The sequence below is a fragment of the Rhodopseudomonas sp. BAL398 genome, from assembly GCF_033001325.1.
GTDB lineage: Bacteria > Pseudomonadota > Alphaproteobacteria > Rhizobiales > Xanthobacteraceae > JARJEH01.
In genome coordinates, this window is record NZ_CP133114.1 from 1 (window position 1) to 114753 (window position 114753).

The 114753-nt window shown below is 60.1% G+C and carries 108 protein-coding genes and 2 pseudogenes (1 of these 110 only partly in view); 52 read left to right on the forward strand and 58 right to left on the reverse strand.

Annotated features, from left to right (window positions below; genetic code table 11):
- Nucleotides 1-1156: OpgC domain-containing protein (locus RBJ75_RS28445; protein ID WP_317529052.1), on the forward strand; the 1156-nt coding region annotated here is incomplete at its 5' end.
- Nucleotides 1157-1410: 254 nt separating this feature from the next.
- Here the strand turns inward: RBJ75_RS28445 and RBJ75_RS28450 are convergent.
- Entirely contained in the window at nt 1411-2061 is a 651-nt protein-coding gene (locus RBJ75_RS28450) for a methyltransferase family protein (protein ID WP_044409067.1), read from the reverse strand.
- Nucleotides 2062-2606: 545 nt separating this feature from the next.
- Between RBJ75_RS28450 and RBJ75_RS28455 the strand changes: the two genes are divergently transcribed.
- A complete protein-coding gene (locus RBJ75_RS28455; RefSeq protein ID WP_044409064.1) occupies nt 2607-2996 on the forward strand; it encodes an SPW repeat protein in 390 nt (129 codons plus the stop codon).
- A gap of 256 nt (nt 2997-3252) precedes the next feature.
- On the opposite strand, the gene RBJ75_RS28460 is transcribed toward RBJ75_RS28455, so the two are convergent.
- Nucleotides 3253-4604 (reverse strand): IS3 family transposase gene (locus RBJ75_RS28460; protein WP_152647668.1). Its coding sequence is split into 2 segments (ribosomal slippage): nt 3253-4268 and nt 4268-4604, totalling 1353 coding nucleotides; the frame shifts between segments, so codons are not numbered across the junction.
- A gap of 20 nt (nt 4605-4624) precedes the next feature.
- On the opposite strand from RBJ75_RS28460, the gene RBJ75_RS29555 reads away from it, so the two are divergent.
- The 9 genes from RBJ75_RS29555 (at nt 4625) to RBJ75_RS28505 (ending at nt 15544) form a co-directional block, all read left to right on the forward strand.
- Nucleotides 4625-4948, forward strand: coding sequence for a hypothetical protein (locus RBJ75_RS29555; protein WP_152647667.1), 324 nt, complete (start codon nt 4625-4627; stop codon nt 4946-4948).
- A gap of 1374 nt (nt 4949-6322) precedes the next feature.
- Complete coding sequence (locus tag RBJ75_RS28470; RefSeq protein WP_044409056.1) at nt 6323-6877, forward strand: sigma-70 family RNA polymerase sigma factor; 555 nt, start codon at nt 6323-6325, stop codon at nt 6875-6877.
- A complete protein-coding gene (locus RBJ75_RS28475) occupies nt 6874-7515 on the forward strand; it encodes an NrsF family protein (protein ID WP_044409053.1) in 642 nt (213 codons plus the stop codon). Before RBJ75_RS28470 ends, RBJ75_RS28475 begins: the two co-directional genes overlap by 4 nt.
- A gap of 298 nt (nt 7516-7813) precedes the next feature.
- A complete protein-coding gene (locus RBJ75_RS28480) occupies nt 7814-8113 on the forward strand; it encodes a hypothetical protein (RefSeq protein ID WP_056302046.1) in 300 nt (99 codons plus the stop codon).
- Nucleotides 8114-8144: 31 nt separating this feature from the next.
- Complete coding sequence (locus tag RBJ75_RS28485) at nt 8145-8405, forward strand: hypothetical protein (protein ID WP_044409050.1); 261 nt, start codon at nt 8145-8147, stop codon at nt 8403-8405.
- Between the two features lie 316 nt (nt 8406-8721).
- The gene (locus tag RBJ75_RS28490) at nt 8722-10242 is read left to right on the forward strand and encodes an efflux RND transporter periplasmic adaptor subunit (RefSeq protein ID WP_044409047.1); all 1521 of its coding nucleotides are present in this window, start codon (nt 8722-8724) and stop codon (nt 10240-10242) included.
- Nucleotides 10239-13436 (forward strand): efflux RND transporter permease subunit, encoded by a 3198-nt coding sequence (locus tag RBJ75_RS28495; RefSeq protein WP_044409044.1) that lies wholly within the window; start codon nt 10239-10241, stop codon nt 13434-13436. The genes RBJ75_RS28490 and RBJ75_RS28495 overlap by 4 nt, the downstream gene beginning before the upstream one ends.
- Before the next feature lie 147 nt (nt 13437-13583).
- Complete coding sequence (locus RBJ75_RS28500; protein WP_044409041.1) at nt 13584-13976, forward strand: copper-binding protein; 393 nt, start codon at nt 13584-13586, stop codon at nt 13974-13976.
- A gap of 422 nt (nt 13977-14398) precedes the next feature.
- Nucleotides 14399-15544, forward strand: coding sequence for an acyltransferase family protein (locus RBJ75_RS28505; RefSeq protein ID WP_173427338.1), 1146 nt, complete (start codon nt 14399-14401; stop codon nt 15542-15544).
- Nucleotides 15545-15576: 32 nt separating this feature from the next.
- Here RBJ75_RS28505 and RBJ75_RS28510 read toward each other — a convergent pair whose 3' ends face one another.
- From RBJ75_RS28510 to RBJ75_RS28580, 15 genes are all read right to left on the reverse strand, one after another.
- On the reverse strand, nt 15577-16050 hold the full coding sequence (locus tag RBJ75_RS28510) for a DUF411 domain-containing protein (protein ID WP_044409038.1): 474 nt from the start codon (nt 16048-16050) through the stop codon (nt 15577-15579).
- A gap of 48 nt (nt 16051-16098) precedes the next feature.
- Entirely contained in the window at nt 16099-17034 is a 936-nt protein-coding gene (gene copD, locus RBJ75_RS28515) for a copper homeostasis membrane protein CopD (protein WP_044409035.1), read from the reverse strand.
- Entirely contained in the window at nt 17034-17399 is a 366-nt protein-coding gene (gene copC, locus RBJ75_RS28520) for a copper homeostasis periplasmic binding protein CopC (RefSeq protein ID WP_044409032.1), read from the reverse strand. Before copC ends, copD begins: the two co-directional genes overlap by 1 nt.
- A 30-nt stretch (nt 17400-17429) precedes the next feature.
- Nucleotides 17430-19298, reverse strand: a complete 1869-nt coding sequence (locus tag RBJ75_RS28525) for a DUF4396 domain-containing protein (protein WP_044409029.1) — start codon at nt 19296-19298, stop codon at nt 17430-17432.
- A gap of 148 nt (nt 19299-19446) precedes the next feature.
- Entirely contained in the window at nt 19447-20667 is a 1221-nt protein-coding gene (locus tag RBJ75_RS28530; RefSeq protein ID WP_234707368.1) for an OpgC family protein, read from the reverse strand.
- Complete coding sequence (locus RBJ75_RS28535) at nt 20664-21641, reverse strand: FkbM family methyltransferase (RefSeq protein WP_044409027.1); 978 nt, start codon at nt 21639-21641, stop codon at nt 20664-20666. The genes RBJ75_RS28530 and RBJ75_RS28535 overlap by 4 nt, the downstream gene beginning before the upstream one ends.
- Nucleotides 21642-21710: 69 nt before the next feature.
- On the reverse strand, nt 21711-22016 hold the full coding sequence (locus tag RBJ75_RS28540) for a copper-binding protein (protein ID WP_044409024.1): 306 nt from the start codon (nt 22014-22016) through the stop codon (nt 21711-21713).
- A gap of 12 nt (nt 22017-22028) precedes the next feature.
- Nucleotides 22029-23117 carry a lipid II:glycine glycyltransferase FemX gene (locus RBJ75_RS28545; protein ID WP_044409021.1) on the reverse strand — a complete coding sequence of 363 codons (1089 nt, stop codon included), beginning with the start codon at nt 23115-23117 and terminating at the stop codon, nt 22029-22031.
- Nucleotides 23118-23163: 46 nt separating this feature from the next.
- Nucleotides 23164-23364, reverse strand: coding sequence for a hypothetical protein (locus tag RBJ75_RS28550; RefSeq protein WP_044409018.1), 201 nt, complete (start codon nt 23362-23364; stop codon nt 23164-23166).
- Nucleotides 23361-23984, reverse strand: a complete 624-nt coding sequence (locus RBJ75_RS28555; RefSeq protein WP_044409091.1) for a c-type cytochrome — start codon at nt 23982-23984, stop codon at nt 23361-23363. The genes RBJ75_RS28550 and RBJ75_RS28555 overlap by 4 nt, the downstream gene beginning before the upstream one ends.
- 123 nt (nt 23985-24107) lie before the next feature.
- Nucleotides 24108-25490 carry a multicopper oxidase family protein gene (locus RBJ75_RS28560; RefSeq protein WP_044409015.1) on the reverse strand — a complete coding sequence of 461 codons (1383 nt, stop codon included), beginning with the start codon at nt 25488-25490 and terminating at the stop codon, nt 24108-24110.
- An 11-nt stretch (nt 25491-25501) separates the two neighbouring features.
- Nucleotides 25502-26959, reverse strand: coding sequence for a TolC family protein (locus RBJ75_RS28565; protein ID WP_044409013.1), 1458 nt, complete (start codon nt 26957-26959; stop codon nt 25502-25504).
- 9 nt (nt 26960-26968) lie between these two features.
- A complete protein-coding gene (locus RBJ75_RS28570; RefSeq protein WP_044409011.1) occupies nt 26969-27268 on the reverse strand; it encodes a hypothetical protein in 300 nt (99 codons plus the stop codon).
- A 79-nt stretch (nt 27269-27347) separates the two neighbouring features.
- The gene (locus RBJ75_RS28575; protein WP_044409008.1) at nt 27348-27824 is read right to left on the reverse strand and encodes a hypothetical protein; all 477 of its coding nucleotides are present in this window, start codon (nt 27822-27824) and stop codon (nt 27348-27350) included.
- Between the two features lie 95 nt (nt 27825-27919).
- Nucleotides 27920-28195, reverse strand: coding sequence for a metal-sensitive transcriptional regulator (locus RBJ75_RS28580; protein ID WP_044409005.1), 276 nt, complete (start codon nt 28193-28195; stop codon nt 27920-27922).
- Between the two features lie 53 nt (nt 28196-28248).
- On the opposite strand from RBJ75_RS28580, the gene RBJ75_RS28585 reads away from it, so the two are divergent.
- Nucleotides 28249-30708, forward strand: a complete 2460-nt coding sequence (locus tag RBJ75_RS28585; protein WP_044409002.1) for a heavy metal translocating P-type ATPase — start codon at nt 28249-28251, stop codon at nt 30706-30708.
- 1238 nt (nt 30709-31946) lie between these two features.
- Nucleotides 31947-32306 (forward strand): hypothetical protein, encoded by a 360-nt coding sequence (locus tag RBJ75_RS28590; RefSeq protein ID WP_152647665.1) that lies wholly within the window; start codon nt 31947-31949, stop codon nt 32304-32306.
- Nucleotides 32307-32724: 418 nt separating this feature from the next.
- Here the strand turns inward: RBJ75_RS28590 and RBJ75_RS28595 are convergent, their stop codons facing one another.
- From RBJ75_RS28595 to RBJ75_RS28655, 13 genes are all read right to left on the reverse strand, one after another.
- Complete coding sequence (locus RBJ75_RS28595; RefSeq protein ID WP_044408999.1) at nt 32725-33624, reverse strand: cation diffusion facilitator family transporter; 900 nt, start codon at nt 33622-33624, stop codon at nt 32725-32727.
- Nucleotides 33625-33626: 2 nt separating this feature from the next.
- Nucleotides 33627-34481, reverse strand: coding sequence for a hypothetical protein (locus tag RBJ75_RS28600; RefSeq protein WP_044408996.1), 855 nt, complete (start codon nt 34479-34481; stop codon nt 33627-33629).
- A 3-nt stretch (nt 34482-34484) separates the two neighbouring features.
- Complete coding sequence (locus tag RBJ75_RS28605; RefSeq protein ID WP_234707366.1) at nt 34485-34994, reverse strand: hypothetical protein; 510 nt, start codon at nt 34992-34994, stop codon at nt 34485-34487.
- A 342-nt stretch (nt 34995-35336) separates the two neighbouring features.
- Complete coding sequence (locus RBJ75_RS28610) at nt 35337-35651, reverse strand: hypothetical protein (RefSeq protein ID WP_044408989.1); 315 nt, start codon at nt 35649-35651, stop codon at nt 35337-35339.
- Nucleotides 35652-35689: 38 nt separating this feature from the next.
- Nucleotides 35690-37849 (reverse strand): heavy metal translocating P-type ATPase, encoded by a 2160-nt coding sequence (locus tag RBJ75_RS28615; protein ID WP_044408986.1) that lies wholly within the window; start codon nt 37847-37849, stop codon nt 35690-35692.
- Between the two features lie 91 nt (nt 37850-37940).
- The gene (locus tag RBJ75_RS28620; protein WP_234707365.1) at nt 37941-38399 is read right to left on the reverse strand and encodes a hypothetical protein; all 459 of its coding nucleotides are present in this window, start codon (nt 38397-38399) and stop codon (nt 37941-37943) included.
- Between the two features lie 49 nt (nt 38400-38448).
- Complete coding sequence (locus RBJ75_RS28625) at nt 38449-41658, reverse strand: efflux RND transporter permease subunit (protein WP_044408983.1); 3210 nt, start codon at nt 41656-41658, stop codon at nt 38449-38451.
- On the reverse strand, nt 41651-42016 hold the full coding sequence (locus tag RBJ75_RS28630) for a P-II family nitrogen regulator (protein WP_044408980.1): 366 nt from the start codon (nt 42014-42016) through the stop codon (nt 41651-41653). The genes RBJ75_RS28625 and RBJ75_RS28630 overlap by 8 nt, the downstream gene beginning before the upstream one ends.
- Nucleotides 42006-42956 carry a divalent metal ion exporter adaptor subunit IhpB gene (gene ihpB, locus RBJ75_RS28635; RefSeq protein WP_173427337.1) on the reverse strand — a complete coding sequence of 317 codons (951 nt, stop codon included), beginning with the start codon at nt 42954-42956 and terminating at the stop codon, nt 42006-42008. Before ihpB ends, RBJ75_RS28630 begins: the two co-directional genes overlap by 11 nt.
- The gene (ihpA, locus tag RBJ75_RS28640; RefSeq protein WP_044408977.1) at nt 42953-44230 is read right to left on the reverse strand and encodes a divalent metal ion exporter subunit IhpA; all 1278 of its coding nucleotides are present in this window, start codon (nt 44228-44230) and stop codon (nt 42953-42955) included. The genes ihpB and ihpA overlap by 4 nt, the downstream gene beginning before the upstream one ends.
- 54 nt (nt 44231-44284) lie before the next feature.
- A complete protein-coding gene (locus tag RBJ75_RS28645; RefSeq protein WP_234707364.1) occupies nt 44285-44611 on the reverse strand; it encodes a hypothetical protein in 327 nt (108 codons plus the stop codon).
- An 878-nt stretch (nt 44612-45489) separates the two neighbouring features.
- On the reverse strand, nt 45490-46776 hold the full coding sequence (gene dmeF / locus RBJ75_RS28650) for a CDF family Co(II)/Ni(II) efflux transporter DmeF (RefSeq protein ID WP_044408973.1): 1287 nt from the start codon (nt 46774-46776) through the stop codon (nt 45490-45492).
- 9 nt (nt 46777-46785) lie between these two features.
- A complete protein-coding gene (locus RBJ75_RS28655; RefSeq protein ID WP_044408972.1) occupies nt 46786-47064 on the reverse strand; it encodes a metal/formaldehyde-sensitive transcriptional repressor in 279 nt (92 codons plus the stop codon).
- An 84-nt stretch (nt 47065-47148) separates the two neighbouring features.
- Here RBJ75_RS28655 and RBJ75_RS28660 point away from each other — a divergent pair, with 84 nt between their 5' ends.
- The 5 genes from RBJ75_RS28660 to RBJ75_RS28680 all read left to right on the forward strand — a co-directional run bounded on the left by RBJ75_RS28660 (nt 47149) and on the right by RBJ75_RS28680 (nt 53064).
- Nucleotides 47149-47427, forward strand: a complete 279-nt coding sequence (locus RBJ75_RS28660) for a metal-sensing transcriptional repressor (RefSeq protein ID WP_044408971.1) — start codon at nt 47149-47151, stop codon at nt 47425-47427.
- A 34-nt stretch (nt 47428-47461) separates the two neighbouring features.
- Nucleotides 47462-48673 carry an efflux RND transporter periplasmic adaptor subunit gene (locus RBJ75_RS28665; protein WP_052628881.1) on the forward strand — a complete coding sequence of 404 codons (1212 nt, stop codon included), beginning with the start codon at nt 47462-47464 and terminating at the stop codon, nt 48671-48673.
- 3 nt (nt 48674-48676) lie between these two features.
- Nucleotides 48677-51916: an efflux RND transporter permease subunit gene (locus tag RBJ75_RS28670; RefSeq protein WP_044408970.1), complete on the forward strand. Its 3240-nt coding sequence runs from the start codon at nt 48677-48679 to the stop codon at nt 51914-51916.
- Nucleotides 51917-52088: 172 nt separating this feature from the next.
- Nucleotides 52089-52850: a COG4280 domain-containing protein gene (locus tag RBJ75_RS28675; protein WP_044408968.1), complete on the forward strand. Its 762-nt coding sequence runs from the start codon at nt 52089-52091 to the stop codon at nt 52848-52850.
- A gap of 10 nt (nt 52851-52860) precedes the next feature.
- Entirely contained in the window at nt 52861-53064 is a 204-nt protein-coding gene (locus RBJ75_RS28680) for a hypothetical protein (protein WP_044408965.1), read from the forward strand.
- A gap of 89 nt (nt 53065-53153) precedes the next feature.
- Here RBJ75_RS28680 and RBJ75_RS28685 read toward each other — a convergent pair.
- From RBJ75_RS28685 to RBJ75_RS28710, 6 genes and pseudogenes are all read right to left on the reverse strand, one after another.
- A pseudogene (locus RBJ75_RS28685) lies at nt 53154-53408 on the reverse strand (PilZ domain-containing protein).
- 39 nt (nt 53409-53447) lie between these two features.
- Nucleotides 53448-54241: pseudogene (locus RBJ75_RS28690) on the reverse strand (hypothetical protein).
- A gap of 155 nt (nt 54242-54396) precedes the next feature.
- On the reverse strand, nt 54397-55155 hold the full coding sequence (locus RBJ75_RS28695) for a membrane protein (RefSeq protein WP_044408959.1): 759 nt from the start codon (nt 55153-55155) through the stop codon (nt 54397-54399).
- A 79-nt stretch (nt 55156-55234) separates the two neighbouring features.
- Entirely contained in the window at nt 55235-55435 is a 201-nt protein-coding gene (locus RBJ75_RS28700) for a PepSY domain-containing protein (protein WP_201776303.1), read from the reverse strand.
- A gap of 231 nt (nt 55436-55666) precedes the next feature.
- On the reverse strand, nt 55667-56980 hold the full coding sequence (locus RBJ75_RS28705) for an ATP-binding protein (protein ID WP_044408957.1): 1314 nt from the start codon (nt 56978-56980) through the stop codon (nt 55667-55669).
- Nucleotides 56977-57636, reverse strand: a complete 660-nt coding sequence (locus RBJ75_RS28710; RefSeq protein ID WP_044408954.1) for a response regulator transcription factor — start codon at nt 57634-57636, stop codon at nt 56977-56979. The genes RBJ75_RS28705 and RBJ75_RS28710 overlap by 4 nt, the downstream gene beginning before the upstream one ends.
- 249 nt (nt 57637-57885) lie before the next feature.
- Between RBJ75_RS28710 and RBJ75_RS28715 the strand changes: the two genes are divergently transcribed.
- The 11 genes from RBJ75_RS28715 (at nt 57886) to RBJ75_RS28765 (ending at nt 68033) form a co-directional block, all read left to right on the forward strand.
- Nucleotides 57886-58620 carry a helix-turn-helix transcriptional regulator gene (locus RBJ75_RS28715; RefSeq protein ID WP_080900967.1) on the forward strand — a complete coding sequence of 245 codons (735 nt, stop codon included), beginning with the start codon at nt 57886-57888 and terminating at the stop codon, nt 58618-58620.
- 585 nt (nt 58621-59205) lie between these two features.
- Nucleotides 59206-59694, forward strand: coding sequence for a DUF305 domain-containing protein (locus tag RBJ75_RS28720; protein WP_201776302.1), 489 nt, complete (start codon nt 59206-59208; stop codon nt 59692-59694).
- 134 nt (nt 59695-59828) lie between these two features.
- Nucleotides 59829-60182 carry an NADH-quinone oxidoreductase subunit A gene (locus RBJ75_RS28725; RefSeq protein ID WP_234707363.1) on the forward strand — a complete coding sequence of 118 codons (354 nt, stop codon included), beginning with the start codon at nt 59829-59831 and terminating at the stop codon, nt 60180-60182.
- Nucleotides 60173-61072 carry an NADH-quinone oxidoreductase subunit H gene (locus RBJ75_RS28730; protein WP_044408952.1) on the forward strand — a complete coding sequence of 300 codons (900 nt, stop codon included), beginning with the start codon at nt 60173-60175 and terminating at the stop codon, nt 61070-61072. Before RBJ75_RS28725 ends, RBJ75_RS28730 begins: the two co-directional genes overlap by 10 nt.
- Nucleotides 61069-62022, forward strand: a complete 954-nt coding sequence (locus RBJ75_RS28735) for an NADH-quinone oxidoreductase subunit J (protein WP_044408949.1) — start codon at nt 61069-61071, stop codon at nt 62020-62022. The genes RBJ75_RS28730 and RBJ75_RS28735 overlap by 4 nt, the downstream gene beginning before the upstream one ends.
- Nucleotides 62019-62330: an NADH-quinone oxidoreductase subunit NuoK gene (nuoK, locus tag RBJ75_RS28740; protein ID WP_044408947.1), complete on the forward strand. Its 312-nt coding sequence runs from the start codon at nt 62019-62021 to the stop codon at nt 62328-62330. Before RBJ75_RS28735 ends, nuoK begins: the two co-directional genes overlap by 4 nt.
- Nucleotides 62324-64243: an NADH-quinone oxidoreductase subunit L gene (locus RBJ75_RS28745; protein ID WP_234707362.1), complete on the forward strand. Its 1920-nt coding sequence runs from the start codon at nt 62324-62326 to the stop codon at nt 64241-64243. The genes nuoK and RBJ75_RS28745 overlap by 7 nt, the downstream gene beginning before the upstream one ends.
- A 14-nt stretch (nt 64244-64257) precedes the next feature.
- Nucleotides 64258-65733 carry a NuoM family protein gene (locus tag RBJ75_RS28750; RefSeq protein WP_044408943.1) on the forward strand — a complete coding sequence of 492 codons (1476 nt, stop codon included), beginning with the start codon at nt 64258-64260 and terminating at the stop codon, nt 65731-65733.
- 29 nt (nt 65734-65762) lie between these two features.
- A complete protein-coding gene (locus RBJ75_RS28755; protein WP_044409072.1) occupies nt 65763-67187 on the forward strand; it encodes an NADH-quinone oxidoreductase subunit N in 1425 nt (474 codons plus the stop codon).
- A 128-nt stretch (nt 67188-67315) separates the two neighbouring features.
- The gene (locus tag RBJ75_RS28760; RefSeq protein ID WP_234707361.1) at nt 67316-67807 is read left to right on the forward strand and encodes an autoinducer binding domain-containing protein; all 492 of its coding nucleotides are present in this window, start codon (nt 67316-67318) and stop codon (nt 67805-67807) included.
- Nucleotides 67779-68033 carry a helix-turn-helix domain-containing protein gene (locus RBJ75_RS28765; protein ID WP_234707370.1) on the forward strand — a complete coding sequence of 85 codons (255 nt, stop codon included), beginning with the start codon at nt 67779-67781 and terminating at the stop codon, nt 68031-68033. Before RBJ75_RS28760 ends, RBJ75_RS28765 begins: the two co-directional genes overlap by 29 nt.
- Nucleotides 68034-68048: 15 nt before the next feature.
- Here RBJ75_RS28765 and RBJ75_RS28770 read toward each other — a convergent pair whose 3' ends face one another.
- Complete coding sequence (locus RBJ75_RS28770; RefSeq protein ID WP_276156487.1) at nt 68049-70388, reverse strand: relaxase/mobilization nuclease domain-containing protein; 2340 nt, start codon at nt 70386-70388, stop codon at nt 68049-68051.
- On the reverse strand, nt 70385-70813 hold the full coding sequence (locus tag RBJ75_RS28775) for a hypothetical protein (RefSeq protein WP_044403916.1): 429 nt from the start codon (nt 70811-70813) through the stop codon (nt 70385-70387). The genes RBJ75_RS28770 and RBJ75_RS28775 overlap by 4 nt, the downstream gene beginning before the upstream one ends.
- Nucleotides 70814-71340: 527 nt before the next feature.
- Here RBJ75_RS28775 and RBJ75_RS28780 point away from each other — a divergent pair.
- A complete protein-coding gene (locus RBJ75_RS28780) occupies nt 71341-72039 on the forward strand; it encodes a ParA family protein (protein ID WP_002719025.1) in 699 nt (232 codons plus the stop codon).
- The gene (locus tag RBJ75_RS28785; protein WP_002719024.1) at nt 72036-72449 is read left to right on the forward strand and encodes a hypothetical protein; all 414 of its coding nucleotides are present in this window, start codon (nt 72036-72038) and stop codon (nt 72447-72449) included. The genes RBJ75_RS28780 and RBJ75_RS28785 overlap by 4 nt, the downstream gene beginning before the upstream one ends.
- An 80-nt stretch (nt 72450-72529) precedes the next feature.
- On the opposite strand, the gene repC (RBJ75_RS28790) is transcribed toward RBJ75_RS28785, so the two are convergent.
- Nucleotides 72530-73762: a plasmid replication protein RepC gene (gene repC, locus RBJ75_RS28790; protein WP_040308457.1), complete on the reverse strand. Its 1233-nt coding sequence runs from the start codon at nt 73760-73762 to the stop codon at nt 72530-72532.
- A 316-nt stretch (nt 73763-74078) separates the two neighbouring features.
- On the opposite strand from repC (RBJ75_RS28790), the gene RBJ75_RS28795 reads away from it, so the two are divergent.
- Entirely contained in the window at nt 74079-74390 is a 312-nt protein-coding gene (locus RBJ75_RS28795) for a helix-turn-helix domain-containing protein (RefSeq protein ID WP_002719022.1), read from the forward strand.
- The gene (locus RBJ75_RS28800) at nt 74387-74872 is read left to right on the forward strand and encodes a helix-turn-helix domain-containing protein (RefSeq protein ID WP_002719021.1); all 486 of its coding nucleotides are present in this window, start codon (nt 74387-74389) and stop codon (nt 74870-74872) included. Before RBJ75_RS28795 ends, RBJ75_RS28800 begins: the two co-directional genes overlap by 4 nt.
- Nucleotides 74873-74931: 59 nt before the next feature.
- Here RBJ75_RS28800 and RBJ75_RS28805 read toward each other — a convergent pair whose 3' ends face one another.
- From RBJ75_RS28805 to RBJ75_RS28840, 8 genes are all read right to left on the reverse strand, one after another.
- Nucleotides 74932-75264 (reverse strand): single-stranded DNA-binding protein, encoded by a 333-nt coding sequence (locus RBJ75_RS28805; protein ID WP_002719020.1) that lies wholly within the window; start codon nt 75262-75264, stop codon nt 74932-74934.
- Nucleotides 75265-75882: 618 nt separating this feature from the next.
- A complete protein-coding gene (gene repC / locus RBJ75_RS28810) occupies nt 75883-77115 on the reverse strand; it encodes a plasmid replication protein RepC (RefSeq protein WP_044403887.1) in 1233 nt (410 codons plus the stop codon).
- Nucleotides 77116-77308: 193 nt separating this feature from the next.
- The gene (repB, locus tag RBJ75_RS28815; RefSeq protein WP_111772144.1) at nt 77309-78292 is read right to left on the reverse strand and encodes a plasmid partitioning protein RepB; all 984 of its coding nucleotides are present in this window, start codon (nt 78290-78292) and stop codon (nt 77309-77311) included.
- Nucleotides 78289-79512, reverse strand: a complete 1224-nt coding sequence (gene repA, locus RBJ75_RS28820; protein ID WP_024584969.1) for a plasmid partitioning protein RepA — start codon at nt 79510-79512, stop codon at nt 78289-78291. The genes repB and repA overlap by 4 nt, the downstream gene beginning before the upstream one ends.
- Before the next feature lie 205 nt (nt 79513-79717).
- Entirely contained in the window at nt 79718-80890 is a 1173-nt protein-coding gene (locus tag RBJ75_RS28825) for a site-specific integrase (RefSeq protein WP_044414607.1), read from the reverse strand.
- Nucleotides 80891-80903: 13 nt separating this feature from the next.
- The gene (locus RBJ75_RS28830) at nt 80904-81992 is read right to left on the reverse strand and encodes a hypothetical protein (protein ID WP_044414608.1); all 1089 of its coding nucleotides are present in this window, start codon (nt 81990-81992) and stop codon (nt 80904-80906) included.
- Nucleotides 81989-82426 carry a type II toxin-antitoxin system VapC family toxin gene (locus tag RBJ75_RS28835; RefSeq protein WP_044414609.1) on the reverse strand — a complete coding sequence of 146 codons (438 nt, stop codon included), beginning with the start codon at nt 82424-82426 and terminating at the stop codon, nt 81989-81991. Before RBJ75_RS28835 ends, RBJ75_RS28830 begins: the two co-directional genes overlap by 4 nt.
- On the reverse strand, nt 82423-82701 hold the full coding sequence (locus tag RBJ75_RS28840) for a type II toxin-antitoxin system Phd/YefM family antitoxin (protein WP_044414610.1): 279 nt from the start codon (nt 82699-82701) through the stop codon (nt 82423-82425). The genes RBJ75_RS28835 and RBJ75_RS28840 overlap by 4 nt, the downstream gene beginning before the upstream one ends.
- Before the next feature lie 37 nt (nt 82702-82738).
- Between RBJ75_RS28840 and RBJ75_RS28845 the strand changes: the two genes are divergently transcribed.
- From RBJ75_RS28845 to RBJ75_RS28860, 4 genes are all read left to right on the forward strand, one after another.
- A complete protein-coding gene (locus RBJ75_RS28845; protein WP_234707474.1) occupies nt 82739-83122 on the forward strand; it encodes a prevent-host-death protein in 384 nt (127 codons plus the stop codon).
- A 241-nt stretch (nt 83123-83363) separates the two neighbouring features.
- The gene (locus RBJ75_RS28850) at nt 83364-84578 is read left to right on the forward strand and encodes an RHE_PE00001 family protein (protein WP_173427372.1); all 1215 of its coding nucleotides are present in this window, start codon (nt 83364-83366) and stop codon (nt 84576-84578) included.
- A gap of 205 nt (nt 84579-84783) precedes the next feature.
- Nucleotides 84784-88245, forward strand: a complete 3462-nt coding sequence (locus RBJ75_RS28855; protein WP_234707475.1) for an AAA domain-containing protein — start codon at nt 84784-84786, stop codon at nt 88243-88245.
- A complete protein-coding gene (locus RBJ75_RS28860) occupies nt 88242-90002 on the forward strand; it encodes a phospholipase D-like domain-containing protein (RefSeq protein ID WP_052628998.1) in 1761 nt (586 codons plus the stop codon). The genes RBJ75_RS28855 and RBJ75_RS28860 overlap by 4 nt, the downstream gene beginning before the upstream one ends.
- Here the strand turns inward: RBJ75_RS28860 and RBJ75_RS28865 are convergent.
- The 3 genes from RBJ75_RS28865 to RBJ75_RS28875 form a co-directional block, all read right to left on the reverse strand.
- Nucleotides 89963-90757: a hypothetical protein gene (locus RBJ75_RS28865; RefSeq protein WP_152647788.1), complete on the reverse strand. Its 795-nt coding sequence runs from the start codon at nt 90755-90757 to the stop codon at nt 89963-89965. The genes RBJ75_RS28860 and RBJ75_RS28865 overlap by 40 nt on opposite strands.
- A gap of 273 nt (nt 90758-91030) precedes the next feature.
- Nucleotides 91031-94132 carry a DEAD/DEAH box helicase gene (locus RBJ75_RS28870; RefSeq protein WP_276156827.1) on the reverse strand — a complete coding sequence of 1034 codons (3102 nt, stop codon included), beginning with the start codon at nt 94130-94132 and terminating at the stop codon, nt 91031-91033.
- A 5-nt stretch (nt 94133-94137) separates the two neighbouring features.
- Nucleotides 94138-94743: a hypothetical protein gene (locus RBJ75_RS28875; protein ID WP_152647757.1), complete on the reverse strand. Its 606-nt coding sequence runs from the start codon at nt 94741-94743 to the stop codon at nt 94138-94140.
- A 330-nt stretch (nt 94744-95073) separates the two neighbouring features.
- Here RBJ75_RS28875 and RBJ75_RS28880 point away from each other — a divergent pair, with 330 nt between their 5' ends.
- The 8 genes from RBJ75_RS28880 (at nt 95074) to RBJ75_RS28915 (ending at nt 99844) form a co-directional block, all read left to right on the forward strand.
- Complete coding sequence (locus RBJ75_RS28880) at nt 95074-95556, forward strand: toll/interleukin-1 receptor domain-containing protein (RefSeq protein WP_044413541.1); 483 nt, start codon at nt 95074-95076, stop codon at nt 95554-95556.
- Between the two features lie 35 nt (nt 95557-95591).
- Nucleotides 95592-95963: a TIR domain-containing protein gene (locus RBJ75_RS28885; RefSeq protein WP_044413544.1), complete on the forward strand. Its 372-nt coding sequence runs from the start codon at nt 95592-95594 to the stop codon at nt 95961-95963.
- A 7-nt stretch (nt 95964-95970) separates the two neighbouring features.
- Entirely contained in the window at nt 95971-96966 is a 996-nt protein-coding gene (locus tag RBJ75_RS28890) for a caspase domain-containing protein (RefSeq protein WP_044413546.1), read from the forward strand.
- A 16-nt stretch (nt 96967-96982) separates the two neighbouring features.
- On the forward strand, nt 96983-97282 hold the full coding sequence (locus tag RBJ75_RS28895; protein WP_044413548.1) for a hypothetical protein: 300 nt from the start codon (nt 96983-96985) through the stop codon (nt 97280-97282).
- On the forward strand, nt 97275-98657 hold the full coding sequence (locus RBJ75_RS28900; RefSeq protein WP_044413550.1) for a metallophosphoesterase family protein: 1383 nt from the start codon (nt 97275-97277) through the stop codon (nt 98655-98657). The genes RBJ75_RS28895 and RBJ75_RS28900 overlap by 8 nt, the downstream gene beginning before the upstream one ends.
- A 165-nt stretch (nt 98658-98822) precedes the next feature.
- Nucleotides 98823-99113, forward strand: coding sequence for a DUF1778 domain-containing protein (locus tag RBJ75_RS28905; RefSeq protein WP_044413553.1), 291 nt, complete (start codon nt 98823-98825; stop codon nt 99111-99113).
- Nucleotides 99101-99619, forward strand: a complete 519-nt coding sequence (locus RBJ75_RS28910; RefSeq protein WP_044413556.1) for a GNAT family N-acetyltransferase — start codon at nt 99101-99103, stop codon at nt 99617-99619. Before RBJ75_RS28905 ends, RBJ75_RS28910 begins: the two co-directional genes overlap by 13 nt.
- A 36-nt stretch (nt 99620-99655) precedes the next feature.
- A complete protein-coding gene (locus tag RBJ75_RS28915) occupies nt 99656-99844 on the forward strand; it encodes a hypothetical protein (RefSeq protein ID WP_044413558.1) in 189 nt (62 codons plus the stop codon).
- Nucleotides 99845-100010: 166 nt separating this feature from the next.
- Here the strand turns inward: RBJ75_RS28915 and RBJ75_RS28920 are convergent, their stop codons facing one another.
- Together RBJ75_RS28920 and RBJ75_RS28925 are read right to left on the reverse strand one after the other, a co-directional pair.
- Nucleotides 100011-100709, reverse strand: coding sequence for a DUF4336 domain-containing protein (locus RBJ75_RS28920; protein ID WP_044413560.1), 699 nt, complete (start codon nt 100707-100709; stop codon nt 100011-100013).
- A 94-nt stretch (nt 100710-100803) separates the two neighbouring features.
- Nucleotides 100804-102831 carry a protein-L-isoaspartate(D-aspartate) O-methyltransferase gene (locus tag RBJ75_RS28925; RefSeq protein ID WP_044413562.1) on the reverse strand — a complete coding sequence of 676 codons (2028 nt, stop codon included), beginning with the start codon at nt 102829-102831 and terminating at the stop codon, nt 100804-100806.
- Between the two features lie 112 nt (nt 102832-102943).
- Here RBJ75_RS28925 and RBJ75_RS28930 point away from each other — a divergent pair, with 112 nt between their 5' ends.
- Together RBJ75_RS28930 and RBJ75_RS28935 are read left to right on the forward strand one after the other, a co-directional pair.
- Nucleotides 102944-103273, forward strand: coding sequence for a four-helix bundle copper-binding protein (locus RBJ75_RS28930; protein WP_044413565.1), 330 nt, complete (start codon nt 102944-102946; stop codon nt 103271-103273).
- Nucleotides 103274-103280: 7 nt separating this feature from the next.
- A complete protein-coding gene (locus tag RBJ75_RS28935; protein WP_044413567.1) occupies nt 103281-103763 on the forward strand; it encodes a PPC domain-containing DNA-binding protein in 483 nt (160 codons plus the stop codon).
- Here the strand turns inward: RBJ75_RS28935 and RBJ75_RS28940 are convergent.
- A complete protein-coding gene (locus RBJ75_RS28940) occupies nt 103747-104637 on the reverse strand; it encodes an alpha/beta fold hydrolase (protein WP_152647758.1) in 891 nt (296 codons plus the stop codon). The two genes, RBJ75_RS28935 and RBJ75_RS28940, sit on opposite strands and share 17 nt — an antisense overlap.
- A 138-nt stretch (nt 104638-104775) precedes the next feature.
- A complete protein-coding gene (locus RBJ75_RS28945; protein WP_152647759.1) occupies nt 104776-105207 on the reverse strand; it encodes a DUF6496 domain-containing protein in 432 nt (143 codons plus the stop codon).
- 108 nt (nt 105208-105315) lie between these two features.
- Between RBJ75_RS28945 and RBJ75_RS28950 the strand changes: the two genes are divergently transcribed.
- Nucleotides 105316-106251 carry an NADP-dependent oxidoreductase gene (locus RBJ75_RS28950; protein ID WP_044413570.1) on the forward strand — a complete coding sequence of 312 codons (936 nt, stop codon included), beginning with the start codon at nt 105316-105318 and terminating at the stop codon, nt 106249-106251.
- A gap of 49 nt (nt 106252-106300) precedes the next feature.
- Here RBJ75_RS28950 and RBJ75_RS28955 read toward each other — a convergent pair whose 3' ends face one another.
- Entirely contained in the window at nt 106301-106696 is a 396-nt protein-coding gene (locus RBJ75_RS28955) for a response regulator (protein WP_044413573.1), read from the reverse strand.
- Nucleotides 106662-109973, reverse strand: a complete 3312-nt coding sequence (locus tag RBJ75_RS28960) for a CheR family methyltransferase (RefSeq protein ID WP_234707439.1) — start codon at nt 109971-109973, stop codon at nt 106662-106664. The genes RBJ75_RS28955 and RBJ75_RS28960 overlap by 35 nt, the downstream gene beginning before the upstream one ends.
- Here RBJ75_RS28960 and RBJ75_RS28965 point away from each other — a divergent pair.
- Entirely contained in the window at nt 109933-110511 is a 579-nt protein-coding gene (locus RBJ75_RS28965; RefSeq protein WP_044413584.1) for a hypothetical protein, read from the forward strand. The two genes, RBJ75_RS28960 and RBJ75_RS28965, sit on opposite strands and share 41 nt — an antisense overlap.
- 178 nt (nt 110512-110689) lie before the next feature.
- Nucleotides 110690-111547: an SDR family oxidoreductase gene (locus tag RBJ75_RS28970; protein WP_044413586.1), complete on the forward strand. Its 858-nt coding sequence runs from the start codon at nt 110690-110692 to the stop codon at nt 111545-111547.
- A gap of 372 nt (nt 111548-111919) precedes the next feature.
- On the opposite strand, the gene RBJ75_RS28975 is transcribed toward RBJ75_RS28970, so the two are convergent.
- Complete coding sequence (locus tag RBJ75_RS28975) at nt 111920-113212, reverse strand: Nramp family divalent metal transporter (protein WP_276156828.1); 1293 nt, start codon at nt 113210-113212, stop codon at nt 111920-111922.
- 166 nt (nt 113213-113378) lie between these two features.
- Between RBJ75_RS28975 and RBJ75_RS28980 the strand changes: the two genes are divergently transcribed.
- Both RBJ75_RS28980 and RBJ75_RS28985 read left to right on the forward strand, forming a co-directional pair.
- Nucleotides 113379-113747, forward strand: coding sequence for a PRC-barrel domain-containing protein (locus RBJ75_RS28980; protein ID WP_044409433.1), 369 nt, complete (start codon nt 113379-113381; stop codon nt 113745-113747).
- A gap of 58 nt (nt 113748-113805) precedes the next feature.
- Nucleotides 113806-114639, forward strand: coding sequence for a YihY/virulence factor BrkB family protein (locus tag RBJ75_RS28985; RefSeq protein ID WP_044409435.1), 834 nt, complete (start codon nt 113806-113808; stop codon nt 114637-114639).
- 85 nt (nt 114640-114724) lie between these two features.
- On the opposite strand, the gene RBJ75_RS28990 is transcribed toward RBJ75_RS28985, so the two are convergent.
- A protein-coding gene (locus RBJ75_RS28990; protein WP_044409438.1) for an acetate/propionate family kinase crosses the window boundary here: on the reverse strand, nt 114725-114753 show its end. It continues 1102 nt past the right edge of the window; the window shows 29 of its 1131 coding nt (coding positions 1103-1131); its start codon lies off the right edge, out of view; the stop codon is at nt 114725-114727.

Genomic DNA, 114753 nt, shown 5'->3' on the forward strand with positions numbered 1-114753 from the left:
CCTTGACCATATACCAAACAACGTTGTCGCGTGGATCACGACCAGAAACTATGGCTTCAGCGATGCAGCGGAACTCTTCATATTTATGTCAGGCTATATGACATCTCTGGTCTGCGCGAACATCATGATTCAGCGCGGTTTTGTTGCGGGAACGTCTTGGTTGATGAGGCGCGTCTGGCGGCTCTACGTTGCACACATTTTCTTGTTTGTGTTGTATGTAGCCGTGATCGGCCATGTCGCACAAAGCTACGCTAATCCCGAGCTCATAAATGAATTCAATATAGCCGGGTTGCTGCACAACCCGTTCGATGTCCTTACCCAGGGCTTGCTCCTCCGTTTCAAACCCCTCAACATGGATGTGCTCCCCCTTTACATCGTGCTTTTGGCAGGTATGCCGCCAATTCTATGGCTTATGTTGCGATTGCCCAACGCTACGATGCTAGGATCATTGTGCATATACTTCGTTGCACGAGATCTCGGCTGGAATTTATCCTCCTACCCCCGGGGGGCGTGGTATTTTAATCCTTTTGCATGGCAACTACTGTTTGTCCTTGGTGCGTGGTATACCGTAGCTGCAATCCGATTGCGTCCCCTCACCAATTCGCGAGCCCTTCGTTACGTTGGAGCCGCCTATCTGCTGTTTTCGCTTGTGATGACGATGACAGTTCATATCCCATATCTGGCAAACGAACTCCCAAAATGGCTTTTTGACGCATTCAATCCTAACGACAAGACCAATCTCGCCCCTTACCGCGTGGTCCACTTCGTATTCTTTGCACTCTTTGTCACAAGATTTCTGCCGAGGAACTGGCGCGGTTTGAAATCTCGCATTCTTCAGCCTCTAATCAAATGCGGTGAGCAATCATTAAACGTCTTTTGTTCGGGAGTTCTTCTATCATTTTTGGCCCATTTCATATTGGAGACCGGCTCACGCACAGTGTGGACAGAAATCCTCGTCAGCGTAGCTGGGCTTTCGCTGATGACTGCAGTTGCGTACTTTGTGTCTTGGTCCAAAACATTGGATATACCACGACCGCTTTTCCTAGCGGGACGCACTGGAAAAGATGCGAGTAATGCTGCCAACAGCGATGATACTGAAACATCGACCAACCGTCCGACTTGGTTGGGCCGAATCGGCTTCTCTCACGAACGGTAGAAAACGGCGACATCAGGAAGCGCGGACGCTCGTTCTGGGCTAGCTATTTCGTTGAGTTTTCTACTGCGGCGGCGTCGATCAAGGTAATCGAATGCTCATCGACGAGCCCGCGGCGGTCATTGACCAGTCCCTTTCGCTTTCCTTGACCTCCGGTCCCCTTGCTCCATTCCGCAAAGAGCTTTCGCAATTTTGCGCGCGACGCTCTATCGCATGTCCAAATACACTGCTAAAATTTCTTTTTGTCGTCGCTCCTGCTATTGCTTCTCTCGAGACGGCCGGTCACCAAGAGCTGCACGCCAACAGCAACGATCCGGCAAGAACATCGGTACGCGCTTTTGATAGTTCTGATATTCATCGCCGAACCGTATGAGCATCTGCCTCTCCTCCTTTCGAGCCAGACGCTGGTAGGCGATGACGATGATAGGAAAGGCCGCAAGTGAAAATATTGTCGGCCAATGCACGACGCCTTCACCAAAAAGGGCGAGGAAAATGCCGCTATATTGCGGATGGCGCACAAAAGCGTAAGGCCCCTCGGAGGCGAGCCGTCTTTTTGCAGTCGCTCGATAAACCTCACGCCAACCTGCGATCAGCAGCGTGATCCCCGAAAATACAACCGTGTAGCCAATCGCCATCGAAACCGGCATCACCCACCAGTCGCCGGTTAGATAAACCCAGAGATTCTCGTCCCAAAAGTTGCCGGCGACGTCCAGACCGAAAATCCGCGTCAGTAGATAGATCGTAACGGGAAATCCATACATCTCGGCATAAAACGCAATGATGAATGCTTGCACGAGTCCCGCCCGGCTCCATTCACGCCAGTTGCTCGGCACGACAAGACGATAGAAAAACCATGACACGACGACGATCGAGATCGCTATGCCTCCCCAGAATATGTTTGCATGCATCCATCTGCCTCCGTCGTCGATACTCAATGATTCGCACGCCGTCGCGGATTTTCCCCGGCGATGCGACCTCCCGTAGTGTTTGCAGTCGACAGCTTGACCGCCGTCGGTTGGCCCCTTTGTGCTAGAGCGCGATCGCGATTTTCTCGTTCTCGCGCTGCAGATAGTTTGCCGGCGGCCGGTGAAACAGAAGCGTGCGGCGCGCACCAATGAATCGACCGCAGCTCCTCGGGTATCGCCATCCCTCGTGGGTTAGGGCAGTTGCGGTCCTTGCGCTTTTCCATTGCGCTTTGCATGCGCTTCTCAAATAAGTTCGGGTCAAGCGACCGCCCGGTTACACGAGATGAAGGCGAGAGCGGGATTTCTGCTGGCCACGGCTGTCTGGCCGCCGCGATTTCGGGGCGGGGCCGGCCCTGGCGACGATCGCATCGAACAGCGACGCCCGCTGCCCAACGTGACCGGTCCGAAAATCCTTGGAAAATTCCAGGTTAAAGGGGCTATAGTGTCATTGTAACTACATCGTGTGGCCTTCACAAAGCGAGGTCGCTATGCTCAAGCAAAGCTGGAAAACCGAAGCTATTATAGACGTCGCCAATCTCGCCCTGGGCGGGTTTCTGTTTCTATCGCCCTGGATATTCGGCTTCAGCTCTCGGCTCGGATGGCATACGTCTTGGATGGCCGGTGCCGCCATCGGCATCGTCGCTATTTTTTCGATTGCCGACCTCCTCAAGCCGGTCTCGATTCCGATGTTCTTCGAACAGGAGGAATGGATCAACCTCACTATCGGCGCGTGGTTGGCGGTCTGCCCTTGGGTTCTCAGCTTCCACGACGATGCCATGGCGATGCAGGTTCATCTCGTGGTGGGAATCATCGTCGCAACAATTGCCGTTGTCGAACTCTGGGCTCTGCATCACAGCTCGCCACATCAAAGGATATGATGCTTTTCGTGGCAGCATTCCAGTGAAAGCGAATGTTGAGGCTAGCGTTGCCGTGGGCGGAGCTGCAATGAAGAATGCCGTGCTACTGGGACTGGTCGCGTTGGGTCTCTTCCGCTGCCGCGTTGGCGGCGGATATGGTAAGGCCCCAAAGCGTTGCCATCTTCGTGGGATACCGTCACGGTTGTCCGTCGTCAGGCAATTTGAGACTGATCAGGCGTTTCGAGAAGAGAGGCTCTGGCTCATCAGGGGTTAGAGTTTAGGCTGCCTGCAGTCGGTGCTGCAAGCGACGGTTTGCGATGGTGGCAAGCTTGATGCGGTGTCGTTCGGCGATGATCATGTGTGCCCTGCCGAAGTAGACGTCGGCTGGTGTGACGTTGTCGATGCTCTCATGATAGCGGACGTGATTGTAGTGCTCGACGAAGGCTCCAATCTGTTGGTCGAGATCTCGGGGTAAATAGTAGTTTTCCAGCAAGATGCGGTTCTTCAAGGTCTGATGCCAGCGCTCGATCTTGCCCTGGGTTTGCGGGTGATACGGTGCGCCCCGCACATGCTTCATGCCCTTGTCTTCAAGCCAGTCGGCCAGGTCGCCTGCAACATAGGACGCGCCATTGTCGCTGAGCAGTCTCGGCCGGTGCACGACGGTGACGCTGTCGAGGCCAGATGCAGCCAGGGCCTGGTCCAGCGTTGCTGTGACGTCGGAAGCGCACATAGTGGGGCCGAGCCGCCACGCGACGATGTAGCGCGAGAAGTCGTCCAACACCGTCGACAGGTAGTACCAGCCCCAGCCTGTGATCTTGAGATAGGTGAAGTCCGTCTGCCAGAGCTGGTTGATGGCGGTGGTCTTGTCCTTGAACTCGTTCGCCGCCTTGATCACCACATAAGCAGGGCTGGTGATCAGGTCATGCGCCTTCAACAGTCGATAGACCGAAGCTTCGGAGACGAAGTATTTATTCTCGTCAGTGAACCGCACCGCTAACTCCCGCGGCGACAGCTCCGGGACTTGCAGCGCCAAATCGATGATCTTCACGCGGACGTTGTCCGGAATGCGATTCCAGACGCGATCCGGTCGAGAACGATGGTCGTTCAGCGCCTCGTGCCCTCCAGCCCGATAACGATCGTACCATCGGTAGAAGGTGGCGCGGGGAATGCCGAGCTTGTCCAGCGTGCGTTTGGCCGGCAGATGTGATTGTTCCACCAGCGCGATGATCTCGGCCTTCTCGGATGCAGGATATCTCATGCCTCGTCCTCCCCATCCCCGTTCATGCTTTTTTTAAGCAGACGGTTCTCCAGGGTCAGATCGGCAACGACTTCTTTCAACGCGGTGGCCTCTCGACGAAGATCCTTCACCTCGCCAGGCGTTGCAGCTCGCGCAGTGTCACCGGCCAATCGGCGCTTGCCGGCCTCCAGGAACTCCTTGGACCAACCGTAATACATCGAGGCGGCGATGCCTTCCCGGCGGCAAAGCTCCGAGATGTTCTCCTCACCGCGCAGACCTTCCAGCACGATGCGGATCTTCTCTTCGGCCGAGTACTGCCGACGCGTCTGGCGCCGGATGTCCTTCAGCACTTGTTCAGCGGGCGCTTTGCCCAGTCCGGATTTCTGTTTCATCTTCGCTCCTTGCGGCTACGATGAACCAGAAATCCTCCCTTCGTGAAGTCCTTCAATTTGTCTCAAGGGTGCTGACGGCGAACACCGTCACGGTAACCGGCCATCTGGAAGCCGGCGTCACGCTCAATGGGACGGGCCTTCGGACGGGATTAATTTCTGTCGTACGGCGCGGTGCTGCCGACGCACAAGATGCTGGCCGTCATGCAGGCGTGCGGCGGTTCTCCAATCGTTCAATGCTGTCAATCAATCCGTGTCCTCGGCCGATGGATGCGGACGATCGCGATTTCCCAACCAGTGATCGGTCGCAAACGCCTATGAACAATTCGATGCCGCCGGGTCGATGAAGCCGTCGTCCTCAGGGAAGAGCCTATAAAGTTCACGTTGTTGACATGCCGCGTAACCGGATATTTCACAGATCGTTACAGCGAGAGGAAAGAATCGGCCAAACAAACTCGCAGAGCGTAAAGTCGCGATCACGCGCTCCAGGGACACCAAGAAACCATAACCTCCTGCATCTCGGCAGGACAGAACCTTCCGATCTCACCAGGAAATGCAAAAGATCACGGCCGCCCGATCGCCTAACATTCTTGCGGGCATATTCGCCGGGATATCCTTCTGCGGTCCGTCATGCTTGTGTCCGTCGTGAAAACCAAGGTTGCGTTCCCAGAATGCGCGCGGTCAACGCCTAGTGCAGTGAAAATTAACATCGCTCAGGTTGAGCAACGACGTCGTTCTGCATCGGTCCTGGAATCAACCGTAACGACTTCAGCATGCTCCTGTCAGATCGCCAATATTCTCTTTTTATTCTCTCATGACCACGCAGTTGAAATGGCCCGCTATTGGGATCTAATCGAGCTTTGGATACTGAATCGCCATCCCGCATGAAAGATTCATGATGTGGGTTCGTTCCTGAGGGATGCCGTCATGCTAGGCGATGGGCACACCCGGAAATCAGTTCAACGAAGGCTTCCGCCGTTCATAACGTCGTACGTTTAGTACGCACGACCACATGCCTGTTTTCGGTCCGCCGCGATAGCTGCAAGTTTTCGGAAGCGAACGCAGGGTACCGACCCAGCCGTCGCGCGAGACTACGGAAGCCGCCCGCTCCGCAGGCTTGGTTCGGAGAGCCGAACCCATTTCGATCCCGTTCGTGTGCGCAAAGCTTGGCGACGCGGCAGCGATCAGCAACAGCGGCAGAAATGCAACCAGGCTTGATTTGCCCATTTTCGTCTCCCGGCTCGGCTTGATCGTCAGATCCTGAATGGATCGCATGTAGATGAGTTCGAGCGAGAGATCGGGCGGGTTACAGGTCACGACGATGTGAGCGCGACCGCATACTTTGGAGTCGGGCAGACGCGGCGACCGAGACGTGCCCTTCGTGCAAACCTCCCATATTCCTCAGTTCCGATCCCCCCGGGCCGCTCGGCCGGTTAACGTCGAAAGCCAGCTCTGTCGCCACAAGCGCCGTCTTCATCCAGAACCACTCGCAGAACTGTTCGATGGCCGAGGAATTCGTTGCGGCGCCGCAGCTTGCCCTCGTCAAAAGCACGCTATAATCCTCGGTCGGATCGAAGCGTTGAACGGTCTGATCGAGGAACCATGCCGATGTGCTATCTTTTTGTGATCTCTCCTGACCTCCGCCTGTCGCGGTCACTGCACTCACGATCCCGTGAGCGTGTAACCGCGGGCATTCTCCGTTCGAATCAAATGAGGGAGAGATGACAAAGGAGTCCGAGCTCAAAGCACTCATGACGGCGAGCCTCGAAGGCGATTCCAATGCGCATCGATCGCTGCTGACGGCTTTGAGCGGACATCTGCGAAGCTACTACAAGAGCAGACTTTTGCGATCCGGACGCGCGGCCGAAGAAACTGAAGATCTCGTGCAGGAGGCATTGATCGTCATCCATATGCAACGTCACACCTACGATCCGGAGCAGCCGCTGACGCCGTGGGTGTACGCTATTGCCCGCTACAAGCTTATCGACCATTTGCGACGCACCAGGACCACGACGGCGCACGTACCCTTGGAAAACGCCGAATACATCCTGGCATCCAACGACAACGCCGCCGCCGAAAGCCAGCTCGATCTCGCCAAGCTCTTTGAAAGGTTACCGGAACGAATGAGACTTTCGCTCCAATACGTGAAGCTCGACGGCTTGAGCGTGACCGAAGCCGCCGATCGTAGCGGGATGTCGCCATCCGCCGTCAAGGTCAACATTCACCGTGGGCTGAAGATCCTCACGGCATTGATTGCACGGGAGACCAAAGCGTGAAAACCAACGAATTGATTTCCATGCTCAGTTCGCAGGTCGACCCGGTCGACACGCGGGAGGTCGTCCGGAACGTCCGGAATGCAATCTTGATAGGAGCCGCGGCATCCCTGCTGGCGGTGGTCTTCGTCCTCGGCGTTCGCGCCGACCTCAGAGAGATGCACGCCAAAATCTTCCTACTCGCAAAACTGACCTTCAGTTTGTCAATCGTGATCTTGGCCTCGCATTACCTTGTCAAATACATCCGTCCTGGCGGCGAATTTGGGGTCCGGTTTGCCGTCACGGTCCTGCCGTTTCTCGCGTCCATGATCATCGCAGCCATCAGTCTTGCCACGGCACCGCGGTCGCACTGGGAGACCATGGTGTTCGGCAGTTACTGGCTCGAATGCCTGATCGCCATCCCCACGGTGGCGGTCGTACCGTTCGCCGCAATCATGGCGGCGGTCCGCCTCGCGGCCCCGACGGATTTGGTCCACACCGGTGCGCTCGCCGGGCTGGTCGCCGGCGGCGTCAGCGCGACCGCTTATGCTTTGCATTGCATGGATGACCTGCTTCCCTTCATTGCGCTCTGGTATGGGGGCACGATCGTGTTGTGCACGGTCGCCGGCGCCGTGCTCGGCCCCAAACTGCTGCGTTGGTAGGCTGGCATTGGGCGCGCCCGGGCATTGCGCGGTGGAAAGACCAAATTCTTACTTCGTCTACACCAACATGAATGCTGAAGGTCGCGGCGGCGGCGATGAGTGCAGCCACGATGGAAGACGGCATATCACCTGTTTGTCCGTGCCGAGAAAACCGCTCATCCGGTCGATCTCACGAAGGCGTGAGCATGTAACCGGCGTGCGCCCCTTCGCGAACTAATAGATGACGCTCGCCCTCTGAAGCGGGCGCCCAAAGTGCAATTGTCGTGCATGACAGGAGACCATGACAGGAGACGCGACCATGACGTGGTTGACGTCGGCGTTGGATAGGCGAGATCTGCGCCGTCGGATGCCCGGCACGTTTGGCTTCCGCAGCCGCACGTTGTGGCTGATTCTGGCCACGTCGGCGTTGCTTGCCGGAGCCGCGCTCGGCTGGCCTTGGCTCGTTGCGTCGGGCATCGGACCGTTCCTGCTGCCCGCACTCCCCTGTCTGGCGATGTGCGCCCTGCACCTGTGTTCTCGTGGCAATGCCTCGGGATGCGACCGACGCGAAGCGTCGCAGTCTGCACCAAACCGCACCGCAACTCGCGTTGACCAGTGACGCGAGTCCAAACTTTAGGAAAGGCAACAAGATGAAGATCACCACGCTCATCCCGCTCACATTGATTGCGTCCTTGGCGGCTTCCGCAGCCGTCCGGGCGGACGAGACGTCGACGCCGCCGAAGAAACCGACGGAAAACAATCAACCCATGATGGGCAACGGCTCACAGGGAATGATGAACATGATGGGCCAAATGCAGCAAATGATGGAAAGCTGCAATCATATGATGAAATCCAGCAACGAGCGTCACGACAAGCAGAATACGCCGGAACAAAAAGACGGCCGCGGATGAAACCAGCCGCGGTGGACCGTTCATCGCCGCCCTATTGTTTCGCAGCACGAAGGACCACTTGGGCGAAGCTTTCACGTCGTCGTGAATCTGTAACCGGTTCGGTATGCGGCGCGAACTAACAGGTGGTTCGTCTGCAAGCTCGTCTTGCCTTGCCGACGAACCGCCTCGGGTCCGGGCAATGGTTCGTGGGGATTGAAGGATCGTCAGATCATCCCGGGCGGGGGGGACGGCTCGCGATCTCCTTCCGAACGTCGAGCGGTCGCCAGAGGGTTCAATTGCATTCTTCCGCGCAAGCCGCATCAGGGGCACACTATTGATGGACAAGTTGACTGATTACCATCCATTCGAAGATGGACATATGACGCGCCGCGCCCGAGCCGGAAGATCGACCGCGAAACGGATCGTGCTCATGGTGTTCGCGATCAGCGCCCTCGCCGCAACGCTGGGACTTGGCTATCGTCTCGGCCACTCCGATCCGGCGTTGCCCGACTGGATCCCGCCACGCATCGCAGCCATGCTCGGATCCCACCCCAGCCAACCCGCAGGCTCAGGTCCGGTCATTTACTACCGCGACCCCGACGGCAAGGCGCTCTATTCCAAGGATGCCAGGACGACGCCGGACGGGCGATCGTATATCGCCGTTCATACCAGCGAAGACGTCAGCTTCGACAATCCTCGGGAAACCGCAGCGCCAACCCAGGACGCCAACTCCGGAGCCAAGCGAATTCTCTTCTATCGCAATCCAATGGGTCTTCCCGACACCTCTCCCGTCCCGAAAAAGGATTCGATGGGAATGGACTACATCGCCGTCTACGAGGGTGAGAACGACGCCTCCACGATCCAGATTTCACCGGGCAAGCTGCAGCGCACCGGCGTGCGCTCCGAGCCCGCCGCTCTGCGCACCGTGACGAGGCCCATCCGCGCCCCCGGAACGATCAAGCTCGATGAGCGGCGCGTGGCCGTCATTTCGTTGCGGGCGCAGTCGTTCATCGAAAGCGTCGAGAACGTTACGACAGGCGATCATGTCACCAAGGGACAGCCCCTTCTGAAACTTTATTCCCCGGATGTGGCATCCGCCGGCGCCCAATATCTCTCCATCGTCGGGGACAGTGCTGGAACAGCCAATCTCGCGGGGCGCAAGCAACTGGTCGAGGGCGCGCGGCGGCGACTCGAAAACCTTGCCGTGCCCGCCGACGTGATCGCCGACATCGAACGCACCAAAACGGTGCCGCTGACCATTACCTGGACGGCCCCCCGCGATGGCGTGATTCTGGAACGAACGGCGGTCGAAGGCATGCGGGCGATGCCGGGCGACGTGCTGTTTCGGCTGGCCGACACCTCCGTGATCTGGGTGATCGCCGACGTCGCCGAACAGGATATCGATGCCGTGAAGATCGGCTCGGCGGCAACCATCAAGCTCCGCAGCCTGCCGGGACGTGAATTCAAGGGATCCGTCGCCTTGATCTATCCCCAGGTCAACACCGAGACGCGCACCACCAAGGTGCGTATCGAACTACCCAATCCGGACGACGTGCTTCTTCCCGACATGTTCGCCGATGTTGAAATCGCGTTCGGTGCGGAAAAGCCCGTGATCGCGGTACCCAACGGCGCGGTGATCGATACCGGAGCGCGGCAGATCGTTTTCATCGACAAAGGCGAAGGCCGTTTCGAGCCGCGTGAAGTCAAGGTCGGCACGCACGGCGAGGACTACACTGAGATCCGCGAAGGGGTCGGCGAAGGCGATCGCGTTGTCGTTGCCGCCAACTTCCTGATCGATGCCGAAAGCAACCTGAAATCCGCCTTGCAGGCATTTACAGACGGAGAGAAATCGAAATGATCGCCCGCCTGATCGCCTGGTCGGCGCGGAATCTCATGCTCGTCCTGATCGGGACGGTATTCGCAGTCATGGCGGGCATCTATGCGCTGCGCACCCTGCCGCTCGATGCCATCCCCGATCTCTCCGACGTGCAGGTGATCGTCTACACCGAATATCCCGGGCAAGCGCCGCAGGTCGTCGAGGATCAGGTGACCTATCCATTGACCACCGCGATGCTGACGGTGCCGAAATCGAAGGTGGTGCGGGGCTTCTCGTTTTTCGGCGTGTCCTTTGTCTACGTCATCTTCGAGGACGGCACGGATCCCTACTGGGCACGCTCGCGCGTGTTGGAATATCTCAACACCGTAGCGCGCCGGCTTCCTGCCGGCGTGACACCCACTCTTGGGCCCGACGCAACCGGCGTGGGCTGGGTCTACCAGTACGCCGTCGTGGCCAAGAACATGACCCTCGCCGAACTGCGGTCGGTCCAGGACTGGATCGTTCGGTATGGCATTTCCAATGCCGAAGGCGTTGCGGAAGTGGCCAGCGTCGGCGGCTTCGTCAAGCAATACAACATCGTCGTCGATCCGCAGAAATTGCGCGCCCAGGGCATCTCGCTGGACAAGCTCCGCAGTGCCGTCCGGGCGAGCAACATGGATGTTGGCGGTCGCACCGTGGAACTGTCGGAGTTTGAATTCGTCGTCCGCGGCCGCGGCTACCTCAGGGGCATCGAGGACATCGAGAACATCGTGCTGAAGACCGACGCGGGGGCTCCGCTTCGATTGCGGGACGTTGCTCGCGTCGAACTCGGTCCGGACGAGCGGCGAGGAATTACCGAACTCAACGGCGACGGAGAGGTTGTCAGCGGCATCGCGTTGCAGCGGTTCGGCGCCAACGCCCTCACAGTCATCGACAACGTGAAGGCGCGCCTCGCCGAGATCGCTTCAAGCCTGCCCAAGGGCGTCGAGATCATCTCGGTCTATGATCGCTCCGAACTGATCAAGGCGGCCATCGAGACCCTCAAGGGCACGCTGCTCGAAGAGAGCATCATCGTTGCCTTCGTTTGCTTCATTTTCCTGCTTCACCTGCGCAGCGCCCTCGTGGCCATTCTGATGCTCCCCGTCGGCATCCTGATGGCCTTCGCCGCCATGAAATTCATGGGGCTCGGCGCCAACATCATGAGCCTTGGCGGCATCGCTATCGCGGTCGGCGCCATGATCGACGCAGCGATCGTCATGATCGAAAATGCACACAAGCACCTGGAGCGCGCGGAGCCCGGAACGCCGCGGACGCAGATCTTAATCAATGCGGCGAGCGAGGTCGGACCATCGCTGTTCTTCAGTTTGCTGGTGATCACCGTCTCGTTCCTGCCGATCTTTACCCTGGAGGCGCAGGAAGGACGCATGTTCGGGCCGCTCGCCTACACTAAAACATTTTCGATGGCCGCGGCCGCCCTGCTCTCGATCACGCTGGTGCCTGCCCTGATGGTCATCTTCGTCCGCGGGCGCATCATCTCGGAACACAAGAATCCGGTGAACAGGTTCCTGATCTGGGTGTACCGACCGGTGATCCGGTGGGTTCTCAACGCCAAGACATTGACGATCGTGTTTGCGCTGGTGGCGCTTGCGGTGACGATTTGGCCTGCCCGCCAACTCGGCAGCGAGTTCATGCCGAGCCTCAATGAAGGCACGTTGATGTACATGCCGACGACGCTGCCCGGTCTGTCCATCACCAAGGCGGCGGAGCTGTTGCAGACTCAGGATCGCATCATCAAGTCGTTTCCCGAAGTCGCGTCCGTCTATGGCAAAGCGGGCCGCGCCTCGACCGCGACCGATCCGGCGCCGACCGAGATGTTCGAGACCATCATCAATTTGAAGCCGAAATCGGAATGGCGGCCCGGCGTGACGATCGACAGTCTCAAGGCCGAGATGGACAAGGCGCTCCAGTTTCCTGGGGTGTCGAATGCTTGGACAATGCCGATCCGCGCTCGCATCGACATGCTGTCGACCGGAATCCGCACCCCCGTCGGGATCAAGATTTTCGGCAAGGATCTTGGAGAAATGGAGAAGATCGCCCGCGAAGTCGAAGGGGTGGTCAGATCGGTGCCCGGTACCTCAAGCGCCTACGCGGAGCGCGTGATCGGCGGATACTATTTGGAGATCATCCCCGATCGTTTGGCGTTGGGTCGCTACGGGCTGACGATCAGTGATATCCAGGACGTGATCTCCACGGCACTCGGCGGTGAAACTGTCACCACGACGGTCGAAGGCCGGGAGCGTTATGCCGTCAACATCCGGTACCCGCGCGCGTTGCGCTCCAGCCCGCAAACGATCAGCACCGATGTCCAGGTGCCGCTGGCGGCCGGCGGAAGCGTTCCGCTCGGCCAGGTCGCCAGCGTGAAATTGACCCGCGGCGCCACGTCCATTCGCACCGAGAACGGTCAACTCGCGGTTTACATCTACGTCGACATTACCGGTCGCGATCTGGGCGGCTACGTCGCGGAGGCGCAGCAGGCGGTCGCGCAGAAGGTCAAGTTTCCGCCGGGCTATTATGTCTCTTGGAGCGGGCAATTTGAATATCTGGAGCGCGCGGAAGCGCGGCTAAAGATCGTCGTGCCGGTGACATTGCTGATCATCTTCCTGCTGCTCTATCTTAATTTCCGGAAACTGGCCGACACCCTTATCGTGATGTTGTCGCTGCCGTTCTCGCTGGTCGGCGGCATCTGGTTGATGTGGTGGCTGGGATTCAACATGTCGGTCGCCGTCGCCGTTGGCTTCATCGCGTTGGCCGGCGTCGCGGCCGAGACCGGCGTCGTCATGCTGATCTACCTCGAACAGGCCATGGCCGAATTGAAGGCGGAACGCGCGGCTACCTGCGAGCCTTTCACGCGCGTCGATCTGTACGACGCGATCATGGTCGGCGCGGTGGACCGGGTGCGGCCCAAGATGATGACGGTCGTCGCTATCATGGCGGGCCTGGTGCCGATTCTCTGGAGCACGGGGACCGGCTCGGAGGTCATGCAGCGCATTGCCGTGCCGATGATTGGCGGCATGGTTTCGTCGACCGTGCTGACCCTCGTGGTCATTCCCGCCATCTTTGCGATCGTCAAGGGATACGGGTTGCCAGCCTCGCCGTGGCACGGCGAAGAGAAAGACGGTGGACATCGGAATTTGACGCCGACGCTAGACCTGCATCGTGCGGAGAACGTGCAATGATGGAAGAGCGGCCTCACAGAATTGCGCGTCGGAAACGGCGGCAATGGACGCGAAGACGGTCCTAGCGGCTCCCGTTCAATCGTTCATCACCAGCAACCCACGCCCTCGTGGTCTCTGCCAATCATCAAGCCAAACAGGAGAATATCTATGTACTTCGTCGACAACCATCGCTGGACCTCGCGTCCCGGGGTTCTTGCCGCCGCGCTAATCAGCGCAACCCTGACGCTGCAGATAGGCTCCGCGTCCGCGCAAGGCGGCACGGGCATGTCTGACATGAAGAAGATGGCGCCGATGAGCGACGCGAAGGCCGCAAAGAGCGCGACCGCCACCGGTACGGTCACGGCGCTAAACGCCGCGGATCACAAGATCACCTTCGATCACGGTCCGATTCCCGCCATCAACTGGCCCGCCATGACGATGGAGTTCGCGGTTGCACCGTCGGTCGATCTCGCAAAGGTGAAGACCGGCGACAAGGTCAATTTCACCCTGAGCGGCTCCGGCGGCACCTATACCGTCCAGTCGATCACGCCGGCGCCTTGACGCACGCGGCGGACGGAATCGGATCGCACAAGCCCTGGCCGCGAACGAGTCGTATTCGAGAACTGCGGCCATGGCCGCGGTTGTCGAAAACCTGTTTCGATTAGGGGCAGCAATTGTAACAGTCGCACGAAGCCAGGAACGACGCTGGAGCTGGAAAACCCAAAGTGAATATTTGGCAAATGACTGCCTGGACAGGCGTGCCTTCAATTCAACCTTTCAGAAATGCCTGTCGGTTAAGATTTCAGGGGCGCTCGGTCGTCGCCTTTCCGATGAGAGAGGTCGGCGACCCGCTTCCGATCAAGTCTCTCAGCTCGCTCGCGTCCTCGTAGATTCATACCGTTGGCGCACTTCTTGCTGATGATTGAAGCGGCGGTTCATGTCGTAACGATCCGGCACATCACGCCGTTCAAATAGGTGGGAAGATGGCACTAACCCGTGTCGGAGACATTCTTGATCCGAAACAGAACAACTTTACCCTGTTACGTCTACTGGCCGCCTCGGCCGTGGTCATTTCTCATGCAGTTTTCTTACACTCTGGTCACAAGGCCGATGAAATCCTTTCGAGCATCACCTACTTCAATCTGGGTGATCATGCCGTCAATGTGTTTTTCGTTCTGTCCGGCTTAACGGTTGCCGGAAGTTTCGCTAAATCGCCCTCTATCACTGAGTTTACGATTGCGCGCGGCCTCAGAATATTTCCTGCACTCGGGGTCTGCGCACTGCTCCTGGTCCTCGTAGGAGCAATCGTTACGACTTGCACACCGACGCAATTCCTGTCGGACACCCGTGTTTGGCGGTACGGCTTGAGCACCCTGCTTCTGGGTTCCGCGGCCACAGGTTTGCCCGGCGTTTTCGGCGAGAACCCACATCCTTCCGTCATGAATGCATCGATCTGGACGCTGAAGTATGAAGCGGCGTGCTATTTGTTGCTCGCATTTGTCGGATGGCTTGGGTTTCTGACCAAACGGCGGTTTGCTTGGCTGCTCGGCCTCTCGTGGGCTATTGCGGGAGGAGTTCTGTTCGTTCGTTTCGGACACGACACAACCCCTCTCGATCAGGCGGCGCGCTTTTGGTTGTGTTTTTCTCTAGGCATCGGATTTTATGTTTTCCGGAGCCAGATCGTTTTGTCTGCCTTCGGGGTGGGCGCAGTATCCGTTTTGTTTTGGCTTACGATTGGATCTCCTCTTGAGCGCATCGTTTCGCTTTTTGCGACAGGGTACGCAATTGTCTGGCTTGGAAAACTGCCCATCGGTCGTCTGCGCAGCCTCACCAATCGCATCGATCTTTCCTATGGCATTTACATATTCGGCTGGCCAATCACACAAACATTGATGTTGGTGCAGCCAAGCATCAGCGTTTGGTTGCTAACACTGCTTTCGCTGATGTTGGCCATGGCTGTCGCACTTCCATCGTGGCTGTTAATCGAGCGACCTGCTATGCGCGCGCGCAGAACCATCTCGACTTCAATTGAAGTACGCATTGACCGTCTGCGTCAGCGATTAATATCAAAACCCATGGATGAGACGGCACAACATACAAGGTCGATGCAGCCAATTACCGACAAGTAGGTCCAGCTAAATATTTGGCTGCTCGCACCACTTCACCCAACGGGACGCACGCCTTCGAATTCCATGTACGCGCGTCGACCGCCCGGCCCGAACAGAACAACGGCATATCGTTCGGGCGTGCCGCCCTCCATACCGGGCGACCCCACTGGCATTCCCGGGACCGCCACGCCTGTCGCAACGGGGCGCTCTTTCAATAGGCGCTGAATAGCCGCCGCCGGAACATGTCCCTCGATGACGTACCCGCCCGCCTCGGCCGTATGGCATGCGGCGAGATCGGTCGGGACGCTCAAGTGCTTTCGGATGCCCTGAAGGTTTCTCTCTTCTTGAACCGCGACGCTGAACCCCGCAGATTCCAGATGCCGCACCCAGCCTGAGCAGCAACCGCAACTCGGATCCTTGTGAACACGGATAATGGTGCTCTGTGCAGCGTCGGAAACCGCCGGAGCGATCAATGCCACCGCGACAATTCCCAGTGCGCTCCGCCGCGATAAGTTACCTGTGTTCATCTTGAGCCTCCTTCCAAGCGGATCATCCTTTACATAATCCCATTGTCACTACCCGGCGGCCGGCTGCATCGTGCCGAGAATGCTGACCGCCAGGAGAACCATCCATCCCAAGAACTGCTCTCCAAGCACGTGGTTGCGCAGCCTGGCGGACGACCTCGTCAATCCCTCGGCCGCATCCTTTCGAATCCTGCCCATCGACGGAACGAGCCAGAATCGGTTCGCAATCGCAAGCGCGAGCATTCCACCGAACAGGGCAAGCTTCCCGAGAAGGATTTGGCCGTACGGCGTGTTCAGCAATCCGGACAGCGATCCGACCAGAAACCAGCTATTGACGAAGCCGGACCCGATCAACGCGGCGACTGCAAGATATCCCATGCCGGAGAACCGCATCAGAATTCGATCCATGTCCTTCGGTCCGACGTTCAGGTCCGTTCCGAGGTAGCGATGCAGGATCAACGCCAATGGAATGAGGCCGCCGAGCCAGACTCCGGCGGCAAGAAGATGTACGGCATCGGCAACAATGTGCATGACGCCAGCCCAGCCTTCCTCAATCTGGGCGTGACCCGTCCCCGCCAACGATGCCAAAAGGATTGCGGCCAGGAGTGGCATCATCCAATTCTGATGATACGCCGTCCCCTTCGAACGGAGACCCCGGGCCGCCACGCCAACCATGAGGGTCGCAAGGAGCATGCGCAGAGTCCAAACAGTACCAAAACCCGTGTCGTGGACGACCGCCCACAGCGTCTCCGCATCGAGGAGATCAGCCATGCTGCCGCTCATATTCGCGGCCGCAAACGCAAACCAGCATAGGCCGCTGAACAGTGCTGCAACGGCGATCCACAAAATCCAGCGTTGCCGCCAGCGGCCCAAGACGCCCGGTTCGGCTCCCGCGTAGGCATAGAGCGGAAACAACGACAGCCCCGCGAGGGCCGTTGTCGCCAGATAGTGCAAGAACCGCGCGATGATGAGTCCGGCTTCGATCATCAGCGGGTCACGCTGAACGAATAGGTGCCCTTGACGCGATGGGTGTCGTCCGAGACGGCGTGCCAATCGACCTTGTACTCGCCGGGAGACAATTCCTCCTTCACCGGGACCACCAGCCGCTTCTTGTCGGCCGGGTCTGCCTGGGATTTCCCGGTCGCAATCGTTCGGCCCGCTTTGTCCTTGATTTCGATTCCGGAGAATTTCGGTATCACCACTTCATTGAAGGTGATCCTGATCTGCTTGGGCGACGACGTCGTCGCGCCAGCGGCGGGTTCGGAGGTCTCGAGTTGCGGATGAGCAACGGCTGCTCCGCCTGAAAAGATTGCTGCGATCAATGCAATGGCGATCGTTGAAGCCTTCGACATTTGTTTTCCTGTTTGCGGTGAAGCGGAAGCTCATTTCACGTCGAGAACGAGCATCAGGCCTCCGCCGCCCTGCTGCTCGACATTGTTGTTCGCCGTGTGATGCGGGATGTGGCAATGCACCAGCCATTTGCCGGGTTTGCGCGCTGTCCAGATAACGTCATAACGCTGGCCGGGTCCGACATTGACGGTGTCCGCCTGATATCTGGCACCTTCGTTCAGGGTTACGCCATCGACGGCAACGACCTCGAACGGTCCGCCGTGAACATGCATAGGATGCACGAAATTATTGTTGGTGCCGATGAATCGCAACTTGATGGTTTGACCGACCTTCATGGCAACGGTATCGGTCGAGGGATAGGCCTTGCCGTTAATGGTGAAATAGTTCGGGAACGCTCCCTCCATCAGCATGGCCGGATAGGTCAACCACTCGCGTTTGAGCCATTCCTGCAGCTGGATCGTGTAATCGAGGTCGGCTTTGACTTCGGCACCGGGGTCCTTGGGCGCGATCAGCAACGCGCCGTAGAGTCCCAGCGCCTGCTGGCGATCCGGATGGTCGTGGCTGTGATAGAAATACGTGCCGCTTTGCCCGACCGTGAATTCGTAGGTGTAGGATCCGCCGGGCGGCACCGGTTTCTGGGTGATCTTCGCCGGACCATCCATCTCGTTCGGGACGATCAGCCCGTGCCAATGAACGGTCGTGGTTTCCGGAAGCGCGTTGTGGAAATTGATGCGGACGTGATCGCCCTCGGTCAACTGCAACCGCGGTCCGGGCACCTGGCGGTTGTAGGCGTAGGCTTCGACCGCAACGTCCGGCAGAATGTTCCATTGGATGATGGAAGCTTCGATATCGAATACCTTGACCCCGTTCTCGACGCGCGGTTCGAGCACGCGGTCGCCCTTGGCATCGGGCGGCGCCTTATAGACGACCTGCCTTGGCTTGACCGCCGCCATGTCCTTCATCGCCTCGCCCGGAAGATCGAAGGTGTTGATCATGCCCGGAGGCATGATGGCGCCGTCTACGTCGCGGACGCTCAGACCCAGGTTCACAGAAAATCCCGGCACCACCATTCCGGAGATCAGAAGAAACGAAGTTACCCCGGCCAACGCGACCAACTGCGGGACCGTGGCCTCGCTGCCCATCCGGTGACCGCCCCCATGCTGCATTCCGCCATGGTGTCCGGCTTCGCTCTGTTTCCCATATGCTTCCTGACGCGGCTGCGACGCCCCGCCCTCTGCCCGCACGGTCATCAGACCATGTTTGATCTTCTTCTTCACCATCCAGACGTTGAACGGGTACGCCGTCGCAAACCCGACCATGACGCCGAGCGACATCACGCCCCAGAAGACCAGTTCGAGCGGGTCCATGGCGCGCATGTCACGGCCCATCATCAGCAGGCTCATCGTCGGCGCCATTCCCGCCATCATGGCGTTCATGCTGATGAACTCGGGCATGAAGCTCTTGCGCACGTTCTCCCAGTACGTTCCGCCCATCATCTTCTTCATGAACAGGGACTGGAAGATGAAGAGGCCGAACGTGAACCCGGCAACGTACTCGACAATCAGGTCGATCCACATCGGAAGGCCCAGGAGCGCCGTTATTGTGGCCGCGAGGATGATCCCAGTGGCATCGCCGGCGACGCAATGGATGGTGCTTCCAATCCCCTGCTTCCACAGCGGAGAGGTGAACCGCTCATGCTCGCCGGGATGCGGCTCTTTGTCCGCCAGCACGTAAAGTAGCAGACCGAACGGTCCCATGTAGAGCGTGACGAGGATGAAGCCCCACTTCATCACCGTCGGCTCAGGATTGCCGTTGAACTGGTCGAAGGCGACGTACGCGGCGGAGGCAACCGCGATGACGAACCATGCGATCAGGAAATAATCATAAGGAAGCGCAATCATAGAGACCTCGCTTAAGCCCAGTCGCTGCGCGTATTGATTCGCATCGACCGTAGGCTGGTTACCGGTTGTCCTTTAAACGTCCGAGACGTCGTATCGTTCTTCGCAGCTATGTCGCCTGCGCCGCAAAACGCGAAAGTCCTTTGGTTCGTCATTCATTCCCTCCTTTGGGCCCGATTGCGGCGGGCGTTACCGATAGTTTGGGTGCGCGGACATCAAGCGTTCGGGACCAGGTCCGATAGAGCGCGACGGCCGTCATCAGCAGAAGTCCGCCGACGCTCACCCCGATCTGGGTAAGCATACGGTCCGAATACATCTCCAGAATGAAATGTCCGACGAACGACAGAAAAATCCCGATGCAGAAAACCTCCAGCGACCTCTGACCACATACGATGATCGGACGAACCAGGCTCGAACGAAGGCCGTTCCAGTCTCGCGGAACGAGGTGAACCACGATCACCGCAAGCGCCAGAAAATGAACAATCCTGTAGGGTGCAAGATTGGTTTTCTCACTGAGAACATCGAACAGGGGTGACAACGTCGATACATCAAGGCGAGCACCAACTGTTACGACGAATGCGAAAACCACGAATGCAATGCTCGCGATCAGGACTGTTCGGGTCCGAGCCAACGCTTGCGCCCGGGCGGCGCCGCCCAACGCCGCCCATGCTCCCATCGTGAACGGAAGCTGCCATGTGAATGGATTGAAGTACCAGCCGCCCGCGGGATAGGCCGGAAAATTCCAGCCGAAATGGCGGGCCAGCAAATAGACCGCGATTGCGGCAGCCAGCGCCGTATTCGGAGTCCGCATCATCAGCATCAGCAACGGGGCAAAGCCCGCCATCAGCACGATATATAAAGGCAGGACGTCCAGATTAAGCGGCTTGAACTGGAGAAGGAGGCCGTGTGTGAGCGTCGCCACCGGCCGCTCTATCAGCCCGGCCACGTTGAACTCATCCAGCAAGTGGGAATGTCCGTAGTCCTGCGCCACGTACCCGATGGCTGCGGCGTAGAACACGAACAATAGGACATGCGCCACATACAGCTGCCACACCCGGCGGATCAGCAAGGCCGTCCCCGCGAGATATCCCTGCGCGGCCATCCTGCGTGCGTAGATGAACGCCGCGGTGTAACCGGAAATGAACACGAAAACGTCCGCGGCATCGCTGAAGCCGTAGTTTCGCGTGGTCACCCATGCCACCGTATTGTTCGGAATGTGATCAAGGAAGATCGCCCAGTTCGCCAGTCCGCGGAACAGATCCAGCCGCAGGTCGCGCCCCAAGGATGATGATCTGCGTGCTCCATGGCCTTCGACCGCGCCTCCGCCAGGCGAACCTGCATTCGGTGCGCACCGCATGTCGCCCTCGGTCATCGGCGAATCCATTGCGCAGACTGCAATCGGTCTTCCCAAACCGGGCTTCGCGTGGCGAATACGTTGTAGCCGACCCAACGATATCGCTTCACGCGATCCAGCACCGCCGGACCTTCGACGCGAACGAAACGACAATCGGCGGGGTCGAAGATGTAGAGCCTCAACGCGGCCTCATTCATCAAATGATACGAAACACCGTGCGCCCGATCCGAGCCGTGATCCTCGCAGATCAAAAGCGAATCTCCGGACAACAAGTTCTTTGCGCCTTCGATTGCTTCGATCTCAACCCCTTCGACATCCAGCTTGATGACCGTCGGCGCCTGTGCATCGAGGGCGCCGCCGAGTAGGCCGTCGAGCGAGATGCGTCTCACCGCTCCGTGATCGTCATCCGCAACCGCATAAGTCGAAAATGCCTCGTGTCGTCGTCCCGCGACACGCACGAACCCGCCTGTGTTGCCACCGATGGCCGCGTTCACGCAGCGATACCGGTTGCCGTTCAATCCGGCGTTCAATGCGAGCCGCGCGGCGTTATCGGGTGAGGCTTCGATCGCCAGGACGGTCTGGCGGCCGAACGGTTCGCTCGATGCGAGAACCGACCAATAGCCGAAATTGGCCCCGCAATCGACGAAGGTGTACCTGATGTCGGCGACGCTCTTCAGAAACACCTCGATCTCTTCTTCGTAGTCGTACCGATCGTTGAGGATTCGGCTCCAGTATCGATCACAAAACGGAATCGCAAATCTTGCATCTGCATTCAATCCAACGACGATGTCGCGTTGCGCGACGGCGCTGGAAACCACGTCGCACCCCCATCCGTAACCGCGGTGACCGAACGGCCGCGTAACGACGGAGCCGATCTGCAGTGCGTAGACCGCCATTTGGTCGACCAGGCTTGCCCCACTTAGGTTGCCGCTCTGGCGGTCGTAGAAAAACTCTGCATCGGCCCCATTGTTACGACGCAACGATCCCTCCATCCTAAAACTCCTGCTCCGCCGCATTCGACGCCGCCGAACCTGAGGCCGACGGCGTCGAAAAGCCGGGTGCTATTTCTGCTTCTCGATCTTGGTGACGGTGATGCCAGCCGTTGCCCGTTCGGCCTGGAATTGCACCTTGTCGCCGACCTTGACCTGTTTGAGCATCGCCGGGTCCTGAACGCGGAACACCATCGTCATGCCGTCCTCGTCCATGTCGAGGTTCTTAATCGGCCCGTGCTTCAAGGTGATCTTGCCGGCGGACTCGTCGATCTTCTTGACTTCGCCCTTGGCCATGTCGGCCTGCGCCATTACAGCGGCTGACGACAAAGCGAAAGAGATCGCGACAATTCCCGCGATGAAGTTGCGTGTTTTCATTTTCACTCCTCTTCAGTTACTTCGCCTTCCCTCGGAAGGCCTTCTTTCACGCTGCCAGCGCTGGATCCTGTTACGTGCGTCACGGAGGGCGAACAGTCCTCCCACGACCACGCGCGCGGTCACATCGGGGCAGTAGTGAAATTCACGGACGGCAAGCAGAACGCCTCGTTTGCCCGCGAGTCCCTTTTTGAATTGCCGGATTCCCGGATCACCGGGACCGCCGAGTTCGTACCAGCGCACCTTCGTGTTTTCCCGCAGCCAGCGCATGACGTGCCATTGCAGGACGTATCCGGCGTTCAGTGCGGTCGCCTCGTCGCTGGTCGCACCGAAGACGTAATAGGCGAGATCACCCACGACGCTGAATGCGATGCCGCCGATCGGCTTTCCATCGTGATACGCCAAGGCAATGCGCATCTTCATTCGTTCCGGAAGCCGCATCAGGTCCGGAATGGATGCGGGCAGATCGACGCCCGGATAGTTCAGGTTCTTGCGCCGAACCATCTCGGCATAGACGTCCTGGAAGGTCTTGATGTCGGCCGGAGCGTCACCGATACGAACGTCAAGGCCGTGCGCAAGACCCTTGCGGAGATTGTAGCGCCATCGCTGATCCAGGCTTTTCTGCTGCTCCGCCTCGTCGAGCGACGCATCGACGAAGTAGCGGTCAAGCATCGATGACTTGGAGTCCGTGAGACCCATTTCGGTCAGAATTTGCGCTTCGATCGGATAGAAGTCCGGATGGGGACGCGGACGGAGGACGAGGTAAAGCTTTCGCCGCCGACAATATTCGTCCACCAACGCTCCCACCACAGTCCGGTAGTGCTCCGGGTCGGGAGCAACGTCAAAGGGGCGCCAGAACGGCGCGAAGCGCACGAGCGCCATGCCGCGGCCGAGATAAGGCACGAGATACAATCCGATCCGGGCACCTGCGACGGGAGTGCTCTCGCGCCGCAGCAGAATATGGCTCGATCGTTCGCCCCGTTGTCCGGAGCCGTAGATTGCCGTCTGCTCGTAGTGGACGTCGGCGAACGTCCCCATCGCCGCGTGCCATCCGTCGTCCGGCACGCAGTCGATCTGGCGTTCGTTCACAACATCACCCTGCATGACAAATATCGCGCGGCTTGTTCGAACATTCCTATCCGACTCTCGGTCATCGCGAAGCGGGAATGATCGGCACGGTCGGAGTGAAGCGAACCGCCGGCTCGCGGTAGGCGAACGCCCAGCCGCCGGGATTGTCGGCGATGTTGAAAGCGGCTCGATAGGAACATCCATCGTCGCGATCCCAGCACCCAGCCGCCGTCCGTGTCACCGCGAAGTGGTGGCCGTGCAAGTGATACGGATAATTGATCATGGCTGTTGTCCTACACCTTTTGAGGGCTCAGGCTTTGTGCCGTGCTGATGTGGTTCGCTACCGTGTTGATGTTGATTGCCGCCGCCACCTTGATCCATAGACCCCATTTCTTCGTCGGGCGGCGCCTTGGCAACGATGTCCTTGTAGTCCTGCGGCGACATACCCGGCAATTTTTGGACAAAAGCAACGATGCTCCAGATCGTATCGTCATCATGACCTAATCCCCATGCGGGCATCGCCGTCATCTTCAAGCCGTGCTTCGTCACCCAAAAGACGGTCCTTGGATCGAGCTTCGTTTGCGAGAGATTGGGCGGCTGCGGATACAGGCCGGGCCGGATCTCCGAATCGCTTTTGCCGGGCGCAAGATGGCAGCCCACGCACATCGCGGCGTACTGCCCCGCTCCCTTCAGAATCAATTGTTCGTCGGCCAAATCGGGCACCTTGATATCGCGTGCGCGAACCGCGATCGCCCGATCGCGTGCGGCTTCCAGCACTTTGCTGGTAATATTCCAATGCGGAACATCAGCGCCAATTTCGTAAGCTCCAGAGACGATGAATGCACCGCCTCCGAACAGTACCATCAAGCCGAAAAGGCTGGCCCCGAGTATTATTCGCTTCATCGATAGGTCTCCATGCGTCATGCTTCGGACGCAGCTATAATTGATGTTCGAGAGTACGTGTTGGTGCCGCCTGCGGTCGGACTTTCCGATCCTACCCGCTCAGCGTGGAGAGATCGCAGCCAACTACATCCCCTTCATGCCATTCATTCCCTTCATGTTCATTCCTTTCATGCCCTTCATGTCGTCAGGCATCGCCTTCGGTTTTGACGACGCGGGGACTGGGGCTCCTGTCGCATCGACCTCGTAAGCAACCGTACGCTCAGGGTTCTTGTACGGCCCTGGATCGCGATAGTCGTCACTTGCCATGCCTTCGCGGATCTTCATCACCGTGAACATGCCGCCCATTTCGATCGGCCCGAATTGTCCGGAGCCTGTCATCATCGGCAGCGTGTTGTCCGGCGCGGGCATCTCCATCTCGCCCATCGCCATGCCCGTCGACCCCATCACCATAGCGTCGGGCGCCAGCTTGCCGACCGCTTTCGCCAAGTCCTTCTTTGAGACGCCGATCATGTTGCGCATGTCGTGGCCCATGGCGTTCATGGTGTGGTGCGACTTGTGGCAGTGAAACGCCCAGTCCCCGGGATTGTCGGCGACGACGTCGAACGCACGAACCGCGCCGACAGGTACGTCGGTCGTCGTCTCCGGCCATTGCGCGCTTTCGGGAACCCAGCCGCCGTCCGTGCAGGTCACCGCGAAATGGTGTCCGTGCAGGTGGATCGGATGGTTGGTCATGGTGAGATTGCCGATCCGCACTCGTACCTTGTCGCCGAGCCGCACCGGCAGCGGGTCGATGCCCGGAAACACCCGGCTGTTGAATGTCCACATGTTGAAGTCGGTCATCTCGTTGACCTTCGGCAGGTAGGTGCCGGGATCGATGTCGTAGGTGCTCATGATAAAGACGAAGTCGCGATCGACCGGGCGGAAGGACGGGTCGCGCGGATGCACGATGAACATCCCCATCATGCCCATCGCCATCTGGACCATTTCGTCGGAGTGCGGGTGGTACATGAACGTCCCGCTGTTCTTCATCTCGAACTCGTAGACGAAGGTCTTGCCGGGCTTGATATGCGGCTGATTGAGTCCGCCGACGCCGTCCATGCCGTTCGGCACGATCATGCCGTGCCAATGCACGGTCGTGTGTTCCGGCAATTTGTTGGTGACGAAGATGCGGACCTTGTCGCCCTCGACCGCCTCGATCGTCGGCCCCGGTGCCTGACCGTTGTAGCCCCAGAGGTTGGCTTTCATGCCGGGCGCGAATTCGCGGACGACAGGTTCAGCGACGAGATGAAACTCCTTCCAGTCGCCGTTCATTCGCCAGGGAAGCGACCAGCCGTTGAGCGTGACGACCGGACGGTAATCCGGACCGCTGGTCGGATGCAGCGGCGGCTGCATCGTCACCTTGTCCATGATCGGCGCTTCCGGAATGTTGGCCGCCTGCACGCGGCCGCTGACGGCGCTGGCGCCGACCAGCGCCGCCGTTCCCAGAAATCCTCTTCGCGATAGCATGTTGGCCTCCATCAATGACCGCCGCCGCCGCCAGCCTGGGCGGTGGTCGTCGGACGGGACTCTATTTGTGTTTCTCCCGAGCCGCCGCCGTTGACGGCGGTCTGCAGATCAGATTGGGCGAGCCAGAAGCTGCGCTTGGCATCGATTCCGGCCCGCAGCGACGCGATGCGCTGGCGCGCTTCCGTCAGCAGCGCGAACACATCGACCTGCATGCTCGAGAAGCGCAGCTGCATTTCTTCGGTGATGATCTTCCGGAGCGGCAGCACCTCGCGCTCATACTGCCGGGCGATCTCGTAGCTCGATCGATACGTCCGGTACGCGTCTCGTGCTTCCGAGCGCACGTTGATCGCCTTCTCGGTCAGGCGATTGAAGGCCTGATTGTAGGCCTCGCTCGCTTGTCGCACCCGGACTTCGCCGCCATCGAAGATGGGGATCTGGAACTGGATGTCGAAGCCGCGTTCACGGAACCGGGAGCCATCGGGATCCCTGGTGGTCTTCGCGATTCCTGCAACATCGAGCAGCGTGACGAAACGACTCGCTTCCGTGAGATTGAGCGATTTCGCCAGCGCATCCAGTTCGATGCGTGCGATCTGCAGGTCGATCCGGTGCGTCACTGCATCCACTTCGATCGACGGCAGAGCGGAAGGACGTCGTGGCAATGGCGGAAGCGTCTTGGGCAGGCGGAACGTAAGTTCGCCGTCCCAAAGCCCCATCAGTCGTGCGAGACGTTCACGCGAACTGGTCGCCTCCTGACGTGCCGAAGCGAGATCGGCTGTCGTCTCCGCGTAGAAGACCTGCTCGCGGGCCTGATCGAGCTTGTTGAGCGAACCGGTTTCACCCAGTTTTGAGGCCAGCTTGGCGGTCGCCTCCGCCGTGGACTTGGCATCTGTGAGAAGGCCGACCATCTCGTTAGCGCCGACGGCGCGGTAGTAGGATCGCCGCACATCGGACGCGAGCCTCAAGGTCTCCAATGCTGCCCGCAATTGCGCCTGGTGGAATCGCCTCTTGGCGATCTCGGAACGGAACGGCAGCGTCGCCAACGCAAGAATGTCCCCGACCACCTGACGTTCGATTTCGACGGCGCCGCCGCCCGATATTCGCGAAATCGAGAATGTCGGATTGGGCGGAAGGCTTTCCTGGACGAGGTCGGTTTCCGCCAACGCCAATTCGTTGTACGCGGCCTGCAAGCCGCGATTGTTGAGCAACGCGACCTGGACGGCGGTATCGACATTGAGCGCTCGGCGCAGCAGCCGCTTGACAGCATCGTCGGCCTGCTGGGCTTCGTCCACGGAGCGGATCGCGACCACGTCCTTCTTGATCGTCTGGCCAGCGATATCGGACACGACGCCCATTCCACGATCCGGCGAGAACGTCGCACAACCGGAAAGAAGAAGGGACACGGTTAGCGCCAACGCCGACCGATGGCGGCGGAGGCTCTGATGGAACGGCACGCCATTGATGATTTTCATGACGTGCTCCTAATGCTCATGCCCGGATTTGGGTGACGGCGTGACGCTCTGGTTCTGCTGCTTCCAGCCGGAGGGTGTCGTCGGACGGAGGCTGGCGTAAGGGGCGATGGTCGACCGGTAGCCGACGCCCGCGACCTTTGCCCCGGGATCGGCGGGGTCCGCGCCGACGAGCGGCGCCAGCGGTACCGCGCAGCCGCCCAAGATCAGGGCCGCAACAGCCACCCCTGCGAATGTCCCGAATCTGATTCCGAATATTCCGCGCACCACCGAACCAACGGCGGCGGCAGTCGCCCCAATTTGCGCTGACATAAGACTTTCCTGAACTGACGATGGACCACAGGTGCGCGTGCCCCCGAACGGGCGCAACACCGCGTCATGCTTGGTCAGGTCAGGAAATGGGGGGGCGATAGCGCTGCGGGGGCGCGTTGTCCGTCAGTTTCCGATAATTATCGGACACCCGGACGGCCTTCGGTGCCGACGGTTTGGCAACGCCAACGAGCGTGGCAGGAAGCGCCGTGACGCACATCAGGCCACAGCACTTGCCGTCCACCGAATGCGGCGCCTTTGCCGGGCCGGAATCGCTCTTCAACGCGGCGGGTTTCGCATCATGGTCCGCGGATGAATCAGCCTGGGTCTGGACGCCGGAATGATGATGGGCATGCCCATCCTTGTGGACGTGCGCCATGCCTTCGTCGTGCACATGGACCATGCCGGGTACGTGATCTTCGTCGGTCAGGCAATAGGGCGTCGCATGACCGCCCGGCAACGCGAAAGAAAGCGTCGGGGCCAGCACGCAAAACAGATAAGCCAAGGCAACCAGCCACCCTGTCCTCTGCCGCTGCGTTCTGGTGAGTCCGGTTAACATAAACGCGTCAATACTTTCAATTTGCCGTGCTCGGATTCGGAATCATAACTGCGAAATCTCGGGCCGCCAAGATGGAACCTGACCTGACGAGACGATCATCGTTCCGCACGTCCGACCACCGCCATCAATTCCGCGATCTTGCGGCGCTGATCCGCCTTGTCGCCGCTCGCGATCGCGTGTTCGACACAGTGCGAGACATGATCCTTCAGGACCTCCTCTTCGACGCGCCGCAACGCGGCACGAACGGCCGAGATCTGCGTTACGATATCGATGCAATAGCGGTCCTCTTCGACCATCTTGGCAAGGCCGCGCACCTGTCCCTCGATCCGGCTCAGGCGTTTTTGGCAGGACGTCTTGATGTCTTTTCGCATTCGCTCTATATACCCCTACAGGGTATGGGTTGCAAGCCACGCAGGAGATTTAGATGAGCGGTCCGGAAAAGGCAAATTCCACAGGCGAATGCGGCTGCTCCTCGAAGGCGATGGCAGCCCCGGGTCCCGACGAAACCAAGGCGGCATGTTGCGGCGGCGGTCACGGTGACCATGGTCACCGTGCTCATGAGCACCACCATCATCCCGTCTCCGGAGATGGAAAGGTCGTGGATCCGGTCTGCGGGATGACCGTCGATCCGGCGACGAGCAAGCACCGGTTCGATTACCACGACCGCACCCACCACTTTTGTTCGGCTGGCTGCCGCACCAAGTTCGCCACGGCCCCGGAGCAGTACCTCGACAAGTCGCAGGCCTCGGCGATGAAGGCGACCGTTCCGGAAGGCACCGTTTACACATGCCCGATGCATCCGGAGATCAGGCAGATAGGACCCGGCAGCTGTCCCATCTGCGGAATGGCGCTCGAGCCGGATGTGGCGACACTGGATGCGCCACCCAATCCCGAACTGGCGGACATGACCCGGCGGTTCTGGATCGGTCTCGTGCTCGCGTTGCCCGCCGTCGTTCTCGAGATGGGCGGACACCTGGTCGGTGGCCACGGCTGGGTCGACCAGACCCTGTCGAACTGGATTCAGCTAGTCTTTGCGACCCCAGTCGTAATCTGGGCGGGCTGGCCTTTTTTCGTGCGCGGCTGGCAATCGCTGCTGACCCGCAACCTCAATATGTTCACCTTGATCGCGATGGGGACCGGTGTGGCTTACGTCTACAGCCTCGTCGCCACCGTCGCCGCGCATGTCTTCCCTCCCGCTTTCCGCGGACACGATGGTGCCGTTGCCGTCTATTTTGAAGCGGCGGCAGTGATCACCGTTCTGGTTCTGCTGGGGCAGGTCCTCGAATTGCGTGCCCGCGAGGCGACGTCGGGCGCGATCAAGGCCCTGCTCGACCTCGCCCCGAAGACGGCGCGCCTCGTTGCGGAGGATGGCACCGACCATGAAGTCCCGCTCGATGGTCTCAACGTCGGCGACAGATTGCGCGTCCGTCCCGGCGAAAAAGTCCCGGTCGACGGCGTCATTCTGGAGGGGCGTTCATCGATCGATGAATCCCTGGTGACCGGAGAATCCATGCCCATCACCAAGGATGCTGGTGCCAAGGTGATCGCCGGGACCCTCAATCAATCTGGAAGCTTCGTGATGCAGGCCGAGAAGGTCGGTCGCGATACGGTGTTGTCGCAAATCGTACAGATGGTCGCGCAGGCGCAGCGGTCGCGGGCGCCGATCCAGCGTCTCGCCGATCAAGTCGCGGGCTGGTTCGTGCCTGCGGTGATCGTGGCCGCGCTCGTCGCCTTCGTGGTCTGGGCCATGATCGGCCCTGAGCCTCGTCTGGCGTTCGGTCTCGTGGCGGCTGTCAGCGTGCTGATTATCGCCTGTCCGTGCGCCCTCGGCCTGGCCACCCCGATGTCGATCATGGTCGGCGTCGGACGCGGCGCACAGGTCGGCGTCCTGATCAAGAACGCCGAAGCGCTCGAACGCATGGAAAAGGTCGACACGCTCGTGGTCGACAAGACAGGCACCTTGACCGAAGGCAAGCCCAAGGTCGTTTCCATCGAAACTTCTCCAGATTTTCTGGAGGACGACCTGCTGCGTCTCGCGGCAAGCGTCGAGCGATCGAGCGAACATCCGCTGGCGGACGCCATCGTTCGCGCAGCCAAAGAGCGCGATCTGACACTGGCGAACGTGGAGGAATTCGATTCGCCGACGGGCAAAGGCGTGACCGGAAAGGTCGAAGGCAAGACTATCCTGCTGGGCAATGCGGCCTATCTGAAATCGTTAGGTGTCCAGACACAAACGTTGGAGCCACAAGCCGAAAACCTGCGCGGTGAAGGTGCAACCGTTATCAATATCGCACTCGATGGAAAGTTGGTGGGACTCTTTGCAATCGCCGATCCAGTGAAGCAATCGACGCCTGACGCCTTGAAGGCGCTGGCGGCAGAAGGCATCAAGGTCATTATGCTGACCGGCGACAATAGAACCACGGCAAATGCGGTCGCGAAACGGCTCGGCATCTCCGATGTGGAGGCAGAAGTGCTTCCGGACCAGAAGAGCGCCGTCGTCAGCAAGTTGCAGAAGGCGGGGCGGATCGTTGCAATGGCCGGAGATGGCGTCAACGACGCCCCTGCCTTGGCGACCTCGGACGTTGGAATCGCGATGGGCACCGGGACCGACGTCGCGATGGAAAGCGCGGGAGTCACTCTTCTCAAGGGCGACTTGATGGGAATCGTTCGTGCCCGCCGTCTCTCCGAAGCGACGATGAGCAACATCCGGCAGAACCTGTTCTTCGCGTTCATCTATAACGCTGCCGGCATTCCGATCGCGGCCGGTGTGCTCTATCCGACGTTCGGATTGCTGCTGTCACCCATCATCGCTGCAGCGGCGATGGCGCTATCTTCAGTCAGCGTCGTGGGCAATGCGCTACGATTGAAGACTGTGAACTTGTGAGGTGTCGGACTGAAAGCGCTGTTCGAACTCAGCGGGGCTGTGATTGAGCGCCCGCTGAGTTCGAGGATGATCCAACCTCAAGAGTTCTTATTCCGGGCCCTGATCCGCTCCAGATGCATCTGGATGTCAACTTGTTTTGGGAACCAGTCTGAAATGGCATATCGCGAAACCAGCGGTATCAATGGATGGATCCAAACCGTCCTGTCCGGGATGCTCGCAAACTGGCTCGTGGGTTGGCAGCGTTCTTCGCCACCATGGGCGGACGATCATCGACAGGTTCGTCCCCGTGTTCCTTGCCGTGTCGCTGTTCGTCGCGGCGGGGTTTCAACACAGCCTGGCAAACATGGCGTACTTTTCGCTCAATCGACGAACGAATATTGCCCATCGACGACGCCGCGCAGGAAGACCTCGATCTTCTCCTCATAATTGTAGAGTCGATTGAGTAGTCGGCTCCAGTTGATGTCAGACTTGACGGCTCATGCTTGGATTATCTCAGCTATAACTCCTAAACTTTAGCACGACAATTTCGCTGAAATTCTGGTCGCACCAATTTCCTTTTAGGAATTACTCAGAAGACTTGCCACCTAAACCACGATAAGCCCAATTTATGCGATGGCCTCAGGCGCCGCGATTTCTGCTACAAGCACCGGTGCGATTGCGACTTGTATGCCTGATCGATTTATCTTGCTTCCGGCCTCCCGCAGGTCAGAGCCTAAAAGCAAAATTGACATTAACAATCGGCTCACGAACATCGAAAATTTGGAGCGGATGGAGGGAATCGAACCCACGCCTCCAGTTTGGAAACTGTTGCTCAACCCTCGAGCTACACCCGCAAAAGAGATTCTATACCAATTTCACAAAGACGGCAGAGACTTTCGCGTGCTAATGGCATTATTCCGGAACCAACGTAAATTTTGTGTTTTCGTCGGACGGCTTAAACTACTATGGACATCGTTCGAGTGCGGTAGCAAATTGCGTGCTGCAACGTATCCCGGCAGTTTCCGTCCTTGTAGGACGGGGGCGACGGAGACCGTTCGAGGTTCTAGCGATCATAGGATCGGCGTCAGAAGATCTTGCGGTTGTTGTCGCACTTTCACAGCCGCTGCATGAAGAACCGCTGCTCTTCTCCGCGTGCGAAGGCAGTTCAAACCGGACGAAAGGGCGGCGTTTTCGTCAGCTAGCGTCCGTGACATCTTGTAACTTCCACTGCAGCTCTAATTTGGCAGGAGGATTGATTGTTGAAAAAACCGATCCACCGAGTCCAGGCGATCGCCGCAGTCTGTTTCTTCGGTACGTCGATTTTTCCAAGCCAGACGGTCCTCGCTGGCCCGTGTGCATCCGACATCGCGCAAGTGGAGACGGCCATGGACGCGTTGGCTTCAAATCAGGGGAGCGGTTCTGCTCATCAATCGCATGCCGCAAACCTACACCATCAACCGACTCCAAATTCGGTCAGGCGAGGCAAGGAGAAGGCGGGAGTCGATGAGCGCCACGATCGCGCGGCGCTGCAACGCGCGCGTATGGCTAACGCCAAAGGTGATATGGACGGGTGTGCGAAGGCCCTCGCCGAAGCGCGTCGCGAACGATTGTCGCAGTGAGATGATAGTTCGCCGCCAGTAACCTCATTTCGTGCACCAACGGACCGCGCCCATAGGGTTACTCCGCCATAGACGCCTCATCGCAACACTCTGCCGGTCCGAAAGACCAGCCATTCCGCGTGCATCTGCGTTGCCAAAGGTATTTTCGGTAAGCGCCAGCAGTGCGATCAAATGGGTCCGACAGTGGCGTGTTGACGGGCGAACGACGCCGAACCCGGTTCTCGGTCATCGCGCGCGCGGTTCTCCGATGACGCCCAGCGCTAAAATAAGCGCGCTCGCGCTTATTTTTTAAAGCCCGAAGGAAGTCGCGCCGTTGCGCCGATCACAAACGTCCTCGAAGCCGGCCAGCGCATGGATTACCGCCCCGCGCAATCATCCGGACCTTCGCGATGTCCGACATGCTCATGGTTGTTCGTGCTTAGACATGCAGCACGCCTTCCTCGTTGCGTAACGCCTCGTCCTCGATCTGAATTGTGACATGGTCGATCTTGAAACCGTCCTTCATGCGGCGGCGGGCTTCCTGCAGAATCGTACTGGCGACCGACATGTCGTTAACCACCAGGTGGCAGCTCATGGCGTCGAAGCCGGACGTAATCGTCCAGACGTGGAGATCGTGGACCGTCTTCACACCTTCGATGGTCGATAGTTGGCGCTCGAGAAGACCGAGATCGACGTCCGGAGGCGTGCCTTCCATAAGGATGTGCGTGACCTGTTTGAGTAGGATCCACGTCCGCGGCACGATGAACAGCCCGATGCCCGCGCCGATGATAGGATCGGCCAGCACCCATCCTTTCCACATCATGAGCAGCGCGGCGATGATGACGCCGATGGACCCCAGCATGTCGCTCAGCACCTCGAAATAGGCGCCCTTGACATTCAGGCTCTCCGACGAACCGCCCGCCAGCAGCCACATACTGACCAAATTCACGATCAGACCGACGCACGCCACGATCAACATTGGTCCGCTCAGGATGTCCGGCGGGGCGAGGAAACGCTGGTATGCTTCATAGAGAATGTAGACCGTAAGCAGCAGCAGCACGACGGCATTCGTCAGCGCGGAAAGCACCTCCATACGGAGGTAGCCGAAGGTCCGCTGTGGTGTGGCCTCTCGGGCGGCAAAGCGGATCGCGAGCAGCGCCAGCGCCAGTCCGCCGACGTCGGTCAGCATGTGTGCGGCGTCAGCCAGGAGCGCCAGGCTGCCCGTGATCAGGCCGCCAGCAATTTCGGCAAACATGTATGTCGCCGTCAGGGCAAGCGCCCATGCAAGTCGGCCTGCGTGTCGCGCGGCCGCCGTCCCGGCGGGACCTCCACCATGCATCGTCAGTTCTCCGGTTTAAGCATTGGATTCGAAGCGCTTTCGCCGATCGATCCGCGCAATTTTACTTCGAGTTCGTCCAGCAGAAAGAAACTGACGTCATCAACTGAATCGTGTCCTTTGGCGAATGGCTGCTCGAGAAGACGGACGAGGTACAGCGCGTAGACGAACATGTAGGAAATGAAGCCAAACATGATTGCCGATGCCGGATCGCCCTCGGTCTTGAGAAAGAGCATCATCATGACAATAGCGGCGACCAGCGTCTGCACCAGAACGTGGACCGATGGCACGAACTCCACGCGCTGAATCTGGTAGATTCGGAGCACGGCTCTGCGGATCACATCCTGCGTTGAGCGGAGGCGGACGACGAAGTTGGCCGCCATCCCCATTCCCTCCAGGTGTCCGAAAATCGGCGTCAACTTGCCGATCTCCTCAAGAACCGGTGGAATATCCTTGTGATCGCTGGCGTGGCCAAGACCGGTCCGCAGTTTATCGATCGTGTCGATCAGGACGCGGCGGCTCGCAATCAAATCGAAGTCCTTGTTGATAACGGCAAACGATTCCAGATCGCCGTCGATGGCTTCAATGGACGTGCGGATGTCCGCCGGGATGCGTTCCGCTTCCTTGTAGTCGGCAAGAATGCTCGACAACAGAAATCCGATGATGAAGATGGCGCCGCCGATGCCGCTCGTCAGCAACCTGTTGAGTTCGAGAAACTCGAAGCCGAAAAAGTGCACGGCGGCCTTGATGCCGCCGAGCAGCAGCACGACCGCCGCGACCGTGAAGAACAGGCGGAACTTCTTGCGGAAGCTAAGGTCCGCACCTCCAAAATGGAGATGTCCAATGATCGACGATGTCACGCGTTACCAACCATTCTTGATCGTACGGACGGACACAAACCGCCATCCATTCCAGCGAAAAACTCGTATCGATGTGCCATCAGTCACCTCGATTCCAGCAGCGCCATCGTTGGTGAGTTTCAGATCACGGGCGTGCGTGGTGAAGACGAGGCGGTGCCGCCCGTGCGATTCCAGGTACACCTCGTGGAGACAGCGATCGGCGATGCAGACGGCGGCGCGGTTCGCGCACGCGAAGTCCTCGAAATGCAACGAGACGAAGCGGAAGCCTTCGGCTTCGATTGAAACCGAGAAATAGTGCGCGGCCGCCGCCTTATTGCCGCAGGCGCGCGCACGGTTGACGACCACACGGTGGAGATCGGGCGGCAGGGCATCGATGTGTTCGGCAGCCAAGGGGTTTTCCGACGCGGAGCTGCCGCGCGCTGCAGCCACAGCATGAATATCGATTAGTGCGGCAAGCAGGAAAATCAGCCCTGTTGTCGCCGATCGCACCCATTTCTTACGGATCCTGTGCATCTGTGTCCTCCTTGCGCTCAGCCGCGCCGAAAGCGGTCGGTCGCGGTCGCGGTCATTCAGGTTCCGACGCGCGATGCCTCACACCGCCGTCGTTCGGCTGCTCAGAAAGAGACACCGTGATCCAGATCACGCGACACTCCTTCGCAAACGAGTCCGAGGCGGACCAGTAGCGTGAAGCGTCTCGGAATGCCGAGCGGACTTTCGACAATGAGCAGCGCGCCAACCGTGCTGAGATTGCGCACGACGCAGGGTATCGTCGCCCCGCCGAACGAGATCGTGCCCGCCTTGACCACCCTACTCCGCCTCTTCCGTCGGCGCTCCTCCGCGACGCCCTCCCTCCCTTCAATCGGCCTTCTTCTCCGCTTTCTCCGCAAGTGCGACGATGTCGCCGTCCCTGAAGAGGATCCCCTCAAGCTCGGTTCGCCATGCCTTCTTCTTGCGTAACAGGAATTCCAGGTTCATGCCGAAGTGCTTGAATTCCTCCTTCTGCGCATTCGCCATGATTGCCTTGGCCACCTTGTCCTTTTCGACGGACATCCGCTGTTCGTACCAACTGATCGCTTCCGCCTCCTCGATCAGCGAGGTGATCATCCGCGCAAAAGTCCGGATGTCCTGCGACAGTTCGTCCGGCGGTTCGTGATACTGGTCGAAGCCCATGGAATTCTCCTTGGTTTGAAGTCCAATGTTTTGGGGGGTTACTTTTCATCCGCCTGGTCGGCGCCGGGCGGCGCCAGCAGCCGCAGCGCGTTGAGCGTGACCAGCACCGTCGCGCCAGTGTCGGCAAGGATGGCCGGCCACAACCCTGTCAGGCCGACTATCGTGGTGACCAGGAAGACCGCCTTCAGACCGAGCGCGACTGCGATGTTTTGGCGGATATTGACCATGGTCCGTTTCGACAGATCGACCATCGCCGCGACATCGGAGACCCGACCGTGAAGCACCGCCGCGTCGGCGGTCTCCAGCGCGACGTCGGTCCCGCCTCCCATGGCGATGCCGACGTCCGCGGCCGCCAGCGCCGGAGCGTCGTTGATGCCATCGCCGATCTTGGCCACCGTCCATCCCGCGTTCCTGAATTGGGCGACGATACGCTGCTTGTCCTGCGGCAAAAGCCCGGCCTGAACCTCGATCCCGAGTTGCTTGCCGACCGCGGCCGCTGTCCGCTGGTTATCGCCAGTCAGCATGACCGTTTTGATGCCCGCCTCGTTAAGCAGTTTCAGGCCTTTCACGGCATCCGGACGCGGTTCATCGCGCATCGCTATAGCGCCGGCCAAAAGCTGACCGATCACCAGAACCGAAACCGTCTTGCCTTCGTCGGTGAGTCCTGCGAAGCGAAGTTCATCGTCGGGTTTCAGAGAAACGATTTCGGCTGCGGCCGACGGCGATCCAAGAAAGACGTGGAGTCCGTCGACCCTTGCGCGAATCCCCTTTCCGCCGACCGCCTCGGATTCCGAAGTCGCCGGAATTGGAATGTCGCGCTTGTGCGCCTCGGCCAGAATTGCGGTAGCTAGTGGGTGGCTCGATCCGGCCTCGAGCGCGGCGGCAAAACCGAGTACGTCGTTCTCGCTGCGCGCGAGCCCGATGACGTCCGTGACTTGGGGTTTGCCCGCCGTCAACGTGCCGGTCTTGTCGAAACAAGCCATCGTCACCTTGCCGACTTGTTCGAGAACGGCACCACCCTTCAGTAACAGGCCCCGGCGCGCGCCTGCGGAGAGGCTGGCGGCGATCGCCGCAGGCGTCGAAATGACCAGGGCGCAGGGACAGCCGATCAGCAAGATCGCCAGACCCTTGTAGATCCAGTTGCTCCAAACGCCACCGAACAGCAGCGGCGGCACGACAGCTACCAGTATTGCCACTGCGACCACACCCGGCGTGTAGAACCGCGAGAATCGGTCGATGAACCGTTCGGTAGGCGCCTTGGATTCTTGGGCTTCCTCGACAAGGCGCACGACCCGCGCGATGGTATTGTCCGCCGCAGCGGCGGTCACCCGCACCCGCAGCAGCCCATCGCCGTTGACGGTGCCGGCGAACAGAGTGTCATCAGGCCCCTTCCGGACCGGCGTGCTCTCGCCCGTCACGGGCGCTTCGTCGATCGCGCTCTGTCCGGAAACGATCATGCCATCGGCGGGGATTCGATCGCCGGGCCGGACTTGAATCAGCGCCCCGACGGCAAGAGTTTCTGCCTGTACTTCGCGTACCTGCCCATCCTCCTCGACCCGGGCGGTCTTCGGAACAAGTCTGGTAAGATCCTGAATGCTGGCCCGGGCACGGCTGGCGGCGACGCCTTCGAGCAGTTCGCCGATCAGGAACAAGAAGACCACCGTGGCGGCCTCTTCGGTTGCACCGATCACGACCGCACCGATCGCGGCAACCGACATCAGCATCTCGATCGAGAACGGCGTGCCGACACGCGCGGCGGAGACCGCGCGACGCGCAATTGGAACCAGACCAACCAGCATGGCGAGCAGGAATGCCCAATGCTCCGTCGTCGGTACGGCCTTACCAAGCACGTAGGCCACTGCCAATGCCATTCCGGAAGCGATCGTCAGGATGCCCTTGCGGGTCCGCCACCACGCCCCGCCGCTGGAGGTGTGCTCATGAAGGTGGGAGTGACCGTCCTCGGGGGAGGACGCTTCGTCATTGGCTTGCTGCTGGCGATGATTGCTGCTTCCCGCCGCGTCGACTTGCGCGACGCGATAACCCAGATCCGAAACGCGCTGACATATGCCATCGTCGGCTTCGCTGCCGTCATGGCTGACGATCACGGTACCTGCGGGGACCGAGACGACCACGTCCTGGACGCCGGGCAGCCGTTGCAGGGCGTTCTCGATCTTCGTGGCGCAGGAGGCGCAGTCCATACCCTCGACACGGAGCCGGATTTTCGTGGGCTGCGCAATGTCGCTCACGATCGTCCCCTAAGGAACTTGCTGCGAACGTCCTCGTTCGAACTCATGTCCTACCCTCCTTGCGCAAGCGCTTGTAGAGCGCCTCGACAGCATCGGAAAAATCCAGCGCCGCATTCTGAGCGCAATGGTCCTCAAGGAAATGCAATTGGCCGACAAGATCGAACGTTACCGGGGCGAGATCGAGCCCCTCGTCCACGCCTGGTGGCCTGCTGAGGATGATTCCGCTCATGAAGCCTTGTGCCCAAGCGAGGTAATCTCTCCGGAGCACCGGATTCGCTTTGACGTCATCACTGAAGCGTTGGCACGTCGTAGCGCCCAGACCGACAATCTTGGCCTTCTGCGATTCCGCCTGCAGCACCTGCCATCCGGCGGTCGCAAGCAATGGACCGGACGATAGCGCCAGGACCAGAAGCCATCGCCTGCACCAACCGCCCGTATGACTCACGCGAGCGTTCGCTCCGTCCTGGCCGTCACTTCTGCCTGGAGCTCCGTTGTTGGTCATCGTTAATCCCCATTCAGAACAGGGACGATGATCCCCGCGGCGAGACACCTCATGGGTTTACTCCCTCCACAGCGGGCGAGTTCGAGCCGCCATTCTCCGGATCTTCCCGTCTGAACAGGACGTAGAGCGCGGGCAACACCAGCAACGTCAAGATCGTCGAGGAGATGATTCCGCCGATCACCACGGTCGCCAGTGGTCGCTGCACCTCGGCGCCCGCACCGGTGGCAACCGCCATCGGCACGAAGCCGAGCGAGGCGACCAGCGCCGTCATCAACACGGGTCGCAGCCGGGTCAGCGCACCTTCGCGGACCGCATCGACAAGGGCATGTCCTTCTCGCCTCAGGCGCTCAATGAAGGTGATGATGACCAGACCATTGAGCACCGCTACGCCGGACAACGCGATGAAGCCGATCCCCGCGCTGATCGACAATGGGATGCCGCGCAGCAAGAGTGCCACGATGCCGCCCGTCAGTGCGAGCGGCACCCCACTGAACACCAGCAACGCATCGGCCATTGATCCCAGGCTCATAAAAAGGAGCAAAAGGATCAGCAAAAGCGCGATCGGCACGACGATCGTCAATCGTTGCGTGGCGGAAACAAGCTGTTCGAATTGGCCGCCCCATCCGATCCAGTAGCCCGCCGGCAATTTCACTTTCTCCTCGACCTGTTTCTGTGCGTCGGCAACGAATGACCCGAGATCACGGCCGCGCACGTTGGCGGTAACCACGATGCGCCGCTTGCCGTTTTCGCGGCTGATCTGATTGGGACCCAACGCAACGTCGATTTCGGCAAGTTCGGAAAGCGGCACGTACCGGATTTGAGCAAGCGGCGAATTGTTCCAAACCGCTGGCTTTGCCTTGGCGTCGTTCTCCAGAGGAGGCAATGGCACCGGCAGCGCCCGGACCGCCTGAATGTCAGATCGCAGATACTCCGGAAGCCTAACCACGATCTTGAAGCGCCGGTCTCCCTCAAAGACAAGGCCGGAGGGTTTTCCCCCAACGGCGATTTCGATCAAATTCTGGACGTCCGACACATTGATTCCGTATCGTGACAAGGCCTGTCTATTGAGCTTCACCGTCAACACCGGCAAGCCGGAGGCTTGTTCGGTCTTGACGTCGGCCGCGCCTTGAACATTCTGCAACACGGCTTGCACCTTTGCTGCCGATTGGACCAGCGTGTCGAGATCGTCGCCAAAAATCTTGACACCGACGTCGCTGCGGACCCCGGAGATTAATTCGTTGAAGCGCATTTCGATCGGCTGCGATATCTCGTACACGCTGCCCGGAACGTCTTTGGCGGCTTCCTGGATTTCACGAACCACCGCGGCCTTGCTCTTCTCCGGATCAGGCCATTCCTTGCGCGGCTTCAACATTACGTAACCATCCGAAGTCGACGGTGGCATCAGATCGGTTGCGACTTCTGCGGTGCCGGTCCGTGCGAAGGCCTCCTTGACCTCGGGAATCTTCAGCAGCCGCTTTTCGAGCATCGCCTGCATTTCCAGCGACTGGGTCAGGCTCGTTCCCGGGATCCGGATCGCCTGCAGCGCGACATCCCCCTCGTCGAGGCTGGGAATGAATTCACCGCCCATGCGCGTCGCGGCGATGCCGCAGACGATGACCAGCAACGCGGCGACGGCGGCGACACCGAAACGGTTGCGAATCGAGGCGGACAGCAACGGCGTGTAGAGCTTTCGCGCGCCGCGCATGAAGAAGTTTTCGTGTTCGGAGACCTTTCCGGTCACCAAGAGGGCAACCGCCGCCGGCACGAAGGTGAGCGACAGGATGCTGGCGCCGGTGAGCGCCATCAGGACCGTCAAGGCCATCGGCGTGAACATCTTGCCTTCGACGCCAGTCAGCGTGAGGATGGGCAGGTAGACCACGCCGATGATCAAGGTTCCGAACAAACTGGGACCGATCACCTCCCTCGACCCGGCGAGAATGGTCTCGAACCGTTCCTGACGATTGAGCAATCGGCCCTGCCGATGCTGTTCTTCCGCCAATAGCCGCAGGCAGTTCTCGACGATGATGACTGCGCCGTCGATGATGATGCCGAAGTCAATGGCGCCGAGGCTCATCAGGTTGGCGCTGACCTTGTTCTCCACCATGCCGGTGATCGTGAACAGCATGGCTAGAGGAATCACGCATGCGGTCGCGATCGCCGCTTTGAAATTTCCCAAGATCATGAAGAGAATCACGATAACGAGCAGCGCACCTTCGACCAGGTTTTTTTCCACGGTCGCAACCGTCGCCTCGACAAGGTGCGTTCGGTCATATACCGCGCGCGCGATCACGCCATCCGGCAACGATCGGCCGATCTCCTTGAGTTTGGCGGCAACCCGCTGCGCGACAGCGCGACTGTTCTCGCCGATCAGCAGCATTGCGGTTCCGAGAACGGTTTCCTTGCCGTTCACGGTGGCCGCGCCGGTCCGCAGATCCTTGCCTTCCCTCACCTCGGCGACGTCTCCGATTCGAACCGGAACGCCATTGTGAGAGCCAATCACAATTTCCTTGATTTCCTCGACGTTCGCCACCTGGCCCGGCGTCCGAACCAGATATTGCTCGCCATTCCGCTCGATATAGCCTGCACCCACATTGGCGTTGTTCGACGCCAGCGCCGTCATCACGTCGCGGAAGCTGAGCTTGTAGGCCATCAGTTGCGCCGGGTCCGGCAGCACATGAAATTGCTTCTCGAAGCCTCCGATGGTGTTGACCTCGATGACGCCCGGGACGTTGCGCAACTGTGGTTTGATGATCCAGTCCTGGATCGTCCGCAGATCGCTCGGCGTATAATCGCCGCCGCCCTCTTTACGGGCGCCGGGCTTCGCTTCGACCGTGAACAAATAGATTTCGCCGAGTCCTGTCGAGATCGGTCCCATCGCGGTCTCGACGCCGGCGGGCAGTTGGTCCTTGACCTGCTGGATGCGCTCGTTGACCAACTGCCTGGCGAAATAGATGTCGGTCCCATCCTTGAAGATGATCGTGACCTGGCTCAAGCCGTAACGTGACTGTGAGCGCGTGCTGTCGAGATGCGGCAGCCCGCCCATGGCGGTCTCGATCGGAAACGTGATCCGCTGCTCGACCTCCAGCGGCGAATAGCCAGGCGCGCTGCTGTTGATCTGGACCTGGACGTTGGTGATGTCGGGCACCGCGTCGATCGGCAGCCGGGTGAAATTCCAGGCGCCGAGGGCCGCCATGATGAGAATGCCGATCATGACCAGCCATCGCTGCCGGATGGCGAACGACAGAATTCCATCAATCATGACGCTGCTCCTGATGCTCGCCGATCTCCCGGATGCGTCCGAACGAATGCACGGACGTTGTGTAGATCACGCCATCGCCTTTCCGACCGGTCCAAGCGGCCGCTGCAATGCGTTCGCAGATCGGCGCCGCTTGGTCCGACCGGCAGACAAGCCTCAGTTCCAGAAACTGGTGGTAGGTGATGTCCTCATCGCTCGCGACATACGACCCGCCCTGTCCCCGGCCGCGGCCCTGGCCGCGCACCTCGTCGAAGGTAAAACCTGGAAAATTCGTGAGATCATGAAGGGCGCGGACCACATGGCCCTCCATGTGAGGTCTGATCAACGCGGTGATCAAAATCATGTCGTTCTCAGTGTTCATCACCGCCCGCTCCTTTCGTCATCTCAGCCTTTACGATGAAGCTGTTCTTGGCCGCATAGACGTCGCCGTCCAGAACGCCGTCGGTGATCTCGACGAGCTGCGGATCGCGTTCACCGATTACAACGTTTCGTGCCTCGAACTTTTCGCCGTTGCGAACGAAGACGATCGTGCGGTTTTCCACGGTCTGCAGCGCCGATGATTTCACCGCGACGCCGACCTTTTTCGCGGTGAGCATCAAACGACCGGTGACGAAGAGTCCCGGGCGAAGCCGTTGTCCGGCGTTCGGTACCATTGCCCTAGCGATCGCACTCTGGGTGTCACTGCTGCCAACCGGGGAGAGATAGGAAATTTTCGCATCGATTGGCGCGCCGCCGTCCGCTGGATCGATGAACACTTGGTCACCGACACTGACCCGCTTGAGATCGCGCCGATAGACCGAGAAATCGACCCATACGGTCGACAAATCCGCGACCACGAAAGCGGGCTTCTGCTCGGAAGCGTACTCGCCCAACGTGATCTGGCGATCGATCACCGTTCCGGCCAACGAGGCCTTTAATTCGTACTGGGTTAGGCTTTGGTTGCTCTCGATGACTGCAAGGACGTCACCCTTCTGGACGGCGTTGCCGATCCGCTTGCGCACGTCGCGGACGATCCCCGGGAAGCGGGGTGTAACCTGGACCAGCGATTCCTGGTTCGGTTGGACAATGCCGTTGAGGAAAAGGCTTTCGCGCAGCACGCCGGATGAGGCTTTCACGAGTTCGATCTCCGAAGCCTCGACCTTGGCGTCGCTCAGGATAATGCTCTCTGAGTGCTCGTCCTTGTCCGTTTTTTCGGTGGGTGTGACTTTCGAGCTTGCTGGCATCAGCATGCGATAGCCGCCGTAGCCCAGCGCGACGGCGACCAGAATGAACACGGAGTAGCGAACAATTGCCTTGATCATCTTGAACTCTGATGTGTGAGCGAAAACGGGTTGCCGACAAGACCTTCGATCGTCGCCACGGCAATATGGAAATTCTGCAACGCTTCCTGCTCGCGCAGCCGAGCCTGGGCGAGCGTGGCTTGCGCATCGAGGACTTCAAGCAGCGTGAACCGTCCCTGGCCGTAGCCGTCGAAGATCGCCTGCGCCGCAGCTTCCGCCTTCGGGATTGCGGACTTCCTGAGGATCGCAAGCTCGCGCAGCGACCCTTCCAGAGAGTCATAGGCTCGCCCCGCCAGCACAACGAGCGTGGCCTTGTTCGCCGCTCTTTCGGCGGCGGCTTTTGCCAAGCTTTCCTGTGCGGAGAGGATGTTGCCCTGGTTCTGGTCAAACACCGGGATCGGAATAGAGATTCCCAGCCGCACGGCATTGTCGCCGGTTTCATTGAAGTGCCGCCAGCCCGCGCTCACCCGCACGTCGGGATAGGGCTTGAGCCGCGCTAGCAGCAATTCGGCATTCCGCTGCGCATAGACCGCCGTCCACCGCACCAATTGGGGATTTGCATCGATGGCGGCAATGACGGCTTTAAACGATGGCGGACGCCCAACCGTTTCTAGACGGCCCGTCACTGTCGAAAATCGCGGAGACGTATCGCCCATGAGAACTGCAAGGTCGCGCCGCGCGCTCGACAGCGAAGCTTTGACGCGTTCACGGTCGGCCTTGACGAGATCGGAGGCGACCTCAGCCCGCCCCGTTTCAGCCGGCGATGACGCGCCGGCCTCGACGCGCCGTTGCAGCAAGGGCGTCAGACGGTCGATGGCGGCAACCTGATCGTCCAAAATCTGGACGCGCCGTTGCGCGCCGAGCACCGTCAGGAAGGCCACCGCCGTCTCCGACAGGACCTCCAGTCGAACAGCCTTGCGCTGGATGACGGCAACGTTGACCCCGGCCGCTCCCGCCGCGATGCGCGCATCGCGTTTGCCGAACAACTCGAACAGTTGGCTGATCTGCAGAGTCGTCTCGGCCGACCGCGTGCCGCGGTAGGGTCCCGAGCCGAGCGAATTGTCCTGTTCGTAAGACAGGTCGGGATTGAAAAGCGCCCCGGCCTGGATTCGCTGGCCGGTTGCAATGCCGACATCCCGCTCGGAGGCGGTGAGACGCGGATTGGCTGCAAGCGCTCGCTGTAACGCATGCTGAAGCGTCATTGGCCGCGACGCGGCCCAGGCAATGCTCGAGGGCAGCCCGAATAGGATCAGCGACACGCACAAGAGGCGCGCCGGAGCACATTTGGAAAACATAAAAATGACCTCGAAAACGACAATTCAGGGCGCAGAGCGCCCCGGCGACGATTTTCAGGTCAGATGCCGTGGTGGGGGCGGATCGAGTCCCGGTGCCAGACCGGAATCATGCGTCAATCGCGCCAGAATCAACTTGGATGTTGGTTCAAGCGGCGTCGCTAAAATGACAGGGATCGGGACGGACACAGAAAAACACCCATGGCAATGGTGTTCGACCGCCAAGCCCTTGCCGGAAAGGTCGACGTCCTTGTTCATCTGCGTTGCAACGATCGAACTGCCGGCGGGGTTCGTTACGTCGATATCGTAGAGGCTATGCAGCGTCCCGGCCAACAAATAGGCAACCATCAGGAACACAGCCGCAATGCCGCGCGGGCTGCGCAAGCGACGTTTTCCAGACGGGTCAGACGCGAACGTCAAATGGAACTCACTCTCCTTGATCCCAACGAGCCTATCACCTGAAGTTAGTCCGTGTCGATCCGCAACAATATTACACTCGCCGACCTGAACGGGCGTTTCCCAGAGTCTATCCTGCCCGGTACAATAGTTGGGAAGTGTCGATGTAGTCAGGACCTTGCTTGAGCAGCCAAGTGCACGCCCTCCTCAGATGCGGTCGACCATGTGCGTAATGCTTCGCACGCGGCCTCATTGATATGCCTCTGCTGTTGGGGCTTAGGGAAATTGTTTGAATGAGAAGAATTGGAGGCTCGCGAAAGCCGCGAGGCCAACGGACCGCTCTTACGCCGCCTTTGAAATATCAATTTGGCGCCGACCACAACCCCGAGAAGAACGGCTGCGACGAGAGCGTCCCTCCTGACCACAACCCGAGAGAAGTGCCACTCAAAATGCGCCGCGTAGTCTGCGACGTAAGCAATTGCAGTCGCGCTCGCCAAAGATGCAAACAAACTCATCGATCTCCTTAAATTGTCTGTCATATGCTACCTTGAATACCGAGACTCGCTTCGAACAAGCCGTCAAAGTTTAAGTTTGATGCCGTGACGCCTTTGGCTAGACTGTCAGCGCAGCAATAATGCTGCGCCTACTTTCCCCCGCCCCACACGGCGGAGCTTTTTTGTTGGTTGCATCGAAAAGGCAAGGACTTTGACCATTGCTGGGCCAAGTGTTCTGCCATTTAGCGTCTCGCGGTGCTGAAAGGGTCCGAACCTGCCATCGACGCTGGTATAGGTCTTCGTCCTGCCCCGGACACGGTTATTACTGAAGCAGGTTAGGCCCATCCTCATGGGGCCGTGCCAGTGCAGTTTTTATTGATCCCGTCGCACTAGCCGCGTCGCCTGATCACTGACCTCGATTGTAACGTGGGACAAATCGCCGAACTTGCCAAGCATGCGGCGATAATATTCGGCTTCGCGGCGTTTCTCGGTGGCGATGGCGACGATTGCTCCAAGGTGTCCGGGTCCCAGCCGCCAAAGGTGCAGGTCGGTCACCCGATCTCCGTCGCGCTCGATCGTCTGTCTGACCTTTTCCGCCATCCGCGGGTCCGGATTGCGGTCCAGCAATATGCCGCCGGTATCGCGTAAAAGTCCGAACGACCAGTTTGCGATGACGACGGCGCCGATAAGGCCGGCGAGCGGATCCATCCAGAGCCATCCGAAGGTGCGCGCGAGGAGAAGTCCGACAATCACCAGCACCGAAACGGCGGCGTCGGCCGCCACGTGAACGACCGCGGCACGCATGTTGTTGTCACGATGATGAGCGCCCGCTGGCGCATCGTGATCGTGCTCTTCGAAACTTTCTTCAAATTCCTTGAACTGATCGTCCTGCTTTAGACGGACCTTGGCCGCAAACTCATGAGGTTCCGGAATTTCGTCGAGCGATTCCAGATATCCTCCGCGATCCGCGAATGTGAATGTCTGTCTGCCGCCCGCAGGTCTTATGGTTTCAACGGTGACGTGCGAAGCATGTAACTGCAGGCCATCCGGAAGCCGCAATCGGAAACGAGGCGGCACACCGTTTTCAAAAACTTCAAGTTCGATCGCGCCGGCCCCGAGGTCGATCCGGTGAACATCCCCGCCGTGATCGAGGGGATGTTCGTGGCCGTGCGAATGACCGTGGCTGTGCCCGTGATGACCGCCGGACAGCAACCATGCGCTGACCAGATTAACCGCGAGACCGAGCACGGCGATCGGAATGGCCTCGTTGAAACTGATGGCGACGGGGGACAGAAAACGCGATACCGCCTCATAACCGATCAGCAAGGCGATCATCGCCAATATGATCGCGCTACTGTATCCGGCGAGGTCTCCGAACTTTCCGGTGCCGAAGGTGAAATTCCGGTCGTGGGCATGTCGGCGCGCATACGTATAGGCCAACGCCGCCAACAGAAGCGCGCCGGCGTGCGTCGACATATGCAGACCGTCTGCGATCAGGGCCAACGATCCGAACAGTGCGCCGCCGACGATCTCCGCGATCATCATGAGGCCGCACAGCCCGATGACCGCCCAGGTCCTGCGCGCGGCCTTGTCGTGATCTTCACCCAGAAAAACGTGATCATGCGCGGCAGAACGATCGATCGTCTGGTCGACGGCCATGGCGTGTCCTTACTTCAGGTAGGTGTGAACGACTTCGATCAGTTGATCCGCCGCATCCGCATTGAGCGCGCCGGGATTCTTCTGGGGATCGACCAGATGGGTGCGGATGTGATCCTCCACGACCTCGGCCATCAGACCTGCGACACTCCCACGGATGCCGGCAATCATGTGCATGATGCGCTCGCACTCGGCTTCTTCGCTTAAGGCACGCTCGATGGCTTCAAACTGACCGCGGATGCGGCGAACTCGCGCAAGCAGCTTCTTTTTCTCGCGGACGGTGTGGCTCATGCGACAATATAGCCTACCCCCCTATCCTTTTCAAGCTTGTAACTTCGGGTTGGCATATCCCCCCCGGGAGGATAGGTTCCGCGGATGGCAAAAGTTCACGTTCACGAAACGCATCCCAATATCGTCAGGCGGCTCCGGCGCGCCGAGGGTCACCTACGTCGTGTCATCGACATGTTCGACGAAGGCCGGTCGTGCCTGGATCTGGCTCAGCAGCTTCATGCCGTCGAGAAGGCCATCGGCGAGGCGAAGCGCACATTGATCCACGACCACGTCGACCATTGCCTCGATCGCGCCGTGAGCGGGCCCGGCAAATCGACAAGAACCGTCGTCGATGAATTCAAGGCCATTTCCAAATATCTGTGACGGTGGCGCGCTGGCTCCACGTCGGAAGAGTATCATGATGAGTCGCTCGACAATCGTTGTGCTTGCGTTCGCGGGAGGAGCCGCGATTTTCGCGCTGGGTCTGTCGACGACCCTTCAACGGGCAATCGGGATGGGACCGCCGGCCAAGACGGCAATATTGCCCAAGCCGTCGGCACCGGAGCTGATCTCCAGCCTTCTGTCTATGAGTGATGAGCAGATCAAGCTCGCGCAGATCGATCTGGTCGACGTAGGACCGGCAGCAATCGCCAAGCGTCTCGTTGTTCCGGGTTCGGTTGTTCCCGACGCGGACCGGATCGCACATGTCTCGGTCAAGCTATCGGGGACGGTCGCGGAGCTGCGCAAGAATATCGGTGAAGATGTCGCAAGGGATGAAGTGATCGCCGTCCTCGAAAGCCGCGAGGTCGCGGATGCCAAGAGCGAATATCTGGCAGCCGGACTTACAAACGATCTGCAACAGGATTTGTCCACCCGCGACAAGACGCTCTGGGACAGCCGTGTAGGCACCGAGCAGCAATACCTGCGGTCGCGCAACGCCGCGGCGCAGACCGAAATGCGCGTCAAGATCGCGCGGCAGAAATTGCTTGCGCTAGGCCTCGGCGAAAGGGAGATCATCGCGGTGCCCGGGGCTCCAGAGGCTTCGCTTCGACGCCAGGATGTGCGCTCGCCGATCTCCGGGCGGGTGGCCGAACGCAAGGTCGAGTTGGGCACAGCCGTCGGCCGGGACAGTCTGGAGACCGAATTGTTCGTCGTGGTCGATCTGAGCCGTGTCTGGGTGGAATTGTCTGTCGCCTCCTCCGACCTTCCTTTGATCAAGGAAGGCCAATCGGTCAAAATTTCCGCAAGAGGTCTTGCCACGACAGCCATCGGCAAGGTCGTGTTCGTGAGCCCGCTGGTCGACAAGGATACGCGCACGGCGCGCGTCGTGGCTGAAATCCCAAATCCCGACCGGACTTGGCGGCCGGGATCGTTCGTCACGGCGGCAATCGCCCTCGAGGAGCGGACCGTGCCCGTCGTGGTGCTCGCGACCGCCATCCAGAAGCTGGCCGGCCAACCGATCGTGTTCGTCCGGACCAAAGACGGCTTCGAAAAGCGCAATGTCGTGGTTGGCGAGAGAGAGGATCAGGTCGTCGAGATCGTGTCCGGCCTGACGCCCGGCGAGGCCGTCGCCACGACGAACACGTTCTCGCTCAAGGCCGAGCTTTCGAAGCCGCGGGACGAGGACTGAGCGATGATCGAAAGCATCATCGATTTTTCGGTCCGGCGCCGATGGCTCGTCCTGCTGATTACGCTGGCGGCAGTCGCCTCGGGTTTCTGGTCTCTGACCAAGCTTCCGATCGATGCGGTTCCGGATGTCACCAACGTCCAGGTCCAGGTCAACGCCGCGGCCCCGGCGCTGACGCCGGTCGAAATCGAGAAGCAGATCACCGTGGCACTGGAAACAGTGCTGGCCGGCACGCCCGGTTTGGAATCGACGCGGTCCTTTTCGCGGAACGGTTTTGCCCAGATCACGGCCGTGTTCACCGACCGTACCAACATCTACTTCGCGCGCCAGCAGGTTTCGGAGCGCATCAACGAGGCCAAGGCCAATCTTCCGCCCGGCGTCGACATTAAGCTCGGGCCAATCTCGACCGGACTTGGCGAGATCTATTGGTGGGCGGTCGAATACGCCAAACCCAGCGCGGTTGCACCGGTGCACAACGGCCAGCCCGGCTGGCAGTCCGATGGAACCTATCTGACGCCCGAAGGTGAGCGCCTGACAAACGATTTTCAGCGGACGGTGTATCTGCGCACCGTGCAGGACTGGATCATCCGTCCGCAGATGAAGACGGTCCCCGGGGTGGCTGGCGCCGATGCTATCGGTGGTTTCGTCAAGCAGTTCCAGGTGCAACCCGACCCGCAGCGACTGATCAGCTTTGGACTATCGCTCAATCAGGTCATCGAGGCCATCGAGGCCAATAACGTCAGCCGAGGCGCCAACTACATCGAGCAAAACGGCGAAGGTTACGTGGTCCGGGCCAGTGGTCGCGTCGAAAACATCGAGGACATCTCGCAAATCGTCGTGGCCACGCGGGCGGGTGTCCCGATCCGCGTCAAGGACGTTGCCGATGTCGTGATCGGTAAGGAGTTGCGCACCGGCAGCGCCAGCGTCAACGGCCGCGAGGTCGTCCTCGGAACAACGCTGATGCTGATCGGAGGCAACAGCCGTACGGTCGCAGCGGCGGCGGATGCGAAGATCAAGGAGATCAGCCGCACGCTTCCGCCCGGCATCTATGCCCACACCGTGCTCAACCGGACGCAATTGGTCGATGCCACCATCGAGACTGTCGCCACCAACCTGGCGGAAGGCGCTCTGCTCGTTATCGTCGTGCTGTTCCTCCTGTTAGGCAACCTGCGGGCCGCGGTGGTGACTGCGTGTGTCATCCCGGTCACCATGATGCTGACCGCAACGGGCATGCTGCAGGGCAAGATCAGCGCCAATCTCATGAGCTTGGGCGCCTTGGACTTCGGACTGATCGTCGACGGCGCCGTGATCATCGCGGAAAACAGTCTCCGCCACCTTGCTGAGCGTCAGCGCCAGGTCGGGCGAATGCTGGCGCTGGACGAACGGCTCCAGACCGTCAAGGAATCCGCCATCGAGATGATCCGGCCGACGGTCTACGGCCAGCTTATCATCATTCTCGTCTACGTGCCGCTGCTGACGTTCACCGGCGTCGAGGGCAAGACGTTCGAGCCGATGGCGCTGACGGTCATCATCGCGCTCGTCGCGGCCTTCGTCGTCTCGTTGACATTCGTCCCGGCGATGGTCGCGCTGACTGTCACCAAACCGGTTAGCGAGCAGGAAAACGCCATCATCCGCAAGCTGAAGGCGGGCTATGCGCCGCTATTGACGCGGGTGATCGCGTCTCCGCTGCCTGTGATCGGTGTCGCCGCGATCCTCTTCGTCGCAGCGAGTCTGCTGTTCACCCGGCTGGGGCAGGAGTTCACACCGACGCTGGACGAAAAGAACATCGTGATGGAGGTCAAGCGAATCCCGAGTACGTCGATAACCCAATCGCAAGCGATGCAACTCCAGATCGAGAGTGTCGTCAGCAAGTTTCCGCAGGTGGCGTTCGTGTTCTCCCGCACCGGAACGCCGGACCTCGCCGCCGACCCGATGCCGCCGAACGCGTCCGACACCTACATCATCGTCAAGCCGCAGGCCGAGTGGCCCGACCCGTCGATGACAAAAGACGATCTCATCAAGCAGATCGAGGTTGAAGCCTCGAAATTGCCGGGGAACAAGCTCGGCTTCTCCCAGCCCATCGAAATGCGGTTCAATGAGCTGATCGCCGGCGTGCGCGAGGATCTGGCGGTCAAGGTCTTCGGCGACGATTTCGAGCAGATGCAGCGGACTGCCGGCAACATCGCCCATGCGCTGCGGCGCATCGACGGCGCCGAGAACGTCAAGGTGGAAGAGACCGCCGGGCTTCCGTTCCTGGAGATCAAGATCGACAAGGCCGAAATCGCACGCCGTGGCCTCAGCCTGCTTGCGGTCCAGGACGTGATCGAAGCCGCGATCGGCGGCCGGGTCGCCGGACTGGTGTTCGAGGGTGATCGGCGTTTTCAGATCATCGTCCGGCTGAACGACGCGCTGCGCAACGATATCGCGGCGCTTGAAAACCTGCCGGTGCAATTGCCGCGACTGACGCAAAATGCCGCGGTGGCGTCCGTCCCTCTTCGCGCTCTGGCGACATTCGAGCAAACCGAAGGCGCCAACCAGATCAGCCGCGAGAACGGCAAGCGGCGCGTCGTCGCGACGGCCGAAGTCCGTGGGCGGGATATCGGATCGTTGGTCGCGGAGGCGCAGGCGATCATCGGAGAGAAGGTCAAGCTGGCGCCCGGGACCTGGCTTTCCTGGGGCGGCCAATTCGAGAACTTCTCCGTTGCCCGGCAGCGTCTGATGTTCGTGGTCCCCGGCTGTTTCCTCTTGATATTCCTGCTGCTGTTCGGCGCGCTTGGTTCCGCGCGGGACGCGCTTCTGGTCTTCAGCGCGGTGCCCCTCGCGCTGACCGGCGGCATCGCTGCGCTATGGCTGCGCGGCATGCCGTTCTCGATCTCGGCCGCGGTCGGCTTTATTGCCCTCTCCGGCGTCGCGGTCCTGAACGGATTGGTGATGCTCAGCCAGATTCGAAGACTGGTTGCCGATGGAGTCGGCACGCAGGCAGCCATCAGCCAAGGCGCTCTGACGCGGTTTCGTCCGGTCGTCATGACGGCGCTGGTCGCCTCGCTCGGCTTCGTGCCGATGGCGCTTGCGACGGGGACGGGAGCAGAAGTGCAGAAGCCGCTGGCGACCGTAGTAATCGGCGGCCTGTTGAGCGCGACGCTGCTCACCTTGCTGGTCTTACCCGCGCTTTATTCCTACTTCGCATCTATCGAAAGCCGGACGAAGCCCGACCGCGAGTTCGTTCCGAACCGCGCGGCCGAGTAGAGCCTTTAAAAGCATACCAAGTTAACGCGAATACAGGATCGGTTCGGTCTGTCGCAGCAGGCATCTAGCAACCGGACATGGATAAGATACAACACTCGGCATCCCCACATTCGTTCTACATCCTCGGATCGCATCTGGGCGCTGTCCGCGACGGTCTCATCGGGAGAACAACATGATCGTGGATTGGACGCATGCTTGGCCGCCGACGATTGCCGCATTTCTGGCCTCGCTCGTGGAATTCGTCGAAGCTCTGACCGTTGTTCTGGCTGTCGGCGCCGTCCGCGGCTGGAGCGGCGCACTGATCGGGAGTGGGGCCGCACTTGGCATGCTGCTGGCCATCGTCGTGGCGGCCGGTCCGGCGCTCGCGCGCATCCCGCTGGATGTCGTCCAGCTCGCGGTCGGGGTGCTTCTGCTCCTCTTCGGAATGCGATGGTTGCGCAAAGCAATTCTGCGTTCGGCCGGCGTTATTCCTTTGCATGACGAGGACGCGATCTATTCCAGGCAAACGGAATCGCTGCGCAAGCTCGGGCAGCGCCAGCGAGGATGGGACAGGGCCGCGATCGCAACCGCCTTCAAGATCACGATGCTCGAGGGTATCGAGGTGGTCTTCATCGTTATCGCTGTGGGTTCCGGCGGCGCGGGCTTGCTTGTTCCGGCGAGCATGGGGGCGCTGGCCGCGCTGCTTGTCGTCGTGCTGCTTGGCTTTGTCGTTCACAAGCCTTTGGCGTCTATCCCGGAGAACACCCTGAAGTTTATGGTCGGGGTATTGCTCTCCGCGTTTGGCACTTTCTGGGTCGGCGAAGGCATGGGACTTCGATGGCCCGCTCAGGATTGGTCGATCCTCGGTCTCGTTGCTGGCTTCCTGATCGTCGCATTGATCGCAACACCGCTTTGCCGGATGCGCTCGGGCGCGCGCGGCGCCGCGAAACGATAGGAACTCCTGCATGCGCTGGTTCAAGACGATCATTCGAGAGCTTTTCGGCTTGTTCGTGGATGACGGCAGCTTTGCGCTCATAATCATTGCGTGGCTTGGCGCCGCATGGCTTGTGCTGCCATGGCTGACGGCCGGTTCGGCCTGGGGCGGCGCAATCATGTTCGCCGGTCTTGCGTCAATTCTCGTCGAAAGTGTCTGGCGTCATCGGGCTTAGGTGGATCTCGTCGCAGCACGATTGCTTACATCCGCCTGATGAAAGCCTTTCGGGCACGTCGCGAAGCGATCGAGCGCACGTTGTCATTCCTATTTTTCGCCATTCGCCCCAGTGAAGCGAACACCGATCCGCTTCTCCTTGCGCCAGATCATCCGGCAATGCTGCGAGCCACTTTCAATTACCAGCGAAAAGGCGTCGGGAATTTCCGATCGGTGATGTCACACATCTAGCGAGGCGCCGTAGTCGGAAAGATTCCGAACCGTGCAACTGATTGCGCCTCCACCAAACGCGATTGTTGCAGCCTTCAAGACCCGGCGGCGCGGTGTGGAACGATGCTCCTCCATTTGAGAACTCCATGGTGGTGTCGGGAGTCTATTCCGCGATCAATCGAGCCCGCGAAGTTCGGGGACTCGCGAATATGCGCCGGGATGCCGCCCCGGCCGCTGCGGAATAACGAGAATGCAAACGGCAATGACGACGATGAGGGCTGCCGAGGCGGAAAAGTCGCCAACGGCAAGCCCCCCGGCGGCGACCGGCTTGTCAAGCGAGTTGGCAATTGTGGCGCCCAGCGGACGCGTCAGGATGAAAGCCGCCCAGAACAACGTGGTGCGGGACATTTTCGTGAAGAAGTAAAGAACGGCGACGATTGCCAAGACGATGGCAAGCACAAGCGCGCTGCCGTTGTAACCGAGCCCGGTGTCATCTGCCATCCAGTCGCCGAGCGCCGTGCCGAGGGTCTGCGAGAACATGATGGTCGCCCAGTAGAACGCTTCGACTTTGGGCGAGTAACGGTTTCGACGGAGACGGAGCCGAGCGACCAATACCACAAGCCCAGTGTCGCCATGACCATCGTGAAGAGCGACAGGGAGCCGCCGAGATAGCCAATGCCGAGCGAACGATCGACCAAATCGGCAAGCGTCGTTCCGGCGAGCGTGGTCGCGGTGATGGCGGCCCAGTACAGGAAGGGCTGAAATCGCTTCGCCCTTATCTGAGAACTCACGGCCACAATCAATACGGTGGCAAAGATGGCGGTGCCGATCAGATAACCGAGACCCAACGTCAACGTCACCGCGTTGCCGCCCACCTCGCCCAGAGTGGTCGCGAATATCTTGATGACCCAGAATCCGAGCGTGATAGCCGGCACCTTGCTGGCTTCTGTGCTGACGATTCTGTCCATGCGGCTTTCTCCGAACAACGATTGCTGATTGAACGACAAATTGACCGTGGGGAGCCGCTCTCGGACGGCTACCGATCCTGCATCGCTCGACGCGCCAGGCTTGAAAATTTGCGAACGCTCATGAGGATCGACATCGCTTGAGAGCCGCAGTAGCGTCACGCCGGATGCTTGCCCGCGCGCTGCGGCAACAGGATCAGGCAGGCAAGGATGAAGGCTGCGATCACGGCCGATGCGAGCGGTCTGCTGAGACTGAGACCCCCGGCAGCGACCGGTTTATCGAGGAAGTCGCCAACCGTCGCGCCAAGCGGACGAGTCAGAATGAAGGCCGCCCAGAACAGCAGCACCCGCGACACGTTCGTGCGATAATAGAGTGCGACAACGACGGCCAGCCCGGCCGCGAAGACGAGAGCGCCCCCTTCATAGCCAAGGCCGCCGGTGTCGGCCAGCCAGTCGCCGAGCGCAGTGCCGAGGGTTTGCGAGAACGTGATCGCTCCCCAGTAAAACGCCTCGACCTTCGGCGTGGAGACGGTGTTGACCGATACCGTTCCCTCCGACCAATACCAAAGCCCGAGGATGCTCACGAGGCAGAGAAACAGCAGCGATGAGCCGCCGGTATAACCGATCCCGAGCGACCGGTCGGCGAAGTCGGCCATCGTGGTGCCGAAGGTCGTCGAGGCCACGATGGTCGCCCAGTAGAGAAACGGATGAAAGCGTTTCGCGACGATCTGTGCGATCACGAAGGCGATGAGCAGCACCGCGAACAAGGCTGTCCCCGCCAAATAACCCCAGTTCAGCGTCATGGTGACGGTATCGCCGCCGGTCTCGCCGAGCGTTGTGGCAAGAATTTTGATGATCCAGAAGCCGAGCGTGACTTCAGGGACTTTGCTCAATGCGAATTTCTGGGCTGGGGTCATGATTGCATTTCCGTTATGTAGCCGGCCACCCGGCGCGTGCGAGGACGCACCGGGTTTGTTCGTGGGACCATGCTGCGGGTCAGTCCGGATGGGGACCTTCTGTCTTGTTTTCGAGTACCTTGCCGCTCGCGGCATCGACGCCGACTTCCTGCGTCCGCGAGCCGTTCTTGATGTCGAACGAATAACGCAGGCCGCTGCCTCCGGATTCGCGCTCAAGCTCTTCGTCGGTGACTTTCCCGGGATGGGCCTTGCGTGATGGTGACCTTCGCTTGACCGGCAAGCTTTTGACCGGTGTAGGCCAGCGCTGGCACCATGAGCGCCAGCAAGATACCTGCGGCGCCCAAGGCGTCCAGGCGGTACGGGGTAGTCCTGATCATGTGTCTCTCCGATTCGCCCCCCGCTTGCGAACGGATGCGCGACGCGTCGGCGACGGCCCGCTCCGATGAGGTGACCATGGCCCCGGAGACTGAGGACAGAATGAGCCTGGGTGCGGCGAGAAGAGAAAAGTGCGCTATGCCAGTAATGTGACGCGCGCGAGAACGCCGGCTGCCCCGTCGGGGCGGTTCTCGACGGTCAGGACAAGACCATTGCGCTCGGCAATTCGCCGCGCGATCGCCAGCCCCAGACCGGTTCCCTCGACGTCCGGCGGCGACGCGCGATAGAACCGATCGAAGATGCGGGAAACGGCGCCTGGCGGCAAACCAGGACCCGTATCCAGAACCTCGACAACGCGTCGCCCGTCGCGCAGAGTCAGGGAAACGTCGACCTGCCCGCCGGAGGGCGTGTACCGCACGGCGTTATCGATCAGATTTGCGAACAGAACGCGCAATTCCTCGACCGAACCATGCAGCGTCGCGGACGTCTCCATCCGGGCCCCGAGATCGATGCCCTTGTGTTCGGCCAGCACGACATGATCGCCGACGCAGTCGAGCAGCAGCGGACCCACCTCAACCGTTTCGCTGAGGGGTGCTACGGGCTCGTCGAGGCGCGCCAGCCGCAGCAGTTGACCGACAAGGGCGCTCGCGCGCTTCACGCCCTGCGCAAGTGCCGCCTTGCCAGCCTCGAATTCCGCTCCGACCGAGCTGGAACTGTTGATCTTGAGGTTATCCACCTGGATTTGCATCGCAGCGAGCGGCGTCCGCAGTTCATGCGCCGCGTCGGAGAGAAACCGCTTCTGCGCTTCCACGGCGGCGCGCAGGCGCACGATCAGGCCGTTCATGCTTTCGACCAAAGGCGCCACTTCGATCGGAATTCCGGCGAGGGGAATGGCTGCGGCTGCCACCGCACTTCGATTCGCAAGATCCCGCGCCAGAGCGTCCAGCCGTCCAAGCATCCGGTTCAGCGCCCAGCCGACGACGAGCCAGGACAGCGGTATGACGATCAGGATGGGCGCCGCGGCTCCCACGGCGGCGCTTCGGGCAAATTCCTGACGAACCTTGTCGCGCTGCGCGACCTGCACGGTCCAGGTATCGTTGTCCGTCGAATAGACCCGCCAGGGCTCGCCGGCGACGACGATATCTTCAAAGCCGGGCTTGCTCGGCCGCGCGATGTCGACGCCGCGAAGCGTAGTGTGGGCAACGACGCCGCGCTTCCAGATCGTTACCGCAATCTGATCTTCCGGATCCTGATCGCTGGCCGGCGGCGCGTCAGCATCGGGAAGACCCAAGCCGGCGTTAAGTGCAACCTGGCGTAACTGTCCGTCAAGAAAATCAGCGGCTTCGTCACGCGCAAGCTTGTAGGCGAGCAACATCGCGGCGGCGCCGACCAAGGTCAGAAGAACGGTCATCGAGATAAGGGTTGCTCGCCGGAGCGAGACCGTCGTCATGATTTTTGTACCATCCAGCCCGTACCCCTCACGTTGAAGATGATGTCCTTCCCGAATTTGCGTCGAATGGAGTAGATCAGGGCATCAACCGCATTGCTTTCCACCTCTTCTCCCCAGCCGTAGATGCGCTCCTCCACCTGTGCGCGGGAAAGAATACGACCCGGGCGTTCCATCAAGGCGTGCATCAAAGCGTACTCGCGCGCAGGCAACACATGCACGATGTCGGCATGCGACAACTCATGGGTCTCGGTATTGAGCTCAACCGCACCCGCCACCAAATGGGATGTTGACCTGCACGCCCGGCGGCGGAGGACCGCGCGCATTCTGGCGAGTAACTCCCGCGTCTCGAACGGTTTGACGAGATAGTCGTCCGCGCCGAGATCGAGTCCGGCCACCCGATGGTCGAGCCCGTCGCGCGCTGTAATGATGAGGACGGGCGTATCGAACCCCCGGCTCCGCGCCGCCTTCAAAAGATCGAGACCTTCAGCGCCAGGCAGCCCGAGGTCGAGCAGCACGATCCCATGTCCGCCATCGGCGAGCGCCGCCTCAGCCTCTCCGCCGGCGCGCACCCAATCCACCGACATGCCCTCCCCGGCAAGCGTCCGGGACAGGCCCTCGCCGATCATCGCATCGTCTTCCAAAAGCAGAACGCGCATCGCTAAACCCCGACCCTATAGGCGCCGCACACGAGAACCAGCTTCCATAGCTGACGACAGACGAAAAATATCACGCTCTACTTTCGCTGAACTTCAGCAATATTTTTCTTCGTTTGATAATGACGCTGTTCGACCGCTATGTACCGAGCCACTTCTGCACCTCTAAATCTCGCGCGTCGCGGACGATCTCTCATCCGCTTTTTGCAACGCGGATCTACCTAGCATACGATCAATCATGGTGGCCTGAGAATGACAGACCTGTTTTGGAGCACTTGGGAGGTTATCTCGCTAATAGAACAGGCGGCTGATCAAAGCGCTCTTCAAGATTGTCTAATTAGCATCGCTAAAAGTTACGGGTTTGCTTCAGTATTTGGTGGAATCGTACCCCCGACTGAAATGCACAATTCCAAGATTGAAATTCAAACCCGTTCTATGGTGCAACATTTCCCAAAAGGCTGGGCGACGAGATACGTCGTTCAAAATTATCTTCCGCGCGACCCGATCGTAGCGCGCCTTCAGAAAGATCGGAATGCCTTTTCCTGGGCTGAAAGTTACAAGTCCTGCTCGGAACCAGATAACGCGCGGATAATCGGAGGGGAAGCTGCCGACTTTGGGTTAGTCGAAGGCTTCGTGATCCCGGTCACGACGCTTGACCAGCGGTCAGCGGCGTTGTCATTCGGAGGAGCAAAGGACGACCTCAGCAGTAACGACCGATCGGCCCTTACGTTTCTTGCAAATTTTGCCATCGGGCATTGGTTGTGTTTGCGCCGTCCGAGATCAACGCGCAGCAATAAGCTCTCACCTCGTGAATTTGACTGCCTTCTCTGGGCCGGGGAGGGAAAAACCGATTGGGAAATCTCCGTCATTCTCGGCATTTCTCGACCGACGGTAGCGAAACACATCGCTTCCGCTCGCGAGAAACTTGATGCTGTCAACAAGACACATGCGATCGCAATCGCCATGCGTCTAAAGATTTTGGGTTAGGCTTTCACCGCTAACGGTAGGAAAGCGGCACCGACGATCGTCTGGTTTTTCGAACTATAGCTTTGTGACGCGGCCCGCTCTCTCGCCGAGGCTGAGATTCTTCAAGCACTGGGCTTCTGCGAAAGGTCTCAGGCCAATCCCGAATATCTCTCAATTGCGACAGAAGGTCGCCGCATTTTTTAATGCGGCGACCTGAAGTTGCGGCCTTCGCCGAAATGATCAGGTGCATTGTTGCGCTCGGAGTGCGACCGAAAAGACGGCCCCGATTCGACTGCCACTATGGCGCAAGCGATCGGGCTAATTTAGCGTCAGGTGATTTCGCCCGCGAACGGACCGCGCGGGACGCGAGATGAATTTTTCGATACGTTATAAGTTGCTGATGCTTCTCATTTCTTGGAACCACGATACTGCCACCGAATTAAGGTGGTTGGTGATTAATCCACACGGAGAAACGGCCATAGGCGTTCGCTCGACTGGCTAGCTTGTCGCTGCGATGCTGGGCCTTTGTACTTGGCTCACAAGAGCATCTCAATCTGAGGAGAACTCCAGGGGTGGCCGGCGAGCAAGCAACGAGGAAAAGCAGCTATGAAAATGTACGGACGTTTTGCGGCCATGATCGCCACCTCAACGGTGATCATGTACGGATTGATGTACCTGAACACATTTGCGCTTGATCACATTCGATACAGTCAGACACGACTTTGGATGGCGCTGCTGATGGGGGCCGTAATGGCCATCATCATGCTCTTATTCATGCTCCGCATGTATGAAAACAAAACAACGAATGCAGTAATAGTAGTTTGCGCCGCAATCGTGTTCGGGCTTTCCCTATGGCTCGTCCGGAGCCAAACGACCGTTTATGACATCGATTATATGAAAGCGATGATACCTCATCACTCGATCGCGATAATGACAAGCGAGCGAGCCCACATACGAGATCCACGCGTCAGAAAGCTGGCTGATGAAATTATCGAGTCACAGGTCCGCGAAATTGGAGAGATGGATCAACTGATCGTCGACCTTGAGAAAAACCCCGTTGCGCAGAACGCGCCCGATCTACCACCAAAGCAGTAAGCAAACCAGTCTGCGAATGAGGCGGTCGGCGGCAAACTATCGCGTTACAATCTCGGCTTATGCCGATATTTATCGCTTATGCGAGTCATCAGGGGAGCTGACGTTGTGCGATCCTGCAAAATTTGGCTTTTGCTATGATGGATAGTTCGCCGAAAATTAGCGTCTCGCCGGTCGTCACCGACTACGGCTTTGTGGCCCTTGTTTTGGTCATGACATGTGGCCTCGCGCTGCTAGCGGCCGGTCGTTTTTTGCGCGCGCCCCAGCGACAGATCGACATTTCGCCGGTCTGGGCGCAGTTCCGTTTCGGCTACGGCATTTACGCGCTGATCTTTCTCGCCTTCGATATGGAGATGATCTTCATGTATCCGTGGGCGGTGGTCTTCGCCGATATTGGCATCAGCGCCTTCCTCGACATGCTCGTTTTCATTGTGCTCCTCGGGGCGGGCATCGCTTATGCTTGGGGCATGGGCGGGCTCAAATGGGAGTGATCGTAACAGGCACGGCGGTGTTGGCCGCACTCCTCGCTGGCGCGGCGTTGACCTACGGGCTCGAGCGCCTGTTCGTACAACACGGCCGTGAGCCTGGACCCGCGCATGACGTCGAATTCAACCGTAATCTTCATATCGCGAATAGCGACCGCTGGCTGCTGCCGGCCGGACCGGTCGTAGCCGTTGCAGGCGTCGCGCTCGCGGTGGTGGTCGTGCCGTTCGGCCCAGGTCTGATCGGGCGCGATCTGGGCATCGGCCTCTTCTACGTAATCGTCGTCATTGATTTTGTCGTGTTGGGCTTGGCCCTCGCTGGTTGGGGCGCGGACACGCCCGACACGGTCGAAGCCTGCTATCGCATCATCGCCCAGCTTGTCGCTTACGTGGTGCCGCTGGGCCTTGCCTATGTCGGTGTGATCATGATGGCGCGATCGCTATCAACAATTTCCGTCGTCAATGCGCAAAGCGCCTTGTGGTTCGTGGTCCTGCAGCCGATCGGCTTCGTGCTCTATCTCGTTACAGGACTGATGCAGTCCTATCGAGCGCCTTTTCTTGAACCCTTTGCCGGTTCGATCGGCGGCGGCGTGCTCGGTGTATCCGGCGGCTGGTCGGCGCTTCTCTGGCGCGTTGCGCTCTCCGGGGTGTTCTTCCTCGTCGCGGCGATTGGCGCCGTGCTTTACCTCGGCGGCCCCAGCGGTCCGGTCTTGCCCGGCTGGCTCTGGATGCTCGTCAAGACCTACGCCCTGATGGCCCTGATGCTCGGGCTTGGCCGCTGCGTCCGGCCGCTCTCGACGGCACAGATGCTAGCCCTTTCCTGGAAGTTTCTGATTCCGCTCGGCCTCGTCAATGTTCTCCTGGTCGGCGGCTTGATTCTACTTGGGATCGGACCATGACCGCGATGCTCGAGATCGTCACTTTCGCCGTCTGCGCGTTCATCGCAATCGCGGGTGCGCTTGGCATGACGACAACGATGAGCATGTTCCGCTCGGGCATCTTCCTGATGGCCTCGTTTATCGGCGTTGCAGGCCTGTTCATCCTGCTCGCCGCCGACCTGATCGGGATACTGCAGATCATGATGTATATCGGCGGCTTCCTCGTCATGATCCTGTTCATGGTCCTGGTCATGCATGACCCGGGCGGAGCGATGATGGCCGGCATGGACATGGCGTTGATCGAGCGCTGGTTCAGCAAAGGCCTGGTGCCGCGCGGGCACCCGCACGACGGTCATATGCACGGCGACCATAAAGAAGGTCACGACTCCGATAACCAGGAAAACGATGCTGCCGAGCATGCCAGCGGAGGCGGCCACGAGGGCCACAGCATGCCGCACGGTGCACATGCGGCGCCCGATCATCCATCGATGCAGCATGGGGACGATACTGGCCACGAAGGTCACGCGATGCATCATGGTAACGGCAACCACAGCAGCACGGAGATGGGTGAGATGGACATGTCGATGGTCACACCGGTTCGACCTGTCGCCGCCTGGCTCGCCGTCGCAGTCGGAATCGTACTCGTTGGCATGCTTCTGCTGCGTCCAGCCTGGCGCGTGGTCGACGCGCTGCCGGACCCGGATTCGGCACGCCGCATCGGCCAACTCCTCATGGAAAAGTACATGGTCGCCTTTGAGGGCGCCGGCTTTCTCATCCTGATCGGCATTTTTGGTGCGGTGCTCCTGGCGCGTCCTTCCACCTACCCCGACGACTCTTCGCGTTCGGCCAAGGTCGCGGTCGACGAAAAGCCGGAGCCGATTGCACACGATGGACTGCCACCGCTTACGCGATCAGAACGGTCCGATGAGCACCAGGCGCGGCAGCAACGTCCCAAGGAGCATTGCGCATGATGGTCCCGCTCACCGCTTATCTCGTGGTCGGCGCGATCCTGTTCGCGATCGGCGTCTACACGGTCATCGCGCAACGCGCGGCAGTAATGATCCTGATGGGAATTGAGGTGCTGCTCAACGCGATCGGGCTCAACATTATCGCCTTCTGGCGCTTCACCGCACCGGCTGACTATTCCGCACAGATCTTCGCCATTCTGATCATCACGATTGGTGCCGTCGAAATGGCGATCGGGCTCGCCATCGTGATGCTGCTGTACAGACAACGGCAAACAGTCGAGGTCGATGCCTACGCCGAGTTGAAGTGGTGATCGAGCTTCTTGCCATTCCGATCTTGCCGCTGCTTGCGGCGTTGGCTGCGCTCTGTGTGGGCCGGCGCCTGCCCTGGGGCGGCGGCGAACTTCTCGTTGGCGCCATCGCTCTTGCGGTGATTGATCTGCTGCTCGTCCCAGAGGGTGTCAATCCATCCGCAACGTGGTTCGAGAGTGGCGGCTTCCAACTGACCGTTGGGCTAGAAGTCACCCGACTTACTTGGTTCGTCGCGATGATCGTCGCATGCGTCGCATTTGGCGTCGGCATCTATAGCCTCGGTTACATGGCGAAAAAGCCGGATCGGCCGCGCTTCTTCGCCGAACTTGGCCTGTTCGTCGGCGCCATGCTGGTGCTGGTGCTGTCGAGCTCGCTCGTCCTGCTCTTCGCGGCCTGGGAGTTCGTTGGGCTCGCCTCTTACCTTCTAATTGGTTTCAACTACGCCGAGGCCGGCGCGCCATACGCTGCCACCAAAGCCTTTCTCATGACTAGGATCGGCGACGTCGGCTTTCTGCTTGGCTGGCTTCTCGCGTTAAGCGTGACCGGCACGACCGGGATTGGCGTTCTTGTCGGCGCCGTCGGTGGCGGGCAGATCGGCTCCGGCGCTCTCACCGCAATGACGTTCCTTGTGCTCGCAGGCGCCGTCGGCAAGAGCGCGCAGCTTCCCCTCACCGGCTGGTTGCCGGACGCCATGATTGGGCCGACGCCCGTCTCCGCGCTGCTGCACTCGGCCACTATGGTTGCAGCCGGCGTGTTCCTGGTCCTTAGGCTCTATCCCCTGTTCGAGGCAGCCCCGGCGGCCCTTGCCGCTCTATTCTGGATCGGCGCCGCGACCGCGCTGGTCGCCGGCCTGATCGCCACCGCCGAAATGGACCTAAAACGCGTGCTCGCATGGTCCACCGCGTCGCAGCTTGGCGAGATGATGATTGCACTCGGCCTCGGCGGCCCGCTCGCGGCCTCCTTCCACCTCGCGGCGCACGCAGCCTTTAAGTCGACGTTGTTCCTCGCTGCCGGCGTGGTCCAAGAGGAGACGGGCACACGCGCTCTTGACCGGCTCGGCGGTCTTATCCGCGTCATGCCCTTCACCGGCGGGGTCTTCGTCATCGCGGCACTGGCGCTGGCCGGCATACCGCCCCTCTCGGGTTTCTGGAGCGAAGAGGCGATCCTGGCCGCCGCCACGCGGCAGGGCACCGGCGCAGCGCTTTTAATCGTGATCCTCGTTTTCCTTGCCGGCATCTATATCGGCCGTGCGGGAGGCGCGACCTTCTTTGGCGAGTGCCGACGCACGGACATGAGCAAGACGGGATGGCCGATTCACGCGGGGACGGGTCTGCTCGCGTTCGCCGCGGCTGCTCTCGGCTGGCTCCTTGCTGGCCGGCTCGCGGGCATCCTCTCCTTCTCAGGCGAGCCCGAGCCGGCAATCACCTGGCGGGTTTTCGCCGTCGCAGCAGCCGTCGTTGGGCTCGGCTTCGGCGCCTCGCGCGGGTCGGCGCCGGCTCTGGGCCTGCTTCCGGCCAAGCTTGGAAAGGGATTGATGGTGGCCACCGACGCGCCGGCGATCTGGACGATGCGTCTCGCCGGACTTGTTGATCCGGTCGAGGCCGCGTTCGACAGAATGGCACGAACCATCGCGATGGGTGTTGGCGCGATGGCCCGCACGTCGCAATCGATCGAACGTGGGCTCGACGCCGCAGCCGAACAAACCGCGCGCGGCACCTGGCGTCTCGCCCGAGACACTGAACGCGTTGAAGCTTTGGGCTTCGGTCGCGGCGGCGATGCGCTCGCGATCGACATCGCCGCCGGCGGCGAACGGCTCCGTACGCTCCAGGCCGGTCAGCTCTATTTCTACACACTCGCGCTTTTCATCTGGGCCGCAGCAGCACTCGTCGTTGGCGGTCTCATGCTCTGGCTATGAACGGATCAGATCCGATGCTGACGATCACCATCTTCCTGCCGCTGCTGACCGGACTCTTGGTGCTCGTTTTACCACGCAGCCGTCCCGATCTCGTACGCTGGATCGCGCTGTTCGGCGCTATGCTGACACTGATTGCCGCAATGGTTCTGTGGGCCGGCTTCGAGCCAAGTGGCGGAAGCCTGCAATGGCGCATGACGGCGCAGTGGATCCCGACGATTGGAGCAAGCTACGATGTTGCCGTTGGTGGAATCTCGTTGACGCTCATCCTCCTCACCGCCGTGCTCCTTACCGTTGTCATGGTCTACGTACTCGGCGAACGCGATCGAGCGCACGCGCATGCCTTTCTTTTCCTGCTGCTTGGCAGCGGCTTGATCGGTCTCTTTGCGGCGCAGGATTTGCTGCTCTTCTACCTGTTCTTCGAAATTGGCTTGGTGCCGATGTATTTCATCGTCGGCATCTGGGGCGGCGAGAGACGGCGCTACGCCGCGCTAAAGTTCTTTCTCTATACGCGCGCCGGCAGCCTCGCCATGCTGCTCGGCTTTCTCGCGCTCTATCTTGCCATGGAGCCCCACAGCTTCTCGCTTCCGGCTATCATCGCGGCGAAGCCGTTGGCGCAAGCTCCACTGGCCTCGGCTCTCGTCTTCTTCGCCCTCTTGATCGGCTTCGGCGTCAAGCTGCCGATCGTACCGCTGCACAACTGGCTGCCTGACGCTCATGTCGAGGCTCCGACCGAGGGCAGCGTCGTGCTCGCCGGCCTGCAGCTCAAAATGGGCGGTTACGGCCTCGTCGCCATCCTGCTTCCAACGCTGCCGGAGACGGTCGCTCGGTTCAGTTGGCTGCTGATCGGCCTCGCGTTGGTTTCTCTTCTCTATGGAGCGCTCGCAGCTCTCGCACAGAGTGATATGAAGCGCCTCGTCGCCTACACGTCGATTAATCACATGGCCTATGTCACGCTCGGCGTGGCCGTTGCGGGAGTGATCGGCAGTGCGCAAGCGCGCCAGCTGGCGATCAACGGCGCCACCTTTCAAATGGTCAGCCACGGTCTTCTGACCGGTGGCATGTTTCTGATGGTCGGCATGCTTCAGCATCGTGCCGGGACGCGAGAGATCGACCATTTCGGCGGACTGATCGGGCGGATGCCGACTTTTAGCGGCCTCTTCGGGTTACTCGCCTTTGGCTCTCTTGGCCTTCCGGGTCTCTCCGGTTTCATCGCCGAATTCCAGGTGATCGGCGCCGCCCTTCAGCTCTCCGTTTGGATTGCCGCGATCACCGTGCTCGGCCTCGTTCTCGCGACCGCCGTTTACCTGCGCTTGATGGCAGGCACCCTGATGGGAAGCGCACCGCAGGACGCAAAGCCGTTGTCGCCTCTTTCCGCCCGCGAGGCCTGGTCGGCCGCTGCACTTGCAACGCTTTCAGTTCTGATCGGCATCCTGCCAATGATTCTGATCGCCGCATTAGATGGCAACGCACGCATCCTGGCGCACTTCTGATGCCCGGCGTCAGCTCCATGGAAAACTGCATGGATCTGTGGGCCGTCGTGCCCGAGATGATTCTCGCCGGTCTCGCTCTGGCATTGGTGCCAATTGCCGGTTGGGCCCGTGGCCGCTGGCGCAGTCTGCCGGCGGCCTTAGCGTTGGTCGGCCTCCTCGCCGCTTTGGCTCTGACTGCCCCGATGCTGATGGCAGCACCGCGGGAAGCATTCTGCGGCACCTATGCGGTCGATCCGTTCCGCGCCTTTTACCAGCTCGTCATCGAGGCTGGCGCCATCGTCAGCCTGCTCGCGCTCGCCGCCCATTTCCACGGAACTGAGCAGGAGGCGCAGGCGCCCGTCGCGCTTCTGATGGCGACCGTTGGCGGCATGGGGCTTGCCGCAGCCACCGATCTCGGCCTCATCGTCCTGTTCCTGCAGATGGTGAGCTTTCCCTCTTATCTCCTCGTCCTGCTCGTGCGCAGCGATAAGTCAGCTCAGGAGGCAACGCTCAAATATTTCCTCTACGGCGCCGCCGCGCTCGCCGTTATGGCCTACGGCCTAACATTCCTGTTTGGCCTGACCGGCAGCCTCAACTTGCGCATCATTGGAGCTGGACTCGTGGGAGCTGACGCCGCTTGGGTGGCGCTGGCCTTCGGCCTCGTCCTTGTCGGCTATGGCTTCGAGATGACGCTGGTGCCATTCCACGTGTGGGCACCCGACGTGTTTCAGGGCGCGACGGCGCCAACGTCAGGCTTCGTCTCGGTTGTTCCCAAGGTCGCCGCTTTCGCAGGTCTTCTGCGTCTTCTCCTCGAGGCGCTGCCACATGGTCTCATCGCGTGGCCGGTTGTACTTGCAATCGTCGCCGTCGCAACGATGACGTTCGGCAACCTGATTGCGCTGCGCCAGACGAGTCTCAAACGGCTTCTTGCCTATTCGAGCATCGCCCAAGCCGGTTACATGCTTATGGCCGTCGCTGTGGCCGATCGTACACCCGACGCGCTGCCGGCCGTCGGCTACTATCTCGTCGCCTATCTCTGCATGAACCTCGCCGCCTTCACGGTCCTGGCCCAAGTCGAGCGCATGCTCGGAAACGACGGGTTCGACGCTGTCCGCGGCCTCGGCCGCCGCGCGCCGTGGCCGGCGGCAGCGTTTACGCTCGCGCTGCTGTCGCTTGCCGGCATTCCGCCGCTCGCCGGCTTCGCCGGCAAGGTATTCCTCCTGATGGCCGCGATCGATGGAGGCTTCGTCTGGCTCGCAATCATCGCAGCCATCAACATGGCGGTGGCACTCTATTATTACGCCGTGATCATCGCCGAAATGTACTTCCGTGAGCCGGAACGAAGGGAGGCGGTCGCGCTCGGGCTCGGCTATGCCTGGGCGGTCGGCCTGTGCACGGCAGGTACGATCGCCTTCGGCGTAGCGCCACGTCTAGCACTCAGCCTAGCGCAACTCGGTTCAGTCATTCTGCGATGACCGAACGCTCAAAATATTTTCACCACTGGCGGCTCTTAACGCTCAACAGTCGATCGAATGTTGGCACAGCGATATCAGAACACCCGGTGCAATATTGCGGCAACGAGCCGCGTCGATGGCGGTGACGATTGAAAGAACGGTTTGATCATACCTGGCGTTTTATTGAAGCCGTGGAACGCGTGCCGACGCCGGACGCCATCGAACGTTGTCTTTTGGAATTAGCAGCAAACTTTGGCTTTACGGCAGTATTCGGCGGCGTCGTTCCGATTAAACGGATGCCGCAGGCCGAAGTTTGTTCACGAATTTTATTTCGGCATTTCCCGAACGAATGGGCCAATAGGTATAACCGCAAAGGTTATGCATTTCGCGATCCAGTCGTTCATCGCCTCCGCTACGATAAGATGCCGTTCAGCTGGAGTGATAGATCATGCTCTAGCGCTGGCGACGTTGCACTGATTCAAGGAGAGGCCTCGGAGTTTGGCTTGCGACACGGTCACGTGATTCCTATTTCGATGATCGACGGAGCTCTCACGGCAGTTTCGTTCGGAGGTTCCAGCATCCATTGCAGCGCGGCGGATCTGTCCGCGCTAAATTTTTGCGGCAAGCTACGCCGTTGGTAGCTGTCTCCATCATGCGGAATCGCGGCGGCGCCAGCGCCACCAGCTCACGGCACGAGAGTACGATTGCTTACTCTGGGCAGGCGAAGGAAAGACCGATTGGGAGATTTCCGTAATTCTTGGAATCTCCCGCTCTACGGTATTGAAGCATATCCTTGCCGCCCGTGAGAAGCTTGGCGCCGTTAACAAAGCACACGCAATCGCAAAAGCTATTCGCACCAAGCCATGAGCTAATCTCAGTCGACTATTTCATCCGTTGAGCCTTAATGGTCTCCGCCATAGTGCGTTCCGTCTCAAGCTCACGCACGATTTGTTCCTGTTCGGCGCGAAGCTTCGCCAAAGCGTCAGTCTGGATCAAGGATGCTGGTAACGACTGGGCTGGGTATTCCGCGATCGCCCGCGCTGCCTCGACCGCCGCGGCTGCCTCGCGAGCTTCGCGCGCCGCCGATTGTTGTGAGCCGCTGACGATGGCCCTTTCCGACTGCAACTCCCTCTGCGAAGCAGGATCAATGCCCCCGCTAGCCTCCTGCCGCCGCTCGGCGTCGATTGCGCGGTTCGCGAGACGTTCAACGGATGTCGCCTCACGCTCTTCCTTGATCCGCACCTCCTGCGCACGTTCGATAAGGCGATCGGCATTGACGCCAACGACGGCCTCGACGTCGGCCCGACTAAGCTGCTGTACGCCTGTTTCCTGCATTCGTTGTAGATCAATCCGATTGGCGAGCGTTTCGAGATAACGCCCCGATGTCTCCCGGAATTGCTGCTTGGTCTCGCCATCTAGGAGGTCGCTGGTGCGGGAAACCGCGTCGTTCATGAGACGGAGATCCTGGACCATTTGCTGCGATGTAACTGGCATCTCGCCCTCCTTTGTCAAAAACTCTACGCGCTTGCCGATTGTATGAAGGATGGCCCCAACGGTCTGCGCCATCAACAGCCGTTCGAGCATATCCTTTGCCATCCTGTTTGACGGCTGCTCTCCAGCAACAGCCTTCCAGGCGACGATGCTCTCGTTCACGACTTTGCGGTCGGGCGCCGACATCGGCAGACGGATAGGGTTCGTTTTCGCCTTCTGGATCCGCTGCCGGGCATTGTCGATGAGACGTTGATTGGCGGGATCGGCGGCATAGGCGCGATCTCGGGCTTCGCGCGCGGGACGCGGTCGATCGGCCGCCTCGACGATCGCTTTGTCCTTCGGGCCATGGCTTTGCGATGAAGCTCTCTCTTTCGCCGAGGTGGCGACGATCTTCAAACCTTGCGCCTGGGCATGCTGCGCGTAGGCCTCGCGCCACTCCGCAAAGGTGTCCCGGTTGGGATGGATCTTCTGACCGGATTCGTTCTTCACGGCGATGACGGCGTGAGCGTGGATGTGCCCGGCCGATTCCTTGTCCGTGTGAACGCCAAACATGAATTTATGATCGGCAAAGCGGTCATGCAGGAAGGCGCGCGCCGCATTGGTCAATGCCGCCACATCGGTTCCGGCCTTCGCCGAAATGATCAGATGCATCGTATCGCGCGCGGATTGCGACCGAAGCGACGGCCCCCATTCGCGGGCGGCAATTCGCGCATCCGAGACGTTGGACAGGCTCTTGCCGCCGTCGTCGATGGCGGCTCCCTTCTCGATCAGCTTGTTGAGCCTGTAGGTGACGCCATCGCGGCCATGGCTCGTCGCCCCCGGCCGAATAGCCACAGTCTCCGCATCAATGCCTGTGGCCGCTGCGATCCTGGCACGAACCGCCGCATCCGAAACGGAATCGAGACGGCGTGGTCTGGCGTCGTATTCCTGATTGGCGGCCTGAGCCTCTCGAATGCGGAACCGCTCCTTGCCGCTCCCGGCCATGGCCGCGACAACGTGCGCCTCGAGCTGCCCCTTATCATCGACGTCGAGGCGAGCAGCGTGGCGATGTCCCGAGAAGGCGGCCGCGACGGCCTTCTCGTAGGCCGCTCGGCCTTCCGCAGTATCTGGGACACCTTCAAGCTTCAGACGAAACGCGCCGACGTCCTGACTTTCCGCGCGCTTGGAAAAATCCGTCGACCAAGCCTTGATCTCGTCAGCCACAGCTTCCCGATCCGTCAACAATCGCCCGTCATGGGTCTCGAGGGGGACGTCTTCGCGCTGGACATATTGGCCGGTCGCCGTGGCGCGTGTGACGCCGCGCGCGTAGGACACCACCTTGATGACGGCAGGCTGGTAGCCGGCAGCAAGTTGCCGGGCCCGGCCAAGCGGTCCGCCCCCGGCCGAGTTCATTCCGGCTCCGCCAGAGCCGGCGCTGAATCCTCCGGAGATCGGGCTCGACGCGCCACGCGAAGGCGAAGCCCCAGGACCTACGCCGCCACCTCCGGTCGCGGCCGGGATCGAACGCGCCCGCTCCTCGTCCCGCTCGCCCGTGATTGTCGCGCCGCGAATGATCTCTTGAGCCGGCGGCGTCTTGGGAAGCGGCGCCACGCGTGCTCGACGGGCGCGGACGTCCTCATCCAACAGGCCGGGCCGGCGCGGCTGCCGACGTTCTGTCCGCGCCTCCGCCACCGCCCGACGCGCGGCCTCGACCTGCTCAAGCCACCAGACGATCTGTGCCGTGCGGCTCATGCCAGTTCCTCGTCCGAGATCTCCGCCGGCAGCGCGAGCCGGGCCTCCCGACGCAGCTTCGAGCCATAGGCCACGGTCATTTCGGTCAGTTCGTCATTAATAGAGGCGATAACGTCGTGCAGGCCTCGCCACACCGGCTCGGTGTCTTCGATGCGCACCGCGTGGCCGCGATGAATCGCCTTGAGAACCTGCGCAAGGTTGCGGCCGACCATGCGCACCTGGCTCGCCAGTTCCACGACTGCGCGGGTGTTTTCGGCCGACAAAGCGGGACCGGCTTGGACGGAGGCCCGGATCAGCCGACGCACCACCTCGGCTTTCGGCAAGCCGAACAATGCGACGGCCTCCTGCAGACGCTGCTCATCGGCCTCGGACAACTCGGTCCGAAGCCTCGGCTTGCGTCGCGGAGCTCTCACGGAGCGAGCCATCGCCGCTCCCTCCCCTTCCCGGTTGACGGCTCGGCGGTCGCCAGACCGGAGCCGAATACGCCGAGCGTTCCGTCGGAACACCGGCGTCGCGCGCTAGCGCCCTCGGCTGCGCCCAGCAGCCGTCCCCGGTTTGGCCCACAAACCGGTATCTTGTCAACCAATATCTAATACACTGAATGTTAGACACTCAGCGCATGAAGGCGCTTGCGTCCAAAAAAGCTGTCCGAATGAACTCTCCAACCTTCTGGCGCGCAGTGCCATCCACAAGCTCCTGATTGCGGCAAGACCGCAATTCGGCAAGACGGTAACGCCGGAGAACGGGAATGCCTCAACACCGTAACAACCTCATCCGACATCCCGGCAACGCGGCATCACCGCATTCGCAAAATCACCGATTAACGAACCAGTGCATTGCGACAAAACCGCAATCACGATCTACCGAAAAGAGATATTGCGTGATTGCCGCAAGTTCATTATGTTGTATGTTGTCATTCCGCCGACGGAGCTCACCGCCTAAGGAGGACCAAGTGCCGAGCATCTTCGCCGTGGCAAACCCGAAAGGCGGAAGCGGCAAGACGACCGTCGCGATCATCCTCGCCGGCGAGTTCGCCAAGCACGGTTACTCGGTCGCCATTGTCGATGCCGATCCGCAGGGATCCTCTTACCAATGGCATGCGTCATCGGTCGCGCGGGGCTTGAGCCCGCAGGGCGTCGACCTCGTGCGCGCGCCTGATGAAAAGGCTCTCGCCCAGGCGATCGATCGGCTGGACGGCTATGACGTCGTCGTCGTCGACACCCCCGGCTATTATGGCGATGTCTTGATCCAGTCGGCGCTCCGCGCCGACCTCGTTGTCCTTCCTTGCAAGGTTCACACCTTCGACGCTTCCCAGGTCGTGCGCACCATCCGCAATCTCGAACAGCATGCTGCCAGCTCAAAGCTGCCGATGAGCCAGCATCGTGTTCTGTTCAACGAATACGACAGCCTCGACCGCAACACCCGGCCCCTGAAGGAGGTCGTCGCCTATCTCGATGCAGAAAAAGTTCCCGTTTGCGCCAACGCGCTGTACCGGCGCGTCACCTATCGCACCATGACAAGCGGACACGGCACGTTGTACCAGATGAGCGACAAGGACGAATCGGTCCGCAAGGCCCGTTACAACGCCGATCAGGTCGTCCGCGAATTGCTCGCTGCAAGCCAAGGTGCCGACCAGGGCGACGCCGCATGACGGATCCCGACTCTGCACAGAAACCGGATCGCCCCGCCCTGCCCCGCGACGCCTTCCGCGCTCATCGCGTGAACACGGCGCCGATCGATACCCCCGCGGCAAAGCCGGTCGTGGTAACACCCGCCTATGAAGATCAGGTCGCTGCGCCAGCAGCACATCCGACCTCGACGGAAAGCGCGTCGACCCGCAAGCCATCACGCCCTCAGAAAGCCCGCGATCGAAATCCATTCGATGTCTACGGCGAACGATCCTCATCTCGGCCTTACGCGTTGCGCTTCCCCGATGCGATCGACCTTGTGGTCCGTCAAATGGCCGCCGAGGAGCGAACACAGCCGCTTCGAATCATCGACCGCATAGTTTACGACCACCTCAAACGGATCGGCCGGCTGCCGCCGTCGCACGAAACCTGACAGAGATGTCCGCGCTGAGGCCGCATGTTCGCGGCCACGCGACGCACCAAATGAGGGAAGCGACACAAGCAGGATCACCTTTACGAAAAGTCGTCCGGGAAGGAAGATGAGGGTGGGTCTCTGTCACGGGCAGCTTGCCCTTGCCGCCGAAGCGCCATCAGCATCGGCCAGACTGAGAATTTGCCCGCTGCGGCGCGCCGGGCCAGGATTCGGAGATAGCCTCCTGGATTCTTGATGGCGTTGCCCCGTTGCAGAATGGCCGAGAGCACTACACTGGCTTGTCCATCGCCCATTGCGATGCGGGCTTCCTCCCAGGCGCTTGGACTAATGCCGAGCATGGAACGAACGGTGGATGCGGTCGTAATGAGATCCTGCGGCGTGCGGATGCCACTGCGCGCATAGTCGACGATGTCGGGACAGAGTTCGACCACCATGCGAATAGGGATTGCGCTGGCCGTTCGAGCGTTGCTGGGGTCAGCCATCTCATGGGCGCCCGGTGCCGGGTCAGGTTCGGATGAACTAGGCTCCTCCGGGCCTGAGTTCTGAGTCCGATCGGCCGATGAAATTGGCGGGACGGGCTCGATCGGATCAAGGTGTTGTTCGAGAGCTTTGACGATCGCTTTTGCCAAGCTCACTAGTTCGACAACGATGGGCTCAAGAATCTCACATTTCGGGACGCGAGGAAGCCGGGTCAGGATCTCTCGGAACGTCCGATGATAGGAGGCCCAATCGGCGGCGACACCCTGCTCCACACCAGTCGCAATCATCTTGGCGATGTCACGCCGCGCCAAGGTCATCCGTTCGCGAAGAATGCCGAGCGCCTGGCGCTTGGCGATGGCGGCTTCGGCCGCGGCAGCGAATTCGTCGGATCGGGCCACGATCGGTCCGAGATCGAAGCCAAACGCCTGTTCGATATCGCCGGAAGGCGTCTTGCGTGCGTAGCGTTTGCCATTCGGACTATCCCTTCGGAGAACGAGTCCGTGATCGACAAGCGCCGCAAGATGGCGGCGCAAGGTCGAGGCTGCCATCCCATGCGCGCGCAAGGCAAGAAGCCGATTTGAGGGAAACACGACCAGATCGGTCGCGCCGGCAGTCAATACTGTGTCGGGATGAAACGAGAGCAGTGCGTTCAAAACCATAAGCGCGCGATCGGAGATGGCGAGCGATGCCCGCGCCTCACAGATGTTTCGGAACACCTGCCATTTGTGCGCGGGCTTGCCCTCGGGGAATTCTCTCACGCCGCGTTGCGCCTCGACGGTACTGAGCGACAGCGGTCGCCGCCCAAACGGCGTAATCGGATTTTGGTCAAGCATCTCCATTCGCGTCCTCTCGTTAGCGAGAGCGCGGGCAAACAAAGACCGTGGCGTAAAAACGCGAGTCCCCTTGAACTGTCGGATGGCGCGGGCTAAAATGCCTCTATGCGATAGGGGCATTGTTGGCGATTGGCGTCGCCAGCCCGTTCATCCTCATGAGAGACCCGGCTCTGCCGGGTTTTTCTTTGTCCGAACGCACCTCTCTTGGTTGAATCGAATCCGTCTATTATATTGAATGTTGACCGGCCGTCCAACATGGAGGCTTGACCGGCGGAGCGGCGGAACCGTTTGCGTTTGGAACTGCGAGGAATCAGCGATGGGTGAGAAGTGTTGCCGCCGAAAGGCAGCTCACGCAGCGCAAGGCAGCACCTTGCGGAGTGCGTTCCACGCAGGATTGGAAGCGCTCAGGCTGGAATCGGGGCTGAGCCGGCGGGAATTCGCGGAGCGGCTTGGCATTCCGCGATCGAGTTATTTCCACTTGATGACATCGGCAGCCAATCCCAGCCTCGATTACATCGAGCTCATAGCCGAGCGGGCGGGTATCGACCCGCTGAGATTGCTTCACCGGCAGGTTAGCCCCACGGCCGGACGCCGCGCGGACATCAGGGATACTCGGGCGGCAAGATGAGTCGTTTCAAAGATTTGCCTGTAAAATTCTCCAACGTCCAATATACTGGACCTCGGGCTTGGTGTATGTTCCCCGGCGTTTCTCCCGGTGGACCCGAAAGCCAACCTACCATGTCACCAGTCCGCAAACCCCAGGCGACCGATCATTCTGTTCTGAGTGAAATGCTTGCAGCCCGGCTCCAGCAACTCGAAATCGAGAACGGTGGGACGGAACGCTTCCAGCGAAAGCTAGGCCTTGCGCGCGGCACCTACTACACGATGGTGCGTGGTAGAGGAAATCCGACGCTCCGAACCATCGAACGCATCGCATCGAGCCTCAATATGAGTGTATTCGAATTGCTTGGCTTCAACGATACCGATGCCCGTCGTGCGCTGAATAAAAGCGGTATCGATTACGATGAGTTGGTTTCCGCAATCGAAAAGAAAAATCAAGCCGAGCGTAGCCTTGCGCGTCAGACGCGATCACGCAAATTGCCATACTGAAATTAGCACAACCGGAAGGCGGAAAGCGGCGGGGAGGCCAAAACCTCCCCGCCGATCCGCTATGCGGCGACGCGCTCGCTGGCTTGCGCCAGCCGGCCCAACTCCAGACCGATGAGATCGACGGTGTAAACCCGCTGGCCGTCGCGCTCAAAGCTGTTCTGCCGAAGTCGCCCGCGGACGTGGACCAAGTCTCCCTTGCTGATGTGCTCGTTCACGTAAGACTGGATCGCCTTTGTGAAGATTGTGACCTCGTTCCAGTGCGCGTCGTCCTTCCACTGACCTTTGTCGTCCTTGAACGGGTAGTTGGCGCAGATGCTGACGCGAACAGTCTTGCCGACCTGCTTGATGGTTCCGACCCGACCGATGAGAGTGAATTCGGCGATATTGCGCATTATCTTTCTCCATCTTGTGGGGCTGTGCCCCGTTGCGATGGCGATCCGTTCATGGCCGGGAAGACGAAACAGAGCCGGAGCCGCCAGAGGCGAGCGGAGGGCAAGCGCAGCGCTGCGCCCCGGCCGGAGCCACGAATTTTGGCGCTGCAGGCGCATGCGCGAGGAATGCTGGTCGGGGTCCCCGCTTGCGGGGGAAACCGGCAGGGGAAAATTCTTGGCTCCAGGGGCCGACGTGCCGTCGACGGCCATAGGAATCCAGCCATGCAACCGGGAGCGACAGCCCGAACAGGGGAAAGATCTGCGATCGTCGCCAGCGCCCGGATCTTCGGCGGACGGATCAAAAGGGACGGCCATGTGATCGTTGCGGCGTTTCGCACATTTGCCGACGGACGACATTTCGGAAGCGCCGACCTGTCCTGACGAGTACGATCGTCTTGGCGATTCCCAGGATGCGTGCGGCCCGCGCGGAGAGACCGAGCACTGCGGAACGGCCGCGCAGTTTCAGTTTTCCGCGACCCCCGGGGCGCTCGATCACCTGCTCGCAGCCAAGTGCGTCCATGGCTAAAGCTCAAGAATGCCAGGCAAAGCGAGGAGGTGAAGATGAGGTCGACCATTACGTCACGCCCGCCGCTTTTCGTTGAGGTGCGAATTGATCTGCGACATCAAAATCGGGCCGAGCGAGAACTCTCCGGCCTCCGCTTTTCGAGTCAAACCGCGCAGGTAACCGCCGGCGGACCTGATCGCCGTGCCACGCTGCAGAATGCACGCGACAACAATCGCAGCCGGCGTCTCACCGAGGATCGTTTGCGCCTCCTCCCAGGCACTCGGACTAATTCCGAGCATCGATCGAACCACGGCGGCGGTGGCGAGGAAATCCCGCCAGTTCGAAATCCCGCCCTTGGCGTAATCGACAATATCGGGGCAGGCGCTCAGCACCATTCCCAACGGATAGGTCCCTTCCGCCACCCTCGGTGCTTGGGGTGTTGGCTCAGCCCTCGCCGCCCTGCCTTCTCGAAGGCTAGGTTCAAGATCAATAAGGGGGTCTGTATTTGAATTCTGTATGTGGCGCTCAGAATGGGACTCATTGGCGCTAGGATTCTTGGTTTTGATATGTGTTTCCAGAAGATTGAGCACATCATCGGCAAGCTGTGACAGCTCTTCGGCGATCGGCTCGAGTTCTTGCCGCGTTGCCGTGCGCGGAATCTGGTCGATGATCGAGCGGAAGGCGGCGTGGACCTCCTGCCAATCGGCCGGCCCCTGCCCTCCCCTACGGGTCGGGACGCCTTCCTCGATACCGGTTGCGATCATCTTGCCTATATCGCGCCGGCACAGCGTGATCCGCTCACGGACGAGCTTTAGCGCCCGCGCTTCTGCCTCAATGTCCGCCGCCAGGCTCTCGAATTCCTCCGATCGGACAACCAGTGGCGAGATATCGAAGCCGAAGGCCAGCTCGATCTCGCCGGCGCTGCCCTTGCGAGCATAGCGCTTGCCGTTTGGACTATCGCGCCGAACGACCAAGCCAGCATCGACGAGTACAGCAAGGTGACGCCGCAATGTCGATGCCGGCATCCCATGCGCCCGCAGCGACAACTGATAATTCGACGGGAAGACGATCAGATCGTCCTCTCCCGTGAGCGCGGTCTCAGGATGGAAGGTGAGAAGCGCGTTCAAAACCGAGAGCGAACGCTCGGACACACCCAGCCGCGGCCGCGCCGTGCAGATGGCGTGAAAGATCTTCCATTTGTGTACGACCTTCTCGGGTGGCCGCGTGGTGGCCACCATTTGGCTTGCCACGTGGGCAAGCGTCAGTGATCGCCGCCCAAAGGGCGTCGTTGGAGCGTGTGACTGCATGTCTTTGCCTCTTCAGGGCAAAGGAAATCGGCTCGCCAAAACGACGCCGTCTCTCACGAGACACTTGACTGCGATTCGCGGAAGTGATTCTCTGTCAGTCGCCAAACAGACGAGAGAGGGCTTCCGGACGGAAACGTTTGGGGGCCTTTTCTTTTGCCGCTATGAATCCTTCTTCGTATTGCGGGAACGCGGCTTACACATCGGCGCGGCGTCGAAACGCCGCGTAGATTTCGGGTAGCTGTTCAATCAGGTAAGATCCGAAAGCGGGCGCTGATTTCTCTTCGATCGTGAATTGAAGGCGATCTTTTCCCTGCACGATCTGCACGAGGGGGGCGCCAGTATCTGACTTGATGACCTGTTTGGTCTTTTTGGCCTGACGAGGTGACAGTGCCTTGAGGGCCCGGGCGAAGCGCGAGTCGCTTTCAAGAGCATCGAAGCCAGGTGACACGATCGCTTGGCGCCATCTGTCGCCGGTCTTTGGGAGAAGTTCTGCCAACTGTTCCCACCGAGGCCGGCCAACCTTTGGGGCCGGACCGATGGCGACGATGAGCTCTTCTGGGACGCTGCGCGCGACCGTGATCATGGTCGACAGATTGCCCTTGTGGACCGCCAAGGCCGCCGTCAACGCTGACCGAGCGAACCCGTGATCCTCAAGCCGCGCTGCGAAGAGCGCGCGCTCGATGAAAGAGAGATCGCGCCTTTCGAGATTCTCTCGGCCCTGGGCCACCACGAGTTGCTCGTCGCTCAGGTGTTTGACAATGGCCTTAACTGGTCGGCCAAGGCGCTGCAGCGCTTCTAGTCGCCGATGCCCATACGCAACTTGATATCGACCCTCCGTTTGAGGGCTCGGTCTCACCAGAATCGGGACTTGTTGCCCATGTTCAGCAATGCTGGCCTGAAAGGCCTCAAACTCCGCAGCCTTCGCATCGTCCAACCGGTCGCGAATAAAGGATGGATCGATCAGCGCGGGATCGAGCTCCACCACGTGATCTCCACCAGCGAGTTGCTCACGTAGGGCTCTCGCTTCGTCGGCATCCTGCGATAGGCTCTGCAGAGAGAGTCCCATAGCCTTAAGCGATCCCGATTTGACCGGGGTGCGAGTTTGCCGGTCATCGGATGATGGCTGCGCGGTGATTGGGGCCATCATGGCTTTGAGCGCGTCACGTCGCTTGTTCACACCGCCCTCCCCCATGCCTCTTTGACAAGATTCTCGATCTCGGCATGCGCGCCATCGAGGGATTCAAGAGCGCGGTCGTAGGTGCTTCGAACGAAATTCTCGCGGCCGACTTCGTACAGCGTTTGTTTGGTCAACCCCGCGTCTGAGATAGCCGTTGACTTCAAAATTGCGGTCGTAAGGACACGCTCGCCGAACAGGCTGCGCATGAGCCCAACGATTTGGCCCTGGGGACCATCGGTGGGCTCAAAACGCGTAATCACGTAACGAAAGAAATCGTAATCGGCGTCGCCGCCGGCTTGCTCGACCACATCGAGAAGACTCGCAGTCATGTGCAAGAACTGCGACATCGACGCGACGTCGAGCATCTGAGGATGGATCGTCACCAAAACACTGCGAGCGGCACATAGCGCGGAGAGCGTGAGAAAACCTAGAGATGGCGGGCAGTCGAGAATGACGACGTCATAGTTGTCTTCAACTGACGCGAGTGCACTTGCGATGCGCGAGAAAAACATGCGCTCGGAGCCGCGGTTGCGTTCGGCCAGGACTTTTGGCGTATCGTGCTCGAACTCCTGGAGCTCGAGATTGCCCGGAACGATATCGAGGCCCGAGAAATAGGTTTTCCGGATAATCTCGGACAACGGTCGGCGAGCGTCATCGTAGCGGATTGCGCCATACAGCGTTTCGTTTTCTTGGAGATCAAATTCTGGCTGGAGGCCGAATAAGGCAGAGAGCGATGCTTGAGGATCAAGATCAATCGCCAGAGTGCGATAGCCCCTCATCGCGAAGTGTTGCGCCACGTGAGCGGCGGTCGTGGTTTTGCCAGAGCCGCCCTTGAAATTCGTGACAGCGATGACCTGGAGATGCTCACCCTCGCGACGGTTCGGGGCGTAGCTCTGTTTGGTCTTCGCAAGCGTGCGTCGGATTTCGTGCACTTGCTCCAATGAAAATAGGCGGCGCCCACGAGCCGTCTTTTCTGCCTCAGGGGCGTCGCCGGCAAGTGAGAGATGGCGAATATAGGCGTCGGTAACGCCGATCAGCTTTGCTGCTTCGCCGGAGGTGAATTTGCGGAGCTCTTTCAGAGACGACGGTGGAAACGCGCGGAGCCGCAACTCCTTGAGCTGGGCGCTAAGAAGATCGGCATCCGACTCCACAAGCCGCGTTAGAGAGCGGACTTTCTTGCCGGTTCGGTGGCTGGCATCATTTGCTGCTAGAGCCGTCATATACGCTCGGTATCCAAATTTTCCACGTTGAGCGTAAATTCGGCGACTTCTCCGAGTCGGTCAAGCAAATAAGGGTTAACGGAAATTAACCACTTGGCCCAGCCGAAGTGTTCTCAGCTGAGAACTTCAACTCGCCGCTGGCAGTTCTCAGCTGAGAACTGCCATGTGCGGGCAAGGCCTGCCGCTGGTCGGGGCCCATGGTGCATCAGAGAATCAAGCGCGCTGCCCGTCCCAACGATCGTTCTGCCTCATTGTAATAGCTGGCGGCTTGTTGCACCGACCGATGCTGCGACTGCTGCATCGCCTCGGGCAACGCGACGCCCTGGCGCGCCGCCTCCGTCAGATACCCCGACCTCAGCCCATGCGCCGAAAACTCCCGCGGCTCCAGGCCGGCCATGGCGCAACGCCGCTTGACGATCAGGTTGATCGACTGCGGCGTCAGCGTCCGTTCCTCGATCGCCTCCCAGCGGTCGATGGCGCGGAACACCGGTCCTTTGGCGATGTCGGCGCGCTCAAGCCATTCCCGCAGCGCGTCGACTGGCGGCCCGATCAAAAGCACCCCGCCCCCCTCGTCCGCGACCCCGGTCTTGGTCCGGCCGAGCTGGATCGTTACGCATGGCAAGGTTGGCGAATGGGGGTCTTTGGGGTCGAGCGGCACGGCGGGCTCGTCGCTGATCTGCTCGACGCGAAGCCGCGCCACCTCGCTGCGGCGCCGGCCGCCGGAGGCGAAGGCGAGGAGCAGGATCGCGAGATCCCGGGTGTCGACGAGCCGGTCGGAGCGGCAGGTCGCGAGCAGCCGGTCAAGCACGTCGCGAGTCACTGCCCGCTTGCTCTTGCGCTGGCGCGGCCGGACGCTGGCCCGGACCGCGAGCCGCAAGGCCGCACGAAGACTGGGGGCGTGGAACGGACCCTCCTGCCCTTTCCAGCGATGCAGCGTGCCCCAGTTCGCCAGCCGGCGTTTGACCGTCGACGGCGCATGCGGCCCATCGGTCCGAAGCAGTAAGGCCTCTCGCAGCTCCGTCGCGACCTTGGCCGGCATGCCGTGTTGCGGATCGGTTTCGCGCTCGGCTGGATCCCACAGGTGATGCGCGACGTATTTCAGGGCCAGGCTTTCCGGCGCCGGCCACGGCAGTGGCGCGCCGGTCGCGGCTTTCGCCCAGCCCTCAAGGTAAGCGAGATCGGAGGCGAGTGCCCGCAGCGTGTTCTCGCCCATGCCTTCGCGAGCGAGATGTTTTAGGGTCGCAACGTCGTCGTCGGTGAGGAGTTCGGCGAGCCGATCGCGCCGTTCCATCGGCAGGATCGCCGAGAACGCGTCGAGCTGCAGAGCCCGCCGGGTTTCGGGGTCAGAGATCAGCGCGCGGGAGGTGATGTCGTCCATCGGCAGCGCTCCGTCAGAAGCCGTAGCTTCGATCCGCCCAGCGCAGCAGCACGCAGGCGTCGGGGTCGGGAAGGCGGACGCGCTGGGCCATCAGGCCCTCAGCGATGGTGCGTCCGACATCGGGGTCGACCCAGTGGCCGTGGGTCATCAGGAAGAACCAGCCGAAGGGCAGGCCGATCTCTCGGTCCACAGCCTCGACCCGGTCCATCAGAAGGTGAACCGAAGCCTCCGGCGTCATGAGCAGCCGCTCCTTTGGCGGCTGCAGCGGCCGCGGGATAAAGCCGACCTCGCGCTCGCCCTGGTGGGTGTAATCGCGGGCGTCGAGCGCCCAATGGGCGAAGACGCGCTGTGGTCTGGCGCTCGATTCCTCCCAGTCCTGAAAGAACCGCAGCTCGCGCGGGACAAAATCAAAATAGTCCGCGACCGCGTCGAGGAACGGCGTCTCGCGCGTTCCGCCCGGCCCGCTCTCGCGAATGACACGCCGTTCCAGTTCGGGCCGCTTGGCCTCCCGCTTCTCGCGTTCGACGCGACCGCAGCGATCGAGGAAGCTGCGGACATGGATCACCGCGCCGCCGGCGCGGCCGAGGAGCCGATAGACCGGGCCGGACAGGCGATCGGAGTCCAGAATCTGATCGGTGCGAGGCCAGCTCGGATCGAGTAGTTCCGATTCTCCCCGGGGTCGATAGTCCGGGTTGACGATCGGGCCGGCGCGCCATTCGGTCTCCCGTCCGAGCGCAATCTGAAGATAGTCGGCCGCGCCGGGCCCGGTCGGCGCCGACACGAAGGCACCGGTGCCGCGCCATTCGGTGATCTGCAGATCGGTCTCTTTCAGGCGCAACCAGACCGCCTTGATGTCGCCGCTGTCCTTGGCGATCTCGGCCGCCATCCATGGCCGCAATTCACCAATCCGCGTGCCGTCGGGCCGGAGGACCGACCTGGTGTCGCGCCAGTAATCGTCGTCGATCGGCGCGACGCCAAAGGCAAAGCCCGGAAACGCGGCGGCCAGCGCAGGGATGAGGTCGGCGTCGACCGAGGCTGGATCGAGCCCGGCCAGGACGGTTTCGGGCGAGGCGGCGTCCGGGAGGCGGGCAGGGGTGGTCATCCCGACACTCCGTCATCGGTCCAGGGGTTCAGCAACGGCACGCCGAGCGGCGCAAAATCCTTGGTATTACGGGTCGCTAGCACGAGCTCGCTCACGAGTGCCGTGGCAGCGAAAAACCCGTCCATGACCGAGAGCGCGAAGCCGCTCTGGCGGGCCTGCGCCATCAGGTCGCCCCAGCGTTCGGCGATCGCGGGATCGATCGGCAGGATCCGCCCGGCGAAGCGCGCCGGCAGATCCTCCGCGAGCCAGGCGGTCAGCGCCTCGCGACGGCGGCCATCGTCCATCAGGGCGATGCCGCGCCGGAGCTCGGCGATCGACGCCACGCTGATGAAGGCCCGGTCCTCGTCGACCGTATCGAGCCAGGCGAGCACCTTTTGGTCCGGCGCCGGCCGGCGCACCTCCGACAGCACATTGGTGTCGAGCAGGACGTTCATAGATCGAGGTCGCGCGGTTGGTCGCGGGCCCGATCGAGGTCGAGATCGGCGTCGCGCAGGGGCGAGGCCATCAGGAACTCGGCCAGGGTGCCTTTGCGGACGGTCTTGCGCGCCCATTCCTCGGCCGAGACGATGACGACGCTCGGCTTGCCGTGGCGGGTGATGATCTGCGGGTCGCTCTGGGCGCGCTCGATCACTTCGGAGAGACGCGCCTTGGCGCCAGCGACCGTCCAGTGATCCGATTCGTGAGCAGGGGTTTTTCGGGGGATTGTCACGACTTGCTCCTGTGACCATATTGACTATCGTGACTATATGGCGAATCGCGGCGACTTTCAACGGGCGGTGTGCGGGGAAAACGTCCTTGCGCTAGTATCGGGGGCGAACGGAGGGAGCGTCATGGGCGGTCACGCGAAACAAAACCAGCCGCGGCCGGCGCCGGCCGACGAAGCCAGTGCTACCGGGCGCGATCGTCGGGCCGTTCGGACCGTCGATCTGACCGAGGAGGACATTGCCGCGATCGAGGCCTCGGAGATGACGCCCGGCTTTGAGCACCTCGATGCCGAGCTTGAGCCGGAGCCGGCCTCCCTGGTCGAGCAGGGCGTGCGCTTCGGCCGAGAACTCGGACAGCGCGGCGGGAAGACTGAGGGTCGGCCGGCCGACAAGGCCTTTCGCGACAGCCTGTTCGACGATTCCTGACCGCGATCGCGCCCACAGGCAAATAGCCGGCGCCGAAATCGACCGGGAGAGTAGTGGACAGTCTCTTCCGGAAGAAGGGGGGGCGCTGGCACGGGATGCCTTCTCTCGTCGATCTGAGGCCCGGCTGGGATGATTTTCCGGGCTGCGGGCGCTCAGAATCGCTGATTTGCGGTTCCGTGTCCATCACTATCGATAAGGGACAGTTATCGATAGTGAGAATGGCGTGCCAAAAGGCATGGCTATGACGGAAGCCAATGCCGTGTTAGCTTCCGTTTCAGCGATTCCCATTAAGGTTATCAAGCCCTTGCCATCCGCCTACCAGATTCCCGATCCGCTGCCCTGGGTGACCCTGGCCGGCCCGCTCGCCGCCGCTGAGGACGCGCTGGCCCGGCTCGACGAGCGGCTCGCCAAAAGCCCGATCCGCGACGGCTGGATCGCCCGGACTCACTTTGCCGACGCCGCTGCCTGCCTGTGGCTGGAGGGCGAGCTTGTCCACCTCGACGACCTCGTTCTCCACGACGCCGGCATGGATGTCCGCACGCCGACCCACGAGCTGACCCGCGCCCACGCCGTGCTGCGATCGCGGCAGCGCATCGCCGACGCGAAGCCCGATTGGGCGCTATCGGCGGCAGGCCTCGCCGGCCTGCGGGGCAGGGGAGGGTGCGCCTGCGAAGACGAGGCGAGCGACCGGGAAGCGAACGAAGCGGAGCAGGGCCCGGACGGGGATGATGACCACGCACTGGCGCGCGACGAGGCCGTCGGCAGCGCCGATGCCGATCCGCGGCTCGCCGAAGCCTTCGCCGCGGTGGATGCGGCGATCGCAAAGGCCGACCGCACGCTGGCGGGCGAGGCCGTAACGCAGCCGCGGCGCGCTCCCGAGCGCGACCCGCTGGTCTACGACATCGACTGGGATGAGGACGAACGTCTCACCGAGTGGCACGCCGTCGTCGACCAGACCCGCGCGATGCCACCGACCATGGCGGCGGCAATTGCGGCGGACGCCTGGGGTGCGATCGAGCCGCTGCAGCACACGCCCTGGCTGGGCCGGCTGCTGGCGGCCGCGCTGCTGCGCGGGCGCGGCAAGGCGCGTTGGCACCTGCCGTGCCTGCACGACGGACTGAAAGCGATCCCGCGCGAGCGGCGGCGACCACGGGATCAGGCTGGCCGCCTCGCGGTCCAACTCGAGGCCATCGCCGCCGCGGCCGAGCTCGGCCTGAAAGACCACGACCGCTGGCTCACCGCCCGCACGCTGCTCGGCCGCAAGCTCGCCGGCCGCCGCTCCACCTCCCGGCTGCCGGCGCTGCTCGACTACGTCCTGGCCAGGCCGATCGTCTCGGCTGGGATGATTGCGGAAGAGCTGAGGATTACACCGCGCGCGGCGCAGGACTTGGTCGCAGAACTCGGGCTGCGCGAGGCGACCGGAAGGGGACGGTATCGGGCGTGGGGGGTCCTTTAGTAAGAAAGACTTTGGCCTCACGCAAACTGATTCGTTTCGCGAACGCATGGTGGGTCTGACCGTGGTGAAGAACTCATTGATCTGAGCCCGGTCTGGCGAACAAATGGAATTCCTAGCGACCAGCACAAAAGCTTTTCGCGAGTAGAATAAGACCGACAAACCGGGGGCGGGGCAAATGGCGGAACAAAGGGTCGGGCGCTACAGGTTGACGCGCAAGATTGTCCCTGGCGATATCAAGCGGGGGATACCCGACCTTTGGCAGGCCGAAGATCAGGGTGACCTTTATTACGCAAAGCTCTGGACGAAAGGGCCCGGCGATAGCACCGCAATTCAAGCGCTATGGAACCGAGAGGTTCGCGGTCTCATGCGGCTTCAGGGCTACCCCGGAGCCTCGGAACTGTTCGTGAAGTTGCGTGATCTGGACTCGGACGAAAAGTATTTTTTCGCAATTCTTGACGGAGGCAGAAGGCAAGTCCTTGCGGACGTGCTGCAGAATCGAAGCCGATATCACTGGCTCCTCAACTTGGCCGAGGTGAGCCGGCGCCGTCCGCTTTGGGAAGGGCTGCTTCGGATTGCGGAAGCGCTGGCAATCCTCCATCGAGAGGGCACACTCCACCGTTCCTTGTCGCCATCTTCCGTCTTCGTCAGTCCGGACGGGCAGGGAGAGTTTCGGCTGAGCGGATTCGAGTGGTCCTTACGGCTGGCGGGACCCGACAGCGGCGCGTCAAAGGTGTTACGCAAAAGTATGTTTAGCGCTCCTGAGCTCGACAAGCCAGACGGCGAATACTCGACGGCGACGGATTGGTACGACTTTGGGCTAACCGCTGCCGAGCTTTTCGGCGTGCCTCTCAAGAATACAAAAAAGCGAGCGGCGCTGCCAGCGCTCATTGGCAATCTGACGAACCTCCGCGAAGCCGAGCGAGATATCCTTCGGCGATTACTGGATGAGAACCAGGAACAGCGCCTCGTAGACGCTGAAGAAATCGAGCAACTGCTGCGGCAGATCATACGAGATCTCGGCACCGTCACCTCTTCTTCAGGCAGGGATTTGCTGCTCGCCGTGCGCCTGAGTTCAGACTTGGACATCGCACGGACGATCGAAGTGGTTTCTGAGGGACAAGCGAGCGCGCACGATCCTGCTGCTCAACGCGATTGGATACGAAAGGACCTGAGGGGTGATGTTCGTGTCATCGGTCGGACTTCGCCATCACCTTACTACGTCCTCAAGGGCGAGAAGCTCGAATACCGGGTTCGCAATTGGTCGGTCGACAGTTTAACGACATGGGATGTCGGGTTCTGTGACGGGATCGAACGAGTTCCGAGGATTAATTCCGATGATCAGCTTTTCAGCCTGGGCCAGCGTAAGCTCGATGTGCAGCTGTTTCCGCACGTTCGAAAGAATATTCGATCGGCGCGAGACAGGTCGGCCCAATGGGACAAGGTGTTTCCCGTCCGAACCCAGCGGACGGAGCTTCCCAATAACCTACGCACTGTGCATGAGTTCTTCCGAATTACGCAACAGCTCGACACGGTTCTTACCGTCGCGCAGATTTGCGCAGTTGACATTTTGGAGATTGAGAAGGGCACCAACGACACTACGGTGATCGTAACTCCAGTCCAAGAGCCCGAGCGGGCGGACTTGGCAAGGTTCCTCAATCTTGATCCACCTCCAGAGCAGATTCAGGACTGGTTCAAGCTGGGAGCGGAAGCCGTCTCGGCTGATGATGAGGAAGAACCGAAGCAGGATCGGTATTCTTTCCTCGACCGACACACGATCGGAAGCGACACCTCGTCAACAACCTGGCGATTTGTACGAGCCAAGCCCAATCCAAAAGGACCGCGCTATCTCTTCCGAGCCCAAGGCGCCGCAGCTGTACGGGAGGGACGGGCTTATCTAGCTCGAAATCACGGCGGCACTCTCGCGCAAATCCGACGAAGGCACAAAGCGATCGAGGACATGCGTCTCTTTGAAGGCCTGTTGCGGCTCGTCGCGTCTCCTCGCGAAGTGACTCGCAACAATTCCGATGCCTTGCCGGTCGCCAAGGCGGTCATACCGCTCGATGACTCTAAGCTCGCGGCGCTTCAGCAGCTCTGGAGGACGCAGCCCTCCTTTGCGATCCAAGGACCTCCCGGTACCGGCAAGACAACGTTGATCAAGGCTTTCGCTGATCGACTTTTCAATGTTGATTCGAGCGCGCAAATCCTAATTACCGCCCATTCTCACCACACCGTTGATGACGTCCGAGACAAATTGTCAAAGGTCTTCGCCGACCACGACAACCATCATCGCCCGATTGTTCTGCGGCTGGGCGCTGATGACGGTGACGGCGATAGTTCGGAGAGGGTCACTGAAGCGCTCCTCTCGCAGCTCAATGACAGCGATTTGGCGCGTCGAGCGCCCGCGCACCTACAGGACAGGTTGTCTTCCGCGGTCGAAGAGGGCGGCGGCCGGAGTTCGGACGCCGACACGGATGTCCGCACGATGCAGGTCCTGGTGCAAGATGCGGCCAATCTTACCTTTTCGACACTCAATTCGCCCGATCTGGCCGACCTCGCCGGCCGCGGCCGGCGCTTTGACTGGTCGATCATTGAAGAGGCGGGCAAAGCGCACGGCTTCGACATGGCGACCGCACTGCAAGAGAGCCACCGGCTGCTCCTGATTGGGGATCACCACCAGCTTCCACCGTTCAATGTACGGCGCTTCACCGATCTTCTCGGTGACCCGCTCAAGGTCCGGAAGGCAATTCAGGCCGGCGCTCGGTTCGCGCCGGGATTGGTTGATCCCTCACTGGTGGCGGATGACGAGGATCGCGATCCTTTCGTCGATCGCTGTGCCGAATGGGCGCGCATGGTGAAGCTGTTTGAGACGATTTTTACGCGAAGCGCCCTCGGCGGAGCAGAGGATTCGCCTGCTGCGATCCTAACCGATCAGCACCGTATGCACCCACACATCGCCGAACTTGTTGGGAAGGTCTTCTATCCTGACGAAGAAGGCGGCACGATTCTACACTCCCCACCTGAAACCCATGAGCGCTTCAAGGGCGAAACGCCCTACACGATTCCATCATCATCTTGGTTGCCTGCGCAACGAGTGGTGTGGTGCGACGTCCCGTGGGAACGAAAAGAGGAGTTCGCTGAAGGCGAGGTCGAGGGCCTGTTTGTTTCCAGGCCAGAGGCCGAGTTGGTCGTCAAGGTTCTCGAGCAAATTCAGCCGCGAGGCGAGGAGCCTTGCGATCTGCAAATCCTCTCTCCATACAACGGTCAGTTGGACGCCATTAGAACAGCCATCGAGAGAGCGTACTCGTCGGGGCGGCTACCCCACATGTTTAGGCCTCCATTTGATCTCGGCCATGGAAAGAGAACAGGCGCAACGGTCGACGAATTCCAAGGTTCTGAAGCGGACATCGTGATTGTCAGCCTTGTACGCAACAACGCCCTCGTTCCGTGGAAAAGCCTCGGATTCCTGAAGGAAAAGAACCGAATGAACGTGCTGCTGAGCCGTGCGAAGCAGAAGCTCATCATCGTGGGAAGCTGGGATTTCTTTGAATCGAGATGTAACGCCACAACGAGCGAGTATGACGAGCATGCGTACATAGGCCGGATGATGAAGGAGATGGCATTAGCGGAGAAGGCGCACATTCTATCAAGGGTGAGGGCAACCAGATGAAGTTTGTTTATGTCCCGCTCTATAGGATGGCGGTGAGCTATCTCTATAGTTTTGGCCGCCGCTGGAGCCTCATTGAACATATGCTCCTTATCGAGAGCACGGTGGCAAAACACACCGCTTCCGAACTCGCGGTGATAGCTAATGTTCCGCACAGGCTCGTCGTCGAAGCGCTGATCAATCTCCTGCGCTCGAATTGGATCGAGGTGCGCAGCGATAACGATAGGATCTACTTTGCCGCCACTCCAGCTGGGCACAAACATGCCAAAGAGAAAACACTTCCTGAACGCCTGCAGAAAGACATACGCTGGGATTCTGTCTGTGTTGAGAGACTAACGGGTCACTGGATGCGGGCCGACGATGTCGATCTCGTGTACGAGAAGGACCTTCCAGCTGATGCCGTGAGGTTACCGGCACTCCTCCATACATTCGAGCCAAACGATTCTGCGCTACGAGACCTCTTTCGCTTGAATCTCAACGAGAGTTTGGAGCCAACCACACCGCAATTTCGCACGCCGTCCTTGCCTTACGCACGGGTGGGTCTAGCTTTCGACGAGGTTCAGATTGGTTTGCCTCCAAACGCTCCTCTGGGGCTGCGAGCGAGCTTGGTAAAGGCCTCGGCAGAAATCGTAGATGACGACAGCGCCTCTTATTCGGCGAAAACACACATCGTGCAAGAGGCAGCGCGCGACGATCTGACTGCCGATGATATTATCGTCGGCGGGGAAGCCCACCTTATGCTGCTACGAGAGGTCTTGGAGCGGGCAAAGTCATCGATCGTAATCCATTCTTGTTTCCTGAGTGCTGATACCCTTCGTAATCTGCTGCCTGACTTTGAACGCGCCGCGAGGCGCAAAGTCCGGGTCGACCTCCTTTGGGGCCTCCATGTCGACCCAGAAGTTGGCGGACCGCCCAGAAAATTCTCGGATGCGACTGATGTGCTAGCAGGACTGCCACCCGGCGCGCGCGGGAGAATTCGGCTATCGCCACACTCCTCTGGTTCTCATGCCAAAGTGCTAATTTACGACGATCGTGACACCGGACTTTGGACCACCGTCGTCGGCAGCTGCAATTTTCTTTCATCTGAATTCGACTGGATGGAGGTGTCGTTACGCACCCGCAGTGCGCTCTTCACAACCAAGGCCCTGAGCCTGTTGCTTTCTAACCAGCTTCCGGCGGTCGGGAATTGGAGCGCAACGGCGCGACAACTCAACCATATTTGGTCGGAGCTAAAGGTGAAGATCCGGACGCAACCGGAAGTCGGCAAGTACTCGATTTCTCTTATAGCCGATTACGATCACTATGCTTGTGTAACGCTCGCACGAGACCACGCGTCGAAAGAAATAGAGATTGCGTGCGACCTGTATGGCCTATCAGCGGAGACGTCCGTGCTTGTTCCCATGGAAACTGCTGCGTCTCGAGGCATCGACGTCCGCCTTCAGTATACGCGTCCAAGTAAATTCCTGCTTGAAGAGGGCCATGAGCCCGCGCCAACCGACATTGCAAAACGTGGCATCAACATTGTTCGTGTCGAAAATGTGCACGCAAAATACCTCGGCTGGGACGAGGACACTCTTGTGATTTCGAGTTTCAATTGGATGGCCACGTCGGTCGATGCACGGAGATCGCGCGGGGCCGAAATCGGCGCGCTGATCGAGGGTCCGGGCATTCGCTCAATTCTGGTCGAGAAATTGCGTGGGAGACCCGGTGAAAACGCCTCTCAGCCTGCCGAATCTGTTGACGGGATGATGCCGAGCTGATTGCACACGGATTGCCACCTGAGAGAGAGCTCTGGATTGAGTTTATTGAACACGCGAGACGAGAGAGAGAGAGCCGCTTGCGCTTTACTTGTTTCGTAACGGATCAGAGCCTCGATCACGCGCGCGCGGAATTCTTTGCTCCTAAAATCCGAGGAGGATTGTATCAGTGCGTAAAGATCATCGTATAAGCGCTCTACCCTGGAGCGAAGCCATTCCATGCGCACCCACCTGGACAGCAACTGCTCGCTAAACAATACTTGTGCGGCGACAGCCAGAAGGTCCAGATCCGTCGCGCGGTAGACCGCGGCCCATAGCCATGCGAGCACGTAGACGCAAATGCGAGCCCGTTCGAAACGCAACATTCTCCCAAGGATCGATTTGGTGAACAGCGTGTTTTCCAACACAGACGCGCCCATTCGAAGGAACGGATCGCCTGCGGGAGCATTATAATATCCCTCGGACGGAGAGGGCACGAGGGGTACAGAGAACGCGTTGGAGACAAAGTCGGCGAACCGGTTTGAGTGCGCGCGAGTGGCAAAGTAGGTCCGTATCACAATGCCACTTACGAAGAAGACAATTACTGTAACGGCGAAGGTCGCCTGGACTGCTCCATAGAGTTTCGGTTGTGCCGTCCTGTCGATAAGAAGCACAACAATCGAAAGCGCCGCCGCCAAATAAAACGTAATGTCGGAAACCCGTTCTGCGACGCCGAGTGGAACATAAAACTCCGGACCAACTGGATCTTGGCGTCTCAATCCACTTCCCCTATTCAACGGTCAAGTCTCTATAGCACCGGCAATCGCGCAATTTCTATTGCTCCCTTAGGTAATCCGCGCTGCGTGAGGAACGAGCGTTCCGATCGCAAGGTCTTGGTGGTTTGCGCCGGCGGCCATACCGTTTCCGCGATGCCGACTCTACGATGATGAACACGACCGATTCAATGACGACTCGCCTTAGCATGGGATAATCCTTGCCGATCTCCAAAGGTCCGCTTCGCGCCCGCGCGCTGGCTCGGCTCCCTAGTTCCGTCAGGCGACGTACGGCTCCAATACCGGCCGAGCCGCAATGGTCGCTCGTTCGCGCCGGTCAGCGATTGTTTCAGCAGCATTGCGGATGATCCGAAGCTTCCCCGCATCACCGTCGATGCAGGCGAGAAGAGCCGCGTCAGTGGCCATCCGAATCGCTGCTGGCTCGCAGAGCTCCTGCTGCGCGAGGCGTGTGTAGTCGCCGCGGAGCAGATGGGTCCCCGCATCTCGCGCGAGATCGACGGCAGCACCCGGAATCCCATAGGTGAGGCGCAAGGTGAGCCGTGAGACGCGGTCACCAAGGTCGAGGCCTGGATGCAGAATTTCGGCCACACGCGCTGCGGTGGGCAACACGTCTGCTGTTCGCGCGGCAGCGCTTCGGACCGGGCCGGCGGCGCCACCGAAAGCGCCACCGAATTGTGTCATCGTGTGCTCAACATCTTGCATTGGACGGCCCGAGATATAGAGCAAGCATGCGACAGCCTTCTTTGCCCTCAACGTCACCTGGTGGCTATCAACAGCGAAGCGCTGAAACGCCGAGAGGATGCGTTGAGCGACTCCTTGCTGGCGCAGCTCGTTGGGCCAGAGGTACGGCTCCTTCTGCGTGCTCTTCTTGTTCATTGGGAAGAGCACTTGATCGAGCTCCACTGTCGACTGCGACGCGCTGATGAGGGCAGGATCCGTGATTTGATCTGGTGTCAGTCCGGAAACGCTCTCTACCAAGCGGATGATCGATCCGACCTCGGTGGCGGACTCGCCCGCGAGGCGGCCGAGCGGGAGCAAATAGTAATTGCCCCGGTCGTTAACCTCAATCAGCTGGTGGTGCTCCAGATCGCCGAGCGCTTCGACGAGGTCGTCGCGGCTCCAACGCCAATTCGAGCTTTGAGCAGTGGCTTGGAATGCGCCAAAGCTCGCCTCCAAGAAGTCGATAATCTCATCGGCACTGACCCCTTCGACGCTGGCGCGCCGCGCCGCGACGAGCACTCTGACGACGAGCGAGCGGGGGTCAGTACCTTTGTCCAAGAAGCGCGAGAACAGATCCTCGGGCGCGCCGGTAACGTAGCGTGACCAGAAATCGAACTCGGTACGAGGGTCGGTGGCGAGGAGGTAGGAGGTACCCTTCTCAGCGAACCCGAGACGGCCGGCACGGCCGACGAGGTTCTTATACTCGGCCACGGAATATGGCTTGTCGCCGGGATGCTCGAGGCCGGCGATGATGACCGATGAGGCGGGTGTGTTGACACCCATGGCGAGGGTCGTCGTCGCCGCTATGATACGTAGGGCCGATCCGGCCTTGCGGAACTCTTCTTCAACGATGCGGCGCTCTTCGGGCTCGAGGTCCGCGTTGTGAAAGGCGACGCCTTGGCCGAGCACACGACGGAGGTCTTGGCTCGCCTGCGACGGGTCGCCGGCCGGAAGCTGAGCGAGGGCGTCTGAGACCGGCGGCAAGCCAAGGGCATCACCGAGGTAGCGGGCGCATCCGCGCGTCTCACCCTTCTGCTCGCGGAAGACGATGATCTGCTGCCCTTCGCCGACGAGCTTTTGGACAAGGGGAATGATCCAATCTTGGCTGGATCCTTTCCCAAAGTAGCGCCGGATAATTGGAGGCGATCTCGATTCCTTGCCCGTCTGCGAGTGGATAAACCGAAAGGAGCCATCGGCGAGCATAAGTCCCTCATCAAGAGGGACGGGACGTTCATTCCGCCGCAGCAGCCGAGCGCCAAGCCAACGTTCGAGACCGTTGGTATCGCCGATCACCGCGGAAAGCGCGATGATCTGAGGCTCCACGTCGATCCGCCTTTGCATGCGGATCAAGGTGAGGATGAACTCCAGGTTCGCGCCACGGCCCTCGTCGGCGATCATCTGGGCTTCATCGACTACGATGACGCCGGCCTGTCGCAGTACATGCGGAAACGTGAGAGCGACCGCTGCAAACTTCTCGTAGGTCAGCAATGCGATATCGTACTGGCCGCGCAGGAGCGGTGTGATATCGTCCGTCTCACCCGTCGCCTCTATCGTCCGTACACCGAACGACGAGTAGGTGGCTTGAAAATGCCGCCGCTTGTCGGCGACCAAGGCCTTCAGTGGCAGGAGGAAGATCGCGCGCTTGCGGTCGAGCACATTCCGGAGCGCGGCGAGTTCGCCCACCATCGTCTTGCCTGACGAGGTCGGCGCGGAGACGACAAGATGCTGTCCATCGAGGACGCCGAAATCGTTGATGGCCTCGACCTGCAACGCGTTGAGAGAGGGGATAGGCGCCGCCCAGGCGTCGACGAGCGCGGCCGGAAATCCGACCGTCTCCAACGAGCGGATGTCGCTTGCGACCTTCGCCGGCGCCCGATCTGGAAATGCCGCGAAATAGCGCGCACCAGGGACAAAAATCGGCCAAGTAACGGCCCCGTCCATGGTGCCGCGAAAAGTTGGATTTTGTGGACGGCCGATTTGATGAGCGGCGGCGGTGACGCGACCGGTCACATAGTCGAGGAGCCGATAGATCGGCAGCTTGCCGCTATCGATCACCTCTGGCACGCCGCGCAGCCCTTCGAGCAAATAGTAGGTGAAGAAGCCGTGGCCGAAGCGGCTGTGCTCATAGGCCGGCTCGTTGGCGCTGGACGCGGTGAAAATGATCCGACCATCGCCGGCCAGTTGATCGAGGCGCGTCTCGATGGAGCGAAGATCGCGCGGCCGCGCCTCAACATGCAGGACCTTGGCACCGATGCCGCCCGAAAAGCAGCAGTCGAGGAAGAAAATCAGACGCCGTGCCGGTATGCGGGAGAACCACTCCTCGATCAGCGCGAGCGGCAGCGTAGTGTTGGCGAGGTCGTAGAGCTGTGTGTCGTAGGTGACGAGTTCGTGCGTGTCCGACCCATGACCGGAGAAGCCGATAACGACCGTGTCGCCGGGATCGCAGTTGGCGAGGTCTTCAAATTCACGCTCAAGGCGGATGCGCGTGGCCTCCTCGTCCACAACAAGGCGCGAAACGCCGCCGAGCGTGTCGGTGAACAGCGCGTCGAACGCGACGGCGTCACGGCGGGCACAGCTCAGCTCGTTGATTTCCGACGAGAGATAACGGTCGATGCCGATGAAGAGCCCTCGGAACGCCATGGCGGCTAGCCTCCCAGCTTCTTCAGGAGGTCGTTGGCGGTTCCGAGCCGCGCCCGGCGCATCTTTATCCACTGCATCGCATTGCCGGCGAGGCCCGCGTTGTACGGCGCGAGTTGAGCCGCTTGCCGTTGGAGATACTCAAGAAGCTGCGCGATCGTGTCCTCGATGTACTTCGCTGCCTCGTCGGCTTGCTGGGCGGCGACCTCGATGCCGATGATGAGGTTCCGCCCGCGGATGTCGCCACGGGGGGGATTCATATTCCAGGGATTGGTTCGCAGGCGCCAGAGATCCTCCTCGCCCGTAAAGGGGATCGACTTCGTCGCCCTTAGACCCGGGACCCGAATAGGTCCACGCTCATAGCCCCAACGATCGTGGACCTCGACTTGAACCTCTTCCACGTTCGCCTTCGCCGCCGCGAGGTCGAGCTTGAGCGACTGGATCGCGCACTTGCCGGCGACGTGGGCGGCGACCTCCTCGTCGGTGTTGTTCGCGAACAGCTCATCGGGCAATTCGTCGACCCGGCCGCGCAGGAGATCCACCTGGTGGCGCAGGACGTCATCCAGGCCGACTCGATCACGTCGGTAAAACAGGAGCTCGCCGAGAACAGCCATGACCCACTCACCTTCCTTCTTCCGCGCCGAATCGAACCCCAAAAACGACCGCAGAACATAGCACGAACGGAGGCCGAGGCCGAATCGAGTGCGGTCAGGAGGGGATGCTCTCACATCCGACAGCGGTGCATGACGTCTGAAGGAGTGGGTATGCGATCAAAAGCGCGCGTCGACCAGCTGCTTTGAAGAACTCGATAGGGCGAAAACTCATTCGTTTATTCAATCCCGAGTTTGGCGGTCAAATGCGGGGGAAAGCAAAATTTCATAGCACCTAAGGGTTGCGTGAGGTCTTTCGTTCTGCAAATGTTCTAAGCTTGGGATAGGGCGGAAATGGCTATCAAGGTATTTGTTTCACATAAAAAAGAGGACGCGCAGCAGGCGGCTGCCGTTGCGGCGCACCTTTCTGCAAAAGGCTTGGGCGTCTACCTGGATGTCATTGATGCGCAGCTGAGAAAGAGTGGGCCGGATTTGGCGGATTATATTCGCGCTCAGCTCGACCAATGCACGCAGCTTCTCGCGGTCATTAGCGCCCAGACCCAAGCATCGTGGTGGGTACCATGGGAAATTGGCGTGGCGACTGAAAAGGAGCGCTTTCTGGCTTCGTTCGTCTCCGGCAGCGCCACTGTGCCTGAGTTTTTGCTGAAATGGCCCTATCTTCGGACCACCGCCGATCTCGACAAGTACGCCGCAGAATCGAAACGGGCTGAGCTGCTCGTCGAAGACCGCGTGCAGAAAGGCTATCGAGCTACCGCTCGAGCGTCGGGCTTTCGAGCGTTTCACACCGCCCTTAAGGCCTCTCTCGGCCAACCATAAACTTTAACAGAACCGATCAACACGAGGAGACAACCATGGCCGATAAGAAAGTCATTTTTATTGCTTTTGCGATCGAAGACGTGACGCAACGGGATTTCCTCAAAGGGCAATCCCTCCATCCGCGCGCGCCATTTGAATTTATCGATATGTCAGTCAAGGAAGCCTACGACAGCGGCTGGAAAGAAAAGGTCAGAACTCGGATCAAGCGGTCTGACGGCGTTATCGTTCTGGTAAGCAAAAATTCTAAGGCGTCTACCGGTCAAAAATGGGAAATCGACTGCGCAAAGGAAGAGAAAAAGAAAATTCGCGGGATTTATGCATACAGCAGCGATCGAACCGAGCTGGACGGCGTGACCACTTACACCTGGAACGATGCGAACATCAGCAGCTTCATTGACTCCCTTTGACTTGGCTATGCGTAAAGCTCTTATCGTCGGCCTTGACTATTATCATGACTTCACCCCGCTCACTGGGTGCGTCAACGATGCGAATGCTGTGGCAGGCGTTCTTGGCCGTCACGCAAACGGCACAACGAACTTCACCACACCAAACGTGCTAACCAGCTCCGGCGCTCACAATGCTGTCGAACGCGGCGCGCTTCGAGATTCTATCGAAGCCCTTTTCAAGGATGATTCCGAAATCGCCCTGCTTTACTTCGCGGGCCACGGATATGTTGACGAGACTGGCGGCTTCCTTTGTGCAAGCGACTGCCGAAATGGTCATGACGGGCTTGCGCTGAGCGAGGTGATGACCTTTGCGCGATTTTCACCGGCGAAAAACAAAATTATAATCCTCGATAGCTGCCATGGCGGAATTGCCGGTAACCGGCCTGGCGGCGGTAGCATTGCCGAGATCTGCCAAGGCATGACGCTACTCACGGCCTCAACCGAGAATCAGTATTCGTTTGAAGGTGGCAATGGAGCGCCGGGTGTTTTCACGAACCTGCTCGTCGACGCCTTGAGCGGCGCCGCCGCTAATCTTGTTGGCGACGTTACGCCTGGCAGCGTGTATGCCCATATCGATCAGTCATTGGGCCCTTGGGGTGGGCAGCGCCCGGTGTTTAAAACCAACGTCAAGTCCTTCGTGTCCCTTCGTAAGGCGGCGCCCCCGATCGCGCTCGCAGAGCTTCTGCAACTGGCCAATCATTTTCCACGGCCGGGCTACAAGTTCCAACTCGACCCGTCGTTTGAGAAGGAACGGTCTAAGGAGCAGCGGGAAGACCCAAATATTCCGACGCCAGATCCTGCGAAAACGGCCGTTTTTACGGTGTTACAAAACTATGTGAGAGTGAACTTGGTCCGCCCGGTTGATGCGCCCCACATGTGGCACGCCGCGATGGAAAACAAGTCATGCGAGCTAACGGTTCTCGGCGAACACTATCGCACGCTCGTTGCTGAAAACCTGATCTGAGGCATGCGAAGCTGAGATGTCCGACCATAAAAGTCATCTACCATTGGAGCAGCTGGTCGAAGAACTTGCCGCGCTTGAACATCGGCGTTGGGCCCACTGGCAGAAATATGTTCATGATAACGGTCGGCGGCAGCCGGATGGTTCAATCGTGTTGCCGTCGGACCTCGTGGTGCGCTGGGACCGTCAGATAAATACGAAGTATGCGGATCTTAGTGTCGAGGAAAAAGAGAGCGATCGTGAGCAGGTGAGGAAGTATCTTCCTCTTCTGGAGCGCTGGCTGATCCACGTCCGGAAGGAAAGCAACGGCGATGCCTGACTCGTTTAGAACATTCCGCGACCCGCTTCTCTCCTTGTACCAATCGGCTGTCACAGAAGTCGCTAAAAAAGTCGATCGGGGCGCAAATGCCAGCGTCACGAGTCGGGCCGGCGCGCAGCGATCGATGACCAGTTCGCTTCCAGACGTCGCCGCAGATATCGCCGAGCGCGAATACAATCGTTCAATTGGTGGCGTTGCGCCCGTTGCTCGTAGTGGTCCGACCGCACGCGAGCTTTCCAAGACCGGTATGGCGCAGGTCTGCGCGGAATGGGGCTTTCGGTATCTCAAAGCTGTGGCGTCAAGGGACGACCAGGCCATCGCGCAATTGAAGGATGAGTTTACGGCGGGGACATGCGACCCGGCATGGCTCACCACCTTGGAGGCGTACCGAAGCTACTTGGGCGAAGACGGCAAGCGCAAAGCCGCGCCTTACGTCCGCGCGGCGACCGTGGGTCCAAAAACCATCGAGATCAAAAGCAACGCGCGTGTCGCTTTGATGGGGGACTGGGGCACCGGCGCACCGCCTGCGATCGGCGTCCTAAAATATGTCGCCGGGGACCACCCGGATCTGGTCGTGCACCTGGGTGACATTTACTACTCGGGTACGCCTGCGGAATGCCAATCAAACTTTATCGATCCGATAAATGCGATTCTCCGAACGAGAGCGCCTATGCCCGTGTATTCGCTGTCAGGCAACCATGACATGTACTGCGGAGGGGTCGGGTTTTATGAGCTTATCAAGCAGCTCAATGCCGCCCCATTGACGCAGCCGGCAAGCTTTTTCTGTCTAAGGTCTGCTGACGAGAAGTGGCAATTATTGGCGATGGACACGGGGTTGCACGACGATAACCCGGTGACGGTGGCCGGTGCCGTGACATATCTGGAGGAGGATGAGCTCGCTTGGCACTGTGACCGCATCAATGAGTTTTCCGGACGAACTATTTTGCTTTCCCATCACCAGCTGTTTTCAGGCTTTTCCCCCATTGGCCCAGCGGATGCGCAAGGAAAGCGTTCTGCGGTGAATCCTCGGCTGCTTAAAGCATTTCAGCGGATGACACAGAATAAGGGAGTGGCTGCGTGGTTCTGGGGGCATGAGCATACACTCAGTATTTATAATCCTTTCGCCGGATTGGAGCGTGGCCGCTGTTTGGGCCATGGAGCCGTGCCGGTTTCCGTTATCGACAAAATCTATGAGCCGCTTGCGAATCTTGACGTGACGCCATCGTTGCTGGACCGGTCAAAACTCGGCACTACAGGGGGCGTCTACAATCATGGATACGCCCTTCTCACCTTTAACGAAGATTCATGTCGCGCTGAGTATTACCAGGCAGCAAACGGTGTGCGCACATTGGTTTTCGATGAGTCATTTGCGTAAATCTAGGTGGCATCGTTAAGTTGACATAAACAGGACCGTATGGGGCAAAGAACGGACCGCGTTATGCCGAGCCAGACACGTACCCCACCGCCCCGGGGTCATCGACGGAGATTCTCAGCTTTACATTGTCTTTACAGGGTTCCATATTGCACCTATGGAGGCAGGATGGCCCAGGCTCGCACGAAGGACACCAAATCGCGTTCGCTGATCAATCTGCGGGTCTCACCGGAGGACCGGCGATTGATCGACCGCGCCGCCACGGCTACCGGCAAGAACAGGTCGGAGTTCATGCTCAGCGCCGCGCGGTTCGCAGCGGAGGAAGCATTGCTCGACAAGGTGCTGTTCCGCGTCGACGCCAAAACCTACGACGGATTGACGGCCTACCTCGATGAGCCGCCGGCCCCCGATGCAAGCCTTCGCAAGCTGATGCAGACCACGCCGCCGTGGCAGGGCTGACTACGCCCGCGCCGCTCAGCCCTCCGGAGGCGCTGCGAGAGGATCACGAAACTGAAGGTTTCGACAGCGGCGAGCCTACCCTCGATACCTGGCTTGTCCGACGCGCTCGAGCCAACCAGGCCAGCGGGGCCTCGCGCACTTACGTCGTCTGCCGCGAACGGGAGGTCGTGGGATACTATGCGCTCGCGAGCGGCGGGATTGATCTCGACGCCGCGCCAAGCCGGCTCCGACGCAACATGCCCGACCCGCTGCCGGTCGTGGTCCTAGGCCGCCTCGCCATCGCGCAGGGCGCACAGGGTCAGGGTCTCGGCCGCGCGATGCTTCGCGACGCGTCAACGAGAGTGCTGCAGGCGGCCGAACGCGTCGGCGTGGCGCTGCTCGTTGTGCATGCGCTTTCGGACCACGCAAAGCAGTTCTATCTTGGTTGCGGATTCAAGGAGTCGCCGCTCGACCCCATGACGCTCATGGTCAGGGTCAAAGACCTCGGCGATGCGCGGGGCCAATGAATCGACCATCACAATGGGCGAGGAAGGAGTCGCGACATGCCCGTAGTTGAACTTTCGGCCACGCCTAAAGGCAATGGCTACCAAGCGACCGTGACGTTTCCAGACGGCGTCTCGATGAGTTCAGAGGAAACCTACCCGACGATCGGTGAAGCCATCGCCGCCGCAGCCATGAAACTGCTCGACATGCCTGACCGTCTCGCGAGGCTTGATCAAGGAGGTGGTTGACCGGCGCCTGTTGGCAAGGCCCGCCAACACATCACAGCGGCAGCCGAGCGGGCGTGCATTAGCAAACGAGACTGCGGCTGCGCAGTCTTTGTGCAGATCAAACAGCGCGGGCGCCGCAATGCTCAAGGCCTGATGTTTCGCGATGAAACGCGCACGATGCTTTTCATCAAGCGCCGAGCCAACGAAATGACTTTTGAAGAAGGGCGTGGCCGCCAGCGCGCATCCACTCGCCGTGGGCCATGATGACGCGCTGACAATTCCAGCTCAGCACTTTGTCGCGCGCCCGACGCGCTGGCGCTCGATTGATGAACGATAACCGCCATTCGAGCGGCGCGCAGGCCTGGTCCTGCGTGAGGCCGTCGAGGCGCGCAAGGAACCGAAGCCATCCCCAATGCTCTCGAAGGAACTGATCGCTAAAGGTCTGGATCAGATCAGCGACGATCGCCGTGCCGGAGGGCCGGTGAAAGAAAACAATCTCGTCCATGGCAAAGGAGCCGCGGAACCATGCCTGGTCGATGTCGGGAAGCCATTCGGGCGGCGGGGTATCTTTCAGCGCTTCGCGGAAGGAGAGGTCGGAGCGCTTCTTGACGGTTGATTGCGGTCCCCACAGCGCTGCCTCTGGGTAGGCGGCCTTCCACTCGCGCAGATAAAGGTGGTGGAGTTTGTTCGGGCTCACGAGATGGCGAACCGGGCCAAGATGATCTATCTTGGCGCGCAGACCCGCGGTCAGCTTGACCGGCGACCAGATCCACAGATCGCCATTTTTCAATTGGGCAATTACCGAGCGCGTCGGATAGGGAGCGCCATAGAAGCTGACGTTCTCGCCGTCCGCGATCCAAAGAGCCTCATGCACTTGCTCAAGCATTCAGGCGACTCGATTCGCTGTGAACTATCATTCGACACCGATTGATAGCAAAGAGGATCTATTCCAAGCGCCGATCTCAGGCGAAGCCCGGCGCCTAAAGCCCGAACGGATAGGTGTCAGGCAGGCCCGGCTCCACATGGCCCGGCGCGAGCGGCGTGACGGCCGTCGTCTCGTCGAACCACAGGAAGGCGTCGAACTGCTGGGCGAGAGACGCCTCCACGTAGTGGCTCTGCAATTCGGTAACTGGGCGATAAATGACGCCGATGAAACGTTCGAGTATTGATGCGCGAAGTGCTCGCGCCGCGGGGTTGTCACGCGACAAGTCGAGCAGGCACCGAGCGGGGTCAGCATCGTGAAAGAGACATTCGACGCTGTCTCTTCGGGAGGGATTGACGCGCTTGACCTTCATCTCGCCGTCCCACTCGTCGGCGGCAGCCACCGTCCCCTGGTGCGTCCCCATGCCTATCAATGCGACGGATTCCGCGCCGAACCGCTCGCGGCACAACTGCCCGATGTTGAGCTCGTCGCGTACCGCGCCCATCTCGGTGTGACGGGCGTCGCCGATATGGGAATTGTGTGCCCAGACGACGGCCTTCGCGTCGGCGCCGCGCGCGGCCAGCACGTGCTCGAGCGTCTCGAACATATGAGTGTCGCGCAGATTCCATGACTCGGCGCCGCCGTAATACATGATGCGGTAGTAGCGCTCGGCCGACACGACCAAGCGGGCGTTCTGCGCCGCGTCGAGGAAACTGTCTGGATGATCCTCCTCGTAACGCAGGCGGCCGCGGAGAAGGTCGCGCAGCTGCGCTACCACGGCCTGCTCGCACTTGCGGTAACCCTCCGTCAGCACGGCGCGGCCGTAGGTCGAGGGCTCATCCTGCCACGGCGTGAGGCAGCCATAGCGCTCGCGGGCGACCGCGGCCGCGATCGGGTCGATCTTGTCCAGATAGTCGAGCACCGACGCGATCGAAGCCGCCATGTTGTAGATGTCGAGCCCGTAGAAGCCGGCGCGCCGCTTCTCATCGACGCCCGCGTTGTGCTCGCGCATTGCGTGGATGAAGGCGTTGACATCCGTGTTGCGCCACATCCAGATCGGGAAGCGCTGGAACGGCGCTTCGCTTTCGCGCCGCGGCAGATGGCGGACGTAGCGGTCGACCGCCGCCGCATCCGGCCAGTCGGCCTCCACGGCGACGATGGAAAAGCCGTGGCACGCCATGAGATGCTTCGTGATGGCGAGATGCTTCGTGATGGCCGCGCGTGCCCGGTAGAACTCGGACGTGCCGTGGCTCGCTTCCCCCAGCAGCACGACCCGCTTGCCGGCGAAACGGTCGAACAGCGCGCCGAAAGCGAGATCGTCGAAATCGGGCAGGGGCTCCGCCGCTTCAGCGATGAGGTCGGCCGGGGTCTTGCGCTGCGAGACGCCCGGCAGGTGGGACGACGACGATCGCCGTCCGTCTTCCACCCAGGTCTTCGCGCCGACCAGCGGTACGAAATGAACTGATCCCAGTCGCTCCTCGTCAAATTCCATTTCCGAACGGCGCGTCAATTTGAGGAGCTCTTGCGGCTCGTCCTCCGCGCCGACCGGAATGATGAGCCGACCGCCTATCTTGAGCTGCAATTTTAGGGCGGGCGGAATCTGCGAACCGCCGGCCGAAACCACGATGGCGTCGAATTCGCCGCCATCCGGCCAGCCCTTCGTCCCGTCGGCGTGCCGCAGGCTGATGTTGCGGTAGTCAAGCGCATCGAAACGGTGCTGGGCCCGGGCGACCAGGCTCGCGTGACGCTCGACGGCACAGACCTCGATTGCGAGTTGCGCTGCGACAGCGGCGGCATAGCCGGAGCCGGCGCCTATCTCCAGCACCCGGTCGCCGGGGCCGATTTCTGCAGCCTCGAGCATGAAGGCGACGATGTAAAGTTGCGAGATCGTCTGGCCCTCGCCGATCGGCAGCGGGCTGTCCTCGTAGGCGAATTCCTGCGAAGCCTCCTCCACGAAAGCTTCTCGAGGGACGAGCGGCATCGCGGCGAGCACGCGGCTATCACGGACTCCGCGCGCGGCGATCTGACGATCCACCATGCGATCGCGGGCTCGGCTCACGTCCGCTTCTATTTGTGGGCTGGCCATCGGGAGAAACCATTGTCGCGCCGCCCAGTTCCCGAAAGCCAATTCCCGAGCGCCGCCAAGGAACGAGCCGGGTTGCGTCGCGTTGCTGTAGAGACCCCGCGCGAGGTGTGAAATGGCTCTGTCCCCCGAGATGAAGCGGTGCATCGATGTCTGCCTGGACTGCTACAAGACGTGTCTCGGCATGGCGATGAACCACTGCCTTGAGACCGGCGGCGAGCATGTCGCGCCGGCGCACTTCCGGCTGATGATGGCCTGTGCCGAGATGTGTCGCACCTCGGCACACTTCATGCTGATTTCGTCGCCGCACCACAAACACACCTGCCGGGAATGCGCGGAGATCTGTACGGAGTGCGCCAAGGACTGCGAGCGCCTCGGTGGGATGGATGAGTGCGTGGCCGCGTGTCGTGCCTGCGCCGAGTCTTGCAGCGCCATGGCCGCGTGAGGCGAACATGAAAAGCCAACGGATCGCGTCCGGGGGAAAAGGCGAAACACTCGTCGTCGTGCTTGACGACGGCGAGGAGGCATTCTCCGCCTTGCAGGGGTTCGCGCGGAAAGAGAACGTGTCCGCCGCGTCGCTGACGGCGATCGGCGCATTCTCGCGCGCGACCGTCGGCTGGTTCGATTTCGCCAGCAAGTCCTACAAAGAGATCGCCGTCGAAGAGCAGTGCGAGGTCCTGAGCGCGATCGGCGACGTCGCCGTCGGTGACGACGGCAAGGCGAGTTTGCATGTCCATATCGTGCTTGGCCTGTCGGATGGGTCGACGCGCGGTGGCCACCTACTCAAGGGCACGGTCCACCCGACACTCGAAGTCGTGCTCACAGAGACGCCGGCGAAGCTGAGGCGGCGCAAGCGCCCCGGACTTGGCATCGCGCTCATCGACGCCGATCCGGAAGAGGCTCCCCAAAGCTACGGCGTTAATCTGCCGACGTGAAGAACCCGAGTAGCGCAGCGAGCGTCTCGGCAGGCGCTTCCTCGCACTGAAAGTGCCCGCCAGGAACTTCCTGCCCGATAACAGAATCTGCCCAGCGCTGCCACGTCTCGACGGGTTTTGCTTTGGCGACGCTGTAGTCGCGGCCCCAAACCACCAGCAGCGGGGCCGTAATCCTGCGCTTGCCGCGGTCGGCTTCGTCCGCTTCACGGTCGCGCGTCCAGCCGGCACGGTAATCCTCGCAGGTGCCGTGAATGCAGGCCGGGTCGCGAAAGCAGGCGATGTAGTCCTCCATATTCGCAGGATCGAACGCAAATCCGTCGGCGGCCCAATCGGCGAGCGTATGTCGGACGAAGAAGTCCGGGTCGCCCGCCAACAACGTCTCGGGAAGCGGGGCGGGCTGGGCCAGCATGTACCAATGGTATGCAGCCATCGCGGACCCTGAGTTGGCGGCAGCCCACATTTCCGCCGTCGGCACGACGTCCAGCACCGCGATCCTGCTGACGACCTCTGGATGATCCAGCGCCAGGCGATACGCTAGCCGGCCACCGCGATCGTGGCCCGCAACCGCGAAGCGATCGTAGCCCAATTCGCGCATCGTCGCGATTTGATCGAGCGCCATCACGCGTTTGGAGTATCGCTCGTGTTGTTCGTCGCCCTTCGGCTTGTCGGAGCGGCCGTAGCCGCGAAGGTCGGGAATGACGACGGTAAAGCGCTCGGCAAGCTTAGGGGCCACAGGCCGCCACGCCACGCGTGTCATGGGATAACCGTGCAATAGGAGCAGCGGCGGACCGCTGCCGCCGACCAAGACGTCGACTTCGATTTCATGTCCTGGCAAGCGTCGGCGTTCGAAGCCCGCAATGAGGCCGTCGGTCACGTGAGTATCCTTTCGAGCAAGACCCATTGACGACAACGCCCCCGCCGCCACGCGATCTCGGCTGCCTGTGAGCCCCGCGTGATCGAGGCTGACGCAGTGCCTAGTGAACGCCGAGCGCGTTTTCGAGCTGACGTTTCGTCATCTTTGAGCGGCCCTCGATGTCCTTGTGTTGCGCCTGTGCGTAAGTTCGTCGCGCGTATGGCCATCGCTCGCGTGAGCGCGTGCATGGGCAACCTTTTCGCCGCGCGCTGTTGGCTTCCGCGCATTTCTGCCGCCCACCGACCGCGTGCTCTCGCGCTTGCCGGAAGCGCCGACGCGGGATTTGCCTTCGCGCTCCTGCTGGGCGGTCTTGCCCTCGGCTTCCTTTTCCTCGGTACGATGCAAGTTGCGTTTGTTGCGGCCCTCACTCTCGTACTTGGAATCGCCGGCCTCTTCCAAAGCGATGGCAATCGCCTGCTTGCGGCTCTTCACCGGACCGGCCTTGCCACCAGGGCCGCTTTTCAGCTCGCCGTGCTTGAACTCGTGCATCACGCGCCCGGTGATGCGCTTCTGTCGCGCGGATTCAGCCATTTTGGCCTCCTTATCTCAGGAACATTCTGGAAAAACGGAAGCACAACGAACTGGTTCCGGAACGGAGCGGCCGGGTGGCAAGTTAATGCCGAGTTGTGAGGAAAGCCGATGTCAGCAATCCGCGAGTTTCGCATCCACCGTTTTGGCGGCCCGGAGGTCCTCAAGGCCGACCAGGTCGAGCCGTCGCTCCCGGACGCCTCCCAAGTGCTGGTGAGCGTGCAGGCGGCCAGCATTAATCCGGTCGACTTCAAGATCCGGAATGGCAAATATCCGGCGGTCAAAGAAGATCGTCTGCCGTACGCATTGGGGCGCGACGTCTCGGGTATTGTCGAGAAGTGCGGCGCGCAGGCGACCACCTTCAAGATCGGCGACGAAGTTTTCGGCATGGTCGGCATCGGCGGCGGCGGATACGCCGAGAAGGTGGTGCTCGACCAGAAGGCGATTGCCCGCAAGCCAGCCTCACTGGATCACGTCCATGCCGCAGCCATTCCACTCGCCGGGCAAACAGCGTGGCAGGGACTATTCCGGCACGGCCAGTTGAAGGCCGGTCAGTCCGTTCTGATCCATGGCGGCTCGGGCGGCGTCGGTCACTTCGCTGTCCAATTCGCCAAGGCAAAAGGTGCACGCGTCCTCACGACGGTGTCGACCGACAATGTTGAATTCGCGCGGTCGCTCGGGGCGGATGTCGTCATCGACTACAAAACGCAGCGGTTCGAAGACCACGCATCCGATCTCGATATGGTCTTCGACCTCATCGATGGTGAGACGCGCGAGCGTTCCTGGCCGTTGCTCAAGCGAGGCGGCGTTCTTGTCACGACCTTGACCGATCCGTCGCAGGACAAGGCAAAAGAACATGGCATACGGGCGATGCGATACACCGTCGAGGCCGACGGAAAGGAACTGGCAGAGATCGCCGAGCTGGTCGAGGCTGGAAAGGTCAAACCGCACGTTTCTAAAACCTATCCGCTCGAGCAGGCGCCCGACGCCTTGAGTGAGGTCGAGCGAGGCCATTCGGTTGGCAAGGTCGTGCTTGTCTCGAAATGAATGTGAGCGGTGATCGCTCTCGTGCCCGTAGCCGATGGAGTACGGCTCACTATTTTGCATGAATGAGGCAAGCTATCGCCGCGACGACTACGCTCTGTGAAGCTGGTTTGGCCACGACGATGCAATTCGGCCAGCGCGCCTGAATATGAGCCGGCAGTGCCTCGCCGGTATAAAATACGAATGGAATGTTGCGTTCGGATAGTGTGACGGCGATCGCTTCACTTGTTTCTCTGCCAAGCCGAACATCGAGCATAGCTCCCGTTAGCGACGCGGTCTGAGCGATAGTTTTCGCCGCTGCCAGTGTCGTCGCTGGGCCGAGAACCTCTGCCCCGGCGTCAATGAGCATCGACCGGATGTCGAGGGCGATCAGGATTTCATCTTCGGCAACCAGGATACGGGCGCCGGCTAATTCATCCGTCAGTGGAGGACTGGACTTGAGTCCCATTGTCGTTTGGCCCTCGCACCGGCACCTCGATCCTGCAGACCACGCCCTCGGGCAAGTACTCGTGATCTACTTTCGCCTCAGGCAGTCCTTTTTCGATAAGGATGCTGCCAAATCCAAAGCGATCGGTAGCCTTCACAGGAGGGCCATCGTGTTCCTCCCATTCAAACTTCAGGACCGGGTGATCGTTCCCTCTCTCGGTCGACCACGATATGGAAACGAAGCCCTTCTCCTTGGACAGGGCCCCATATTTCGTCGCATTGGTGGCGAGCTCATGCAAGACGAGCCCAAACGGCGTCGCAAGCTCCGGGGATAGCATGACGGGCTGGCCTTCAATCCGGAACCGCGCCGGATCTCCGATCCCATGCGCTTCCAATTGGCTTCTTGCTAGAGCGCCGAGTTCAGCGCCATGCCAGTCGGAATCGACCAGAAGCTTGTGCGCGTTCGCCAATGCTGCCAAACGTCCCTCGAAGCGCTCGACGAAGTCCTCACCCCGACTGCTGGTTCGTAGCGTCTGGCGCGCCATGGATTGCACGACAGTCAGAATGTTTTTCACGCGGTGGCTCAATTCGCCCAGCAGCAGCTTTTGCCGCTCTTCCCAGCGATGGCGATCAGTCACGTCGCGGGTGCTTTCGAAGACTAATCGTCTGCCACCGATATTGACGAGCTCGATCTGCGTTTCGACGATCAGTTCTCGGCCGTCCTTGGTTTGGTGCCGGATTTGGCCACTCCAAATCCCATCCTTTTGAAGATCGAGCTGGAGCTGCTCGAACGATGATCCTGGAACGACCGGCTTTAGAAACGTTTCCTTTTTGCGGCCGAGAACTTCGTCGCGTTGATAACCGTAAAGCTCCTCGCTGCCCCGATTCCACTGAACGATGCCATCATCAAAATCCCACACGAAAATCGGCGATCGTGAGAGTTCCACGAGCCGCATCTCCTGGCGGAGGCGCTCTTCGCTTTGACGGAGGGCTTCCTCGACTCGGCGGCGCTCGGTGATATCGACAAAGGTCGCGACCACGCCGTCGATCTTGTCTTCAATCGTCCGGTACGGCCGCATGCGCACAAGATACCAGCCGCCCTTATGATCGGGAATTTCCTGCTCGATGGGAGCGAGATCCTTCAATACCTTCTTCGCCTGGCTCGCCATGTCGTCGTAGTCGAGCGCATGCGTGAAGTCGGTGATCGGCCGGCCTTCATCGTTTGGCGTCACATTGAAAAGGTCGGTCAAGCGCGGGGTGAAGCGTTTGATCCGCAATGACGTGTCGAGGAACAGCGTCCCGAAATCGGTCGCCGCCATGAGATTTTGGAGGTCGCTGTGAGCGCGGGAGATGCTTTCCAATTTCAGCTTGAGCTCGTGGTTGACCGTCTGGAGCTCTTCATTGATCGACTGGAGCTCTTCTTTACTGGTCTCCAACTCCTCAGATGTTGACCGGTATTCTTCGTTGATGGATTGGAGTTCCTCGTTAGTCGCGCGGAGCTCTTCGTTGCCCGCTTCCGACTCTTCGCGCATCGTCCTGAGACGGACTTGCGTAAGCTGAAGCTCCTCCTGGATCTGCCGGACCATCTCGCTCGCTGGCCGTTCGCTTGCGTGTACATCTTGTTCGGATGCTACATTCTGAAGCGTTTCGCCTTCGATGAAGAGAACCAAAGCAAAACGTGAGGCTTGATCATCTTCGAGCGCCGGCTTGACCTGCAGATAAACCCGGCGCTGGACGCCATCGAGGGGCATGATGATGGGAACGCTCAGTGTAGCTTCATTCCGTTCGAACGCCCGGTGCAAGGCGGACCTGAGGTCAAAGCGCAATTCCTCGCGGACAAGATCGACGATATCGGTCGTAACCGGACCCGCTGATGGTTGCAAAAAACGACCAGCGTTCTGGGAAACGTGGATGGCCCGGTGTGCATCGTCGACGAGAACACTCGGCGGCGCAATCTTCTCCAACATCTGCCGATGCACGGCTGCATCCGTCACGCTGCTGGCAGAGATGCTCGGGCGCGCCTGGGAGATTGGTCGCTCAGGAGCGAAATTGCCTGCCAGCAACGTCGGCAGAGCCGGGCGTCGCTCCGGAGAGAGTGCAACGGATTGGAAAATACGTGCTTCCCGGTCGAGCGCGCGAAATAATCCGGTCGGCTGATCGGCGTTTTCCGAGGAGCCAAGCAGCAGGAAGCCGCCCGGATTCAACGCGTAGTGCAGTGTGCTGCACACCTGTGCCTGCAAATCGCGATCGAGATAGATCAGCAGATTTCGGCAAGAGACGAGATCGAGCCGCGAAAATGGTGGATCCTTCAGAAGGCTGTGGCTGGCAAAGAGGACGACATCGCGAAGCTCGCGGCGAACGCGATAATGGTCGCCTTCCCGGGTAAAGAAACGACGCAGACGGTCATCATCGAGCTCGCTTTCGATCGAGCTGGGATAGCGGCCCTCCCGCGCGATCGCTAGCGCGCCCGCGTCGAGATCCGACCCAAAAACCTGGATTTCCGGACGAATCTCATGACGCGCAGCCTCTTCCAGCAGAAGAATGCCGAGCGTATAGGCCTCTTCACCCGTCGCGCATCCCGGCACCCAAACGCGAATGGCCGCGCCGGATCCGCTGTTTTCAAAGAGCCTCGGTATCACTTGTTTGTTGAGAGCGGCAAAAGCATCCGGATCGCGAAAAAACGTCGTGACAGAAATCAGGAAATCGCCGAACAGCGCCTGCGCCTCTTCGACGTTCTCGCGCAGATAGTTGTAATACTGGTTCAATGTGTCTTTGCGGGAGACCTGCATCCGACGGGCGACGCGACGGACAATGGTCGCCTTCTTGTATTGCGAAAAGTCATGCCCGGTTCGTGTACGGACGTATCCGAGGATGCGGCGCAGCTCATCTTCCTGGGAATCCTGGACGATCGCCGGCATGGCCTTTTCGCGTGTGTTCAAAAGCTCGACGACACGTTTGGCCAGTTGGCGGACCGGCAGAACGAAGTCAGCCATCTCGGTCGCGATGGCGTTACGCGGCATCGACGCGTATTCCGCTTCGTTTGGGTCCTGGACCAGAACGATCCCGCCAGCTTCTTTGATCGCTTTGACGCCGACCGATCCGTCCGCGCCAGCTCCCGTGAGCACGATGGCGAAAGCGTCGCCGTGCTGGTCGGCAAGTGAGCAAAAGAACAGATCGATCGGAGCCCTTTGGCCGCGCGGCTCGTCGAAAGGCCGCGCGGAAATGTGATGATCCGCGATGCGCAGCGCCTGATTGCAGATGCTGAACGATCCCACGGCGATCATTTTGATGTACTTCATTCTGCCACTCTGGTTGACGGCCGGTTTTGCCGATTGGCTATGCCATCGCGCCAGCCACATCGAGACGACCACCGGCGCAAAGGAATCCTTGATTCATCTTCTCATATTCGCGGAGGTCGGCATACCTCTGCTGGCGGCGATGTTCTTGAATATCAACCCGCTCGTTATCGCCGTGATGATCCTGATGTTCTTCGTGCATGAGGTAACCGCGCTGTGGGACGTAAGCTATGCGACGACCGCGCGCACGGTCACCCCGAGCGAACAGCACGTCCATAGCTTTCTCGAGATGATTCCGTTGATGGCGATCGTCAGCGTTTTCTCACTGCACTGGGGACAATTCCTGGCGCTCTTTGGCATAGGACCGGAGCCCTTGCTGACTGATCTCAGTTGGAAATCCCAACCACTGCCTGCGATGTATGTTGCGTGCATCATGACGCTTATCGTGCTTTTCGAACTCCTGCCATACGTTGAGGAGTTTTTTCGCGGACTGCGCGCCAATCGGGGCAAGCTCATTCCGGCCAAGGCGAGAGACCACTGATCGGTGCAAAGTCGGAAGATGGGAACGCCCGCAAGATAGAATCGGTCGGACAATTCAGTTCCGGTATCGGTATGGCGCATCGTGGCCTGCAACCTGCGGAAAACTCGCAGAAAAGTCCGGGATCGGAACGATCGACACTGCCAAGTTGTTTGAAGTCGAACAACTGGAGCAATTTACTATGCCATCCCATCCGACCCCTCCTTTCCCTGCCCAGAAGCAGGTTATGCCAGGCGCGACCGACAAAATGGACCCGAAGCCGGACCATGGCGAGGAGAGCTACAAGGGCTCTGGCAAGCTGAAAGGCCTCAAAGCCATCATCACCGGTGGCGACAGCGGCATCGGTCGGGCTGTCGCAATCGCTTACGCGAGAGAGGGTGCTGACATTTTGATCGGCTATCTAAGCGAGAATGATGACGCGAAGGCGGTCAAGACACTCGTCGAAAAAGAGGGTCGGAAAGCCGTTTTGGTGTCGGGAGACATACGCGATCCGGAGCATTGCAGGGAGATCGCTAAACGCGCCGTCGATGAGCTTGGCGGTATCGATATCCTCGTTAACAATGCCGCGCACCAAGCAACGTTTAAGGATATCGGCGACATCAGCGATGAGGAGTGGCGCACGACTTTCGAGGTTAATATCCACGCGATGTTCTACCTCGCAAAGGCGGCGGTTCCGCACATGAAGCCGGGTGCTGCGATCATCAATACGGCATCCGTCAATTCCGACATGCCCAATCCGATCCTGCTGGCATACGCGACGACGAAAGGCGCTATCCAGAATTTCACGGGCGGTCTCGCGCAAATGCTCGCGGAGAGGGGCATACGTGTGAACGCGGTCGCGCCAGGCCCGATTTGGACGCCGCTGATCCCGTCAACGATGCCGGAGGAGGCGGTGAAGACGTTTGGGAAACAGGTGCCGATGAAGCGACCGGGCCAACCAGCCGAATTGGCGACCGCCTACGTCATGCTCGCGGATCCCCTCTCCAGTTATACGTCGGGGACGACCGTCGCAGTGACGGGCGGGAAGCCGTTCATCTGACTTGAGGCGAATGAGCGGCAGACTTCGCAATGGGGCCTTGCGGCAGCAGCGGAAACGTCTTCGCGTATTCGGCGGCCTAATGTGCTCTTGCACGCTCGCCGACCTAATTGGCGACGTGCGTCGGCGCGTAAAACCACATGAAAAAACAGAACAACAGAAAGCTTCCCATGATCGCCACCCCAATGATACCGATCCGATCTGGGGGTTCTTCGATCTCCCACAGCATGTAATTTAGAAATTTCCGCATCCCAATTCGAACCTACTCGAGACCATTTGTTGAAACGTTCGGCAGTACGGTAGTCAATTAGACCTCTAACGCCTGCTTACTGGGCCCATGGCTGGCGTTGGCCCTGTGCAGTGTCTGCTACGAGGTTATGCGACAAATGAAAATCCCATTCCGAGGATGCAAAGAGACATCACAGCGGTCGCGAGCCAGCCCAGCCAACAAACTGGGCCCTTCACGATCAAGTCGCCCATCACGGACTGTTTGCGTACGAGAAGCATCATAATGATCATGACCGGGGCGGCAAGGATGCCGTTGATGACGGCGCTCCAGTAAAGCGCCTGGATTGGATCGATCGGCGTAAAATTGAGCGCGATGCCGGTGGCGACGGACAGGGCGAGCACCGAGTAGAACGCGATCGCCTCTTTGGGTTTGCGCGATAGCCCGACCGGCCATTTGCGGCCTTCCCCAATGGCGTAGGCGGTCGAGCCAGCAAGCACCGGAATAGCAAGCAGGCCGGTTCCAATAATACCAAGCGCAAAGATCAGCTCCGCAAAGGCGCCGGCGATCGGCTTAAGAGCCTCCGCGGCCTGCGAAGACGATTGAATATTGGTGACGCCCTTGCTGTGCAGAGTGGCTGCCGTCGTCAAGATGATCGCGATCGCAATGATATTCGACATCGCCATACCGACAAGAGTGTCGATCCGAATGCGCCATACTTCCTTGGTCTCGTTCTCGGGCTCCTTTTTCAGTGGCTTTTTTTGCGGATCGATATCCTGCTCTTCGGCCTCTTGGGATGACTGCCAAATGAAGAGATATGGCGAGATAGTCGTGCCGAGGATCGCCACCAACGTCGTCAGGAACGCCCCGCTCAACTCAATTTTTGGGACGAAAAGACCGGCGAGCGCCTCGTCCCAAGGCACCTTCACTACGAACAGCGCAATCACGTACGCGAACAATACCAAGGTCAGCCACTTGAGGATGGCGACATATCGCTCATAGTTCAGGAAGACCTGCGCCAGGACCGAGACGATGCCGAAAACAACTACATAAAGTGGCGCCGGGCCTCCGATAAGCAATTTGAGCGCGTCGCCCATGGCGCCGAGATCGGCCGCAACATTGATCGTATTCGCGACAAACAGAAGCGTGACGAGCGACCAGATAACCGGCGGCGGATAATTGCGACAGACGTTGCCGGCGATCCCATGGCCGGTTGTTCTGCCGATTCTGCCAGAGAGTTCCTGGATTGCCACCATCAACGGATAGCTGACGAGCATGGTCCAGCCAATGCCGAACCCGAGTTGAGCGCCGGCTTGACTGTATGTGCCGATGCCAGACGGATCATCGTCGGAGGCGCCGGTGATGAGCCCGGGGCCGAGCCGACTGAGAAAAGTCTCCTTGCTATCGCTCTTGTCGCTCTCCGGCCGAATTCTTTGTTCCATGATTCCCCCAAGCCCGCCTGTATAACAGATGCCGCTCGGCCGGCATTGACACAATCGCGTCCCGACGCGTGGGCACTCGGCAGCGATCCGGCTCTAAGCCCATCTTCATGTCCGTGGAACCTTGGCTGCGGTATTTAGTTTGCTATTTTCATTGGAGGAGACGGCAATGGCGTCAGAAGATCGCGAAACTTACGACCTCATCAGCAGTGACAAGGTCGAAGGCACAAATGTTTATGGCACGGGTGAAGAAAAGATCGGCTCGATCGAACGCGTGATGATCAGCAAGCGTAGCGGCAAAGTTTCTTACGCGGTCTTGGCGTTCGGCGGCTTTCTCGGCATGGGCCATGACCATTATCCCGTTCCTTGGGCGCAACTGACTTACGATACCCGGCTGGGCGGCTACCGCACCAATATCAGCAAGCAACAACTCGAGGGCGCGCCCCGCTACGCAAACGACTCGGATTGGGATTGGACGGATCCGGCCCGTGGCCGGAAGGTTTACGATTACTACGGCACCCCATGGACAATGGACTAGGGGAATACGTCCGAGTTGTAGCGCCTGCCTATTTCCTCGAAGGGTATAATGACGAACCATGCCGCGCCTCTGGTCCCTGCTTAAAGAGACCGCCATCAATTTCATCGAAGACGATGCGTTGAGCAGGGGGGCGGCAATTTCGTTTTATACAGTGACGTCTCTTGCGCCAGTTTTGCTCATCGTCATTTCGATCGCTGGCTTGATTTTTGGGCACGACGCTGCCCAAGGCGCCATTTTGGGGCAGTTAACCGGCTTGATGGGACAGCAGGCTGCTGATGTGGTTCAGAGCGCGTTGACAAGCGCTTCATCCAAATCCTCCGGGATCCTCGCATCCGCCATAGGCTTTGCCACCCTTCTTCTCACCGCGTCCGGCGTATTTGGTGAGATGCAAACTGCGCTCAACCGGATTTGGAAGGCAAAGCCGAAAGGTGGTACGGTCTCGCGCCTTGTCCGCGCGCGCGCCGTGAGCCTGGGTCTTGTCGCTGCTCTCGGTTTTCTTCTCATTGTTTCGCTGGTGGTCAGCGCGGGGCTTTCCACGCTGAGCGGCTACCTGGACAGCCGATGGCCGTTCGCGACGGTTTTGCTGGCAGTTCTCAATTTCATCATTTCCGCCGCGATCCTCGCTGCTCTGTTTGCGGCGATCTACAAGGTGCTGCCCGATCGGCCGATCGCGTGGCGGGATGTGTTTATCGGCGCGCTTGTCACTGCCGTCCTGTTCACGATCGGCAAGAGTTTGATTGGGTGGTACCTCGGCACGAGTGCCGCAGCCTCCAGTTATGGCGCGGCAGGCGGGCTGATTTTGCTGTTCCTGTGGGTCTATTACTCAGCCCAGATCTTTCTCATTGGGGCAGAATTCACCAAAGTCTACGCAGCAAGCCGTGGCCGCGTGTAGCGGATCGGGCGAGCATGCACGACCATCCGAAGAGACTTATCTCAACCGGTCCGCGTTTGGATAAGTGTCCTCGCCCGAGACTCAGTCAGTGCAGGACACCGAGTGTGTGAAGCG

Excerpts from the sequence above, each read along its gene's own strand:
- RBJ75_RS28885 (WP_044413544.1), top strand. The coding sequence starts at position 95,592 with ATGGCCGATAAGAAAGTCATTTTTATTGCTTTTGCGATCGAAGACGTG.
- RBJ75_RS28675 (WP_044408968.1), top strand. The coding sequence starts at position 52,089 with ATGATCGTGGATTGGACGCATGCTTGGCCGCCGACGATTGCCGCATTT.
- RBJ75_RS28930 (WP_044413565.1), top strand. The coding sequence starts at position 102,944 with ATGGCTCTGTCCCCCGAGATGAAGCGGTGCATCGATGTCTGCCTGGAC.
- RBJ75_RS28530 (WP_234707368.1), bottom strand. The coding sequence starts at position 20,667 with ATGACCGAGGGCGACATGCGGTGCGCACCGAATGCAGGTTCGCCTGGC.
- RBJ75_RS28550 (WP_044409018.1), bottom strand. The coding sequence starts at position 23,364 with ATGATCAATTATCCGTATCACTTGCACGGCCACCACTTCGCGGTGACA.
- copC (WP_044409032.1), bottom strand. The coding sequence starts at position 17,399 with ATGTCGAAGGCTTCAACGATCGCCATTGCATTGATCGCAGCAATCTTT.
- RBJ75_RS28900 (WP_044413550.1), top strand. The coding sequence starts at position 97,275 with ATGCCTGACTCGTTTAGAACATTCCGCGACCCGCTTCTCTCCTTGTAC.
- RBJ75_RS28580 (WP_044409005.1), bottom strand. The coding sequence starts at position 28,195 with ATGCGAAAAGACATCAAGACGTCCTGCCAAAAACGCCTGAGCCGGATC.
- RBJ75_RS28470 (WP_044409056.1), top strand. The coding sequence starts at position 6,323 with ATGACAAAGGAGTCCGAGCTCAAAGCACTCATGACGGCGAGCCTCGAA.
- RBJ75_RS28705 (WP_044408957.1), bottom strand. The coding sequence starts at position 56,980 with ATGACGACGGTCTCGCTCCGGCGAGCAACCCTTATCTCGATGACCGTT.
- RBJ75_RS28850 (WP_173427372.1), top strand. The coding sequence starts at position 83,364 with ATGACGGAAGCCAATGCCGTGTTAGCTTCCGTTTCAGCGATTCCCATT.
- RBJ75_RS28785 (WP_002719024.1), top strand. The coding sequence starts at position 72,036 with ATGACGGATCCCGACTCTGCACAGAAACCGGATCGCCCCGCCCTGCCC.
- RBJ75_RS28860 (WP_052628998.1), top strand. The coding sequence starts at position 88,242 with ATGAAGTTTGTTTATGTCCCGCTCTATAGGATGGCGGTGAGCTATCTC.
- RBJ75_RS28770 (WP_276156487.1), bottom strand. The coding sequence starts at position 70,388 with ATGAGCCGCACGGCACAGATCGTCTGGTGGCTTGAGCAGGTCGAGGCC.
- RBJ75_RS28455 (WP_044409064.1), top strand. The coding sequence starts at position 2,607 with ATGCTCAAGCAAAGCTGGAAAACCGAAGCTATTATAGACGTCGCCAAT.
- RBJ75_RS28775 (WP_044403916.1), bottom strand. The coding sequence starts at position 70,813 with ATGGCTCGCTCCGTGAGAGCTCCGCGACGCAAGCCGAGGCTTCGGACC.
- repC (WP_044403887.1), bottom strand. The coding sequence starts at position 77,115 with ATGCAGTCACACGCTCCAACGACGCCCTTTGGGCGGCGATCACTGACG.
- RBJ75_RS28830 (WP_044414608.1), bottom strand. The coding sequence starts at position 81,992 with ATGACCACCCCTGCCCGCCTCCCGGACGCCGCCTCGCCCGAAACCGTC.
- RBJ75_RS28655 (WP_044408972.1), bottom strand. The coding sequence starts at position 47,064 with ATGAGCCACACCGTCCGCGAGAAAAAGAAGCTGCTTGCGCGAGTTCGC.
- RBJ75_RS28555 (WP_044409091.1), bottom strand. The coding sequence starts at position 23,984 with ATGAAGCGAATAATACTCGGGGCCAGCCTTTTCGGCTTGATGGTACTG.
- RBJ75_RS28490 (WP_044409047.1), top strand. The coding sequence starts at position 8,722 with ATGGACAAGTTGACTGATTACCATCCATTCGAAGATGGACATATGACG.
- RBJ75_RS28595 (WP_044408999.1), bottom strand. The coding sequence starts at position 33,624 with ATGCATGGTGGAGGTCCCGCCGGGACGGCGGCCGCGCGACACGCAGGC.
- RBJ75_RS28545 (WP_044409021.1), bottom strand. The coding sequence starts at position 23,117 with ATGCAGGGTGATGTTGTGAACGAACGCCAGATCGACTGCGTGCCGGAC.
- RBJ75_RS29555 (WP_152647667.1), top strand. The coding sequence starts at position 4,625 with ATGAACCAGAAATCCTCCCTTCGTGAAGTCCTTCAATTTGTCTCAAGG.
- RBJ75_RS28680 (WP_044408965.1), top strand. The coding sequence starts at position 52,861 with ATGCGCTGGTTCAAGACGATCATTCGAGAGCTTTTCGGCTTGTTCGTG.
- RBJ75_RS28975 (WP_276156828.1), bottom strand. The coding sequence starts at position 113,212 with ATGGAACAAAGAATTCGGCCGGAGAGCGACAAGAGCGATAGCAAGGAG.
- ihpA (WP_044408977.1), bottom strand. The coding sequence starts at position 44,230 with ATGTTTTCCAAATGTGCTCCGGCGCGCCTCTTGTGCGTGTCGCTGATC.
- RBJ75_RS28720 (WP_201776302.1), top strand. The coding sequence starts at position 59,206 with ATGAAAATGTACGGACGTTTTGCGGCCATGATCGCCACCTCAACGGTG.
- RBJ75_RS28485 (WP_044409050.1), top strand. The coding sequence starts at position 8,145 with ATGAAGATCACCACGCTCATCCCGCTCACATTGATTGCGTCCTTGGCG.
- RBJ75_RS28535 (WP_044409027.1), bottom strand. The coding sequence starts at position 21,641 with ATGGAGGGATCGTTGCGTCGTAACAATGGGGCCGATGCAGAGTTTTTC.
- repA (WP_024584969.1), bottom strand. The coding sequence starts at position 79,512 with ATGACGGCTCTAGCAGCAAATGATGCCAGCCACCGAACCGGCAAGAAA.
- RBJ75_RS28935 (WP_044413567.1), top strand. The coding sequence starts at position 103,281 with ATGAAAAGCCAACGGATCGCGTCCGGGGGAAAAGGCGAAACACTCGTC.
- RBJ75_RS28805 (WP_002719020.1), bottom strand. The coding sequence starts at position 75,264 with ATGCGCAATATCGCCGAATTCACTCTCATCGGTCGGGTCGGAACCATC.
- nuoK (WP_044408947.1), top strand. The coding sequence starts at position 62,019 with ATGATGGTCCCGCTCACCGCTTATCTCGTGGTCGGCGCGATCCTGTTC.
- RBJ75_RS28890 (WP_044413546.1), top strand. The coding sequence starts at position 95,971 with ATGCGTAAAGCTCTTATCGTCGGCCTTGACTATTATCATGACTTCACC.
- RBJ75_RS28480 (WP_056302046.1), top strand. The coding sequence starts at position 7,814 with ATGACGTGGTTGACGTCGGCGTTGGATAGGCGAGATCTGCGCCGTCGG.
- RBJ75_RS28920 (WP_044413560.1), bottom strand. The coding sequence starts at position 100,709 with ATGCTTGAGCAAGTGCATGAGGCTCTTTGGATCGCGGACGGCGAGAAC.
- RBJ75_RS28730 (WP_044408952.1), top strand. The coding sequence starts at position 60,173 with ATGGGAGTGATCGTAACAGGCACGGCGGTGTTGGCCGCACTCCTCGCT.
- RBJ75_RS28795 (WP_002719022.1), top strand. The coding sequence starts at position 74,079 with ATGGGTGAGAAGTGTTGCCGCCGAAAGGCAGCTCACGCAGCGCAAGGC.
- RBJ75_RS28735 (WP_044408949.1), top strand. The coding sequence starts at position 61,069 with ATGACCGCGATGCTCGAGATCGTCACTTTCGCCGTCTGCGCGTTCATC.
- RBJ75_RS28660 (WP_044408971.1), top strand. The coding sequence starts at position 47,149 with ATGGCAAAAGTTCACGTTCACGAAACGCATCCCAATATCGTCAGGCGG.
- RBJ75_RS28540 (WP_044409024.1), bottom strand. The coding sequence starts at position 22,016 with ATGAAAACACGCAACTTCATCGCGGGAATTGTCGCGATCTCTTTCGCT.
- RBJ75_RS28495 (WP_044409044.1), top strand. The coding sequence starts at position 10,239 with ATGATCGCCCGCCTGATCGCCTGGTCGGCGCGGAATCTCATGCTCGTC.
- RBJ75_RS28980 (WP_044409433.1), top strand. The coding sequence starts at position 113,379 with ATGGCGTCAGAAGATCGCGAAACTTACGACCTCATCAGCAGTGACAAG.
- RBJ75_RS28525 (WP_044409029.1), bottom strand. The coding sequence starts at position 19,298 with ATGATTGCGCTTCCTTATGATTATTTCCTGATCGCATGGTTCGTCATC.
- dmeF (WP_044408973.1), bottom strand. The coding sequence starts at position 46,776 with ATGGCCGTCGACCAGACGATCGATCGTTCTGCCGCGCATGATCACGTT.
- RBJ75_RS28560 (WP_044409015.1), bottom strand. The coding sequence starts at position 25,490 with ATGCTATCGCGAAGAGGATTTCTGGGAACGGCGGCGCTGGTCGGCGCC.
- RBJ75_RS28725 (WP_234707363.1), top strand. The coding sequence starts at position 59,829 with ATGATGGATAGTTCGCCGAAAATTAGCGTCTCGCCGGTCGTCACCGAC.
- RBJ75_RS28800 (WP_002719021.1), top strand. The coding sequence starts at position 74,387 with ATGAGTCGTTTCAAAGATTTGCCTGTAAAATTCTCCAACGTCCAATAT.
- RBJ75_RS28945 (WP_152647759.1), bottom strand. The coding sequence starts at position 105,207 with ATGGCTGAATCCGCGCGACAGAAGCGCATCACCGGGCGCGTGATGCAC.
- RBJ75_RS28985 (WP_044409435.1), top strand. The coding sequence starts at position 113,806 with ATGCCGCGCCTCTGGTCCCTGCTTAAAGAGACCGCCATCAATTTCATC.
- RBJ75_RS28615 (WP_044408986.1), bottom strand. The coding sequence starts at position 37,849 with ATGGACTGCGCCTCCTGCGCCACGAAGATCGAGAACGCCCTGCAACGG.
- RBJ75_RS28570 (WP_044409011.1), bottom strand. The coding sequence starts at position 27,268 with ATGTCAGCGCAAATTGGGGCGACTGCCGCCGCCGTTGGTTCGGTGGTG.
- RBJ75_RS28665 (WP_052628881.1), top strand. The coding sequence starts at position 47,462 with ATGATGAGTCGCTCGACAATCGTTGTGCTTGCGTTCGCGGGAGGAGCC.
- ihpB (WP_173427337.1), bottom strand. The coding sequence starts at position 42,956 with ATGATCAAGGCAATTGTTCGCTACTCCGTGTTCATTCTGGTCGCCGTC.
- RBJ75_RS28625 (WP_044408983.1), bottom strand. The coding sequence starts at position 41,658 with ATGATTGATGGAATTCTGTCGTTCGCCATCCGGCAGCGATGGCTGGTC.
- RBJ75_RS28835 (WP_044414609.1), bottom strand. The coding sequence starts at position 82,426 with ATGAACGTCCTGCTCGACACCAATGTGCTGTCGGAGGTGCGCCGGCCG.
- RBJ75_RS28630 (WP_044408980.1), bottom strand. The coding sequence starts at position 42,016 with ATGAACACTGAGAACGACATGATTTTGATCACCGCGTTGATCAGACCT.
- RBJ75_RS28905 (WP_044413553.1), top strand. The coding sequence starts at position 98,823 with ATGGCCCAGGCTCGCACGAAGGACACCAAATCGCGTTCGCTGATCAAT.
- RBJ75_RS28710 (WP_044408954.1), bottom strand. The coding sequence starts at position 57,636 with ATGCGCGTTCTGCTTTTGGAAGACGATGCGATGATCGGCGAGGGCCTG.
- RBJ75_RS28755 (WP_044409072.1), top strand. The coding sequence starts at position 65,763 with ATGGATCTGTGGGCCGTCGTGCCCGAGATGATTCTCGCCGGTCTCGCT.
- RBJ75_RS28960 (WP_234707439.1), bottom strand. The coding sequence starts at position 109,973 with ATGAAGTACATCAAAATGATCGCCGTGGGATCGTTCAGCATCTGCAAT.
- RBJ75_RS28870 (WP_276156827.1), bottom strand. The coding sequence starts at position 94,132 with ATGGCGTTCCGAGGGCTCTTCATCGGCATCGACCGTTATCTCTCGTCG.
- RBJ75_RS28965 (WP_044413584.1), top strand. The coding sequence starts at position 109,933 with ATGCTGAACGATCCCACGGCGATCATTTTGATGTACTTCATTCTGCCA.
- RBJ75_RS28970 (WP_044413586.1), top strand. The coding sequence starts at position 110,690 with ATGCCATCCCATCCGACCCCTCCTTTCCCTGCCCAGAAGCAGGTTATG.
- RBJ75_RS28715 (WP_080900967.1), top strand. The coding sequence starts at position 57,886 with ATGACAGACCTGTTTTGGAGCACTTGGGAGGTTATCTCGCTAATAGAA.
- RBJ75_RS28955 (WP_044413573.1), bottom strand. The coding sequence starts at position 106,696 with ATGGGACTCAAGTCCAGTCCTCCACTGACGGATGAATTAGCCGGCGCC.
- RBJ75_RS28825 (WP_044414607.1), bottom strand. The coding sequence starts at position 80,890 with ATGGACGACATCACCTCCCGCGCGCTGATCTCTGACCCCGAAACCCGG.
- RBJ75_RS28670 (WP_044408970.1), top strand. The coding sequence starts at position 48,677 with ATGATCGAAAGCATCATCGATTTTTCGGTCCGGCGCCGATGGCTCGTC.
- RBJ75_RS28565 (WP_044409013.1), bottom strand. The coding sequence starts at position 26,959 with ATGAAAATCATCAATGGCGTGCCGTTCCATCAGAGCCTCCGCCGCCAT.
- RBJ75_RS28500 (WP_044409041.1), top strand. The coding sequence starts at position 13,584 with ATGTACTTCGTCGACAACCATCGCTGGACCTCGCGTCCCGGGGTTCTT.
- RBJ75_RS28915 (WP_044413558.1), top strand. The coding sequence starts at position 99,656 with ATGCCCGTAGTTGAACTTTCGGCCACGCCTAAAGGCAATGGCTACCAA.
- RBJ75_RS28620 (WP_234707365.1), bottom strand. The coding sequence starts at position 38,399 with ATGACCAACAACGGAGCTCCAGGCAGAAGTGACGGCCAGGACGGAGCG.
- RBJ75_RS28510 (WP_044409038.1), bottom strand. The coding sequence starts at position 16,050 with ATGAACACAGGTAACTTATCGCGGCGGAGCGCACTGGGAATTGTCGCG.
- RBJ75_RS28450 (WP_044409067.1), bottom strand. The coding sequence starts at position 2,061 with ATGCATGCAAACATATTCTGGGGAGGCATAGCGATCTCGATCGTCGTC.
- RBJ75_RS28845 (WP_234707474.1), top strand. The coding sequence starts at position 82,739 with ATGGCGAATCGCGGCGACTTTCAACGGGCGGTGTGCGGGGAAAACGTC.
- RBJ75_RS28750 (WP_044408943.1), top strand. The coding sequence starts at position 64,258 with ATGCTGACGATCACCATCTTCCTGCCGCTGCTGACCGGACTCTTGGTG.
- RBJ75_RS28875 (WP_152647757.1), bottom strand. The coding sequence starts at position 94,743 with ATGGCTGTTCTCGGCGAGCTCCTGTTTTACCGACGTGATCGAGTCGGC.
- repC (WP_040308457.1), bottom strand. The coding sequence starts at position 73,762 with ATGCTTGACCAAAATCCGATTACGCCGTTTGGGCGGCGACCGCTGTCG.
- RBJ75_RS28575 (WP_044409008.1), bottom strand. The coding sequence starts at position 27,824 with ATGTTAACCGGACTCACCAGAACGCAGCGGCAGAGGACAGGGTGGCTG.
- RBJ75_RS28895 (WP_044413548.1), top strand. The coding sequence starts at position 96,983 with ATGTCCGACCATAAAAGTCATCTACCATTGGAGCAGCTGGTCGAAGAA.
- RBJ75_RS28610 (WP_044408989.1), bottom strand. The coding sequence starts at position 35,651 with ATGGGCTTCGACCAGTATCACGAACCGCCGGACGAACTGTCGCAGGAC.
- RBJ75_RS28695 (WP_044408959.1), bottom strand. The coding sequence starts at position 55,155 with ATGACCCCAGCCCAGAAATTCGCATTGAGCAAAGTCCCTGAAGTCACG.
- RBJ75_RS28880 (WP_044413541.1), top strand. The coding sequence starts at position 95,074 with ATGGCTATCAAGGTATTTGTTTCACATAAAAAAGAGGACGCGCAGCAG.
- RBJ75_RS28605 (WP_234707366.1), bottom strand. The coding sequence starts at position 34,994 with ATGCACAGGATCCGTAAGAAATGGGTGCGATCGGCGACAACAGGGCTG.
- RBJ75_RS28585 (WP_044409002.1), top strand. The coding sequence starts at position 28,249 with ATGAGCGGTCCGGAAAAGGCAAATTCCACAGGCGAATGCGGCTGCTCC.
- RBJ75_RS28505 (WP_173427338.1), top strand. The coding sequence starts at position 14,399 with ATGGCACTAACCCGTGTCGGAGACATTCTTGATCCGAAACAGAACAAC.
- copD (WP_044409035.1), bottom strand. The coding sequence starts at position 17,034 with ATGATCGAAGCCGGACTCATCATCGCGCGGTTCTTGCACTATCTGGCG.
- RBJ75_RS28925 (WP_044413562.1), bottom strand. The coding sequence starts at position 102,831 with ATGGCCAGCCCACAAATAGAAGCGGACGTGAGCCGAGCCCGCGATCGC.
- RBJ75_RS28950 (WP_044413570.1), top strand. The coding sequence starts at position 105,316 with ATGTCAGCAATCCGCGAGTTTCGCATCCACCGTTTTGGCGGCCCGGAG.